This window comes from Phytomonospora endophytica (assembly GCF_014202425.1).
GTDB lineage: Bacteria > Actinomycetota > Actinomycetes > Mycobacteriales > Micromonosporaceae > Phytomonospora > Phytomonospora endophytica.
The window spans coordinates 14307-123771 of record NZ_JACHGT010000004.1 but is presented as its reverse complement, the minus strand read 5'-3'; the positions used below and the strand labels follow the sequence as shown (position 1 = coordinate 123771).

Annotated in this window: 109 protein-coding genes, 2 pseudogenes and 1 riboswitch (1 of these 112 running past the window's edge); of the genes and pseudogenes, 48 read left to right on the top strand and 63 right to left on the bottom strand. The window is 72.3% G+C overall.

Features of this window, described 5'->3' with window-relative positions:
- The 3 genes in view from HNR73_RS09840 to HNR73_RS09830 are tightly spaced (each overlapping or abutting the next) and all read right to left on the bottom strand, a layout consistent with a single transcriptional unit that may run on beyond the window.
- Positions 1-594, bottom strand: the 5' portion of a protein-coding gene (locus tag HNR73_RS09840; RefSeq protein ID WP_184787049.1) for a carbohydrate ABC transporter permease. 279 nt of this gene lie to the left of the window's left edge; 594 of the gene's 873 nt are visible here — the first part of the coding sequence; its start codon is at positions 592-594; its stop codon lies beyond the left edge, outside the window.
- Positions 591-1565: a carbohydrate ABC transporter permease gene (locus HNR73_RS09835; protein ID WP_184787048.1), complete on the bottom strand. Its 975-nt coding sequence runs from the start codon at positions 1563-1565 to the stop codon at positions 591-593. Before HNR73_RS09835 ends, HNR73_RS09840 begins: the two co-directional genes overlap by 4 nt.
- Positions 1565-2893, bottom strand: coding sequence for a sugar ABC transporter substrate-binding protein (locus HNR73_RS09830; protein WP_239122116.1), 1329 nt, complete (start codon positions 2891-2893; stop codon positions 1565-1567). Before HNR73_RS09830 ends, HNR73_RS09835 begins: the two co-directional genes overlap by 1 nt.
- Before the next feature lie 234 nt (positions 2894-3127).
- Between HNR73_RS09830 and HNR73_RS09825 the strand changes: the two genes are divergently transcribed.
- From HNR73_RS09825 to HNR73_RS09815, 3 genes are all read left to right on the top strand, one after another.
- A complete protein-coding gene (locus tag HNR73_RS09825) occupies positions 3128-3925 on the top strand; it encodes an IclR family transcriptional regulator (RefSeq protein ID WP_184787047.1) in 798 nt (265 codons plus the stop codon).
- A gap of 3 nt (positions 3926-3928) precedes the next feature.
- The gene (locus HNR73_RS09820; protein ID WP_184787046.1) at positions 3929-4135 is read left to right on the top strand and encodes a hypothetical protein; all 207 of its coding nucleotides are present in this window, start codon (positions 3929-3931) and stop codon (positions 4133-4135) included.
- Positions 4136-4239: 104 nt separating this feature from the next.
- Positions 4240-4704: a hypothetical protein gene (locus tag HNR73_RS09815; protein WP_184787045.1), complete on the top strand. Its 465-nt coding sequence runs from the start codon at positions 4240-4242 to the stop codon at positions 4702-4704.
- Between the two features lie 52 nt (positions 4705-4756).
- Here HNR73_RS09815 and HNR73_RS09810 read toward each other — a convergent pair whose 3' ends face one another.
- Positions 4757-5575 (bottom strand): NAD-dependent epimerase/dehydratase family protein, encoded by an 819-nt coding sequence (locus HNR73_RS09810; protein ID WP_184787044.1) that lies wholly within the window; start codon positions 5573-5575, stop codon positions 4757-4759.
- A 250-nt stretch (positions 5576-5825) separates the two neighbouring features.
- Between HNR73_RS09810 and HNR73_RS09805 the strand changes: the two genes are divergently transcribed.
- On the top strand, positions 5826-8192 hold the full coding sequence (locus HNR73_RS09805; protein WP_184787043.1) for a cellulose binding domain-containing protein: 2367 nt from the start codon (positions 5826-5828) through the stop codon (positions 8190-8192).
- Between the two features lie 191 nt (positions 8193-8383).
- Here HNR73_RS09805 and HNR73_RS09800 read toward each other — a convergent pair whose 3' ends face one another.
- From HNR73_RS09800 to HNR73_RS09780, 5 genes are all read right to left on the bottom strand, one after another.
- Positions 8384-10012: a M4 family metallopeptidase gene (locus HNR73_RS09800; protein ID WP_184787042.1), complete on the bottom strand. Its 1629-nt coding sequence runs from the start codon at positions 10010-10012 to the stop codon at positions 8384-8386.
- 264 nt (positions 10013-10276) lie between these two features.
- A complete protein-coding gene (locus tag HNR73_RS09795; protein WP_184787041.1) occupies positions 10277-10816 on the bottom strand; it encodes a hypothetical protein in 540 nt (179 codons plus the stop codon).
- Positions 10813-13530, bottom strand: a complete 2718-nt coding sequence (locus tag HNR73_RS09790; RefSeq protein WP_184787040.1) for an AAA family ATPase — start codon at positions 13528-13530, stop codon at positions 10813-10815. Before HNR73_RS09790 ends, HNR73_RS09795 begins: the two co-directional genes overlap by 4 nt.
- A 116-nt stretch (positions 13531-13646) precedes the next feature.
- Positions 13647-14672, bottom strand: a complete 1026-nt coding sequence (locus tag HNR73_RS09785; RefSeq protein WP_184787039.1) for a FecCD family ABC transporter permease — start codon at positions 14670-14672, stop codon at positions 13647-13649.
- The gene (locus HNR73_RS09780) at positions 14669-15703 is read right to left on the bottom strand and encodes a FecCD family ABC transporter permease (RefSeq protein WP_184787038.1); all 1035 of its coding nucleotides are present in this window, start codon (positions 15701-15703) and stop codon (positions 14669-14671) included. The genes HNR73_RS09785 and HNR73_RS09780 overlap by 4 nt, the downstream gene beginning before the upstream one ends.
- Positions 15704-15750: 47 nt before the next feature.
- Between HNR73_RS09780 and HNR73_RS09775 the strand changes: the two genes are divergently transcribed.
- The gene (locus HNR73_RS09775) at positions 15751-16764 is read left to right on the top strand and encodes an ABC transporter substrate-binding protein (RefSeq protein WP_184787037.1); all 1014 of its coding nucleotides are present in this window, start codon (positions 15751-15753) and stop codon (positions 16762-16764) included.
- A 121-nt stretch (positions 16765-16885) separates the two neighbouring features.
- Here the strand turns inward: HNR73_RS09775 and HNR73_RS09770 are convergent, their stop codons facing one another.
- A complete protein-coding gene (locus HNR73_RS09770) occupies positions 16886-17119 on the bottom strand; it encodes a heavy-metal-associated domain-containing protein (RefSeq protein WP_184787036.1) in 234 nt (77 codons plus the stop codon).
- A 174-nt stretch (positions 17120-17293) separates the two neighbouring features.
- On the opposite strand from HNR73_RS09770, the gene HNR73_RS09765 reads away from it, so the two are divergent.
- Entirely contained in the window at positions 17294-18139 is an 846-nt protein-coding gene (locus HNR73_RS09765; protein ID WP_184787035.1) for a helix-turn-helix transcriptional regulator, read from the top strand.
- A gap of 28 nt (positions 18140-18167) precedes the next feature.
- On the opposite strand, the gene HNR73_RS39005 is transcribed toward HNR73_RS09765, so the two are convergent.
- Positions 18168-18464: a hypothetical protein gene (locus HNR73_RS39005; RefSeq protein WP_203686140.1), complete on the bottom strand. Its 297-nt coding sequence runs from the start codon at positions 18462-18464 to the stop codon at positions 18168-18170.
- Positions 18465-18582: 118 nt separating this feature from the next.
- Here HNR73_RS39005 and HNR73_RS09755 point away from each other — a divergent pair, with 118 nt between their 5' ends.
- From HNR73_RS09755 to HNR73_RS09745, 3 genes are read left to right on the top strand one after another with little or no spacing between them, the layout of a single operon-like run.
- Positions 18583-19191, top strand: a complete 609-nt coding sequence (locus HNR73_RS09755; RefSeq protein ID WP_184787034.1) for a TetR/AcrR family transcriptional regulator — start codon at positions 18583-18585, stop codon at positions 19189-19191.
- 2 nt (positions 19192-19193) lie between these two features.
- Positions 19194-19664 carry a DUF6653 family protein gene (locus HNR73_RS09750; protein WP_184787033.1) on the top strand — a complete coding sequence of 157 codons (471 nt, stop codon included), beginning with the start codon at positions 19194-19196 and terminating at the stop codon, positions 19662-19664.
- A 32-nt stretch (positions 19665-19696) separates the two neighbouring features.
- Positions 19697-20347, top strand: a complete 651-nt coding sequence (locus HNR73_RS09745; RefSeq protein ID WP_184787032.1) for a hypothetical protein — start codon at positions 19697-19699, stop codon at positions 20345-20347.
- Here HNR73_RS09745 and HNR73_RS09740 read toward each other — a convergent pair.
- Together HNR73_RS09740 and HNR73_RS09735 are read right to left on the bottom strand one after the other, a co-directional pair.
- Positions 20322-20984: an NAD-dependent epimerase/dehydratase family protein gene (locus HNR73_RS09740; protein WP_184787031.1), complete on the bottom strand. Its 663-nt coding sequence runs from the start codon at positions 20982-20984 to the stop codon at positions 20322-20324. The genes HNR73_RS09745 and HNR73_RS09740 overlap by 26 nt on opposite strands.
- Positions 20981-25459, bottom strand: a complete 4479-nt coding sequence (locus HNR73_RS09735; RefSeq protein ID WP_184787030.1) for a PDDEXK-like endonuclease domain-containing protein — start codon at positions 25457-25459, stop codon at positions 20981-20983. Before HNR73_RS09735 ends, HNR73_RS09740 begins: the two co-directional genes overlap by 4 nt.
- A gap of 145 nt (positions 25460-25604) precedes the next feature.
- Between HNR73_RS09735 and HNR73_RS09730 the strand changes: the two genes are divergently transcribed.
- Entirely contained in the window at positions 25605-26156 is a 552-nt protein-coding gene (locus tag HNR73_RS09730) for a cysteine hydrolase family protein (RefSeq protein ID WP_184787029.1), read from the top strand.
- Here the strand turns inward: HNR73_RS09730 and HNR73_RS09725 are convergent.
- Positions 26143-27075, bottom strand: coding sequence for a threonine ammonia-lyase (locus HNR73_RS09725; protein ID WP_184787028.1), 933 nt, complete (start codon positions 27073-27075; stop codon positions 26143-26145). The two genes, HNR73_RS09730 and HNR73_RS09725, sit on opposite strands and share 14 nt — an antisense overlap.
- A gap of 78 nt (positions 27076-27153) precedes the next feature.
- On the opposite strand from HNR73_RS09725, the gene HNR73_RS09720 reads away from it, so the two are divergent.
- Positions 27154-28197 carry a zinc-dependent alcohol dehydrogenase family protein gene (locus tag HNR73_RS09720; RefSeq protein ID WP_184787027.1) on the top strand — a complete coding sequence of 348 codons (1044 nt, stop codon included), beginning with the start codon at positions 27154-27156 and terminating at the stop codon, positions 28195-28197.
- Here the strand turns inward: HNR73_RS09720 and HNR73_RS09715 are convergent.
- A complete protein-coding gene (locus HNR73_RS09715) occupies positions 28194-28769 on the bottom strand; it encodes a TetR/AcrR family transcriptional regulator (protein WP_184787026.1) in 576 nt (191 codons plus the stop codon). The two genes, HNR73_RS09720 and HNR73_RS09715, sit on opposite strands and share 4 nt — an antisense overlap.
- An 89-nt stretch (positions 28770-28858) precedes the next feature.
- Between HNR73_RS09715 and HNR73_RS09710 the strand changes: the two genes are divergently transcribed.
- Both HNR73_RS09710 and HNR73_RS09705 read left to right on the top strand, forming a co-directional pair.
- The gene (locus HNR73_RS09710) at positions 28859-29281 is read left to right on the top strand and encodes a hypothetical protein (protein WP_184787025.1); all 423 of its coding nucleotides are present in this window, start codon (positions 28859-28861) and stop codon (positions 29279-29281) included.
- 9 nt (positions 29282-29290) lie between these two features.
- Positions 29291-29593 carry a hypothetical protein gene (locus HNR73_RS09705; RefSeq protein ID WP_184787024.1) on the top strand — a complete coding sequence of 101 codons (303 nt, stop codon included), beginning with the start codon at positions 29291-29293 and terminating at the stop codon, positions 29591-29593.
- On the opposite strand, the gene HNR73_RS09700 is transcribed toward HNR73_RS09705, so the two are convergent.
- On the bottom strand, positions 29590-31992 hold the full coding sequence (locus tag HNR73_RS09700) for a helix-turn-helix transcriptional regulator (RefSeq protein ID WP_184787023.1): 2403 nt from the start codon (positions 31990-31992) through the stop codon (positions 29590-29592). The genes HNR73_RS09705 and HNR73_RS09700 overlap by 4 nt on opposite strands.
- A gap of 65 nt (positions 31993-32057) precedes the next feature.
- Here HNR73_RS09700 and HNR73_RS09695 point away from each other — a divergent pair, with 65 nt between their 5' ends.
- A complete protein-coding gene (locus tag HNR73_RS09695) occupies positions 32058-32816 on the top strand; it encodes a PP2C family protein-serine/threonine phosphatase (RefSeq protein ID WP_184787022.1) in 759 nt (252 codons plus the stop codon).
- Between the two features lie 32 nt (positions 32817-32848).
- On the top strand, positions 32849-33688 hold the full coding sequence (locus HNR73_RS09690) for a hypothetical protein (RefSeq protein WP_184787021.1): 840 nt from the start codon (positions 32849-32851) through the stop codon (positions 33686-33688).
- Here HNR73_RS09690 and HNR73_RS09685 read toward each other — a convergent pair.
- Both HNR73_RS09685 and HNR73_RS09680 read right to left on the bottom strand, forming a co-directional pair.
- Positions 33655-34905: a GNAT family N-acetyltransferase gene (locus tag HNR73_RS09685; protein ID WP_184787020.1), complete on the bottom strand. Its 1251-nt coding sequence runs from the start codon at positions 34903-34905 to the stop codon at positions 33655-33657. The genes HNR73_RS09690 and HNR73_RS09685 overlap by 34 nt on opposite strands.
- A 13-nt stretch (positions 34906-34918) precedes the next feature.
- On the bottom strand, positions 34919-35827 hold the full coding sequence (locus tag HNR73_RS09680) for an aminoglycoside phosphotransferase family protein (protein WP_184787019.1): 909 nt from the start codon (positions 35825-35827) through the stop codon (positions 34919-34921).
- Positions 35828-35927: 100 nt separating this feature from the next.
- Here HNR73_RS09680 and HNR73_RS40655 point away from each other — a divergent pair, with 100 nt between their 5' ends.
- Both HNR73_RS40655 and HNR73_RS09670 read left to right on the top strand, forming a co-directional pair.
- The gene (locus tag HNR73_RS40655; RefSeq protein WP_184787018.1) at positions 35928-38543 is read left to right on the top strand and encodes an ATP-binding protein; all 2616 of its coding nucleotides are present in this window, start codon (positions 35928-35930) and stop codon (positions 38541-38543) included.
- A 250-nt stretch (positions 38544-38793) separates the two neighbouring features.
- Positions 38794-38931, top strand: a complete 138-nt coding sequence (locus HNR73_RS09670) for a hypothetical protein (RefSeq protein ID WP_184787017.1) — start codon at positions 38794-38796, stop codon at positions 38929-38931.
- Positions 38932-39000: 69 nt separating this feature from the next.
- Here HNR73_RS09670 and HNR73_RS09665 read toward each other — a convergent pair whose 3' ends face one another.
- The 6 genes from HNR73_RS09665 to HNR73_RS09640 form a co-directional block, all read right to left on the bottom strand.
- Positions 39001-39381 (bottom strand): DUF3037 domain-containing protein, encoded by a 381-nt coding sequence (locus tag HNR73_RS09665; protein WP_184787016.1) that lies wholly within the window; start codon positions 39379-39381, stop codon positions 39001-39003.
- Positions 39378-39698: a hypothetical protein gene (locus HNR73_RS09660; protein ID WP_184787015.1), complete on the bottom strand. Its 321-nt coding sequence runs from the start codon at positions 39696-39698 to the stop codon at positions 39378-39380. The genes HNR73_RS09665 and HNR73_RS09660 overlap by 4 nt, the downstream gene beginning before the upstream one ends.
- A gap of 13 nt (positions 39699-39711) precedes the next feature.
- The gene (locus HNR73_RS09655) at positions 39712-40119 is read right to left on the bottom strand and encodes a type II toxin-antitoxin system VapC family toxin (protein WP_184787014.1); all 408 of its coding nucleotides are present in this window, start codon (positions 40117-40119) and stop codon (positions 39712-39714) included.
- Positions 40119-40436 carry a type II toxin-antitoxin system Phd/YefM family antitoxin gene (locus tag HNR73_RS09650; protein WP_184787013.1) on the bottom strand — a complete coding sequence of 106 codons (318 nt, stop codon included), beginning with the start codon at positions 40434-40436 and terminating at the stop codon, positions 40119-40121. The genes HNR73_RS09655 and HNR73_RS09650 overlap by 1 nt, the downstream gene beginning before the upstream one ends.
- Before the next feature lie 62 nt (positions 40437-40498).
- The gene (locus HNR73_RS09645) at positions 40499-40885 is read right to left on the bottom strand and encodes a DUF3037 domain-containing protein (protein WP_184787012.1); all 387 of its coding nucleotides are present in this window, start codon (positions 40883-40885) and stop codon (positions 40499-40501) included.
- A complete protein-coding gene (locus HNR73_RS09640) occupies positions 40882-41640 on the bottom strand; it encodes a HipA family kinase (RefSeq protein WP_184787011.1) in 759 nt (252 codons plus the stop codon). Before HNR73_RS09640 ends, HNR73_RS09645 begins: the two co-directional genes overlap by 4 nt.
- Positions 41641-41762: 122 nt before the next feature.
- On the opposite strand from HNR73_RS09640, the gene HNR73_RS09635 reads away from it, so the two are divergent.
- Positions 41763-42434, top strand: coding sequence for a DUF5710 domain-containing protein (locus HNR73_RS09635; RefSeq protein ID WP_184787010.1), 672 nt, complete (start codon positions 41763-41765; stop codon positions 42432-42434).
- On the opposite strand, the gene HNR73_RS09630 is transcribed toward HNR73_RS09635, so the two are convergent.
- Entirely contained in the window at positions 42431-45499 is a 3069-nt protein-coding gene (locus tag HNR73_RS09630; protein ID WP_184787009.1) for an AfsR/SARP family transcriptional regulator, read from the bottom strand. The genes HNR73_RS09635 and HNR73_RS09630 overlap by 4 nt on opposite strands.
- Positions 45500-46080: 581 nt before the next feature.
- Between HNR73_RS09630 and HNR73_RS09625 the strand changes: the two genes are divergently transcribed.
- Both HNR73_RS09625 and HNR73_RS09620 read left to right on the top strand, forming a co-directional pair.
- Positions 46081-47316, top strand: coding sequence for an NAD(P)/FAD-dependent oxidoreductase (locus tag HNR73_RS09625; RefSeq protein ID WP_239122113.1), 1236 nt, complete (start codon positions 46081-46083; stop codon positions 47314-47316).
- A gap of 185 nt (positions 47317-47501) precedes the next feature.
- The gene (locus HNR73_RS09620) at positions 47502-47723 is read left to right on the top strand and encodes a hypothetical protein (RefSeq protein WP_184787007.1); all 222 of its coding nucleotides are present in this window, start codon (positions 47502-47504) and stop codon (positions 47721-47723) included.
- 118 nt (positions 47724-47841) lie between these two features.
- On the opposite strand, the gene HNR73_RS09615 is transcribed toward HNR73_RS09620, so the two are convergent.
- Positions 47842-49227, bottom strand: a complete 1386-nt coding sequence (locus tag HNR73_RS09615; protein ID WP_184787006.1) for a glycine--tRNA ligase — start codon at positions 49225-49227, stop codon at positions 47842-47844.
- A 142-nt stretch (positions 49228-49369) separates the two neighbouring features.
- On the bottom strand, positions 49370-50320 hold the full coding sequence (locus tag HNR73_RS09610; protein WP_203686133.1) for a GlxA family transcriptional regulator: 951 nt from the start codon (positions 50318-50320) through the stop codon (positions 49370-49372).
- An 81-nt stretch (positions 50321-50401) separates the two neighbouring features.
- On the opposite strand from HNR73_RS09610, the gene HNR73_RS09605 reads away from it, so the two are divergent.
- Positions 50402-50995: an MBL fold metallo-hydrolase gene (locus HNR73_RS09605; RefSeq protein ID WP_184787005.1), complete on the top strand. Its 594-nt coding sequence runs from the start codon at positions 50402-50404 to the stop codon at positions 50993-50995.
- Between the two features lie 7 nt (positions 50996-51002).
- On the opposite strand, the gene HNR73_RS09600 is transcribed toward HNR73_RS09605, so the two are convergent.
- Positions 51003-51632 carry a hypothetical protein gene (locus HNR73_RS09600; protein WP_184787004.1) on the bottom strand — a complete coding sequence of 210 codons (630 nt, stop codon included), beginning with the start codon at positions 51630-51632 and terminating at the stop codon, positions 51003-51005.
- Between the two features lies 1 nt (position 51633).
- A complete protein-coding gene (locus HNR73_RS09595) occupies positions 51634-51978 on the bottom strand; it encodes an antibiotic biosynthesis monooxygenase family protein (RefSeq protein ID WP_184787003.1) in 345 nt (114 codons plus the stop codon).
- Between the two features lie 67 nt (positions 51979-52045).
- On the opposite strand from HNR73_RS09595, the gene HNR73_RS09590 reads away from it, so the two are divergent.
- Together HNR73_RS09590 and HNR73_RS09585 are read left to right on the top strand one after the other, a co-directional pair.
- Complete coding sequence (locus HNR73_RS09590) at positions 52046-52333, top strand: DUF6703 family protein (protein WP_184787002.1); 288 nt, start codon at positions 52046-52048, stop codon at positions 52331-52333.
- A 69-nt stretch (positions 52334-52402) separates the two neighbouring features.
- Complete coding sequence (locus HNR73_RS09585; RefSeq protein WP_184787001.1) at positions 52403-53131, top strand: class I SAM-dependent DNA methyltransferase; 729 nt, start codon at positions 52403-52405, stop codon at positions 53129-53131.
- Here the strand turns inward: HNR73_RS09585 and HNR73_RS09580 are convergent.
- The gene (locus tag HNR73_RS09580; RefSeq protein ID WP_184787000.1) at positions 53128-53781 is read right to left on the bottom strand and encodes a TetR/AcrR family transcriptional regulator; all 654 of its coding nucleotides are present in this window, start codon (positions 53779-53781) and stop codon (positions 53128-53130) included. The two genes, HNR73_RS09585 and HNR73_RS09580, sit on opposite strands and share 4 nt — an antisense overlap.
- A gap of 94 nt (positions 53782-53875) precedes the next feature.
- On the opposite strand from HNR73_RS09580, the gene HNR73_RS09575 reads away from it, so the two are divergent.
- Positions 53876-54571 (top strand): NAD(P)-dependent oxidoreductase, encoded by a 696-nt coding sequence (locus tag HNR73_RS09575; RefSeq protein WP_184786999.1) that lies wholly within the window; start codon positions 53876-53878, stop codon positions 54569-54571.
- Here HNR73_RS09575 and HNR73_RS09570 read toward each other — a convergent pair.
- A complete protein-coding gene (locus tag HNR73_RS09570) occupies positions 54568-55077 on the bottom strand; it encodes a hypothetical protein (protein WP_184786998.1) in 510 nt (169 codons plus the stop codon). The two genes, HNR73_RS09575 and HNR73_RS09570, sit on opposite strands and share 4 nt — an antisense overlap.
- 17 nt (positions 55078-55094) lie before the next feature.
- Positions 55095-55727, bottom strand: coding sequence for an NAD(P)-dependent oxidoreductase (locus tag HNR73_RS09565; RefSeq protein ID WP_184786997.1), 633 nt, complete (start codon positions 55725-55727; stop codon positions 55095-55097).
- Positions 55728-55809: 82 nt separating this feature from the next.
- Here HNR73_RS09565 and HNR73_RS09560 point away from each other — a divergent pair, with 82 nt between their 5' ends.
- The 6 genes from HNR73_RS09560 to HNR73_RS09535 all read left to right on the top strand — a co-directional run bounded on the left by HNR73_RS09560 (position 55810) and on the right by HNR73_RS09535 (position 59930).
- Complete coding sequence (locus HNR73_RS09560; protein WP_184786996.1) at positions 55810-56412, top strand: TetR/AcrR family transcriptional regulator; 603 nt, start codon at positions 55810-55812, stop codon at positions 56410-56412.
- 143 nt (positions 56413-56555) lie between these two features.
- Positions 56556-57518, top strand: a complete 963-nt coding sequence (locus HNR73_RS09555) for a metal ABC transporter substrate-binding protein (RefSeq protein WP_184786995.1) — start codon at positions 56556-56558, stop codon at positions 57516-57518.
- Complete coding sequence (locus HNR73_RS09550) at positions 57511-58275, top strand: metal ABC transporter ATP-binding protein (protein ID WP_184786994.1); 765 nt, start codon at positions 57511-57513, stop codon at positions 58273-58275. The genes HNR73_RS09555 and HNR73_RS09550 overlap by 8 nt, the downstream gene beginning before the upstream one ends.
- Positions 58272-59165 carry a metal ABC transporter permease gene (locus HNR73_RS09545; protein ID WP_184787414.1) on the top strand — a complete coding sequence of 298 codons (894 nt, stop codon included), beginning with the start codon at positions 58272-58274 and terminating at the stop codon, positions 59163-59165. Before HNR73_RS09550 ends, HNR73_RS09545 begins: the two co-directional genes overlap by 4 nt.
- 58 nt (positions 59166-59223) lie before the next feature.
- Positions 59224-59523 (top strand): ArsR/SmtB family transcription factor, encoded by a 300-nt coding sequence (locus HNR73_RS09540; RefSeq protein ID WP_184786993.1) that lies wholly within the window; start codon positions 59224-59226, stop codon positions 59521-59523.
- Positions 59520-59930, top strand: coding sequence for a Fur family transcriptional regulator (locus tag HNR73_RS09535; RefSeq protein ID WP_184786992.1), 411 nt, complete (start codon positions 59520-59522; stop codon positions 59928-59930). Before HNR73_RS09540 ends, HNR73_RS09535 begins: the two co-directional genes overlap by 4 nt.
- A 141-nt stretch (positions 59931-60071) precedes the next feature.
- Here HNR73_RS09535 and HNR73_RS09530 read toward each other — a convergent pair whose 3' ends face one another.
- From HNR73_RS09530 to HNR73_RS09515, 4 genes are read right to left on the bottom strand one after another with little or no spacing between them, the layout of a single operon-like run.
- Entirely contained in the window at positions 60072-60392 is a 321-nt protein-coding gene (locus HNR73_RS09530; RefSeq protein WP_184786991.1) for a type II toxin-antitoxin system PemK/MazF family toxin, read from the bottom strand.
- Positions 60389-60613: a hypothetical protein gene (locus HNR73_RS09525; RefSeq protein WP_203686129.1), complete on the bottom strand. Its 225-nt coding sequence runs from the start codon at positions 60611-60613 to the stop codon at positions 60389-60391. Before HNR73_RS09525 ends, HNR73_RS09530 begins: the two co-directional genes overlap by 4 nt.
- A 54-nt stretch (positions 60614-60667) precedes the next feature.
- Positions 60668-61372: a TIGR03943 family putative permease subunit gene (locus tag HNR73_RS09520; RefSeq protein ID WP_184786990.1), complete on the bottom strand. Its 705-nt coding sequence runs from the start codon at positions 61370-61372 to the stop codon at positions 60668-60670.
- The gene (locus HNR73_RS09515) at positions 61369-62385 is read right to left on the bottom strand and encodes a permease (protein ID WP_184786989.1); all 1017 of its coding nucleotides are present in this window, start codon (positions 62383-62385) and stop codon (positions 61369-61371) included. The genes HNR73_RS09520 and HNR73_RS09515 overlap by 4 nt, the downstream gene beginning before the upstream one ends.
- Before the next feature lie 61 nt (positions 62386-62446).
- Positions 62447-62549: riboswitch (TPP riboswitch) on the top strand.
- Between the two features lie 28 nt (positions 62550-62577).
- Here HNR73_RS09515 and HNR73_RS09510 point away from each other — a divergent pair.
- Genes HNR73_RS09510 through HNR73_RS09500 form a run of 3 tightly spaced genes read left to right on the top strand, consistent with a single transcriptional unit; the run spans position 62578 to position 65397 of the window.
- Entirely contained in the window at positions 62578-63171 is a 594-nt protein-coding gene (locus HNR73_RS09510; protein WP_184786988.1) for an ECF transporter S component, read from the top strand.
- A gap of 1 nt (position 63172) precedes the next feature.
- Positions 63173-64606, top strand: a complete 1434-nt coding sequence (locus HNR73_RS09505; protein WP_184786987.1) for an ABC transporter ATP-binding protein — start codon at positions 63173-63175, stop codon at positions 64604-64606.
- Positions 64600-65397 (top strand): energy-coupling factor transporter transmembrane component T family protein, encoded by a 798-nt coding sequence (locus HNR73_RS09500; protein WP_184786986.1) that lies wholly within the window; start codon positions 64600-64602, stop codon positions 65395-65397. The genes HNR73_RS09505 and HNR73_RS09500 overlap by 7 nt, the downstream gene beginning before the upstream one ends.
- On the opposite strand, the gene HNR73_RS09495 is transcribed toward HNR73_RS09500, so the two are convergent.
- The 3 genes from HNR73_RS09495 to HNR73_RS09485 all read right to left on the bottom strand — a co-directional run bounded on the left by HNR73_RS09495 (position 65394) and on the right by HNR73_RS09485 (position 69850).
- Complete coding sequence (locus HNR73_RS09495; RefSeq protein ID WP_184786985.1) at positions 65394-67700, bottom strand: Hsp70 family protein; 2307 nt, start codon at positions 67698-67700, stop codon at positions 65394-65396. The two genes, HNR73_RS09500 and HNR73_RS09495, sit on opposite strands and share 4 nt — an antisense overlap.
- Before the next feature lie 432 nt (positions 67701-68132).
- Positions 68133-68525, bottom strand: a complete 393-nt coding sequence (locus tag HNR73_RS09490; RefSeq protein ID WP_184786984.1) for a hypothetical protein — start codon at positions 68523-68525, stop codon at positions 68133-68135.
- Positions 68526-68539: 14 nt separating this feature from the next.
- On the bottom strand, positions 68540-69850 hold the full coding sequence (locus HNR73_RS09485) for an Hsp70 family protein (RefSeq protein WP_184786983.1): 1311 nt from the start codon (positions 69848-69850) through the stop codon (positions 68540-68542).
- A 429-nt stretch (positions 69851-70279) separates the two neighbouring features.
- Here HNR73_RS09485 and HNR73_RS09480 point away from each other — a divergent pair, with 429 nt between their 5' ends.
- Positions 70280-71536, top strand: a complete 1257-nt coding sequence (locus HNR73_RS09480; protein ID WP_184786982.1) for a M48 family metallopeptidase — start codon at positions 70280-70282, stop codon at positions 71534-71536.
- A gap of 6 nt (positions 71537-71542) precedes the next feature.
- Here HNR73_RS09480 and HNR73_RS09475 read toward each other — a convergent pair whose 3' ends face one another.
- From HNR73_RS09475 to HNR73_RS09465, 3 genes are read right to left on the bottom strand one after another with little or no spacing between them, the layout of a single operon-like run.
- Positions 71543-72328 carry an isoprenyl transferase gene (locus tag HNR73_RS09475; protein WP_239122112.1) on the bottom strand — a complete coding sequence of 262 codons (786 nt, stop codon included), beginning with the start codon at positions 72326-72328 and terminating at the stop codon, positions 71543-71545.
- Positions 72325-73071, bottom strand: a complete 747-nt coding sequence (recO, locus tag HNR73_RS09470) for a DNA repair protein RecO (RefSeq protein WP_184786980.1) — start codon at positions 73069-73071, stop codon at positions 72325-72327. The genes HNR73_RS09475 and recO overlap by 4 nt, the downstream gene beginning before the upstream one ends.
- A complete protein-coding gene (locus HNR73_RS09465) occupies positions 73068-74621 on the bottom strand; it encodes a cobyric acid synthase (RefSeq protein WP_184787412.1) in 1554 nt (517 codons plus the stop codon). Before HNR73_RS09465 ends, recO begins: the two co-directional genes overlap by 4 nt.
- Positions 74622-74800: 179 nt before the next feature.
- On the opposite strand from HNR73_RS09465, the gene HNR73_RS39655 reads away from it, so the two are divergent.
- Both HNR73_RS39655 and HNR73_RS09460 read left to right on the top strand, forming a co-directional pair.
- Entirely contained in the window at positions 74801-74929 is a 129-nt protein-coding gene (locus HNR73_RS39655; RefSeq protein ID WP_260337061.1) for a hypothetical protein, read from the top strand.
- Between the two features lie 96 nt (positions 74930-75025).
- Entirely contained in the window at positions 75026-76261 is a 1236-nt protein-coding gene (locus HNR73_RS09460) for an extracellular solute-binding protein (protein ID WP_184786979.1), read from the top strand.
- 4 nt (positions 76262-76265) lie between these two features.
- Here HNR73_RS09460 and HNR73_RS09455 read toward each other — a convergent pair whose 3' ends face one another.
- Both HNR73_RS09455 and HNR73_RS09450 read right to left on the bottom strand, forming a co-directional pair.
- Positions 76266-77492: an RNA polymerase sigma factor gene (locus tag HNR73_RS09455; RefSeq protein WP_184786978.1), complete on the bottom strand. Its 1227-nt coding sequence runs from the start codon at positions 77490-77492 to the stop codon at positions 76266-76268.
- A complete protein-coding gene (locus HNR73_RS09450) occupies positions 77489-77824 on the bottom strand; it encodes a YciI family protein (RefSeq protein WP_373316608.1) in 336 nt (111 codons plus the stop codon). The genes HNR73_RS09455 and HNR73_RS09450 overlap by 4 nt, the downstream gene beginning before the upstream one ends.
- Positions 77825-78028: 204 nt before the next feature.
- Between HNR73_RS09450 and HNR73_RS09445 the strand changes: the two genes are divergently transcribed.
- A complete protein-coding gene (locus tag HNR73_RS09445) occupies positions 78029-79975 on the top strand; it encodes a hypothetical protein (protein ID WP_184786976.1) in 1947 nt (648 codons plus the stop codon).
- Positions 79976-79979: 4 nt separating this feature from the next.
- On the opposite strand, the gene HNR73_RS09440 is transcribed toward HNR73_RS09445, so the two are convergent.
- From HNR73_RS09440 to HNR73_RS09410, 8 genes and pseudogenes are all read right to left on the bottom strand, one after another.
- On the bottom strand, positions 79980-80471 hold the full coding sequence (locus tag HNR73_RS09440) for a GyrI-like domain-containing protein (protein WP_184786975.1): 492 nt from the start codon (positions 80469-80471) through the stop codon (positions 79980-79982).
- 35 nt (positions 80472-80506) lie between these two features.
- Positions 80507-81409 carry a GTPase Era gene (era, locus tag HNR73_RS09435; RefSeq protein ID WP_184786974.1) on the bottom strand — a complete coding sequence of 301 codons (903 nt, stop codon included), beginning with the start codon at positions 81407-81409 and terminating at the stop codon, positions 80507-80509.
- Complete coding sequence (locus tag HNR73_RS09430; protein WP_184786973.1) at positions 81406-81738, bottom strand: cytidine deaminase-like protein; 333 nt, start codon at positions 81736-81738, stop codon at positions 81406-81408. Before HNR73_RS09430 ends, era begins: the two co-directional genes overlap by 4 nt.
- Positions 81731-83026: a hemolysin family protein gene (locus HNR73_RS09425; RefSeq protein ID WP_184786972.1), complete on the bottom strand. Its 1296-nt coding sequence runs from the start codon at positions 83024-83026 to the stop codon at positions 81731-81733. Before HNR73_RS09425 ends, HNR73_RS09430 begins: the two co-directional genes overlap by 8 nt.
- The gene (gene ybeY, locus HNR73_RS09420) at positions 83026-83487 is read right to left on the bottom strand and encodes an rRNA maturation RNase YbeY (protein ID WP_184786971.1); all 462 of its coding nucleotides are present in this window, start codon (positions 83485-83487) and stop codon (positions 83026-83028) included. The genes HNR73_RS09425 and ybeY overlap by 1 nt, the downstream gene beginning before the upstream one ends.
- 15 nt (positions 83488-83502) lie before the next feature.
- Positions 83503-83922 (bottom strand): annotated as a pseudogene (locus HNR73_RS41325) (PhoH family protein); the annotation flags it as partial.
- Between the two features lie 852 nt (positions 83923-84774).
- Positions 84775-85507: pseudogene (locus tag HNR73_RS40650) on the bottom strand (PhoH family protein); the annotation flags it as partial.
- Between the two features lie 99 nt (positions 85508-85606).
- A complete protein-coding gene (locus tag HNR73_RS09410; protein WP_184786969.1) occupies positions 85607-85951 on the bottom strand; it encodes an HIT domain-containing protein in 345 nt (114 codons plus the stop codon).
- Positions 85952-86068: 117 nt separating this feature from the next.
- Between HNR73_RS09410 and HNR73_RS09405 the strand changes: the two genes are divergently transcribed.
- The gene (locus tag HNR73_RS09405) at positions 86069-86752 is read left to right on the top strand and encodes a type 1 glutamine amidotransferase domain-containing protein (RefSeq protein ID WP_184786968.1); all 684 of its coding nucleotides are present in this window, start codon (positions 86069-86071) and stop codon (positions 86750-86752) included.
- Between the two features lie 7 nt (positions 86753-86759).
- Here the strand turns inward: HNR73_RS09405 and HNR73_RS09400 are convergent, their stop codons facing one another.
- The gene (locus HNR73_RS09400) at positions 86760-87488 is read right to left on the bottom strand and encodes a 16S rRNA (uracil(1498)-N(3))-methyltransferase (RefSeq protein ID WP_184786967.1); all 729 of its coding nucleotides are present in this window, start codon (positions 87486-87488) and stop codon (positions 86760-86762) included.
- A 54-nt stretch (positions 87489-87542) separates the two neighbouring features.
- On the opposite strand from HNR73_RS09400, the gene HNR73_RS09395 reads away from it, so the two are divergent.
- Complete coding sequence (locus HNR73_RS09395) at positions 87543-87956, top strand: GNAT family N-acetyltransferase (protein WP_184786966.1); 414 nt, start codon at positions 87543-87545, stop codon at positions 87954-87956.
- 60 nt (positions 87957-88016) lie between these two features.
- On the top strand, positions 88017-88478 hold the full coding sequence (locus HNR73_RS09390) for a group II truncated hemoglobin (RefSeq protein WP_184786965.1): 462 nt from the start codon (positions 88017-88019) through the stop codon (positions 88476-88478).
- Positions 88479-88701: 223 nt separating this feature from the next.
- Here HNR73_RS09390 and dnaJ read toward each other — a convergent pair whose 3' ends face one another.
- The 4 genes from dnaJ to hemW form a co-directional block, all read right to left on the bottom strand.
- Positions 88702-89853, bottom strand: a complete 1152-nt coding sequence (gene dnaJ / locus HNR73_RS09385) for a molecular chaperone DnaJ (protein ID WP_184787411.1) — start codon at positions 89851-89853, stop codon at positions 88702-88704.
- Positions 89854-89908: 55 nt separating this feature from the next.
- A complete protein-coding gene (hrcA, locus tag HNR73_RS09380) occupies positions 89909-90931 on the bottom strand; it encodes a heat-inducible transcriptional repressor HrcA (RefSeq protein ID WP_184786964.1) in 1023 nt (340 codons plus the stop codon).
- Positions 90932-91060: 129 nt separating this feature from the next.
- A complete protein-coding gene (locus HNR73_RS09375; protein ID WP_184786963.1) occupies positions 91061-92224 on the bottom strand; it encodes a CapA family protein in 1164 nt (387 codons plus the stop codon).
- Positions 92225-92258: 34 nt separating this feature from the next.
- Positions 92259-93503, bottom strand: a complete 1245-nt coding sequence (gene hemW / locus HNR73_RS09370; RefSeq protein WP_184786962.1) for a radical SAM family heme chaperone HemW — start codon at positions 93501-93503, stop codon at positions 92259-92261.
- Between hemW and HNR73_RS09365 the strand changes: the two genes are divergently transcribed.
- The 3 genes from HNR73_RS09365 to HNR73_RS09355 all read left to right on the top strand — a co-directional run bounded on the left by HNR73_RS09365 (position 93502) and on the right by HNR73_RS09355 (position 96317).
- A complete protein-coding gene (locus HNR73_RS09365) occupies positions 93502-94302 on the top strand; it encodes an enoyl-CoA hydratase-related protein (protein ID WP_184786961.1) in 801 nt (266 codons plus the stop codon). The genes hemW and HNR73_RS09365 overlap by 2 nt on opposite strands.
- Before the next feature lie 45 nt (positions 94303-94347).
- The gene (locus HNR73_RS09360) at positions 94348-95187 is read left to right on the top strand and encodes a hypothetical protein (protein WP_184786960.1); all 840 of its coding nucleotides are present in this window, start codon (positions 94348-94350) and stop codon (positions 95185-95187) included.
- Between the two features lie 104 nt (positions 95188-95291).
- Positions 95292-96317: a PQQ-dependent sugar dehydrogenase gene (locus HNR73_RS09355; protein ID WP_184786959.1), complete on the top strand. Its 1026-nt coding sequence runs from the start codon at positions 95292-95294 to the stop codon at positions 96315-96317.
- A gap of 46 nt (positions 96318-96363) precedes the next feature.
- On the opposite strand, the gene HNR73_RS09350 is transcribed toward HNR73_RS09355, so the two are convergent.
- Positions 96364-97458, bottom strand: coding sequence for a GH25 family lysozyme (locus tag HNR73_RS09350; RefSeq protein ID WP_203686127.1), 1095 nt, complete (start codon positions 97456-97458; stop codon positions 96364-96366).
- Between the two features lie 124 nt (positions 97459-97582).
- Positions 97583-98785 carry an MFS transporter gene (locus tag HNR73_RS09345; RefSeq protein WP_184786958.1) on the bottom strand — a complete coding sequence of 401 codons (1203 nt, stop codon included), beginning with the start codon at positions 98783-98785 and terminating at the stop codon, positions 97583-97585.
- 64 nt (positions 98786-98849) lie between these two features.
- Here HNR73_RS09345 and HNR73_RS09340 point away from each other — a divergent pair, with 64 nt between their 5' ends.
- Entirely contained in the window at positions 98850-99227 is a 378-nt protein-coding gene (locus HNR73_RS09340) for a MerR family transcriptional regulator (RefSeq protein ID WP_184786957.1), read from the top strand.
- Positions 99228-99727: 500 nt separating this feature from the next.
- Here the strand turns inward: HNR73_RS09340 and HNR73_RS09335 are convergent, their stop codons facing one another.
- Together HNR73_RS09335 and HNR73_RS09330 are read right to left on the bottom strand one after the other, a co-directional pair.
- Positions 99728-102154 (bottom strand): ATP-binding protein, encoded by a 2427-nt coding sequence (locus HNR73_RS09335; RefSeq protein WP_184786956.1) that lies wholly within the window; start codon positions 102152-102154, stop codon positions 99728-99730.
- 52 nt (positions 102155-102206) lie between these two features.
- Complete coding sequence (locus tag HNR73_RS09330; RefSeq protein ID WP_184786955.1) at positions 102207-103367, bottom strand: trans-sulfuration enzyme family protein; 1161 nt, start codon at positions 103365-103367, stop codon at positions 102207-102209.
- Between the two features lie 60 nt (positions 103368-103427).
- Between HNR73_RS09330 and HNR73_RS09325 the strand changes: the two genes are divergently transcribed.
- Entirely contained in the window at positions 103428-103904 is a 477-nt protein-coding gene (locus tag HNR73_RS09325) for an Lrp/AsnC family transcriptional regulator (RefSeq protein WP_184786954.1), read from the top strand.
- A gap of 2 nt (positions 103905-103906) precedes the next feature.
- Here HNR73_RS09325 and HNR73_RS09320 read toward each other — a convergent pair whose 3' ends face one another.
- The gene (locus HNR73_RS09320) at positions 103907-104533 is read right to left on the bottom strand and encodes an MOSC domain-containing protein (protein ID WP_184786953.1); all 627 of its coding nucleotides are present in this window, start codon (positions 104531-104533) and stop codon (positions 103907-103909) included.
- A gap of 71 nt (positions 104534-104604) precedes the next feature.
- On the opposite strand from HNR73_RS09320, the gene HNR73_RS09315 reads away from it, so the two are divergent.
- A complete protein-coding gene (locus HNR73_RS09315; protein ID WP_184786952.1) occupies positions 104605-105420 on the top strand; it encodes an MBL fold metallo-hydrolase in 816 nt (271 codons plus the stop codon).
- Positions 105421-105948: 528 nt separating this feature from the next.
- Here the strand turns inward: HNR73_RS09315 and lepA are convergent.
- Positions 105949-107799, bottom strand: a complete 1851-nt coding sequence (gene lepA / locus HNR73_RS09310) for a translation elongation factor 4 (protein WP_373316606.1) — start codon at positions 107797-107799, stop codon at positions 105949-105951.
- Positions 107800-107917: 118 nt separating this feature from the next.
- On the opposite strand from lepA, the gene HNR73_RS09305 reads away from it, so the two are divergent.
- Both HNR73_RS09305 and rpsT read left to right on the top strand, forming a co-directional pair.
- Positions 107918-108883 carry a phosphotransferase family protein gene (locus tag HNR73_RS09305; RefSeq protein ID WP_184786951.1) on the top strand — a complete coding sequence of 322 codons (966 nt, stop codon included), beginning with the start codon at positions 107918-107920 and terminating at the stop codon, positions 108881-108883.
- 112 nt (positions 108884-108995) lie between these two features.
- Positions 108996-109268: a 30S ribosomal protein S20 gene (rpsT, locus tag HNR73_RS09300; protein ID WP_184786950.1), complete on the top strand. Its 273-nt coding sequence runs from the start codon at positions 108996-108998 to the stop codon at positions 109266-109268.
- Positions 109269-109465 lie beyond the last annotated feature (197 nt).

Here is a 109465-nt window from a genome sequence, read left to right as displayed (position 1 = left end):
GGTGAAGATGCGCAGTTCGCCGGCGCCGTCGATGCGGGCGGACTCCTCCAGTTCGACCGGGATCTCCTTCATGAACTCGGTCATCACCAGGATCGAAAAGCCCCACGCGGCGACGGGCAGGATCATGCCCCACAGCGAGCCGATGAGGTTGACGTGCACGACGGGCACGTCGGCGAGGACGAGCGAGAGCGGGATGGCCAGGATCTCCTCGGGCAGCATCATCGTCGACAGGATCAGCAGGAACACCAGTCGCATGCCCGGGAATCTCTTGCGTGCCAGTGCATATGAGGCCGAGACGGAGACGGCGATCTGGAGCAGGAGGCCGCCGCCGACGACCACGAAGGAGTTGAGCAGGTAGAGCAGGACGTCCCGGTCGATGGCTCGGGTGAAGTTGCCGAGGGTGAATCCCCGGGGGATCAGGGTGAACTCGGTCGGGCTGGTGACCTCGCCGAAGGCGCCGACGAGCAGGGCGAGAAGCGGCCCGGCGAAGATGACGACGACGACGGTGTGGAGCAGGATCCGCAGGACGCGGGTGAGCGGGCCGCGCGGGTAGGAGAGTCCGAGGGCGGTGTCGGTTCGGTTGCCGCGCCTCATGACGCGGCCTTGGAGTCGCGGCCACGCCTGGCGAAGCGGACGGCGAGGGTGAGCACGACGGTGGCCAGGAGCAGCAGGACCGAGCCCGCCGAGGCGACGCCGAGGTCGTGGCGTTCCAGGCCTACCTTGTAGATCAGGGTCATCAGCACCTCGGTGGATCCGTTGGGCCCGCCGTTGGTGAGCAGGAAGATCTCGGTGAAGACGCGCAGGCCGCGGATGGCGGCGAGGGTGAAGAGGATCGCGAAGACCGGGCGCAGCGCGGGAAGCGTGACATGCCAGATCCTGCGCGGGATGCTCGCGCCGTCGACCGAGGAGGCCTCGTAGAGGGTTCTGTCCACTCCGGACAGTCCGGCCAGGAAGATCATCATGTCGTAGGGGGCTCCGCGCCAGACGCCGACCGACATCACCGACCACAGCGAGGTGTCCTCGTCGTTGAGGAACTGCGAGGGTCCGAGACCGACCCAGCCGAGGACGCTGTTGACCGTCCCGTCGGGGCCCGGGTAGTAGAGGATGCGCCAGACCTCGGCGACGACGGCCATCGCGACGATCGTCGGCAGGAACACCGCCGTGCGCACGAACCACAGGTGTTTGGCGGTGCCTTCGAGCAGCAGCGCCAGGCCGAAACCGAGGACGAGCGAGCCACCGGTCTGGCCGACGGCGAGCACGACGGTCCGCACGATCGCCGAGGAGAAGGCCTCGTCGGTCAGGACGCGGGTGTAGTTGTCCATGCCGACCCACAGGTCGCCCAGGTAGGGGCGGACCTCGTGGAAACTCATGTCGAACGCGCGGCCCATGGGGACGAACTTGAACACGGTGAAGATGAGCAGCGCGGGCGCGAGGAAGAGCCACGCGGTTCCGGCGCCGCGCCAGCGGGTCCTTTGTGGACGACGCCGGGGGCGCGGCCGGTCGGCCACCGGTCCGGGCGGCGCCGTCGGCGGCACCGGCTCCGCCCGGGTTCCGGTGGCGCCCATCAGCCGCCCGCTCCCTGGCGGCCGAGCTCTTCGGCGAAGGTCGCGGCGAGCTCGTCGAGCGCGGTTCCGGCGGGGGTGTCGCAGTTGGACACGACGGCGTTGAGGGTCTCCGCCGAGCTCTGCAGGAAGGGGGTCCATTCGGGGACCTGGGGCACGTAGCGGGCCGAGCTCTGGTAGATGTCGTCGAAGGTCTGCCAGCGCGGGTCGGTGCGCACGCTCGCGAGGTCCACTGTGGAGTTGACCGGGAGGCGCACGATGTTGCCGGGCTGGTCGCCGTCCATGGCGAGGGTCTGGCCTTCGACGGAGACGGCGAACTCGGCGAACCGCTCCTGGCCGTCCTGGTTGTCGGAACCGGCCATGAGGTAGACGTTCTCGCCTTCGGCGAGCGCGGCGGGGGCGCCGCCGGGTCCGGCGGGCAGCGGTACGACCTCGTAGAGGTCCTTGCCGGGCTTGGCGTCGAACTTGCCCATCATGTACGGGCCGGTGAGATAGATGCCGCCGACGCCACTTTCGAAGTTGGGGTGCGCCTGGGTGGTCTCCAGGGTCGCCGCGCCGGGCACGACAAGGCCGTCGCAGAAGGACTTCTGGAACCATTCGACGGCGGCGAGCGAGGCGGCGCTGTTGATCGCGGGGGTGTACTTCCCGGGTTCGCCGGTGAAGAAGTCGCCGCCGGCGGCCCAGAGGAAGCTGGAGAAGTACCAGGCGGTGTAGCCGCGCTTGGTGGAGCCGGGGACGACGTAGCCGTAGGTGTCGGCCTCGCCGTTGCCGTCGGGGTCGTCCTTGGTGAACTTCGTCGCCAGCGCGTTGAGTTCGTCCCATGTGGACGGTACGCCGGCGCCGACCTTCTCGCGCCAGTCCTTGCGGATCAGCAGCGCGAAGGTCTGAGCGGAGAAGGGGACGGCGTAGGCCTTGCCGTCGGCGGCGGTGGCGGCGTCCCAGGAGATCGGCGTGAGCTGGTCGTGGCCCTCGACGGAGTCCTTCGCGATCTCGCGCACGAGGCCCTGCTTGACGAGCGTGCCGAGCTGGGCGGTGTCGTTGATGACGATGTCGGGCAGCTGCTTTTGGGCCGCGGCCTGCGAGAGCTTCGTCTCGAAGTCCTCGAAGATGGCGGTGACCTTCGTCGGGACCCCGGTCTTCTCGGTGAACGCTGCGGCGAGGTCCTTGGCGGTCTGCTCGGTCTCGGTCCCGGGCGGCTTGCGCACCCAGATGTCGAGCTGGCCCTTCGAGTCCTGTTCGGCGGCCGAACTTCCGCAACCGGCGACGCTGAGACCGACGACGAGGGCCGCCATCGGCACCACGAGTCGTAGTAATGCTCGACGTTGAGACATGTCACTGCCTCCCTATTCACATATGTGAATCGAGTCTGTGGATGTGATCGCTGTGCAACGACAAATTAACAGTCACTATGATGGCGGTCAAGGCGTCGACAGGACTTCGGATCCACCCCGCCTCGGACCGCCCCGGCCCCGGCCGACCCGCTTCATGTCGGTGCGGCACCGGGCGACGAGGCTCCGGAGACCGAGTCCGTCCACATGGGCGTCATGGGACAGAAGGGTGAACACATGCCACGCGGCCGTAGCGACTCTCCCGCCGAGAACGAGGGCTCGCTGGTCAAGTCCGCCGAGAGAACCGTCCGGATCCTTGAGGTCCTGGCGACCTCGCCGGTACGGCTCACCCTCGCGCAGCTCCAGGAGCGCACCGGCTACCCGCGCTCCAGCCTGCACGCGCTGGTCCGCACGCTGCGGGAACTCAAATGGATCGAGGCCGACGAGAGCGGCTCGGCCCTGGGCGTCGGGCCGCACGCGCTGCTGTCGGGAACGGCCTATCTCGATCGCGACCTCGCGCTACCCCACGCCAACGAGGCGCTCGAAGACCTCCGCGACGAACTCGGCTACACCTTCCACTACGCCCGCCGCGACGACGCGCACGTCCTCTACCTCGCCAGCCGCGAGGCCCGGGACACCGTGCGGACCGTGTCGAGGGTCGGCCGCCGGTTGCCCGCGCACCTCACCGCCCTTGGACAGGCGCTCCTCGCCGAGCTGACGCCCCAGGAGGTGGACGCCGTCCTGCCCGGTGAACTTGAGGTCTACACGAAACACACGATCACCTACCGCCACGCCCTGCACGGGGAGCTGGATCTCGTCCGCTCACGTGGATGGGCGCTCGAACGCGAGCAGGGCACCCTCGGTGTGGCCTGCATCGCCGCGGCCGTCGGCTACCGGATCCCCGCCACCGACGCGATCAGCTGCTCGATGCCGGCGCACCTGCTCAAGGAGGGTGAAGGGGAACGGGTCGCCGAAGCCCTCGTCGCGCGGACACGACAGCTGGCGGCGACGCTGCGAAGAGAAGGGATCCGGTAGGGGGTGCCACGTCGTTCGCCGGGCGCCGAGCGGCAGGCGGGCGGCGGGCGGCGGGCGGGCGACCGTGCTCGCGGCATGAACGCCGACCCCGACCCCGCGTGGACCCGGGATCTGATCGCCGACGACCCCGCGCCGCGCGCGGCGCGCGAACACCACCGCCGTGCGCTCGCCGCGCGAGTCGGGGCACGGCAATGGATCCACCAGATATGAGCGGTGGCGGGCACCCTTCGGCCGTCGGATCCCGCGCGGGCCGCCGAACTCGACCAGGCGTTCGCCGCCCGTCGTGACGCCGACGCCACCGAAGGCCAGATCTCGTGCTTCTGGTCCGCACGCCCCGGGAACGGCGTCTTCGAGAACGCGGCCGCGTACGCCGTCCATCCCTCGAATGGGAGCAGCGCTACCCGCACGAGTTCGACACGGCCGGCTGGAACCACTCCCGCCGGGGACGCGAAGAGGGCCTGCTGAGCCCCTTCGCCGGGAACGGCGTCCCGCTCGCGCCGCATGCCCTCATCGGCCTGGTGGTCGAGGCGGTCGAGGCGGTCGAGGCGGTCGAGGCGGTCGAGGCGGTCGAGGCGGTCGAGGCGGTCGAGGCGGTCGAGCGAACCTACCGCTGCAAGGATGGGATGTACCCGCGCGCCGCCCGCCGGGTCGACGGGCCGAAGCCGCGCGCCCGGCTGTCGGCGCGATACCGGGACGCGGACGCCGTGACCCCCTGCGCATCGGCAATCCGCGCTGGACACTCCGACGAGCCCGGCGCCGCGGTCGGCATCGGAACATGACGCAAGGGGCTCACGACGTCGGCATGGAACCCGGCGGCGGTGACGACCGCTCCTAGTTCGGCTCTCCCAGCGGGATCGAGCACCACCCGCCGCCGACGCGCTTGAGTTCCGGATCGCTCTCGTCGAGCGGCCCGTACTTCGCGAGCAGTTCCCCGGCGTGGGCCTCGGAGTCGTCCCGCGGGTCGTAGCCGATGGCCTCGCCTTCCTTCAGCGAGTACCAGCCGCGCGTGTTGCGACTGACGCCCCACACGATCCGATACCCGGGCTCCGATGTGGACAGACAGGCCTCGATGAGGCGGCCGCCGTCGTCGGGCGACATCCACAGCGACAGTCCGCGCACGTCGGGCGGCTTCGGGAACCACACGCCGATCCGCAGGACGATCACGCTCATGCCGAAGCGGTCGGCGAACAGCCGGCCCGCCGACTCGACCGCGACCTTCGACCACCCGTACAGGGTGTCGGGCCTGGCCGGGGCGTCGGCGGGGAGCCCACCGGGCGGGATGTCGGCACGGTCGTGGAAGCCGACCGCGTGATTGGACGACGCCAGGATCACCCGGCCGACACCGGCGCGGCGGGCCGCCTCCAGCACACGGTAGGTGCCGTGGACGTTGCGGTCGATGACGTCCTCGGCGCTCGCCTCACGACTCTGGCCGCCGAGGTGGACGACGGCGTCGGCGCCGTCGAAGTCCTTGGTGAGACCGTCGAGATCGGTGACCGAACGCCGCAGGAAGACCTCGCCCTCACCGGGCGGCGGGGAGGGTTCGACGAGGTCGAGCAGGCGGATCTCGCGGCCCTCGCGGCCGATCCGCGGGCGAAGCAGCCTGCCCACCTTCCCTGAGGCGCCGGTGATGACAATGCGTCCGTCTGCCATGGATCGACTCCCGGGGTCGGGTTGCGCGCTCATGCGAGCCTGGGTTCAGCGGGACTCAAGGTACCGCAGTCGTGGACTCCTACCTAGCATCCGGATCGCGTTCACATACTCGAACGATGCATCCAGATATGTAGACACGAGCCAAATATGAGATCTATAGTTGACACGCTGGACGACATCTCCTAACGTGACGCTCACGGTCACCGTGGCGTGCCGGCGAGGCCCCCGGGACCACGCTTGGGAGGCAGCCATGCAGCAACAGTTACGTCCACGACTACGGCTCACCGTCGTCTCCGCCGCGGCGGTCACCGCCGCCGTCACGGCCGGAGCGATCGTCATCGCGATCTCGGCCTCGCCCGATCCGGCGGCGTCACCGGGTGCGGCGGCGGGCGGTCTCGACCTGTCGGCGGCCAACCGGCGGGCGCCCGTCGACGGGCTGTACGACTGGTCGAAGGCCGGATACCGGGGCGACGGCGTCCTGCCCGGACCGCAGCAGGTAAACCCCGACCAGGCCTGCCGGATCGACGCGGCCGAACTCGCCGCCGACTACGACGTCCGGCCCGGCGACGGCGCCGACGACACCGCCGGGATCCAGGCCGCGATCGACGCGATCCGCGACACCTGCTCGGCCTCGGCGAGCCACGACCGGCTCAGCCTCATCACGCTTCCGGCGGGGAACCTCGACGTGTCGCGGCAGCTCGGCGTCGACGCCGACTACACGATCATCCGCGGCGCCGGGTCGGCACCCGGATCGGGCACGCTCATCACCTACCGGCCCGACGCGAACACCGTCTACGACGCACTCACCGAGGACGGCTCGGACTGGGACGAGGACGGCATGACCTGGGGCCAGGGCACCGGCGGATGGCTGTGGCCGGGCCGGGGTCTGTTCCGCGTCCAGTCGCGCGCGGTCCACAGCTCGTACGCCTCCGACCACGCCGGCGCACCGGCCAATCGCAAGGATCTGTTCGAGGGCACGGTGAACGTGCACTGGAAGTCGGGGAGCAAGCTCCGCGACAAGCCCGGTGACACCGGGTTCGCCGCCCGCACCGGGGACACCGTCGTGCACCTGGCGTCGAACGCCGACATGGGTGGCTTCCGGCCGGGTGGGCTGGTCAACGTCCGTGGCGCCAACAGCCTTGAGTTCTACGAGCGGATGAAGGCGACGCCCACCGAGCACGCGCTTCAGAACATCCACATGCGACAGCAGATCTTCACGATCGCCGCCGTCGACACGAGTGCCCGCACCATCACCGTCGACAAGCCCCTGGAGTTCGACCTGCCGGTGACGTCCACATCGGATGGTTCGGCGCCGATCGACGGGAAGGTCTACGACTCCAAGGCCGCCCCGCTGGTGGACCCCGTCGTCGGGGTCGGCATCGAGGATCTCGCCTTCACGCAGGCGATCGACGGCCTCGATCCGGCCGGTGCCGCGCACAACTACGGGAACATGGCGCCCGCGCGGGAGATGCACGGGATCGTGTTCAAGTGGGCGGCCGACAGCTGGGTGCGCGGGGTGCGCGCCGAGATGACCGGGTCGCACCCGATCGTGACGGAGGAGGCCTACCGCCTGCAGATCGTCGGGAACACGCTCAACGGCTCGTGGAACAAGGGCAAGGGCGGCAACGGCTACCTGCGCGGATCCCGTGTGTGGGACTCGATCTACGCGGGGAACACCACGCGCGGGCTGCGGCACTTCACGTTCCAGTGGTCGGCCTCGGGCAACGTCGTGATCGGCAACGACTTCGACTCCGACCTGAACCTGCACGGCGGATGGGAACGGCACAACCTGTTCGAACTCAACACCGTGACCGTGCCCTACGACCACCGTTCGGGGAGCTGCACCGTCAACTGCGGCGAGGAAGGCGGTGGCGGGACCGACGACTCGACCTGGTTCCCGATCTGGTGGGGCGCCGGGCGGAAGGCGGTGAAGTGGTCGGGCGCCTCCGGGCCACGCAACGTCTTCCACAACAACGCGATGACGAAGCAGACCGCGCCGAACGGTGCCTGGATCGCCTACTACGACGACGAACAGCGCGTCTACCAGTTCGGCTGGGACGGTTCGGCGTGGCGGCACCTCGACGCCGGCGGGACGCCGATCCCCGACTGGGCCGGCCGCGAGCGAGGTGACTACACCGGCGGGCACGGCGTCCACGCCGAGCTGACCGACGCCGCGCCCTCACTGTTCCTCCGCTCCACCGACACCGGACCGTCACCGACCGGCCCGCCGGGCCCGACGGGGACGACGTCGGCGTCGCCGTCGTCGACTCCCCCGAGCTCAAGTCCGACGCCGACACCGGATCCGTCGGCCTGCCTGACCGCGACCTTCACCCGGACGAAGACCTGGACCGGCGGCTACAGCGGAGACGTGTCGGTGACCAACGGCTGCGCCGCGGTCGTTCCGAAGTGGACGGTCGTCTTCGCGCTCCCGGCCGGCACGACCGTGAGCAAGGCCTGGAACGCGACGCACACGGCGAACGGAACGCTGCAGACCTTCGTGAACGTGGCGAGCAACGGAAACCTCAAACCCGGCGCCACCAAGACCTTCGGCTTCAACGCCAAGGGAACGGGACCGCCGTCGGGATGCACGGTCAACGGGAAGCCCTGCGGGGGTTAGGACGGGCGCGGGGGCGGCACCGAGTCCGGTGCCGCCCCCGCCCTTCCACCCCCGAGCCGCCCACGTGGGACGGACGGGGACCCCGTGGACTCCCTACTCGCCACAGGGTCCCCCTCCTCGGACGGATGTCGCCATCCGTTCCCGCCGGGCCGGTGCCGCGGCCCGGCGGGAACGCCCCGTCCGAGGGGGAATCAGCCGGCCGGCGTCTTGTTCATCTCGGTCGCCTGGACGATCGTGTCCACCTGGGCGCAGTCGGCGGCCGTGATACCGGCGGTGCCCGCCGAGGCGAGCGCGTTGCAGGCCTGCGGCAGCACGGTGTTGAGTTCGCCGTAGGTCGCCGAGGAGGTGAGCGTGTGCTGGACGCGCCACCAGATCTGCTCGGCCTTGTCCAGCCCGAGACCGGTGATGGTCCGTCCGTTGAAGGAACCACCGTCGACCATCAGGAACGCGGCCTTGTTGCCCACGCCGGAGTTGATGTGCACGTAGGCGCTGTTGCTGGTGCCGGTGTACCAGTTGGCGCTGCCGACGCGGTCGGGGTCGCCGAAGCGGCCCGGGTCGGCCATGTCGCGGATCGCACCGATCGAGGCCGGGAGGTCCTCGCCGAGGTCCCAGCGGACGCCCGCGCCGTCGTTGCCGACGCCGTTGACGAGGTCGCTGTACTCGCCGAAGATGTCCGAAAGGGACTCGTTGATGGCGCCGCTCTGGCTGGAGTACTCCAGGCCGGAGGTGAACTCGGTGACGCCGTGGGTGAGCTCGTGGGCGATGACGTCGTCGGCGGAGGCGAAGCCGGTGCCGAAGGTCATGCCCTTGCCGTTCCAGAACGCGTTCTCCATCGGGCATCCGTAGCCCGGGACGCAGGCGCGGACGATGGCGCGCAGGCGCTTGACGTTGTCGCCGGTCGCCTTCGAGCCGATGCCGGCCGTCAGGTCGTAGCCGAACGCGTCGGCGTAGTAGTCGGACGTGGCGCCGAACATGTCGTAGGCGTCGTCGACGTCGGCGTTGCCGGTCGGGGCCTGGCCCTCCTTGCGGGTGGCGTTCTTCGACACGCAGACCTTGCTGGTCGAGACGCTGCCGCTGTTGACGTCGCACACGACGCGGCTGGCCGCCTCGTGCTTGTGCGACATGCGCAGCACCTCGGCGCCGGTCGTGGCGTCGTAGAGGACCTCGCCGCCGAAGCCGATGAGGCCGTGGGGTTCGACCGTAACCGACCAGACCAGCGTCAGGTCCCCTGTGGACGGTGCGCCCGCCCAGATGGCGGGGTCGAACCAGGCCAGGCTCGGCTTGCCGGCGGTCAGGTCCTTGACCGCGACGTCGGCCTCGTCGGCGAACTCCTTGAGGGCCTTGCCGCGCAGCGCGTCCGGCTTCTTCCTGCCGGGGGTGGCGTCGAGGCCGAGGTTGGAGCTGAGGTTGCCGTGGATCGAGGTCAGTGCGCCGGTGTCGTCGAGGACCGTGACGAGCTGGCCGCCGAGGACCGGTACGGCGTCGACGGTCTGGTCGAAACGCACGACCGTGCCGCCCGGGATCGCCGTCGCGGGCCGCGCGACGAGGAGCTTCGGGTCGACGCCGAACCTGCCGGCGAAGGCGGACACGTGGTCGGTCGCCTGCTCGGTGGCATTGCCGGAGCCACCGTCGCGAAGCGTGTGACCGGCCGGCGCCGACAGGCCGGTGAGTTCGCCGGCGGTGTCGACGGCGACCCTGATCCCCTCGCCGGAAACGGGATCGGCCGACGCCTGGGTCGTCGCGAAGACGCCCGCGCTTAAAAGACCGGTGAGCGCGACCGCGATGGCCGTGCGAGTGAGGGGCCGAGAAAGCCCTGCCATGTCGTCTCCCTGCTGTCATGAGTTCGCCTACGGCACATCCGCCGTTCGGCGTACCTTCCGCTGTCCTGTTGTTCCATGCCGACGGCGGAAGGTCACGACCTGGAAGGCCTCGCAAGGGTGGGCGCAAGGGAAAACCTCCACCGAAACCGAAGGCCGGCGGAGGCTTGATCGACAGGCGTGGGGGTGGGCAAGGGGGCGCGGGAGGCGGCGGGTTCGGGTGGGACGCGAGAAGGCGGGCGGCGGTTCCGTTGGGGGCGGCGGGATCTAGGAACCGAGCCGGACCGGGTACCAGCGCAGGACCTTCGGGTCGCCGAGCCCCGACGCCGTCAGCCACGCCGCCGCGCGCCTCGCGTCGGCCTCGTCGGCGATGAGTCCGTGACGGCCCGAGCGCACGCCGGTCGCGTCGTCGACGTCACCGGTGAGCCCGTCGAGGCAGAGCCGGCTGTGCCAGGTGCCGCCGTCGAAGCCGACGAGCTCGAAGCCCAGTGGCGCAAGGGAAGGCGGTCCGGCGTCGCTCAGAAAGGCGGTGGCGCCCGTCCACTCCCCCATCTCACCGCGCAGGTCGGACACGAGGTCGGCGGGGGCGGCGGCCTCGATCAGCTCATGGCCGTCGCGAACCGCCGCACTGGCCGCCACCCCGTCGGCGAACCACGGATCCCGCGCCCAGTGGCCCGGTACGGGCACGGCGTCGGCCAGGCACTCGCTCATCGTCGTGATCTCCGCCGGCAGCAGAGCCGCGTCCATGTGCGCGGCACGCTGGAACCGCCGCACCACAAGGAAGCCCGCCGACACGAAGCCCTTCACTCCGCCAGCTTGTGCAGCAGTTCGGCCCGGTTCCGCACCCCGAACCTCCGGTACAGCCGCGACAGCCGCGCCTCGACCGCCTTCACCGACAGGAACAGCGCGGCCCCGATCTCGCGGTTGGTGGCCCCGGCGCGGACCATCGCCACGAGCCTGCGGTCGGCCTCGGCGAGGCCGTCGCCGCCGTCGGCGCGCTGGTGATCCAGTCTGTCGAGTTCGTCGCGGGCGATGGCGAGGTGGGCGTCGGCTCCGACGGCGGCGAAGGCCGTGACGGCGGTGGCGAAGGCGGCGCGGGCGACGGAGCGGCGGCGGGCGCGGCGGGCGATGCGCCCGAGGGTCAGTTCGGCGCGGGCGGCTTCGAGTGGGTAGGCGCGCGGGCCGTGCGTCTCGATGGCCGCGCGCAGTGTGTTCATGGCCTCGACGCCGTCGCCTCGGGCCGCGGTGAGCAGGGCGCGGACGCGCTCGACCTGGACGGCGATGACGGGTCGCCCGAACAGTTCCACGCGTTCGGCGAGGTCGTCGAGCCGCTCGGCGGCGGCGTCGAGATCCCCGGTGGCGACGAGCGCCTCGATGTGGTCGGCGTGCCAGGGGATGATCGCCGGATCCCTCGCGGCGCCGGCCTCTTCGAGCTCGGCGGCGCGGTCGAAGGCCGCGACGGCGGCGGCCGCGTCGCCGGTCATCAACAGCGCCTGTCCGTGGATCGCCAGCGCCGGTTCGAGCCATTCGTCGTCACCGAGGCGTTCGCAGACGGCGACGGCGTTCGCGGCCCGTTCGACCGCCCGCCGCGGCGTCCCGGCGCACCATTCGGCGCTGGCGCCGACGACGAGGCCGACGCAGGGGGTGGGCGCGGCGTCGAGGAACAGGCGCTCGCATTCGTCTCCGGCTCGGAGAGCGGCGGCGCCGTCGCCGGCGCGCACGTTGACCGAGGTGGTGGAGATGAGGACGCCCATGAGGTCGGCGATGAGGCCGCGCGAGCGGACGTCGTGTTCGAGGCGGGCAATCTCGTCGCGGGCGGTGGCGAGGTCGCCGCGGAACAGCGCGGTCATGGCCCACATCTGGCGGGCGTCGATGGCGGCGGTGGTGACGGGAAGTCCTTGGGCCATGCGGTAAGCGGCCTCGTGGAGCGCGTCGGCGGTCTCGCCGTCGGGAGCGTCGGGCGCGGCGATGGTCGCGCGGACGCCGAGGGCCTCGACGAGCAGGGCCTTCTCCCCGGCCTCGCGGGCGAGTCCTTCGGCGCGGTGGGCGTGGCGGGCGGCGTCGGTGTTGCGGCGTTCGAAGTAGGCGAGCGAAGCCTCGTAGAGGCCGACGCGCGCCTGGAGCGCGGTGTCCGCGCCGGCCTCGGTCGCGGCCCGGGCGAGCTGCCCGGAGGCCTCGCCGAGCTCGTGCCAGGCGAGGTCGACGACGAGCAGCCGCGCCCGCACGCGCGTGACCGGCGCTCCCCCGGCGGCGAGCGCGGCCTCGGCGAGTTCGCGGGCCTCGGGAACGCGGCCGGCGTCCTGGGCGTATCCGGCGGCGGTGAGGAGCCGGGCGGCGATGGCGGCGGTGTTCTCGGGCGGGGTCCGGCGGGCGGAGAGGCGGGCGAGACCGACGGCGGTGCCGGGCGCGCCCCGGCCGGCGGCCTCGGTGGCGGCGGTCTCGGCGAGGGCGGCGATGTCGGCGTCGGCGGCGGGGTTGCCGAGGGCGCGGTGGCGGGCGCGTTCGACGGGGTCGTCGACGACGGCGGCCAGTTCGGCGTGGGCGGCGCGGCGGGAGGCGCAGCCGGCGTCGCTGGTGACGAGTTCGCGCAGCAGCGGGTGGAGGAAGGCGATGTCGCCGTCGTCGGTGGCGGTGATGATGCGGGCGGTCTCGGCGGCGTGGAGGCCGTCGGCGGGCAGGGCTTCGGCGCGGATGAGCAGGCCGAGGGTGGGCCGGGAGACGAGGGCGGCGTAGACGAGGGCGCGGCGGGTGTCGTCGCCGAGGCCGTCGAGGCGCCTGGCGAGGAGGTCGCGGAGGCGGTCGGGGACGGGCAGGGGTTCGTGTTCGGCGGGTGCCGGTCCGCGGCCGAGAGCGCGGGCGAGTTCGATGGCGTACATGGGGTTGCCGCCGCTGGCCGCGTAGACGCGCTGGGCGGTGTGGGCGGCCGTCTCGGCGCTGAGGAGTTCGGTGATGGCGGTCCGGTCGAGTGGTTCGAGGGCGATGGCGAGGGGGTCGTGGCACAGCGCGCGGGCGGTGGGTTCGGCGTCCTCGACGCGTTCGGTGACCAGGATCGACACGGGCAGGCCGCCGATGCGGCGGGCGGCGAAGGCGAGGACGTCGGCGCTGGCGCCGTCGACCCATTGGGCGTCGTCGATGACGAGCAGGACGGGGTTCTCGGCGGCGAGACGGCGGAGGTGTTCGAGGACGGCGATGCGGACGGTCAGTTCGTCGGGTCCGGCGCCGGCCCCGCGGGTGCGCAGGAGCGCGACGTCGAGGGCTTCGCGCAGGTGGGTGGGCAGGGCGCGGGCGGCGGCGACGCTCTCGGCGAAGAGGTCGATGAGGACGAGGTAGGGCAGGTCGCTCTCGACGGCGGCGGGCGCGGCCCGCAGGACGTGGACGCCGTCGGCACGCGCGCGGTCGGCGAGGGCGTCGGCGAGTGTGGACTTGCCGATCCCGGGTGGCCCGTGCAGCAGGACGCTGCGATGGGCCGTCAGCGCGCCCGCCGCCTCCCGCAGCGTCTCCTCGCGCCCCACCATGCGCATCGCGGCACCTCCCCGCCGTCGGCCGGGGCCCAGAATAGTGGCGTTCAGTCACGGATTGGAATACGTCCGCGCTGGTGAACCCAGCCTTATGAGCAACTTTGTTCACCACTGGTGGTTCAGATGCGCCCGGCCTTGCGTTCCATCACCAGCAGCCACACCAGGTATCCGCCGCCGAGCAGGCCGGTGATCACGCCGACGGGCAGCGTGCGCCCGGTGAAGGCGCGCTGGGCGACGAGGTCGGCGACGACGAGCAGGACCGCGCCCATCGTCGCCGAGGCGAGCAGGTTCGGTCCGGGCGCGCGGGTCAGGCGGCGCGCGAGGTGCGGCGCGGTGAGCGCGACGAACGAGACCGGCCCGGCGGCGGCCGCCGCGAAGGACACCAGGAGCACCGAGGTGACGTACAGCAGCAGCCGCAGGCGCCCGACGGGCACGCCGAGCGCGCCCGCGCTCTGGTCGCCCATCTCCAGCATCACCAGCGCGCGGGAGGCGAGCACGAGGAGCGGGAGGGTGAGGGCGAGCAGGATCGCCAGCGGCAGCACGTCGTCCCAGTCGCGGCCGTCGAGGCTGCCGGTGAGCCAGAGGGTCGCCTGGGCGGCGTCGATGATCTGGGCCTTGGTGAGCAGGTAGCCGACGACGCCGGTGAGGATCGCCGACAGGCCGATGCCGACCAGCACGAGCCGGTAGCCGTGGGCGCCCGCGCGTCCGGCGACGATGAGCATGATCGCGCCGGTGACCAGGCCTCCGGCGACGGCGCCGCCGGCGACGGCCAGTCCCGAACCGCCCGCGATGAGCATGACCGTGAGGGCCCCGGCCGAGGCGCCCTGGGTGAAGCCGAGGACGTCGGGGCTGCCGAGGGGGTTGCGGACGAGGGCCTGGAAGACACCGCCGGACAGGCCGAGGGCGACGCCGACGGCGAGGGCGGTCGCCACGCGCGGCAGGCGCAGTTCGTTGACGATGAAGGCGTCCATGCGGCTGCCCTGCCCGAGCAGGGTCGTGACGACTTCGCCGGGGCTCAGCGGGTAGTCGCCGCTGCCGATGGACACGACGGCGACGACGACGGCCACCAGCGCGCAGGCGATCGCGACGAGCAGCGGCCGCAGGTGCAGCCGGACCGAGATGGAGCGGTGCCGCAGGACGCTCACGCGCGGGCTCCCTTCCGCCGCAGGAGGAGGTACAGGAAGACCGGACCGCCGACGACGGCGGTGACGATCCCGACGAGGATCTCACCGGGGCGGGCGACGACGCGGCCGATGACGTCGGCGCCCAGCAGCATGACCGGCGACAGGAGCAGGCAGTACGGGAGCATCCAGCGCAGGTCGGGGCCGGTGAGGGCGCGGACCATGTGCGGGACCATCAGGCCGACGAAGACGATCGGGCCGCACGCGGCGGTCGCGGCTCCGCACAGGAGCGTCACGGCGATCATGGACACGACGCGGGTGACGGCCGGTTTCGCGCCGAGCGAGCGGGCGGAGTCGTCGCCGAGGGCGAGGGCGTTGAGACCGCGCGCGAGGAACAGGGCGAGGACCGTCCCGACCACGATGAACGGCAGGACGCTCCAGACGGTGTTCATCCGGGCGTCGGCGAGCGAGCCGACGGTCCAGAAGCGCATCCGGTTGAGGGAGGCGGCGTCGAGGAGTTCGGTGGCGCTGACGAAGGAGTAGAGGGCGGCGTTGATGGCCGCGCCGGCCAGCGCGAGCCGGACGGGTGTCGCGCCACGACCGCCGCTGACGGCGTAGACCAGGACAGACACGGCCGCCGCGCCCGCGAAGGCGAACCAGATGTAGCCGGTGAAAGAGGTCACGCCGAAGAAGGTGATCGACGACACGACGGCCGCCGAGGCGCCGGCGTTGATGCCGAGCAGGCCGGGGTCGGCGATCGGGTTGCGCGTGAGGCCCTGGGCGACGGCTCCGGCGAGGCCGAGCGCGATGCCCACGATGAGACCGAGGACGGTGCGGGGCAGGCGCATGTCGTGCACGACGGTGTAGGAGTTGGAGGCGGCGTCGAAGAGGCCGGACCAGGCCTCGCCGAGCGTGAGCGGCCGCGACCCGAGGGCGAGGCTGAGCACGACGACGGCGATGAGGACGAGCAGGGCGGCGAGCAGGCCGGCGGCGCGCAGTGCCCGCGGGGCATGTCGTGCCGGAGGGACGGCCGCCTCGACCTGGGGGCGAAGCATTTGGCTAGGCTAACCTAACCATCCTCCTCCCATGCGAAAGGCACCCCATGCGCAGTCCGCTCACCTCGTCACTCTCCCGCCGCGGTCTCCTCACCGCGGGCGGCGCCCTCGGTCTCGGCGCCCTGCTGGCCGCCTGCGGCTCCAAGGACGACGGAGGCTCACCGGCGGGCTCGTGGACCTTCACCGACGACCGCGGTCAGATCGCCACGCTCGACGCCGCGCCGAAGCGGATCGTCGCCTTCATCGGTGTCGCGGCGGCCCTGCACGACCTCGGGCTCGGCGACCGCGTCGTCGGCGTGTTCGGCCCGACGACCGCCGCCGACGGGACGAAGGACGCGCAGGCGGGCGACCTCGACGTCTCCAAGGTGACCGTGCTGGGCAACGCCTGGGGCGAGTTCAACGTCGAGGAGTACGCCAAGCTGAACCCGGACCTGCTGGTCAGCAACATGTTCGACGACACGCTGTGGTTCGTGCCGGCGGAATCCTCGGAGAAGATCCTCGGGCTGGTGCCCAGCGTCGGGATCAAGACCTTCGACATGCCGCTGTCGAAGCCGATCGACCGCTTCGCCGAGCTGGCCGGGGCCATCGGCGCCGACCTCGCCTCGCCCGCCACGGCTGAGGCGAAGACGCGCTTCGAGACCGCCGCCCAGGCCGTCCGGGAGGCCACCGCGGCCAACCCCGGCATCAAGGTCATGGCCTGCGCGGCGTGGACGGACCTGTTCTACGTGTCGACGCCGGCCCGCAACAGCGACCTCATCTTCTTCAAGGAGCTCGGCGTCGACCTCCTCGTGCCCGACAGCGTCAACGCCGACGGGTACTTCGAGGAGCTCAGCTACGAGAACCTCGACAAGTACGACGCCGACCTGCTGCTCCTCGACGAGCGGACGCAGGGCCTCCAGCCCGCGCAGCTCGCCGAGAAGCCCGCGTGGGCGAAGCTCCCGGCGGTCGAGGCCGGGCAGATCACGCCGTGGGCGCCCGAGCCGCGCTTCTCCTACGCCGGGTGCGCGCCGCTGCTGGAGCGGCTCGCCGAGTCGATCGCGTCGGCCCGGAAGGTCGTCTGACTTTCCCTGCGGCCCTTGGGATCTGGGACACTTTCGGGCCGGACGTGAAACCTGCTGCGACGTCCGGCCCGTCTAAGCAGTGGATCGGCCCGTCAGCGGAAACGGGCCGGTCCGTGCTCGTTCAACAGGCCGCGATGTCGCAGCCGGCGGCCTCGATGGCCGCACGGACCGCCGCCTCGTCGACGTCACCGTCGGACAGGACGCTGACCTTGCCGGGCGCGGGATCCAGGTCGACGCCGCCGACGCCGGGCACCCGGATCAGCTCGACGCGGACGCTGTCCACGCGGTGCGCGCAGGTCCCGGCGTCGAGGCCGGTGACGCGGTAGGCGGTGAGACTGAAGTCGACGGTGATCATTTTCGCTCCTCACGGGGTGGTCCGGGGCGTGCATGGAACCGTACGGCGGTTAGGTATGACCGCCGTCGGCTCGCCCCGACACCGAGCATGGCCGTCCGCGGTCGGCCGGCGCCACGACTCGGCGCTTCCGGGGTACGCCATGGCGGGAACCGGACACGGTCGACGGGAGCGCCCATGGTGGACACGGCTCTTGCCGCGCAACAGGTCTACGCGCGCATGCGCGAGGACGGAACGACTTTCGCCGCGTCCACCGTGGACCTGCCACCCGAGCAGGTGCCCGGGGTGCGCGGGCACCTGGCCTCGCTCGGGCTGCTCGACGCGGCGGCCGAGATCTCCGTCGACGCGATGGCCGCCCTCGGAAGGCTCCTGGCCGACAACCGCGAGGATCGGCCGCTCATCGAGCAGATCCTCAACGAACTGGCCGAGCTGGCCCGGGAGAGCATCCTCGAACTGCACCCCGCCTCGGACTGGAACCACCACGAGCGCGAACCGGCCCGGGTCCGCACGCGCGACGACGTCGCACTGGCCAACGGCGTGCGGATCCGGACCCTGCACGCGCAGATCACCCACAACCTCCCGCACATGCGCCGCCACCTCGAAGCGCGCACGGCCACCGGAGTCGAGGTCCGGTACGCGCCGCTGGTGCCGACGCGGATGGTCGTCTACGACCGCGCCACCGCGATCGTCGAAGGCGACCGGAGCGACCCGCGCGCGTGGGCGGTGATCCTGCGCGGGCGCAACCTCGCGCAACCGCTGGCGCACCTGCACGACTACTGCTGGACGACCGCGTCGGAGGCCGCCGACGTGCCCGGATCGGTGCACGACGCGCGGCTCACCGAGCAGCAGCGGACGGTGCTGCGGATGCTGGGGACGGGCGCGAAGGACGACGCGATCGCGCGGGCGCTGGGGGTGTCGACCCGGACGGTGACTCGGATCGTCGGCGAGTTGACGGCGCTGCTCGGGGCGGGGAGCCGGTTCCAGGCGGGGGTGCGGGCGGCGCGGTTGGGGTGGTTGGACTAGGGATGAGGCGTGCGGGAAGCCCTCTCGCCTAACCCCCCGCCCCCAGATCCACGTGCAGGGCGATCATCCAGGCCCCCAGCGCCGCCACCAGCACCGAGAGCACGATCCCGGCCACCGCCACCGGCCTGCCGCGCCGGTTTCCCGTCAGGCCGACGATCGCCGCGGCGAGCCCCGCGAGGCCGAGCGGCAGGGCGATGAACGCGCGCACGCCCGTCAGGTCGATCGGCAGGAAGGGCAGCACGATGCCCAGGAACGCGAGGACCACCGAGGCCACGGCCGGTCCCGCGCTTTTCGGGGCTTCAGGTGTGCTGTGCGGTGGCTGCATTCCATGAGGCTAACGATCGCCGCACGGGAGAGGTCCCCGCGCTCGCCACCACCGGTCTTCGTGACGTAGGCTATGACCGAATATCCAATCCAGTCATAGCTTGAGTCAGGAGCCGCTCGTGCCGCCCGTCCCCTTCACCCCCGACGAACGCGAGCGCATCCACGCCCTCCTCCTCGACGCGGGCGAGGCGCTCTTTCCCGCGCAGGGCCTCAAGAAGACCTCCCTCGACGAGCTCGTCGCCCCCGCCGGGATCGCCAAGGGCAGCTTCTACGCCTTCTTCGATTCCAAGGAGGCGCTCTACACCGCCGTCATGCTCCGGCGGGCGCCGCTGATCGCCGACCGCCTGAAGCCCGCGCTGGCCGAACCGGCCGACGTCGAGGGGGTGACCGCCCTGCTGCACGCGCTCACCGAGGTCTTGACCACCGATCCCTTCTACCGTCGCCTTCTGACACATCCCGAGGAGCTGCGCGCGGTGTCGCGGCGGGTGGCGCCCGAGGACGTGGCGCGGATCGGGCCTCAGCTCATCGCACCGGTCCTCGACTACATCGGGCGGGGCCAGCGCGAGGGGCTGCTCGTCGGCGACGTCGAGCCCGGCACGGTGCTCGGCGTCATGCGCGCGGCCGGCCTGGTCGTCATGAACCGCGAGCTCTTCGGCGCCGACCACGCCGCCGTCCTCGACGCCACGATCGCCACCCTCGCCAGGGGCCTCACCACCGAACGGAGCTGACCATGGGCGCACTGTCCACTGTGGCCTCGACCTTCCGGATGACCGACGAATCCTGGAAGCGGCACGCCAACCCGTGGAGCGTCTGGACCCGCTTCGCCGCGATCCCGCTCATGCTGCTCGCCATCTGGAGCCGCGACTGGATCGGCTGGTGGTCCCTCGCCCCGATCGGCGCCGTCGTCGTGTGGCTGTGGCTGAACCCGCGCGCGTTCGCGCCCGTCGAGCAGCCTCGAAGCTGGGCGGCGAAAGGGATCTACGGCGAGAAGCGGTGGCTCGCCGACCGCTCGCTCGTCGACGCCGAGCACCGCGCGGTCCTGCGCCTCCTCGGCGTTCTCGGCCTCGCGGGCCTGGTCATGATCGTGTGGGGCCTCGTCGTGCTCGCGGTGTGGCCGACCGTCTTCGGGGCGACGCTCCTCATCGTCGGGCAGCTGTGGCGGATCGACCGCCTCGTCCGCCTCTACGACGAGAATCCTTGACGGAAACGCTCCCACGCCCGAGGATCGGAACCATGCCCGGGATCTACGACACGCCTCGGATGAAGGTGTCCCAGCCCGACAACAGCGTCGACTTCAGCTACACCGACGACACCGGCGCGCTCCTGGCCAAGGCCGTCCAGATCATCGGACCCCCACCCCGCAAGGGGATCGCGAAGTTCTTCGAGCCCGGTGACCACGTCGGCGACCGCCCGCACGTCGCCCTGCGCGTCGACGACGCCGCCGGGACGCCGATGTTCTACCTCGACCGCCAGCCGGGCCAGGTCTCCGTCGTCCAGGTGCCGGTGACGGTCCAGGCCGCCAACGGGATGGTCTACGGCCGCGTCGAGCACAACACCGCCAAGTACATCCAGAGCGTCGCGCCGAGCATGATGACCGCGCCCATCACCGGCTGGGTCGCCGGCGCCCAGTCGCACCGGCTCGTCGACGCCCACGGCACCCCGGTGTGCGAGGTCGCGTGGGAGGCCTTCGCGCAGCGCGCCGAAGGCGGCCGCGCGCACGGCGCCTCACAGGTCGCGTTCCTCGACGCCAACGGCGTCATGGTCGCCGAGTACGGCGACGACGGCGTCCTGCGACTCCTCTACCAGCTGCCCGAGCCGCTGCGGACGCTGATCCTGGCCGCGCCGATCGCGCTGGTCCTCATGGCTCTCGGGACAGACGGTTGATGTCGGCCATCTCCAGCACGCGCTGATCCCCGCCGCGTTCGGCGACCGCGAGCATCGCGCGGCCGAGCGCGTCGGTGGTCGTCACCGCGTTCGGCGCGATCGCCCGCAGGCCGCTGAGCACCGGCGTCAGCACGGTGTACAGAGCCCGGTAGAGACGCGTCTTCGACCGGATCCCGTCGCGAGGCTGGATCATCCCCGGGCGGAACATGTACGCATCCAGGGGCGTGGCGAGGAGCGCGTTCTCGGTGGCGCCCTTCACCCGCTGCCACATGCTTCGGCCGCCCGCATTCGTTCCGGCACCGGAGATGTAGAGGAAACGCGTCGACGGCCCGACGCGCACCAGGCGTTCGGCGACCGACATCGTCAGATCGTGGGTGACCCGCCGGTAGTCGGCCTCCCCCATCCCCGCCGAGGACACGCCGAGGCAGAACAGGCAGGCGTCGAACCCGGCGAGCCGGTCCTCCACATCGGACAGTTCGAACAGGTCCGGGCGGACGAGCTCGGTCAGCTTGGCGTGCGAGCGGCCGGTCGCGGCCCGCCCGACCGACAGCACTTCGCGCACGCCCGGATCCCGCAGGCACGCCAGCAGCGCGCCCTGACCGACCATGCCCGTCCCACCGAAAAGCAGCACCCTCATGAGTTCACGGTAGGCGAATCGGCCCCCGCGGGATGGATGTCCAGCTCACGAAGGCGGCCCACGAGCGCGGCCAGGGCCGCCTCGGGGTCGATCGCGAAGGCCGACTCGCGTACGCGGTGGAAGCGCCAGCCGCAGCGTTCGAGGTCACGCTGGCGGGCCAGGTCGTGCTCGTAGGCCTGCGGACCGTGCCAGGTGTCGCCGTCGCACTCGACGGCCAGACGCGCCTTGGCACCGACGACGACCAAGTCGATGCGGTAGCCCTCGACCGGGAAACGCGGGATCACCGTGTACCCCAGCTCGCACAGCCGATTGTGGACGCGCTGCTCGAACAGCGACTCGAAGGGCTCGACGCGGACGGTGTCGCTGACGCGCTCGCCGACGGCGGGGGCGCCCGTGCCGCGAACGGCGTGGTAGCAGTGGTCGAGCAGCTGGAAGCGCATGTCCTCGGGGTTGCCCAGGGCACTCGGCTCGATCGAGTGGAAAAGCCACATCTGGTCACGCGCACGGGAAGCGGCGACGTTGTAGCGCTGCACGTAGACGTCGCTGGTGAGGGCGGAGCGGAGCCCGCCGTCTCCCGCGCGGTCGTCGGGCGCGGCGACCATGGACAGGAACATGACGTCGCGTTCGGCGCCCTGGAAGTCGGCGGAGTCACCGCAGCGCAGGTCGCGGGCGGCCCATTCCTCCGGCGGTATCCGGTCCAGCAGCTCGCGCTCGATCGCCTTGGCCTGAGAGGTTCCGAGCAGGGAGATGACGCCGAAGGTGAGCCCGTCGTAGCGCGGGTCGGCGACGCACTTCTCGATCTGCGCGACGACGGCCTCGGCCTCCACGGGGTTGACCTTCCCGCCGGTCTGGCCGCGCGTGTACCCGTCGGGGCAGTACACCGGGCGGACCGGTTCGAGGCGGTCGACGCCGTACTGCCGCACCGGGAGCAGACGGATCCCGTCGGGTTCGTAGGCGACGCGGTTGGAGAAACCGATGATCTCGGGGACGCAGCGGCGGTGCTCGGTCAGCGTGAGCATCCCCCGGAACCGCATCTTGGCCTCGTCGAAGAGGCTGCGGCGGGGGTCCTGCCAGGAGGCGCGGTAGTGGTCGTCGGCGAGGTACTGGCCGGCGAGGTCGCGCAGGCGCTGCTGGTTGACGCCGACGGCGGAGGGCGAGACCTGCCGGTCGTCGCCGATCACGACGATCTTCGGCGCCAGGTACTGCAGGAAGGTCGCTTCGAGACCGGCCTGGGAGGCCTCGTCGACGATGACCACGTCGAACATGCCCGGCCGGATCCGCAGCTGCTCGGCGATCCGGTAGACCGGCATGATCCACACCGGGACGGCCTCGCGGCAGCGGTCCATGGCCTGGCGGATCTCCGTTCGGCGCTGCACGGCGTACTTGCCCGTGCCCTTGCCGAGGCGCTGCACGAGCTGGGCGTAGTGGGTGAGGTTCGCGCGGGCGGCGCCGGTCAGGCGCGCGGCCGAGACGGCGTGGTTCCAGGCGCGGGTGGCGGCCAGTTCCTCGACCTGGGCGCGGATCCGCTCCTCGACCGCGGTGACCGACGAACGCAGCAGGTTGACGTCCTCGGCGTCACGGCCGGTGATCCACGCGCCCGTCGCGGCCCAGTCCCAGGCCTCCTCGAAAGCGCCGAGCCGGGTGCGCCACACGGGGTCGCCGGGATCGGCGGCGACGGCCTCGCGCAGCCCGTCGGCCACTGTGGACAGACGGCGGGCGAGATCGTCGCGGCGGGCCGCCAGCGCCCGGACCTGATGGAGTCTCGCGAGCCGGGCGTGTGCGGTGGCGTAGGCGTCGGGGTCGCGTCCGGCGACGGCGGCGTCGAGCTCCCGGACGCAGGGCGCGGCGTCCTTCCAGCGCGCCACCTCCCCGACCACTTCGGCGATCCGGGTCAGCGGCACGCCCGCCGAACGAACGGCGTCGGCGGCCGCCGCGGCCTCCACGAGGGCGGCGTACGAGCGCACGGAGGCCAGGTCGGTCCAATCGGGACGCGGCAGGCCCATCCCGGCGAGGGCGCTCTCCTCGCGGTCGAGCGCGCCGCCGAGGGCGAGCACGCGGCCGAGCTGGGCGCGTTCGGTCAGGTGCCACTGGAGACGCTCCGACAGCGACTTCCCCGCCGGGACCGGGGTTCCGTCCGGCCAGGCCCGGTCGAGGGCACCGAGCGCGGCGAGCGCGTCGACATGGGTGGCGAAGGCTTCGAGCCGGTCGCGGGTCGTCGGCGGCAGGCCGTCGACGCGAACGCGCTCGAACAGCGGCTGCGCCTGTTTGACGGCCTTCGCGGTGAGGGCGCCGACCTTGACGGTGCCGTCCGGCCCGGCCTTGATGCGGCCGCCGGTGCCGAGGTGCTCCAGCAGCTGCCGCGCGAGGGCGTTGAGTGCGCCGACCCCGCCACCCTCCACCTCGATGTGGGTGAGCGGCCCGATTCGTTCCACGAGGGGCTTCGCGCGCACCATCAGGTCGCTGATCTGGCGGGCGCGGGCACGCCAGATCTGGGCGCGGCCGGAGCGGACGTCGACGAGCGCCTCGTCCATCCAGCGCTCGCGCCAGCGGGCGAGGTCGCCGGCCTCGTCGGCGAGGCGGTGGAGCCGCTCCCGCAACTCCGCGCGGACACCGGGATCCAGGGCCGTGACCGGCCGGTGCGCGGGGTGGTCCTTGAGGTGCCCGTGGGCCGCTTCGGCCTCGATGGCGGCGCGTTCCGCGGCGACGAGGTCGGCGAAGACGCGCGGCACGGGCGCGGCGGCGACCCGGTCGGCGAGTACGCCCAGACCGGGGACGGTGGCGACGAGATCGGCGTAGATGCCCCGGTCGGGGACGGCGGCCAGTTCGACGAGACGGGCGTCGGCCTCGGGTTCGTCGGCGGCGAGATCGCTGTCCCGCAACAGTTTCAGCCACGCCAGGGCCTCGGTGGAGTCGAGCGGGGCCGGCTCGCCGGCGTCGACCTCGGCGTACTCCGGCAGCCACGCGTGCTTCGCGCTCCGCTCGCGGTGACGGACGGCGAGCTGCGCCAGGGTGCCGCGCTCACCGCGGAACTCGTGCACGCGGACCTCGTCCTCGCGGGCGTCGACGAGGCGGTGGTGGAGCCCGGCGCGTTCGGCGCCGAGCCGGTCGATGGCGGCCAGGCACGCCTCGATGGTCTCGGCGGCGGCGGCCTCGTCGTGTTCGGCGGAGGCGGCGGCGATGCGCTCGACGGCGACCTTGAGGTCGGACATGTCCTCCCGCGAGGTGCCGACGACGGCGACCGACAGCGGTTTGATCGCCGCCGGAAGCTTGTCGCGGACCTCTTTGAGGGCGCGGTCGGTGTGGGCGGTGACCAGGACGCGCTCGCCGCGGGCGAGGAGGTGGGAGATGAGCAGGGCGGCGGTGTGGGTCTTGCCGGTGCCGGGCGGGCCCTGCACGAGGGTCTGGGCCCGGGTGTCTACCTGTTCGAGGATCCGGCGCTGCGTGTCGTTGGCGGGCAGCGGAAGGAAGGGATCACCGTCCACTGTGACCAGTGCGCCGCCGGGCCCGCCGGGTTCGGCGGCGGGCACGTGGTCGGGGTCGACGAGCGGGAGGAGGCCTTCGGGGACGCGACCGGTGTGGATCAGTTCTTCGCCGATGGCCTCGTAGATCTCGACGAGGTCGCGGCGGGAACGGCGGCGCAGGATGAGCGCGGGCGCGAAGGCGGCCTGCGCGCGGGGGCCGTGCGCGGGCGGGAGGTCGGCGTCGCTGTACCCGCCGTCGGCGTCGAGGGTGTGCACGAGACGGCGGACGAGCGGTCCCTGCTCGCCGCGGTGCATGGGGTGCGCGGCGGTGCTCTGCGCGTCGGCGCGAATCCCCTGGAGGTGCGCCGATGCGGCGATGTGGCCGGGGTCGAGCATCTCCAGTTCGACGGCGAGCGCGTCGAGGGCCTTGACGCGCACGACCGACAGGCGGCCGGTGTCGGCGTCGAAGCCGATGGCGACGGGCGCGGTCAGCAGGTGGCGGCGGACCGGGGACTCGCCGGGCGGGACCCAGGAGAGGCAGCCGATGCCGAGGACGAGTTCGAGGTCCTCGGGGTGGCCGGTGGCGGCCACGTGCATCGCGAAGAGGCGGCCGTACAGCGCGCGGACCGGCGCGTCGGCGCGTTCCTTTTCGGCCCAGGGGTTCCAGGCGGTGAGGTAGGCGTCGAGTTCGGGTTCGCTCGCGCCGTCGTCGAGCGCGGGCGGCGTGTCCGGGTCGTCGAGGGGCGTGCTCAGCCGCGCGGCCAGCGCTTCGGGCGGGGTGGGCGGGTCGACGCGCGCGACGCGGTCGACGGTGAGCAGCACGTCGTCGGGGCCGGGTTCGGGACCGATCGGCGCGACGGCGGGATGCGCCGGCACGTCACCGAACCAGAGGACGGCGCCGCCGCCCTGCTGGTAGGCCTCGACGGTGCGCGGCGGGTCGGAGCGCAGTTGCTGGACCCGCGCGAGGAACCGGAACAGCCTGATGGCGCGGTCGACGATGTTCGGGACGGGCATCGGCAGGTCACCTCCCTTAGAGGATGACACGCGCCCGGCGGGGCGGCGAATGTCGTGGCGGGTGGGGACCCTTGTGGATACCCGCTCGGCGCGGAGGCACGCATCCACCCACCTCCCCCACCCCCACCCGCGTATGGTCCCCCTCATGGCCCACCGTCCCGCGCTGCTCATCATCGACATGCAGACCGCGCTACTCACCCGCTCGCGGGCGCACGACCTCGATGCCACCGTCGCGGTCGTCGCCGGGTTGCGGGAGCGGGCGGATGCGGCCGGAGTCCCCGTGATCGCTTTGCAGCAGTGGGGCGAGAAACTGCCGCAAGGCGCGCCGGGGCACGAGTTCGTCGAGGCGCTGACGCCCCGGGTCGAGGACGTCGTGATCGCCAAGCGGAGCGCCGATCCCTTTATCGACACGACGTTGAAGGCGACCTTGGACGCGCTGGGCGTCACCGAGGTGCTGGTCACCGGCTTCGCCACGGAGTTCTGCGTCGAGAGCGCCGCGCGGGCGTCGCTCGGGCACGGCTACGACGTCGTGCTCGTCGCCGACGGGCACACGACGATGGAACGCGAGGACACCGACGAGTACATCTCGGCCGCGCGGTCGATCGCGCACCACAACCAGATCTTCGGCATCATCGAGTACCCGGGCCGCAGCGTCCGGGTACTGCCTTCGTCCGAAGTGGACTTCAGCTCGCCGTGACGAGTTCCGCCAGCAGCTCCGGGTCGAGGTTCCCGCCGCTGACGACGGCGGCGGCGCGGCCCCACTCGGACCCGTAGCGCAGGTACGCGGCGGTGGTGAGCGCGCCGGTCGGTTCGGCGACGAGCTTCGCGCGGCGGGCCAGTTCCCCGGTGGCGGAACGGATCTCGGCCTCGGTGACGGTCACGATGTCGTCGAGCCTGGCCTTGAGGTGCGCGAAGGTGAGCTCCGACAGGCCCGTGCGGACGCCGTCGGCGATGGTGCGGTAGCTCTTCTCCTGCGGCCAGGCGATGAGTTCCCCGGCACGGAGGCTCTCCTCGGCGTCGGCGGCCAGTTCCGGCTCGACCCCGATCACCCGGACCGTGGGCGCGAGCGCCTTGACGGCCGTCGCCACCCCGGAACCGAGCCCGCCGCCGCCGACCGGCACCAGCACGGTGTCCACATCGGATGACTGGTCGAGGATCTCCAGCCCGACCGTGCCCTGCCCGGCGATCACGTCGGGGTGGTCGTAGGGCGGGATGAGCACGAGGCCGCGTTCGGCGGTCAGGCGTTCGGTGGCGCTGAAGCGTTCGGCGGGCGTGACCATGATGATCTCGGCACCGGTGTCGCGGATCCCGGCGACCTTCGCGGCCGGGGCGGTGTCGGGGACGACGACCACGCACGGCACTCCGCGACGCGCGGCGGCGTACCCGAGGGCGCGCCCGTGGTTGCCCGATGAGTGCGTGATGACGCCGGCGCCCTCGGGGAGACGGGCCAGGGCGTTGGCCGCGCCACGGATCTTGAAGGCCCCGACCGGCTGGAGGTTCTCCGCCTTGAGCCACAGGTCACCGGCCCATGCGGCGTGCAGCAGTGGGGTGCGCACGGCGAACCCCTCGATGGCCTTCTCCGCCGCGCGGACGTCGTCGATCGTCACCAGCCTCATGGATCAAGTGTGCCCAGGGCTGGTCGCCGGGGCACGCCGGGTCCTACCATCGGGCATTCGCCGAGTAAGGAGCCGAGCATGCGAGCGGTGCTTTTCGAGGCCCACGGCGGCCCCCTCGCCGTCGCCGACGTCCCCGAGCCCTCCCCCGGTCGGCGTGGCGCGGTCGTCCGCGTTGAGGCGACCGGGCTGTGCCGCAGCGACTGGCACGGCTGGATGGGCCACGACCCCGACATCGCGCTCCCGCACGTACCGGGTCACGAGTTCGCCGGTGTCGTGGAGTCGGTCGGCGAGGAGGTCACCGGCTGGAAACCGGGTGACCGCGTCACCGCGCCTTTCGTGTGCGCCTGCGGGAGCTGCCCGGCGTGCGCGGCGGGTGAGCAGCAGGTCTGCGAGCGCCAGACGCAGCCGGGTTTCACGCACTGGGGCTCTTTCGCCGAATACGTCCGGGTCGACGCCGCCGGCGCCAACCTCATCGCGCTCCCGGCCGGGCTCTCCTTCACCGCGGCGGCCTCGCTGGGCTGCCGTTTCGCGACGGCGTACCGCGCGGTCGCCGCCCGGGGCGCGGCCCGGCCCGGCGAGTGGGTCGCGGTGCACGGGTGCGGCGGGGTCGGACTGTCGGCGGTGATGATCGCCGCGGCGGCGGGCGCGCGGGTCGTCGCGGTCGACGTCTCGCCGGTCGCGCTGGCCCTCGCAGAGCGCTTCGGGGCGGCGGTGTGCGTCTCGGCCGCCGACGGCGCCGACACCGCCGAGGCGGTCCGCGCGGCCACCGGCGGCGGTGCGCACGTCTCCCTCGACGCGCTGGGCAGCCCGGGGACGTGCGCGGCCTCGCTGCTGAGCCTGCGGCGGCGTGGACGGCACGTCCAGGTCGGGCTGCTGCCGGGTGCCGAGGGCGATCCGGCGCTGCCCATGGAGCGCGTCATCGTCTATGAGCTGGACGTCCTGGGCAGCCACGGCATGGCCGCGCACGCCTATCCGGAGATGATGGGGCTGGTCGCCGCCGGGCGCCTGCGCCCGCAGGATCTCGTGACGAGCACGATCGGCCTCGGCGAGGCACCGGCCGCGCTTGCGGCGATGGGCACGCGGCCCGGCGCCGGGGTCACCGTCGTGCTGCCGGGGGCCTAGAAGACCACGACGCCGAGGCGTTCCAGCAGCTTCCGGACGTAGGCGTCGTCGACGGGACCGGCCGAGAAGACGTAGCGGAAGTACATCGGCGCCATCACCACGTCGACGACGTCGCCGACCTCGGGCGTCCGTTCGCCGCGCGCCCGCGCGCGGTCGAGCATCGCCTCGATCTGACCGGTCCGCTGGCTCAGGAAGAGCCTGCGGACCTCCTCGCCGCCTTCGACGTCGAGGAGGGCGATGACCGTCCGCAGCACCGTCAGCGCGTCGGGCCCGTTGACGCCCCTGGCGACGTTGAGCGCGAACTCGCGCAGGTCCCCCGCGAGGCCGCCGGTGTCGGGAACGGGCCAGTCGGTGTTGAGCCGGTCGACGAGGACGTCCATGAGCAGCGCGTCGAGCCGTCCCCACCGGCGGTAGACGCTGGAGTCGGCGACACCGGCGCGTTCGGCGACGTCGCCGACGGCGAAGTTGCCGTAGCCGCGTTCGGTGAGCAGTTCGGTGAAGGCCCGGTGCACCGCCGCGCGGACGCGCGCGCTGCGGCCCCCGGTCCGGCGGGCCGGTGCGGTCGGAGTCACGTGCTTCACATTAACGCAGAAGCTGATTGCGTTAAGGGCGTGGTGGACTTAGGGTCACTAACGCAAGGCCCACTGCGTTAGGGAGCGATATGGACGTCTTCGACAAGATCGCCGGGAAAGCGGCCCTCGCCGCGCCCGACTTCACCAAGCGACTGACCCGGCTCCTCGCCGGCGAGCGCCTGCTCGCGCACTGCCGGGTCGTCCCCGGCGTGCGGCAGGGCGGCGAAGGCTCGATCGCGGCGGCCTTCTCCCGCGACGGCGACCCGCTCGTGCTGTCGGTGTCGGACCTGTACCTGACCTTCTGGGACTTCGGCGCGACGGGCGAGGAGGAGCCGTCGATGACCTCGCAGCTCCCCCGGCGGTACGTGGCCTCCTTCGCCGGCACCGGCGAGCGGGACGGTGACCCGGTCGCGCGGATGGCGTTCACCGACGGGTCCTTCCTCGACTGGCGGCTGATGACCGGCCCGGGGTTCCTCACCGATGCCGGTCTTCCGTCCGGTGACGAGAGCTAGGCGGCCGACGTGTCCGAGAACCTGTTCTTACTGATTCCCGTCGCGGTCCTCGCGATCATCGTCCTCGGCGCGGTCGCCGTCCTCAAGGCGCAGAAGGCCGCGTGGCACCGCTTGGGCACGATGGCGCACGCCGCCCCTCCGGGCGGGTTCCAGCAGTCGCCGCACGAGACCCGGGAGGAGTTCGTCCGGCGGAACTGGCAGCGCTCCGGCGTGGTCGCCAACGGGCCGACCCTCATCGACCTCTACGACCGCGTCCGGGCCCTTGAGCAGCGCCTCGCCGAAGCCGAGCGGCGCCTGGGGCCGCCCGCCTAACGGCCGCCCGCGAGGCCGTGACGCACCGCCCACAGCGCGGCCTCGGTGCGGGAGGCCGAACCGGTCTTGCGCAGCAGGTTCGACACGTGCACGGTCACCGTCCGGATCGAGATGCCGAGGCGGCTGGCGACCTGCTGGTTGGTCATCCCCTCGGCCAGACAGCCCAGGACCTCGCGTTCCCGCGCGGTGAGTTCGGCGCCCGGCGCACCCGCGCCGATGCCCAGCGACGCTCCACCGTCGGGCAGCAGGACCGCGACCCGCGCTTCACCGACCCCGGCCTCCAGTGCGACGCGACCGGCCTCGGTGAGCCCGGCGGCGTGCGCGTCCGGGCTTGCGGCGCCGACGTAGGCGCGCAGCGCCTTCTCGGCGGCCCCGGGCCCTTCGGCGAGCGCGAGGTCGAGTCCGGCCGACGCGCGCAGGACGCGCGGTGCGTCCATCTCGATGGTCTCGGCGGTGAGGCTCCTGCGCAGGCGCTGAGCCCCGTCGCGGTCTCCGGCGGCGGCGTCGAGGCGCGCGGTGAGGGCGATGAGCATCGCGCGTTCGACGCGGTCGGGTTCGATCACGACCCGCTCGGCCGCGAGGGCGCGGGCGTGGACGGTCTCACCGGCCGCGACGGCGGCCTCGGCGGCGGCGACGACGACCGGTCCGGCGCGGCCGCTCAGGTCGTGTCTGGCCAGCGCGGTCAGGTGCTCGTCGAGGACCCGGCGGGCGGCCTCCCCCGACAGACCCGGCAGGCGGACGGCGGCCGAGGCGGCCACGGCCCGGCCGAAGACGACCAGGTCGCGCGCGGCGGCGGCGTAGCGGCGGCCCGCCGCGATCAGGGCGAGCCCGCGTTCGCCGTCGCCGGTCAGCGCGGTGGCGTGGCCCAGGACGGTCAGGGCGGCGGGGTCGGGCTCCGTGGTCAGTTCGAGGGCCTGTTCGGCCCAGCCGACGGCCTCGGCGGGGCGTTCGGCGTACAGCGCGGCCCGGCCGAGGGCGGTGAGGTAGGCGGCCCGGCCGTCGGCCGCCACGCGCGGGGCGATGGACTCCAGCAGGCGGTGCTGTGAGGCTATCGAGCCGCCGTGGCCCCACAGGTCGGCGATCACGCGCTGGGCCTCGACCTTCCCGGCGCCGACGGCCGACGCCGACCACGCCCGCGCGTAGTCGGCGGCCTTGGCGTAGTCACCGACGGAGTGCGCGGCGATGTACGCCTCGCGCGCCAGGCCGGAGTCCCGCACCGGCCCGGCGGCATTGGCGAGCTCCAGGGCCGCGCGGGGACGCCCGGCGGCGAGGTGCGCGGCGACGGCCGGTCGCGGGTCGACCGCACGGCCACAGTGGAGGCCGTGGCGGAACTCGCCGTCGAGGTCGCCGGCGTCGAGTGCTCGCGCGTAGGCGCGGCGGTGGACCTTGGCGCGCAGCGACGGCGGGGCCGTCTGGGCGAGGGCTTCGGCGACCAGCGGTGAGGCGAAACGCGGTTCTCCGGCGCGGTCGCGGACGAAGACGCCCTGCCCGGCCAGGCGCGCGACGGCGTCTTCGGCGTCGCCGCCGCACAGGTCGGTGAGGGCGTCGGTGCGCAGGCTCGCGCCGAGGAGCGCGGCGACCCGGGTGACGCGGCCGTCGGCGCCGTCGAAGCGGGCCGTGGCCAGCGACGCCAGGTAGGGCGGGAGCGGGCTGTCGAGGGGTGTGGCGAGTTCCCGCGCGCGGACGGCGGCGATGATCTCGGTGGTCCAGCGGGCGTTGCCGCCGGTCCGGCGGTGCAGGCCGAGCACCAGGCGCGGGCTCGGTGGCGCGCCGGTGGCGCCGTCGAGGAGTTCGGCGGTCTCGGCGGGGGTCAGCGGCCCGAGGTGGCAGCGGGTCGCGCCGGACAGCTGGGCCAGGACCCGGGCGGCGGTGCCGTCACCCGCGGGACGGCTGGTGACCAGCAGCAGCGCGGGCAGGGCGCGGGCGGCGGCGAGGTCGGCGACGAGGTTGAGGCTCGCCGGGTCGAGGTCGTGCAGGTCCTCGACGAGGAGGACGCCCGGGCCTTCGCCGACGCGGTGGCGCACGACGTCGACGGCCAGGCGCAGCAGCGCGCCCGGCTCGTAGCGGTGGGTGGACGGGCGCTGGGTGAGCCAGGCGAGGGCCTCCGGCGGGGCGGGCAACCCGTCGAGGGACTGACCGTCGAGGGCCGAGGCGAGCCAGTCGTAGGGCGCCGGGCCGACCGCCCGCGCCCGCCCGGCGAGGACCGCCGACGGCTCCATCGCGGCCATGGCCTCGGCGGCCAGGCGGGACTTGCCGACGCCGTCGTCGCCGGTGATGACGACGGTCTCGCCGGTGCCGTCGGCCAGCACGCGGTCCCAGGCCGCGCGCACGGCCGCCAGCTGCACGGCGCGGCCCACGATCGGCCTCGTCCCCATCCGGTTCCCGTCGTCGTCCGTCACGGCCCTGACACCATACGCACAAGTGCGTATGGACAGCCCGGGCGGCGGCGGAGGATGCTGCGTGCATGATCTCGTGGCGTTACGCGGCACTCACCCATCACGGCCTGGTCCGGGCGAACAACGAGGACTCGATGCACGCCGGGCGGCACCTCATCGCCGTCGCCGACGGGGTGGGCGGGGCCGAGGCGGGCGAGGTCGCCAGCGCGCTCACGATCGCGTCGATCTCACCGGTCGACGAGCCGCAGAACGTCGTGGAGATGGCCGACCGGCTGCGCGACGCCGTCGACATCGCCAACGACGCCATCCGGCTGGCGGGCGAGGAGGATCCCGCGATCGTCGGGATGGGGACGACCCTGACGGCGCTGCTGCTGGTCGACGGGAAACTCACGATCGCACACGTCGGCGACTCGCGCGCCTACCGCGTCCGCGAGGGCGAGGTCACCCAGCTCACGCGCGACGACACCTACGTGCAGATGCTGGTCGACAAGGGCAGCATCACCGCCGACGAGGTCTTCACGCACCCGCACAAGTCCTTCGTGACGAAGGTGCTGCAGGGCGAGCCGGTCCAGCCGCATGTCCGGACGATCACGGCCGCCGTCGGCGAGCGGTACATGGTGTGCTCCGACGGGCTGCCCGACGCCGTTCCGGCCGAACTGATCGAGGAGACGCTGCTGGCCGACGGGACGGTGCGGGAGTGCGCCGACCGCCTCGTCGAGCTGGCTCTCGAAGGCGGCGGGCCGGACAACGTGACGGTCATCGTTGGCGAGGTCGAGGAGGCGGCCGAGCCGCGGAAGGGCTTCTTCGCGCGGGTTTTCGGTCGCTAGCACCCTATGTAGATCGGCGATATAGTCGCCGCATGGCGACCGCCCTCCTCGAACTCCCCGTCGACCGCCGACGCGACGCCCGCGCGCTGCGCATGGCCCTCACGGCGGTGGCGTCCCTCGGGCTCGCGCTCATGCTCGGAAGTTTCCTCGGCTGGATGAGCACCGACCTGTCCGCCGAGGACGTCGCCGAACTGGCCGCGCTCGTCGAGACCGAGCGGCCCACCGTCGTCGAGCACGACGTGTTCGACGGCGACCGGCTCGACCCTTCGAAGCTCCCGGCCTGGAAGCTGCTGCTCCTCGGCGACGACAGGTTCGAGGCACCGGTCGACGCCGCCGTCGCGGAGTGGCACTCCTTCGTGCCCGAACCGGATCGGCCGCCATACGCCGCCGCCGCCGAAGAGGGCCTCGCCGCGGCGGGCTGGGAGGTCCTCGCCGATGACGGCGCCCCCGACTTCGTGGAGGCGACCAAGGACGGCGTCACCGTCGACTACTACGTGGGCGCGACCTTCGGGCGCGTGCTGGCCGTACGGGTCGAGCCTCCATCGTGGACGGTCGTGGTCGCGATGGTGGTGCTGCCGATCCTGGTCATGGCCGGCCTGTTCGCCCTGGGCCGCAGGGAGAAGCGGCAGCCGGCAGGGCGACAGCGCCTGTCGCTCGGGCTGAGCATCGCGGGATCGGTGCTCCTGCTGCCCAGCGCGGCCTGCGCGCCGACCTTCTTCGCCGAGGAGGCCTGGACGGCCGGGCGCCTCTACGACCTGCGTCTCGGGCTCCTGCTCAACCTCGGGATCGCGCTGTGGATCGCCGCCGTCGCGCTCGCGGCGATCCCGGCGCGCGCGGATCAGTACAGCGGGAACGCCCAGCCACCCGGATAGAACGGCTCCCGCTCCGACCGGAACGCGAGCGAGGCCGCCGACAGCGCGCCCGGCCGCAACTCGCGGACCCGGCCGGTGGCGGCGAGCGCCGACAGCGTCGTCCCGCCCAGGAACACCGAGCCCAGTTCGGTCGCCGTCAAGGCCAGGCCGGCCTCGGCGGTGGTGCGTTCGCAGGTGACGGTGCCGCCGTCGGCGCGCAACCGGTGGCGGCCGGTGTTCCAGGGGCAGAAGGCGTCGTCGACATCGAGGACCACGTCCAGCGGGGTGGCGTAGCGACGTCCGGCGAGGGCCCTGTCCACGTCGACGAGGCGGACCCACAGGCGGTCGACGACGGTCGAGCGGGCCGCCCGCGGATCGACGAGCAACTCGGGCAGTGCCTCGTCGAGCGCGCCCTCGTACTCGATCCACGGCAGCACGTCGATCCCGGCGAGGAAGCGCCACAGCGCGGCATAGGCCGTCGGCGACTCCGCAGCGAGCTCCTGGACCCGCACGGTCCCGGCGAACTCGCCGAGCGCGTCGACGGCGTTGGCCCGCCGGAACAGGACATAGCCGGTGACCTCGCCGCCGGGTTCGCGGTGGACGGCGAAGCGCAGTGAGGTGGCGCCGTCGCGGGTCCCGGGTTCGTCGAAGAGCCGGCCGTTCCACAGGGTCTCGCTCCGGTCGGCCCAGCCGGCGCGGCCGGGCCACACCCGGTCGTAGACCTTCTCCAGGAGCGGGCGGGCGGCGTCGCGGTCGAGCTGTTCGACGGTGCCGTCGCCGAAGTCGGTGCCGGGCTTGAAGACCATCCCGCGCTTGTCGCAGCGCAACCGGTTGCCGCGTGAGGCGGCGCCGTAGCCGTAGCGGCCGTAGATCGCGGCCTCGGCGGGACGCAGCACCGCGAGGGACTCGGCGCCGCTCTCGTACAGTCCGGTCAGCTGCGCGCGCATCATCGAGGTGAGGATGCCGCGGCGGCGGTGCGTGGGCCCGACGCCGACGGTGGCCACGCCCACGACGGGCATGATCGCGCCGGGCACCGCCAGCAGTCGCGGGTAGATCGAGGCGCCGCCGACGGGCAGGTCGCCGTCGAAGGCGCCGATCGTGCGGGTCAGGTCGGTGGCCGCGCGCTGCTGGGCCAGCTCGGCGTCGGTGCGGTCGACGCTGTAGGTATCGGCGATCATGCGCGCCCAGGGCGTGAACTCGGCGTCGATGACGGGACGCAGGGGGTACGGGTCGGTCATGGGAACGGTCCTCTCAGCGGTGGGCGAGGTGGTCGGCGATGATCTCGTCGAGCCGGCGCAGGGCGCGCTCGACGCGGTCGGGGCGGCCGGCGAAGAAGGGGTCGTCGGGGACCGGCAGCGACGAGGCCAGGCCCCAGCCGCGGGCGCGCGTCCAGGTCGCCTCGTCGACGTCAAGGGCCGCGCGGAAGACCGCGCGGGATGGGCCGTCGAAGAAGGTCCAGGCGGCCAGGACGTCACATGCGGGGTCGGCGACGGCGAGGGTTCCGAAGTCGATGACGGCGCTCAGTTCCCCGTCGGCGGCGAGGATGTTGCCGGTGCCGAGATCGCCGTGCACCCACACCGGCGGCCGGTCCCAGGCGGGCGCGGCCAGCGCCGTCTCCCACACCTCGGTCAGCAGCACGGTGTCGGCCAGGTCGGTCAGCGCGGCGATCTTCGGCCGGACGCGTGCCTCGACGGCGATCGAGTCGGCGGGATCGCCGAGCGGCACGCCCCGGAAGGCGTTGCTCCACTGTGGACCGGGCCCGCCGGTGGCGTCGACGGCCTGGAGCGCGGTGATGAACCCCGCGAGGTCCACCGCGGCCCGCGACGGATCGGCGAGCCCTTCGATGTCGGCGTTCTCACCGTCGAGCCAGCGGTAGATCGACCACCGGTAGGGGTAGCCCTCGCCGGGCGCGCCCATGGCGAGAGGCGTCGAGACGGTCAGGGGCAGGAAGGGCGCGAGCCGGGGCAGCCAGTGTTGTTCGCGCTCGACCTGCCCGGCCCAGCGCTCGTACCGGGGCAGCCGCAGCGACTTGTCGTCGCCGAGCCGGAAGGTCGCGTTGTCCATGCCGGGGGCGGGAACCGGGGTCATGGGCAGCTCGGCCCACTGCGGGAACTGCGACTTCAGCAGCCGCCGGACCAGGGCCTCGTCGATGTCGGTCATGGGTCGAGCCTCGCCGTCTGAACAGGGCGGCCGCATCGGGTGAACACGGTATTTAGACGCCGAACGGCGCCCGCAGGCCTCTGTGGCATGCTTGGCGCCCGTGGTGGCAGGTCGCGTGGTCAGTCCCGAGTTCATCGGCCGTGCCGACGTGCTGTCGGCGCTGCTGGGCGCGTTCCAGGCGGCGGCCGACGGCCCGCGCGTGGCGCTGCTGATCGGCGAGGCGGGGATCGGGAAGTCGCGGATCCTCGCCGAGTTCGCCGCGTCCCTCGGCGCGCGGGTGCGGGTCGTCACCGGCGCCTGCGCCGAGCTGAGCGGGGAAGGACTGCCGTACGCGCCTTTCGTCGCCGTCGCCCGGCGGCTGATCCGCGAACTCGGCGCCGAGACGGTCACCCGGGCGCTGCCGGGGCCCTCAGCGCTGGCCCGGTGGTTTCCCCGGCTCGGGGACCCGGCCGTGGAGGGCGGCAAGCACCGGCTGTATGAGGAGGTGCTGACGCTCGTCGAGCTCGCCGCCGAGGACCGGCCGCTGGTCGTCGCCGTCGAGGACGTGCACTGGGCCGACGCGTCGACGCGCGAGCTGCTGGCCTTCCTGGCGCGCAACCTGTCGGTGCCCGGCGTGCTGCTGGCCGCCACGTCGCGGCCCGGTGTCGGGCCGCTGCTGTCGGAACTGGCCCGCGCGGCGCCGACGACCGAGCTGCGGCTCGACCGGCTGACCCGGCACGAGGTCGGGCGGCAGCTCGCCGCGATCCTCGGCGCCAGACCGGATCCGGCGCTGGTGCGGCGGGTGCACGAGCGCAGCGACGGCAACCCGCTGTTCGTCGAGGCACTGGCGCAGGCCGGTGAACGCACGCCGGAGAGCCTGCGCGAGCTGCTGCTGTACGGGCCGCGCGCGCTGGCCCCGCGCGGCCGCACGGTGCTGCGGGCCGCGGCCGTCGCGGGCGGGCCGGTCGCGCATCCGGTGCTGGAGACCGTTTCCGGCCTCGCCGAGACCGAACTGGACGAGGCGCTGCGGGAACTGATCGACGCGAGTCTGCTGGTGCAGGCCGACGGGGGCTACGACTTCCGGCACGCGCTGATCCGGCAGGCCGTGTACGAGGATCTGCTGGCGGGGGAACGGATCCGGCTGCACACGGCCCACGCCGAGGCGCTGCGGGAGTCCGGAACCCCGGCCGAACTCGCCGCGCACGCCTACGCCGCCGGGGACCGGCCGGGAGCCCTGGAAGCCGCGTGGCGGGCGGCGGTCGCGGCCCACGATTCCTATGCCTACCAACAGGAGGCCCGGCAGCTCGACCGCGTGCTGGAACTGTGGGAGTCGGTGCCGGACGCCGCCGCGCGGATCGGTGCCGACGAGACCGGCGTCCGGATCCGCGCCGCCGAGAGCCGCATGCTCAGCGGCGACTACCCGGGCGGCGTCGCCCACGCCTCGGCCGGGCTCGCCACCGTCGGCGATCCCGAGCGCACCGCGCTGCTGCTGGAACTGCGGGGAAGACTCGGCAACCGGGCCCACGGCGGCGCCATGGACGACTTCGCCCGCGCGCTGGAACTCGTGCCCGGCGCGACGGTGACGCGGGGACGCCTCCTGGGGTTGATGGCGATGGGATCGCTGCACCCCGACACCGCCGGATCCCGGGCGCTGGCGGACGAGGCGCTGCGGATCGGCCGCGAGACCGGCGACGCCGTCGTGCTCGTGCGGGGCCTGCTCGTGACCGGGCTGCTGACCGCCGAACACGCGATGCTCGCCGAGGCCGTCGCGCTGACCGAACGCGAAGGCCTCGACGACCTCCAGGTCACCGCGGCGATGTACGAGGCCATGTACTGGACCGAGGCGGGAGACGGTGCGAGCACCGCGCGGGTGGCGCTGGACGGGTTGCGCCTCGCGCGCCGGCTCGGGATGGGAAGCAGCCGTGGCGCGAGGCTGGCGGGGTACGCCGCCGAGGGCCTGATCGCCGCGGGCCGCTGGGACGAGGCCGGCGCGCTGCTCGACGAGGCACTCGAAGACGAGGCGCCGCAACGGTCCCGGGAGATCCTGCTCGACCTCGCCGGCCACCTCGCGCTGCTGCGCGGGGACGTCGCCGCCGCCCGGGACGCCGCCGACGCCGCCGACGCGATCGCGGCCGTCCTCGACGAGCCGGGCGTGCGACTCTTCCCCCGTTACCGCCTGCGGCTCCTGCTCGCGGGCCCCGCCGACGCCGACCGGATCCTCACCGAAGTACTGGCCGACCCCCTGCTGGACAGGACTTTCAGCAGTGACGCCCGCGCGGTACTCGTCGCCGGCGCACTGACGACGGGCCCCGCCCGACTCGCCGAACTGGCCGAGCGCGCCACGCGGCTGCCACTGTCGGGCCCCCTCGACACCGCCTGGCAGGCCACACTCGACGCACTGACCACAGTGGACGAGCCGGAGCGGTGGACCCGCGCGGCGGAGACCTGGCGGAAGCTCGGACGCCCCTACGAACTGGCCCTGTGCCTGTCGCGGACCGAGGCCGCCCAGATCACCGACCGCCTCCCGCCGAAACCCGACGACTTCGGCCTCACCCCCCGCGAACACGACGTCCTGGCACTCCTCGCGACGGGCCTGAGCAACCGCCAGATCGCCGCCGCGCTCCACATCTCGCCGAGCACGGCCGGCGTCCACGTCTCGAACATCCTGGCGAAACTGGGCGTGCCGACCCGGACGGCGGCAGCCGCGGTGGCCCACGGGCGGGGGCTGGTGGGGTAGGTCAGGGGTGGTGCGCCGCCGGCTGGAGGCGAGTGGTCACGAGGCCGGCCACGCGGGTCAGCCGGTCTGCGGCGGGTGAGGCGGACCCCGACGGCGAAGGCGCCGTGGACGGCTCGGCATGGTCCGGTCGGCGAGCCGGAGGCCGAACGCGAAGACGAGATCGTGCGCCTCCCGCGAACAGGCGGCGCCACGGGCGGTGTCGCCGAGCCGAGCTGTCGGGCGGCCGCGCTCGACGCGGCCGTGCGAGCAGATGAACGTCGCCGATGCGCCGGAGAAGGGGCGCGACACCGGGAGTCCCCACGAGCACGGCATCGAACGGGGGGTGACGGTGGCCATGGAGGAAGGCACGAGTGGGGTCGCGGGCTCGACCATCATGGAGTTCACGTGACCACGCCGCCCCGCACCGGCAACGGCGGAGCGCGGGCGCCGCCTTGAGCCGGAACTCGCGTGCCCGGCCCTAGCGCACCAGCGCCTCCATCAGCCTGTCCAGCTCGCCCGCCGGGTCGGCGGTCATGCCGGTGTGGACCGGGCCGGGCTGGATGATCGTGCTTCTCGGGGCCGTCAGCCAGCGGAAGCGTTCGCCGAGACGCGTCTCGCGGGCGGCGGGACCGCCCGTGGCGTCGCCGCCGCAGACGCGTGTCCAGGCTTCGAGGGCCGTGCGGACGGCGTCGACGTCGACGTCGGGGTGGAGGGCTTGGACGCGGGCCGGGTCGAGGTGTGTGCTCGCGCCGAGGAAGTCGAACATCTGGCAGTAGAGCACGACGCCGACGTTGACGAACTCCTCGCGCTCGACGCGTGGGACGAGCCGGATGGCGGCGTAGGCGAAAGGCTTCTTCACGAGGTCACCACCGTCGGGAGCCACGCCTCGTGGGCGGCGGCACGGGCCAGGAGGTGCGAGCGGTAGGCGCCGCGCACGTCGTCTGAGCCGTCGTGGTCGGGCGAGTCGAGCCAGGCGCCGGGAACCAGGGCCAGCACCTCGTCGAGCAGGGCTGCGGTGATCTTCGGCGCGAGGTCCGCGTCGGCGCCGGGCACGTCGGAGGCGAACGCGGCCAGGACATGGTCGTCGGCCTTGAAAGGGCGCGCGACCACCGCGCTCGCGCGGGCCCAGTTGTGATGGAAGTAGAGGCTCGCGCCGTCAGATATTCGTGATGTCACGAACCTCTGACCGTCATGCGGGCGAGACCACTGTCAGGCCGTGGTCGGCGGCCGCCGCGGCGAGGCGCTTGTCGTAGGTGACGAAGTGTGAGAGGGCGGCACCGAGGCTGAGTGCGGCGGCGACGTGCAAGGCGTCGAGCGAGCGCAACCGTGTCCCCGGCGAGAGTATTCCCGCGCTCTCGCACACCACCGCCGGCAGTGCGATCAATGCGCGGCGCTTGAGCCAGTGGTTCGCTCGGATATGAGTCTCAGGGTCGGCCTCGATGACATGCAGCCCTCGCCGCAACTCCGTGTGAGTGAGGTGGCTCGTGATCGTTTGCGCTGTCGTCTGTTGTCCGAGCCAGCTCTCCAGGGCTTCCGACTCCGCCTCGTCCTTGAACAACTTGATCGCGGCACAGCTGTCGAGATAGATCAAACCCATCAGAAGCGCTCTTCTTCGCGGAGAGCAATGATCGCTTCACTTCCGAGAAGGCTTCCGGGCCGGGACGGCTCACGCGGAATCCCCACATCCTCAGACGCCGACGGCAGCGTCTCCAATGCGACCGGATCGAGGATGCCTTCCGCGATCGCCCGCGCCAGGGCCTCTTTCGCAGGATCCGGAGGCGTGATCCGCCCGACTTCCTCGCCCCGCCGAGTGACGACGAAACTCTCTCCGCGTCGGGCACGGTCGAATACCTCAGCAGCGTTTCGCTGAAGATCGCGGATGGTGATGTGCTCCTCGCGCACGTCGGCACTCATGTCATCCATGTTAACAGCATGACAGGCAGCAATCGATAACGCATGACAACATGGATGCTCGCCTAACCAAGCCGCACCAGCGCCTCCATCAGCCTGTCCAGCTCGCCCGCCGGGTCGGCGGTCATGCCGGTGTGGACCGGGCCGGGCTGGATGATCGTGCTTCTCGGGGCCGTCAGCCAGCGGAAGCGTTCGCCGAGACGCGTCTCGCGGGCGGCGGGACCGCCCGTGGCGTCGCCGCCGCAGACGCGTGTCCAGGCTTCGAGGGCCGTGCGGACGGCGTCGACGTCGACGTCGGGGTGGAGGGCTTGGACGCGGGCCGGGTCGAGGTGTGTGCTCGCGCCGAGGAAGTCGAACATCTGGCAGTAGAGCACGACGCCGACGTTGACGAACTCCTCGCGCTCGACGCGTGGGACGAGCCGGATGGCGGCGTAGGCGAAAGGCTTCTTCACGAGGTCACCACCGTCGGGAGCCACGCCTCGTGGGCGGCGGCACGGGCCAGGAGGTGCGAGCGGTAGGCGCCGCGCACGTCGTCTGAGCCGTCGTGGTCGGGCGAGTCGAGCCAGGCGCCGGGAACCAGGGCCAGCACCTCGTCGAGCAGGGCTGCGGTGATCTTCGGCGCGAGGTCCGCGTCGGCGCCGGGCACGTCGGAGGCGAACGCGGCCAGGACATGGTCGTCGGCCTTGAAAGGGCGCGCGACCACCGCGCTCGCGCGAGCCCAGTTGTGATGGAAGTAGAGGCTCGCGCCGTGGTCGATGAGCCACGGCCTCTGGTGCCACATCAGCATGTTCGGGTTGCGCCAGGAGCGGTCCACGTTCTCGGTGAAGGCGTCGAGCCACAGGATCCGCGACGCGAGTTCCGGCTCGACGGTGTGCACGGCCGGGTCGAAGCCGAGCGAGCCGGGCAGGAAGTCCATGCCCAGGTTGTCGCCGACGCTGGCCAGGAGCAGCTCCTGGACCTCCGGGTCGGGCTCCCCGCGGGCGATCAGCTCGTCGAGGCCTACGACGGCCAGGTCCGGCACGGGCAGGCCGAGGCGGCGGGCGAGTTCCCCGACGATGACCTCGGCGACGAGGGCCTTGGGACCCTGACCGGCGCCGCGCCACTTGACGACATAGGTGCCGAGGTCATCGGCCTCGACGAGACCCGGGAGCGACCCGCCCTCCTTGAGCGGGGTCACGTAGCGGGTGGCGGTCACAGACGGCAACATGACGTCAGCCTACGGAACGTTGATCGCCGGGCCGCCCTCATGCCGGACTTCGCGATCACCCCCGCCGGTGTCGGCGCGCGCCATCGGCACGCGTCGCGCGACCCGCTGTCTACAGTGGATGGATGGCGCGTGAGTGGCTCGACGTCCCCTATGCCGAGAAGGACCAGGCGAAGGCCGTCGGCGCACGGTGGGACCCGCGCGAGAAGCGTTGGTACGCACCCGACGTGGTGACGCCTGAGTTGCGGCGGTGGGCGGCGCTGCCGGATCTGCCCGGGACCTTTCCGGGCGAGGATCGCGGGTTCGGCGCGGGCCTGTTCGTCGATCTGGTGCCGAGCAGCTGCTGGTTCACCAACGTCCGTTCCTGTGTGCCGCAACGGGACTGGGAGCGGATCCGCCGCGTGGTCACCGGCCGGGCGGCACGGCGCTGCGAAGTGTGCGGCGAGGCCGGGCAGCGGCTCGACGTGCACGAGCGCTGGGCCTACGACGACGCTCGGCGCGTGCAGGCGCTGCGCCGGCTGATCTGCCTCTGCGAGCCCTGCCACGAGGTCACGCACATCGGGCTCGCGGGGATCCGGGGTCGCGCCGACGCCGCCGTCGCGCATCTGCGTGCGGTCACGGGGATGTCGGGCGCGGAGGCCGACGCGCACGTCGAGGACGCCTTCGCGGTGTGGCGGCGCCGGTCGGCGCACACCTGGACGCTCGACCTCGGCATGCTCACCGACGTGGGCGTGACCGTGGCACCGCCGCCGAAGCCCGGCGAGCGCGCGACGATCGCCGAGCAGACCTTGTTCTAGCCCGCCGCCCGGGCCAGCACCGACTCCGCCCGGGCCAGGCCGGGGCGGGAGCCCCAGCGTTCGTGCAGGGCGACGGCCTCGGCGGCGGCGGTCGTGGCCGCGGCGGCGTCGCCCGCGGCGAGATGGGCCTCGGCGAGGACGGTGAGGGCGTTGGCTCGCGGGATCCGCAGGCCGCGTTCGGTGGTGAGCGCGACGACCCCGGCGGCGTGGTCGAGAGCGGCGGCGACGTCGCCTTTCCCACGGGCCGCCGCCGACAGCAGGATCCGGGCGTCGGCGGCCACCAGCGGCGACGACATCTCCTCCGCCATGCGCAGCGCCTCCGCGGCGAGCGATTCGGCGCGGGCGGGGTCGGCCATCGCCATCGTGGTGAGCACCCACGCCTCGGTGCGCTTGGCGCCCATGTCGCGCGCCATCGTCAGGGCGCGGGTGGCGGCTTCGACCGCGGCGGCGAACTCACCGGTGGCGACATGGACGCGGGCGAGGTTGTCCAGGTTGGACATCTCGACGGAGGTGAGCCCGTTCTCGGCGCCGGAGGCGGCGCCCTCGGTCGCGGCGTCGCGGGCCTCGTCGAATTCGCCGATGTCGATGAGGATCAGCGACAGGTTCCCCAGGCTCACGCCGATCAGCGTCGCGTCGGTGCGCCGCTTGAAGTCCACGGCCTCCCTGCACACCGACTCGGCCACGCGCAGGTCGCCCGCCTGCCAGTGCATGATCGCGGCGGTGTCGAGGGCGGCCACGAACATGCGCTCGTTGCCGAAGTCGGCGGCGAGGGCCCGGGCCTCGGCGGCCGTGGCCGCCGCGGAGTCGAGCTCGCCGAGGTCGGCGAGGGAGTGCGCGCGGTACAGGAGCGTGTCGATCTCGCGGTGGCGGTCGCCGGTCTCGCGCAGGGAGGGCAGCGCGCGGCCGAGGAAGTCGGCGGCGGCGCCCGAGTCCCCCGCCCTGCGGGCGGCGAGGCCGCGGTTGTGCAGGAGGACGCCTTCGGCGCGCGGTTCGGCGGTCGGCATCAGCTCGTCGAGGATCGCGGCCCAGTCGGCGGGGTTGGAGCGCATGTACAGCTCGCCGCTCAGGGCGTCCATGAGGCGCCAGCCGCGGCCGTCGTCGTCTGGTTCGCGCACGGCGGCGAAGAGATTCGGCAGTTCCGCGGTGATCCACGACTGGGCGGCATCGCTGTCGGCGAAGGGTTCGGCGGCGACGGCGGGATCGAAGTCCACCGGCGGAGGCGGCACCGCCTTGGGCCGCACGAGGCGGTGAGCGTCATAGGCGCCGTGCAGGTAGTGCTCACGCAGCCGGCCGAAGGCCTCCGGTTCGTCGGCCAGTTCACGGGAGTACTGCCGCAGCAGGTCGTGCATCGTGTACCGGTCCTCCCCCACCGGGACCAGCAGGTGCGCCGAGGCGAGCCGGGCCAGGGAACGCGCGGCCGAGCGGCGGTCGGTGCCGGCGAGCGCGGCGGCGGCGCCGAGGGTCAGGTGCGGACCGGGGACCGTCCCCAGTAGACGGAAGAGCCGGCGGACGGGCTCGGCGAGGGCGTCGTAGGAGTGCCCGAAGACCGTGCGGACGGCCGATTCGGGGTCGCCGTCGACGGCGAGGGAGTCGAGGCGGGCCTCGTGGAGGTCGGCGTTGAGTGCCGCGATCGTCCGCCGTGGACGCTCCACAAGGGACGCCGCCGCGATGCGCAGGGCGAGTGGCAGCCCGCCGCAGAGTTCGGTGAGCGTCGCGGCGGCGTCGGGGTCGGCGTCGACGCGGTCGCCGACGACGCGGCGCAGGAGCGCGAGGGACTCGGCGGCGTCGAGGACGTCGAGCGGTACGCCCTGGGCGCCGTCGCGGGCGACGAGGCCGGTGAGGCGGTCGCGGCTCGTCACGATCGTCAGGCACGCCGGGTCGCCGGGCAGCAGCGGCCGGACCTGGGCGGCGGTGCCGGCGTTGTCGAGCACGACGAGCATGCGACGCCCGGCCAGGAGTGAGCGGTAGCGGCCGACCCGGCCGTCGAGTCCGGTGGGGATCTCCACGCCGGGGACGCCGAGCGCCGACAGGAACAGGCCGAGCGCCTCGGCGGGTTCCATGGGGGCGCGGTCGCCGTGGCCGCGCAGGTCGGCGAAGAGCTGACCGTCGGCGAAGCGGCCGGGTTCGGCGCGCATCGTCTCGCGCGCCCAGCGGACGGCCGTGGCGGTCTTCCCGACGCCCGCCATGCCGGTGAGGAGGACGACGCCGTCGGTCTCGGCGTCGAGGGCGGCGAGGGTGTCGGCGCGGCCGGTGAATCCGGGTGGCGCCGAGGGGAGCTGCCGGGCGACCTTGTCGTCCATCGTGGACGGTGCGGTCTCGTCGTCACGGCGCAGGATCCGCTGGTGGAGGGCGCGCAGGGATTCCGGGGGGTCGATGCCGAGTTCGGTGACGAGGCGGTGCCGGGTGTCGCGGTAGACGTCGAGCGCTTCGGCGGTGCGGCCGGTGCGGTGGAGGGCCCGCATGAGTTGTTCGGCGAGGCGGTGGGTCCAGGGGTATTCGATGACGAGTTCGGCGAGTTCGGTGACGAGTTCGGCGTGGCGGCCGAGGGCGAGTCCGGCGTCGGCGCGGGCGACGAGGGCGGAGAGGCGGAGTTCGTCGAGGCGGACGGCGGAGCCGCGGAGGATCTCGGTGTCGGCGAACTCGCCGTAGGCGGGGCCGCGCCAGAGGTGCAGGGCCTCGGTGAGGAGTTCGGCGGCTTTCGCCTGGTCGCCTTCGGCTTGGGCGGCGAGGCCGTCGCGGTGGAGTTGTTCGAAGCGGTCGCGGTCGATTTCGCCGGGGGTGGTGTGGAGGACGTAGCCGGTGGGGCCGGCGAGGAGGCGGTCGGCGTCGCCGAGGACGGCCCTTAAGCGGTGGGCGTGCCAGCGGAGGGTGGTGCGGGCGGCGTCGGGCGAGTCGGGGCCCCAGAGCGCGTCGACGAGTTCGGCGGGGGAAACGGGGCGGCCGGCGCGGCTGAGGAGGACGGCGAGGAGGAGCCGTTGTTTGCGGCCGTTGACCGGGATGATTCCGGCGCCGGTTTCGACGGTGAGGGGCCCGAGCACGCCGAATCGCATAACGAAGACTCGCACGCGCGTGTGCGACTCTCCAAACGCGAACCCAACGCCCTGGTGCGAGGGTGGCTTCGGGAAGGAACGACCGCGCGGTGGGCGGTGCGCGAGGAACCCGCGCCGTCGCCGTGACTGTCCGGTCGTTGTCGGGGCGAGTGTTCTCCGGTATCGGATCCGGTGACGGGATGGATCCGCGCTGTGCGCCCCGGGGCGCGCCGGTGGCCGTGATCGGGGGATCCGGGCCGGTGTTCCCTCCGTCCGAGGTCGCGCCCGTCGTTCGGTCCGTCGTTCGCGCCGGGCAGACGGGGGCGGGCGCGACTCGGCCGGTTCGACGCCCCGTCGGGGATCTGGAGGGGATGCCCGCCGGGGTCCGCGGCCCCGCCCGGCGCCCGGTAGGGCAGGGCGCCGGGCGGGGGTGCGGGTCGATGGCGCACACACCCCGCGCAATCCTGGCTTCGAGCCTCCGTCCGGTCCACCATGGACACATGGTGTTTCCGGGGCGCGAGCATGTCGTGGTCGTTGGTGCGGGGGTTGCCGGGTTGGCGGCGGCCGCCGCGTTGTCGGGCCGGTTCACACGGGTGACGGTCTTGGATCGTGACGCCTTGGGTGATTCACCGGTGCCCCGGCGGGGGGTGCCGCAGAGCGAGCACGGCCACATCCTGCTCTCGGCCGGCGAGCAGGCGCTGGGCGAGCTCTTCGGCGGCCTCAGCGACGACCTCGTCGGGGCGGGGGCGGTGCCCTTCGATCCGGGTTCGCAGATGTCCTTCTTCCGCTGGGGTGGCCGGTGGCCGGACATTCCGACGGGTCTGCGGCTGATGAGTCTCAGTCGTCCGCTGCTGGAGTGGGCGGTGCGGCGGCGGGTCGCGGGGCTGGCGAATGTCGAGATCCGCGACAGGGTGGCGGTCGGTGATCTGACGGGTGCCGAGGGGACCGTCACGGGCGTCGTTCTCGACGACGGGAGCGAACTGGCCTGCGACCTGGTCGTCGACTGCACCGGGCGGGGCAGCCGTTCCGACCGTTGGCTGTCGGCGCTGGGCGTGCCCGCGCCGCGGGTCACGGAGGTGAAGATCAACGTCGGGTACGCGACGCGCCTGTTCGAGCGGCTGCCCGGCGACATCGACGACGTCGTCTGCCACTTCGCGCTTCCCTCGCCGCCCGGCGAGCGCCGGGCTGGTCTCGCCCTGCCGATCGAGGGGGACCGCTGGCTCGTCTCGATGGGCGGCTGGCACGGCGACTTCCCCGACGGCGACGAGGCGACCTTCCGCGACCACGCCGAGAGCCTGCCCCTGCCGGCCTTCGCGCGGCTGATCGGTGAGCGCGAGCCGCTCTCCGACATCGCGGTGTGCGGGCTGCCGTCGAGCCGCCGCCGGCACTTCGAGGAACTGAACCGCCTCCCGGCGGGCTATCTCGCGCTCGGCGACTCGGTGTGCAGCTTCAACCCCATCTACGGCCAGGGCATGACCTGCGCGAGCCTGGAGGCCCTCGCGCTGGGCGGCCTGCTCGACCGTCACGAGCGCGTCGACGCCGACGTCGCCGCCGAGTTCTACCGCGAGGCCGCGCGCATCATCGCCACCCCGTGGCAGTTCGCGGTCGGCGGGGACTTCGCCTACCCGCAGACGCGCGGGGAGCGGCCGCGCGCCATCGGACTGCTCAACTGGTTCTCCCGGCAGATCCAGCTGGCCGCGATGGTCGACCCGCCGACGCGCCGCCTCTACGTGGAGGTGCAGCAGCTCCTGACGCCCCCGACTGCCCTGCGCAAGCCAGGCAGGGCGGCCCGGATCCTACGCCAGGCGGGCCGCGCGCGACGCGAGATCGCGGCAGGCCGCCACAAGCCGTGAAATCCGGCGTGAACCCGCCTGTCGGCAACCCGACGGGCACGCTCCACTGTGCACTTCTGCCGGTCGGGAGGCACTGATTCGGGAGTCGAAAAGGTGCCCGGCGTCATACCGTCGAATGAGATTTCCGAAGTCGACCGCAACTCTTGGGGGCGGTTGCGCGTTTGTCTACACGGAAGGAGCAGTCAATGTCTGATTCAACGGGCGGCCCGCGGGCCACCGCACTCCTGGAACGCACCACGGGGATCGAGATGAACGAATCCACCACGGTGTCCGTTCCCGACTCCCCCGCCGAGCTGTGGGTCTCCACCAGCCGGCCGGTAAGCGCGACGTGCGCGTCCACCTGGGATCACGTGTCGGCCGACACCGCGTCCTGGGTCGCACCACCGGTCACGTTCTGCTCCGCATGACACCGGCACGCCCCATTCACGGTGTGTGAGGAATGCGGGCGGACAGCGGAAAGCAACGCACGCAAGGCGACGGCCCCGACCATTCCCGGTCGGGGCCGCCTTCATGCCTTCAGATTCTTCAGCAACCCGGCAGACGCTCGATGAGGTAGGTCTCGACATTGTCGAGCGAGACCCGCTCCTGCTTCATCGTGTCGCGGTCGCGGACCGTCACCGCGTTGTCCTCAAGCGTGTCGAAGTCGACCGTCACGCACAGCGGCGTGCCGATCTCGTCCTGACGGCGGTAGCGGCGGCCGATGGCGCCGGCGTCGTCGAAGTCGACGATCCACCGCTTGCGCAGGTCGGCGGCCAGGCCCTTCGCCTTCGGCGAGAGCTCGGGGTTGCGCGACAGCGGCAGCACCGCCGCCTTGACCGGCGCCAGGCGCGGGTCGAAGCGCATGACGGTCCGCTTGTCCATGCCGCCCTTGGCGTTCGGGGCCTCGTCGACGTCGTAGGCCTCCAGCAGGAACGCCAGCACCGAACGGGTCAGGCCGGCCGCGGGCTCGATGACGTACGGCGTCCAGCGCTCGCCCTTCGCCTGGTCGAAGTAGGTGAGGTCGGCGCCGGAGTGCTTGGAGTGCGTGGACAGGTCGAAGTCGGTGCGGTTGGCGATGCCCTCCAGTTCACCGAACTCCGAGCCGCCGAACTGGAAGCGGTACTCGATGTCGATGGTGCGCTTGGAGTAGTGGGACAGCTTGTCCTTGGCGTGCTCGTAGCGGCGGAGGTTCGCCTCCGACAGGCCGAGGTCGATGTACCAGTTCCAGCGCTCGTTGATCCAGTAGTCGAACCACTCCTCGTCGGTGCCCGGCTCGACGAAGAACTCCATCTCCATCTGCTCGAACTCACGCGTGCGGAAGATGAAGTTCCCGGGCGTGATCTCGTTGCGGAAGCTCTTGCCGATCTGGGCGATGCCGAAGGGCGGCTTCTTGCGCGCGGCGGTCTCGACGTTCTTGTAGTTGATGAAGATGCCCTGCGCGGTCTCGGGCCGCAGGTAGTGCATGCCCTCCTCGCTCTCGACGGGGCCGAGGAAGGTCTTCATCATGCCGTTGAACATCTTCGGCTCGGTGAAGGCGCCGCGGGTACCGCAGTTCGGGCAGGCGAGGGAGGTCAGGCCGCCCTCGGGGAGCTTGCCGTCGTGCTTCTCGGCGTAGGCCTCTTCGAGGTGGTCGGCGCGGAAGCGCTTGTGGCAGGACTGGCACTCGGTCAGCGGGTCGGTGAACTCCTTGAGGTGACCGGAGGCCTCCCACACCTGGCGGGCGAGAACGACGGCGGAGTCGAGGCCGACGACGTCGTCGCGCTGCTGGACCATCGCCTTCCACCACTGGCGGCGGACGTTCTCCTTGAGCTCGACCCCGAGCGGACCGTAGTCCCACGCCGATCGTGTACCGCCGTAGATCTCGCTCGACGGGAAGACGAAACCGCGGCGTTTGGCGAGACTGACGAGAGCGTCGATACGGTCTTGGGACATGGGGATTAACTCCATCCGGCTGGGGGTCGGCGGGTCGCCACCGGGGATAACGTCCCTGGCGGCCGGTAGGTTACGTCGCTCAGCGTACTTCCGCGCCTGAACGCCCTGCGAGGGGATATCAACGGGTGCCGGGTCGCGTACGTCACGGTCGCCCGCCGCTCCCGAAGGCCCGGCGGTACTCACTGGGCGGTACACCCCGCCGCCGGACGAACCGTTCGCGCAGCACGGCGGCGCTGGCGTAGCCGACCCTGCGCGCGACCTCTTCGAGGGGCAGCGCGGTCGTCTCCAGCAGGCGTTCGGCCTCGTTGAGGCGTTGCGCGAGCAGCCAGGCGTGCGGGCTCGTACCGGCCGTGGCGGTGAACCAGCGGTTGAAGGAGCGTTTGCTCATCAGGACCCGGCGGGCGAGGGTGTCGACGGTCAGCGGGCGCTCCAGGTTGGCCAGCATCCAGTCGCGCAGGCCGGACAGGCGCGGGTCGCCGCTCTCGGCGGGGACGGGCGCGGCGAGGTACTGCGCCTGACCGCCTTCGCGGTGGGCGGGCAGGACGAGGTCGCGCGCGACCGCGGCGGCCGTGGCGGCGCCGTATTCACGGCGGAGCAGGTGAAGGCACAGGTCGAAACCGGCGGCGGCGCCCGCGCCGGTGACGACGGCGCCCTCGTCGACGTAGAGCGCGGTCGCGTCGACGCTGACCCGCGGGTGCCGTTCGGCGAGCAGGCCGGCGAAGCGCCAGTGGGTGGTGGCGCGGCGGCCGTCGAGGAGCCCGGCGGCGGCCAGGGCGAAGGCGCCGACACAGTGGGCGGCGACGACGGCGCCTCGGTCGGCGGCGGCCCGCAGCGCGTCGAGGGCGCCCGCGTCCGGCTGCTCGCGGAAGGCGGCCCAGGGCAGGGCGAGGACGAGGTCGGCGGTGGCGAGACGGTCGAGGCCGTGTTCGACGGCGAGGGGCACACCGAGGTCGGTGCGGACGGGGCCGGGATCGTCGGCGCACAAGGCGAAGTCGAAGCCGGGCCGGCCGGAGAAGACCTCGGTGACGACGCCGACGGCGAGCATGCCGACGCCCTGTGGGGCGTAGGCGGCGACGCGGGGGAAGGCGGGCATGGAGCAATCATGGCACGAAAACTGCGATCGTCGGCATATGTGCCACTGGCCGGGCCTCCGCCGGGCGGGCAGGCTCTTGGCATGAGCGACGCACCGGCCGGACGCACGGCCTCCTACACGATCCTGACCACCGGTTACACCACCTCGACGGGTCCCGGCGTGGCCGCCACCGTCTCCCTGGTCGTCGACGGCGACCTGCGCATCATCGTCGACCCCGGCATGGTCGCCTCTCCCTCGCGGATCCTCGACCCGCTGGCCGTGCTGGGCCTGTCCGCCGGCGACATCACCGACGTCGTGCTGAGCCACCACCACCCCGACAACACCATCAACGTGGCCCTGTTCCCCAACGCCCGCGTCCACGACCACAAGGCGATCTACCGCGCCGACCAGTGGACCGACCGCACCGCCGAGGGCTACGCGTTCACGCCCTCGCTGCGGCTGATCGAGACGCCCGGGCACAGCCCCGAGGACATCACCCTGCTCGCCGGGACGCCCGAGGGGGTCGTCGCCTTCGCCGGTGACCTGTGGTGGCGCCCGAACGGCCCGGCCGACGACCCCGTCGCGCCCGACCGCGCGCTCCTGCGCGCCAACCGCGAGCGCGTGCTGGCCGCCGCCGACGTCATCGTCCCAGGGCACGGCGCGGCGTTCCCCGCCGACGCCGACGCGCCGCGCTGACCGGGAGTCAGTGCGTGAGCCACCCGCAGACCGACATGCCGGCCTGTTCGTCCTTCGACTGGGCGGGTTCGCTGACGACGTACACGTCGACCGACCATCTCCCGCCCGAGCTCTTGGTGATCGCGACAGGCACGTAGGTCAGGCCGTCGGCGTCGTAGGCCGTGCGCTGGAGCCCGTAGCGGCCGTCCGAGGGCAGCAGCAGCTCCCACTCCGCCTGGAACTGCGGCCGCGTGATCTCTTGCTGGGCCTCGACGCACATCTGCTGGTAGGCACTGTCGAAGTCGCCGGCGGAGACGTCGTCGAGGAAGGCGGTCACCGCGGCCTGGGCCTTCTCGTTCATGTCGCGCTCGAACCAGGAGAACAGCCCGGTCAGCCCGAGGAGCGTGCCGGCGCCGCAGACGGCGAGCGCCAGGACGCCGACGACGATCGTGATGGCGAGGCGGGTGTTGTTGCGGTCCTTGGGGGGTGCGAGGAAAGGCGCGCGCACGCCCGGGCCGCGCGGTGGGGGCGGGGCGGGGGGTGCGGGCAGCGGGATCCCGCCGGTGATCGGGCCCAGCGAGGATCCGACCGGCGGGAAGGGCTGCTGGCCGCCCGAGGAGCCCGGGTAGGGCGGGGGCGGCGAACCCATCGAGGCCATGTCAGCCGCCCCGGGGACCGTCGGGCGCGAGGTCGCCACCGTGCTCGGCGACCTCACCGGGCGAGGCGTCGAGCAGCACCTCGAAGGCCGAGGCCTCGGGGAGGGCGGCCGCGAGCAGGGGCGTGCCGTACATCTTCACGTCGAAGTTGGACAGTGCGCGCCGGTAGGTGCCGACGGACTCCCACTCGGTGGTCAGGACCCAGCGCTCGCGTTCGTCGAGGGCGCGGCCGAGCCGCCCGCGCACGAAACCCGGGCAGGCGCCCAGTGCCGCGAGCGCGGCCTTGCCCCGGTCGACGAAACCCTGTTCGTCTTCCTCCGGTACTTCGAACCGGTTCACCACGAGCACGCCGCTGCCTCCTGGGGTCTGACTTGCCGCTTGCTAGTCTGACGCTACCGGTAGAGGAGGACGAACCGTGGTCGACCACAACGCAACTCCGGAGGCCGATGAGGCCCCGGTCCGCTGGCTGCTGTGGCTTGAGCGGTTGCCGAAGGTCGCGGTCTTCCTCGCGGTCCTGGTCGTGACGCTCGGGATGCTGTTCACGCCGGGGATTCCCGGGGCGGTCCTGGTGCTGTTGCTGGCGGCGGCGACGGGCTACCTGATCTATTCGACGTGGTCGAAGTTCGGCACGCGGATGCGGGTGGCGCGGGTGCTGGTCGTGGTGATGCTGGCGGCGATGGGTGTGGCGAAGCTCTTCATGTGAGGTCGCGGAACACGCCGCGCCTCCCCGCAAATGTCCCCCTTGGGCCCTTCACCGGGCCACCATGAACCCATGAGCAGGTACGACGAGTACGCCGAGTCCTATGACAGCTACAAGGAGTCGGCGACGCTGGTGATCCCGGAGAGAGCCCTGTTCGAGCGGCTCACCGGGGACGTCGAGGGGCTCTCGGCGGTCGACCTCGCCTGCGGGACGGGCTACTACACGCGCGACCTGCGGCGCAGGGGCGCCGTCGACGTCGTGGGCGTCGACCTGTCGCGGCGGATGATCGAGATCGCGCGGGCGCGGGAGGACGCCGAGGAACTCGGCATCGAGTACCTGGTCGGCGACGGTACGGCGCTGCCGCACACGCGTGCCGCCGACCTCGTCACGGCCGTCTACCTGTTCCCCTACGCGACGAACGCCGCCGACCTGGCGGGGATGTTCGTCTCGGCGCGGGCGTGCCTGCACCCGGGCGGGCGGCTGGTGGCGCTGACCGTCGACAGCGAGTTCAAGCCCTCACCGGACCTGGCCGAGTACGGCTGGACCGACGCGCGTTTCGCCGACGACGGCGGCCACTCGCGCATCACCATCCGTTTCCTCGGCGATCCGCCCGCCGACCTCGTCAACCACCAGTGGCCGCGCACGGCCTACCAGCGCGCGGCCCGCGAGGCCGGTTTCGCGCGACTGGCGTGGCATCCGCTGGAGATCCCGCCGGGCGCGATCGCCGGTTACGGCGAGGCCTACTGGCGCACCCTGCTGGACAACCCGTTCATCACCGGCCTGACCGCGGTGGCCGTCTAGGCCTCGTCGGGCCCGAGGGCGCCGAGGATCAGCGTCAGCCCGAAGTCGAACTCCTCGCCGTAGTCGTAGCCCTCGGCGAGGACGTGCCGCACGGCCATCTCGGCGAGATGCGGGTAGACGCCCTCGGGCATCTGCCGCACGAGGTCGCCGGCGGCCTCGTCGAGGTCGCCCGGGCCGCTGAACGGCAGGCTCAGCTCCTGGAGCACGTAGCCGTAGAGGTAGCTGTCGATCAGGGAGAAGGCGTGCGCGGCCATCGCGACGGAGAAGCCGCCGGCGCGCAGGACGCCCAGGACGGTGTCGTGGTGGCGCAGGGTCGCCCAGCCGGGCCGCCGCCGGGAGTCCATCAGGCCGACGGCCCACGGGTGGCGTTTGAGGGCCGCGCGGGCGGAGGCGGTGCGGTCGCGGATCGCCTCGCGCCAGTCCGCGCCCGCTTCGGGAAGTTCGATCTCGGCGAACACCGTGTCGACCATCCCGTCGAGGATGTCGTCGCGTCCGGCCACGTGGTTGTACAGCGACATGGCCTCGACGCCGAGCCGGCCCGCGAGCGCGCGCATCGTCACGCCGGGCTCACCCTTCTCGTCGGCGAGGGCGACCGCGGCGGTCACGACGCGCTCCCGGTTCAGGGGTGTGCGTCTCGTCCGTTCGGCCATGCGTGATTCTCCCTCTTCCGCCCATCGCACTTACGTTGTAAGCTTAACGCAGGCTTACAGTGTAAGTAAGATCGGGATGCGAAAGGCCGGGGACATGGGCACAGGGATACGCAAGGTCTGCATCGTCGGCGCCTCGGGGAAACTCGGGCGCTACATGGTCGGGCAGGCGCTGGAGCGGGGCTACGAGGTGGTGGGCGTCTGCCGTGAGCGCAGCGTGCCGAAGCTGGCGGAGTTCGCCGACCGGATCACCATCGTGCCGGGGCAGACCGACGACCGGGCGGTGATCGCCGAAGCCGTCGCCGGATGCGACGGGGTGCTGACCGTGCTCGTCCCGTGGGGCGTGCGGCAGTACTCCTCGGGGACGGCCCAGGCGGTCCTCGACCACGCCGAGCCGGAGGCGCGGCTGATCTTCTCCTGCGGCTGGCACATCACCCGCGACGGGAAGGACGCCTACTCCTGGGCGTTCCGCACGACGCTGAAGGTCGCGTCATGGCTCGGCAAGGCCCTGCGGGCGGTCGAGATCGACGACCAGGTCGAGGCCTGCCGCCGGATCTTCGCCAGCGACAAGCGGTGGACGGTCGTGCGCGGCAGCAGCCTCGAAGAGGGCGAGAGCCAGGGCCTGCCGGTGTGGAGCCGCCACGTCGGCGACCCGGTCCTGGCCAGCGACAAGACCCGGCGCGTCGACTTCGCGCTGTTCATGGTCGAGGCCCTGACCGACGACACGCTCGTCCAGGAGGCCCCGGCCATCGTCGGGCGCCTGTCCGCGAGCGCCCTGGCCCACGCGGCCTAGCGGCGGTCGAGGTAGGCGCGCATCTCCGCGCGCTTCTCACGGACCGACGGGTTCGGGTGCTCCTCGGCCGCCCGCAGGTAGGGAGCGGCCTCGCCGACGGTGACGAGGTCGCCGAACAGCAGCTGGTCGAGGACGCCGACGCCCCAGGTCTGGATCGCCGGGTCGTCGTCGGCGAGGAACTCACCGACCAGCGGCAGGTCTTCTCCCGTGGCGACCACGCGCAGCAGCTCCACGGCGAGGTGCCTGCGCGCGGGATCGGCGTCGGTGCGGTAGATCTCGGCGCAACGGGCCCGCGCGGGCGCGGGCCGCAGCAGCCACAGGACCGAGCGGGCGTGCTCGGCGGCCGGGCGGCCGTCGATGTACCAGTCGACCGCCCGGCGGAGCGCCTCGTCGCCGAGCAGGTGGGCGAGGGCCCGCCGGGCGACACCGTCGCCGCCGGAGTTCGGGTCGACGCCGATGGCCGTGGCGAGCTCGCCCCAGTCGATCGTTTCCTCGTGGCTCGTCATGGGTCCATGGTGGCCGGTCACCGCGCGATGACGATGGCCCGCCGGTAGGTGGAGCGGTCCTCGATGGAGCGCAGCAGGAAGTCGGCGACGTCGGCGCGGGAGATGTTGAGGGCGCCTTTGAGCCCGCGCTCGCCGCCGACGCGGTAGCGGCCGGTGCGGGGCTTGTCGAGCAGGCGCGGCGGGCGGGCGATGGTCCAGTCCACGGTGGACGCGCGGATGATCGTCTCGGCGTCGCGGGTGTCGTCGAAGCTGTGGCGCAGGAAGCGGTTCAGGAGGGGTTTGACGGCGTACCTGGTCAGCGGGCCGTCGACGGGCTCAGGGAAGGCTCCGGCCGCCGAGACCATGAGGTAACGGCGTACACCGACGGCCTCCATGGCCTTCAGGGCGCTGGTGGCGCCGCTGGACAGCAGCGAGACCGGTCCCTTGACCGGCGGGCGGACGCCGAGGGCGCTGACGACGGCGCCGGCCCCGGCGACGATGGGCGTGAGCTCGGCCGGGTCGAGCGCGTCGGCCCGCCGCACGTCGGCTCCGGGCACGTCGAGCGCCGAGGGGTCGCGGACGACGGCGGTGACCTCGTGCCCGGCCTTGACGGCCTGCTGGACGACGATGCGGCCGATGCCGCCGGTGGCGCCGAGAATGACGAGTCGCATGATCAGGCTCCCGGTATTGTGGTGAGTGTTCACTAACCAAGGTAAGTGAGTACTCACCCACCTAGCAACAGCGGAGCGTCAGATGGATCTCACACCCCGGCAGACGGAGGCGCGCGACCGCATCCTCGACGCGGGCCTGGCCGTGCTCTCCGAGAAGGGGCTGATCCGCGCCACCACCAAGGAGATCGCCCGGGCCGCCGGCTACTCCGAGGCGAACCTGTACAAGCACTTCGCCAGCAAGGACGACCTGATGGTCGCCGTCTTCATGGAGCGCCTCCCGGCCCTCGGCGCCCTGCTGGAAGCGCTGATAAAGACACCGGGCACCGGCGAGCTGCGCGCCAACATGGAGCACGTCGCGGCCACCGCGCTGGCCTTCTTCCGCGGCTCCGTGCCGATAGCGGGGGCGGTCCTCGCCGACCCCCAGCTCCTGCGCAAGCAGCGCGCGACCGACGTCCACGCCACCCGGGGGCCATGGGTGCCGATGCAGCGCCTGACCGCCTACCTCGACGCGGAGAAGGAGGCCGGGCAGCTGGGGCCGGACGACGACCCGGAGGCGATGGCCAAGCTTCTCATGGGCGCCTGCCTGCAGGAGAGCTTCATCCACACCCTTCGCGGGACCGGGACGCCGACGCCCGCCGAGGACGCTGCCCTGGCCGCACGACTGGTCGGCGCGCTCCTGCGATGAGGCCCACCGGAGATCCGGATCACTCCCTGGGCGACCCTTTCGCGCCTTTTGAGTAGGTAAAGGGCTGTTTGCTCACCGCCCATATGCCTGAATCAGCGTATGCGTTGTTGACAATGATTGTCGATAGCGCGCAGGCTTGTCACATGCGACAGTCACCCCTCAAGGTCGCCGGTGTCGCCCTCCTGGCCACCGGCGCCCTCGCCCTCGCCGCGTGCGGCGCCAAGGGCGGCGGCGGCGCCACCGCTCCCGACCCCGACGCCAACCCGAACGCCAGCGTCGAGGCCGTCGCGGCCTTCTACCCGCTGCAGTTCGTGACCAAGAAGGTCGGCGGCGAGCACGTCAACGTCGCCAACCTCACCGCCCCCGGCGTCGAACCCCACGATCTCGAACTGTCGCCGCAGCAGGTCGCCGACCTCACCGAGTCCGACCTGGTGGTCTACCTGCACGGCTTCCAGCCGGCCGTCGACGAGGCCGTCGACCAGCAGGCCGCCGACAAGGCCCTCGACGCTGCCACCGCGACCACCCTCGAAGACCACGGTGCCCACGAGCACGAGGAGGGCGAGGGCGACCACGCCCACGAGGACACCGGACTCGACCCGCACATCTGGCTCGACCCGACCCGCCTCGCCGCCGTCGCCGACCAGGTCGCCGCGAAGCTCTCGGCGATCGACCCCGACCACGCGCAGGCCTACGCCGACAACGCCGCCGCCCTGCACGGCGACCTGGCCTCCCTCGACGGCGAGTACACCGGTGCGCTGTCGACCTGCCAGCGCAAGGAGGTCGTGACGAGCCACGCGGCCTTCGGCTACCTCACCGAGCGCTACGGCCTCGAACAGGTCGCCATCTCGGGCCTGTCCCCGGAGGGCGAGCCCTCGCCGGGAAGGATCTCCGAGGTCGCCGCGTTCGCCAAGGAGCACGGTGTGACCACGATCTTCTTCGAGACCCTCGTCAGTCCCGACGTGGCCCAGACCCTGGCCACCGAGGTCGGCGCGCAGGCGAAGGTCCTCGACCCGATCGAGGGACTCGCCGCCGACTACGACGGTGACTACTTCACCGTGATGCGGACCAACCTCACCGCCCTACAGGAGGCGCTCGGCTGTGGCTGAGAACGACGTACCACCGGTCGCCGTGACGCACGGCGTGGTCCACTACGGTGACCGCGCCGTGCTGCACGGCGTCGACCTGCGGGTCGAGACCGGCCAGGCCGTGGCGCTGCTGGGCGCCAACGGCTCGGGCAAGTCGACCCTGATCAAGTCCTCGCTCGGCCTCGTGCGCCTCACCGGCGGCGAGGCCGCGCTGTTCGGGACGCCCGTGCCGAGGTTCCGCGCGTGGCATCGCGTCGGCTACGTCCCGCAGCGCCTCGGCGCCGGCTCGGGCGTGCCGGCGACCGTCCGCGAGGTCGTGTCCGCCGGGCGGCTGTCCCGCCGCGTGCTCGGGCTGCCCGCCCGCAAACGCGACCGGCTGATCGTCGAGCGGGCCCTGGAGGCCGTCGGACTCGCCGACCGCGCCAAGGACCCCGTCACCTCGCTGTCGGGCGGGCAGCAGCAGCGCACGCTCATCGCCCGCGCGCTGGCCGCCGAACCCGAACTGCTCGTCCTCGACGAACCCACCGCGGGCGTCGACGCCGCCAGCCAGGAGGCCCTCGCGGCCGTGCTGTCCGACCGCGTCGCCGACGGCGCCACCGTCCTGCTCGTCGCGCACGAACTCGGCCCGCTGGAGCCGCTTATCGACCGGGCCGTCGTGCTGTCGCACGGCCGGATCGTCCACGACGGACCGGTTCCCGAGCCCGCCGGCGTGCACGCCGAACCCGGGCACGTCCACGTGCACCCGCACGCCAAGGAGGAGGAGCGGCTGTGGACCTGAGCATCTTCGGTTACGACTTCATGATGCGGGCGCTGATCGGCGCGCTCATCATCGGCGTGGCCGCGCCCTCGGTCGGGGTGTTCCTGGTCCAGAAGCGCATGGCCCTCATCGGCGACGGGATCGGGCACGTGGCCCTCACCGGTGTCGCCGTCGGGTTCCTCATGGGCACCTCGCCGGTGTGGACCGCGGTCGTCGTGACGATCGTCGGCGCCGTCGCCATCGAACTGATCCGTGAACGCGGCAAGGCCAGCGGCGACGTCGCCCTCGCCCTGCTGTTCTACGGCGGCATCGCCGGCGGTGTCGTGCTGATCGGGATGAGCGCGGGGAAGTCGAACGCGACCCTGATGTCCTACCTGTTCGGTTCCCTCGTGACGACCTCGGCGGAGGACCTGCGCACGATCGCGATCCTCGGCGCGCTCGTGACGGTCCTGATGGTCGTGCTGCGGCCGTGGCTGTTCGCGGTGAGCCAGGACGAGGAGTACGCGAAGGTGTCCGGCGTCCCGGTGCGCTTCCTGAACATGCTGCTCGCGGTGACGACGGCGGTGACCGTGACCGTCGCGATGCGCGCGGTCGGGCTGCTGCTGATCAGCGCGCTGCTGGTGGTGCCGGTGGCGACGATGCAGCAGTTCGCGCGCGGATTCACCGTCACCATGTTCGGGGCGATGGGCCTCGGCGTGGTCGCGGCCGGGTCCGGGGTCGTCGTCGCGGGAGTCGGCGACCTGCCACCCGGCGCGATGATCGTGCTGATGGCGCTCGGACTGTTCGTCCTGGTGGCCGTGGTCACCGCCGTGGTGAAGCTGGCACGCCGCACCCTGCTGCCGACCCGACCGGCGACCGTCGCGGCGACGGCGCCAGAACCACTGGACTGCCACCTTGACAAGGCCGCCTGAACAGATATCACGCCGGTCACAGACGACTTCGGTTATCGGTGCACGCTACGGTTGCTCCATGCTCGCCGAGAACCGCACCGAGGCGTACCGGGCCGCCGGAGAGCTGCTGCGCGCGCTCGCCGCCCCACTCAGGGTGGCGATCGTGACCGAGCTCGCGGCCGGGGAACGCTGCGTGCACGAGATCGTGGACTCCCTGGGGGCACCGCAGCCGCTGATCTCACAGCACCTGCGGATCCTGCGGGGCGCCGGGGTCGTGCGCGGGCAGCGGCGCGGCCGGGAGATCGCGTACTCGCTCATCGACGATCACATCGCGCACATCGTCGCCGACGCGGTACACCACGTTCAGGAGTCGTCTTGACCGAAGAAGCAAGCACGCAGACCCTCACCCGCTCGACCCGCCAGCGCACGGCGGTCCTCGACCTCCTCGGCGAGGTCGACGAGTTCCGCAGCGCGCAGGACCTGCACGCGCTGCTGCGCGACCGCGGCGCCAAGGTCGGGCTCACCACCGTCTACCGCACGCTCCAGGCCCTCGCCGACGCCGAACGCATCGACGTGATGCGGCTGCCGGGCGGCGAGCACCTGTACCGGCGGTGTTCGCAGGGACACCACCACCACCTCGTGTGCCGGACGTGCGGGCGGACCGTCGAGGTCGCCGGGCCCGCGGTGGAGCGGTGGGCGGACAAGGTCGCGGCGGAGCACGGGTTCACGGACGTGGCGCACACGCTGGAGATTTTCGGGACTTGCGGGGAGTGCGCGGGGAAGTGACACCGGACGAGACGGTCCTGAGGACGCGGGAGGACGTCATGCGACTCCTCGACGCGGACGAGGAGGGCATGCGGCTCGCCAAGCGGGAGCGCGAGGAGTACGTCCTCGCGTGGCATCGTGCGGAGGCCAGCCGAAACCGGGTCAGAACAGACCGAGCTTGAGCAGCAACGCCCGATCGAGTTCCTGCACTTCCCCGGCATCTAGGGCACCCTTGAATTCACCGAGCCTCTCGGGCGCGACCGAGTAGATCTGATCAGTCAGGATCCGCGACGTGGTGCCATCGATCTCGATTTCCGGGCGGTAGACGGCGGCGCCCGCGCTCGCCGAGGTGAGCGCGATGGTGATCGTGCTGGTGGCGAACTGATCGGACTGAATGATCACGGCGTACCGGCGGCCCTGCTGCTCGCTCCCCCGCGCCCCCGGCATCGCCTTGATCTCGTAAACGGCCCCCCGGAAGATCACTCGGCGACGCCCATGAACCGCTGGATCGCCAGCATCTCGGCTTGATCGTCCGGGTTCTCCGCGAGTCGATCGGCGTCGGCCTTCGCCTGCGCGATCATCTGCTCGCGATAGGTGTGCAGCAGCGCGTACCGAACCGCTTCCGAGCGGCTGCGGCCGCCCGAGGTAAGGGCTTGCAACGCAGTTTCCATGGCTTCATCCGTGCGCACGTTGAGAGTTCCCATGCGAGAACTGTAACGCAATTTGTATCACACGGCCAGAAGTTCACCGCCGCCTCCTCACTCATACTCCTTCACCGGCGCCCCCACCGGTTCCAGCGTCTCCGCGGCGATGAACGGGATCCGCTCGTTGTTGATCGGGTCGCGCACCATCGTCGGCGAGTAGGTCCCCACCACCGCGACCCACGTGTCGTCGGCGTACCCGTCGGTCCCCGCGCCTTCGATGCCGACCTTGATCGGGCGGGCGTCGGCGGCGCAGCAGCTCAAGATCATCCGCGTCAGGAACACGGTGCCGTCGTCGGCGCGGGAGATGAACCCGGTCAACCGCACGCGGCGGCCCTCGATGGACCTGCCCTCGTCGAAGATGGCCCTGGAGGCGTAATCGAGGACGGGGATCTCGGCGGGGTCGCCGTCGGGCAGGGGCGGGTAGTCCGACTCCTCCTCCCACGCTCCCAGCGCGGTCCCGGTCGAGTCGGCGGCATACGCGCCGAGGGCCCCAGGCGCGACCAGCAGCAACCCGACGACCGGCGCCAGCAACAGCCACGACACCTTCGGCTCCGGGTGCTCGTGGGCGTGGGCCGCGCGGCGCTCCCGCAGCTCGTAGTACAGCGTCGCCACGGCGATCGCGACGAGCGCGACCCCGGCGGCGATCAGGAACGGCCGCAGCCCCTCCTTGACGTAGCGCAGGTACGCGTCGGTCAGGCTCGTGCGCAGCACGGCCCCGCCGAGCAGCATCAGCACGACGGCCTGCGCCTGCCGCTTCACAGGACCACCGTCCCCACGATCGCCGCCGAGGCCACCGCGACGACGAAGGTCGCCGGCGCGAACCTCGCCGCGAAGGACTTCCCGAACACACCGGTCTGCATCGCCACCAGTTTGATGTCCACCATCGGCCCGACCACCAGGAACGCCAGCCGCGCCGTCAGCGAGAACTGCGTCAGCGAGGCCGCGACGAAGGCGTCGGCCTCCGAGCAGATCGACAGCACGACGGCGAGCAGCGCCAGCACGACCACCGACAGCACCGGCCGGTCGGCGACGGCGGTGATCCAGCGTTCGGGGACGACCGCGTTGAGGGTGGCCGCGGCGGCTCCGCCGACGACCAGGAACCCGCCCGCGTGCATGATGTCGTGCCTGCACGAGGCCCAGAACGCCGCCGCCTTCGAGTCGCCCTCGGTGTGCGGGCGGGCCGGGGGCTTGAGCCAGTCGGCACGGCCGAGGCGCAGCCACAGCCAGCCCATGACGACGGCCGCGAGCAGCGAGGCCCCGAAGCGCGCGGCGACGAAGTCCGGCCGCCCCGGGAAGGCCACGGCCGTGGAGATCAGCACGATCGGGTTGATCGCGGGCGCCGACAGCAGGAAGGCCAGGGCCGCCGCGGGCGTCACCCCGCGCCGGATGAAGGCCCCGGCGACCGGCACCGACGCGCACTCACAGCCCGGCAGGACGGCCCCGGCGGCGCCCGCGACGGGCACGGCGAGCGCGTCGTTGCGCGGCAGGACGCGTGCGAAGAACGACGGCGGCACGAACACCGCGATCACGGCCGAGAGGACCACACCGAACACCAGGAACGGCAGTGCCTGGACGATCACCGACACGAACACGACCGTCCATCGCTGGAGCCAGGGCGCGGCGAGCGCGTCGGTGAGCCAGGGACGGGCGACGAGGATCACGATCAGCCCGGCGGCGAGGACTTCGAGCCCGCCGAAAGGGAGGCGATCGCGCCTGCGGTGAACGGTTTCGGGGGCGCCCGGACCGGTCTCGGTTTCGGCGTCGACGAGCATCACCCCAGCCTGCCGGGCCGGGGCGCCGATGGCAAACCACCACGCTGCGGTGCTACGGTCGCATCGACGACAGGGGAGCCCCCTCGGCTGAGAGTGCGCATCAGCGCAGACCCTACGAACCTGATCCGGTTAGCACCGGCGAAGGGAGTCGTATCTCTCGTGTTCCCCCTGCGTGCGATCAGGGAGGTACAAGTGTCCAATGTAGGTGGTTCGCCGGCCCGCTGGCGAACGGTGGACATCGTGGTGGCCGCTGTTCTCGCGGTGGCGTTCGGTGTGGTGTTCCAGGTCGCCAACGGCCTGTGGGAGGTGACGTCCGGTGCCTTCACGTTCTTCCCGCCCGCACAGGCGGTCCTGTACGGCCTGTGGATCCTGCCCGCGGTCCTGGCGCCGCTGATCCTGCGCCGGGTCGGCGCGGCCCTGTTCACCGAGACGCTCGCCGCGGCGGTCTCGCTCATGCTCGGTTCGCCCTACGGCGCGATCGTCGTCGTCCAGGGCGCGGTCGAGGGTCTGGGCGCCGAGATCGGTTTCGCGCTCGGGCGCTACCGGCGCTTCAACGCCGCCTTCGCGATGCTGTCCGGCGCGCTCGGCGGGGCGGCGGCCACGACCTGGGACGTCTTCTACTCCTACGCGACGTGGTCGGCCTCGTGGAAGCTCGGCTACATCGCCTGCGCGGCGGTGGCCTGCGCGATCGTGGCGGGCCTCGGCGGGCTCGCCTTGACCAGGGCCCTGGCGCAGACGGGCGCGCTCGACCGCTTCCCGTCCGGCCGGGAGCGCGCGTCGGTCTGACATGGCCTCGGTCGAACTGCGCGGTTACGGCTGGCGGCACGCCGGGCGCAAGGCACGGGCGGTCACCGGCGTCGATCTGCGGATCGGCTCCGGTGAGCGCGTGCTCCTGCTCGGCCCTTCCGGCTCGGGCAAGTCGACGCTGCTCAGCGCGCTCGCCGGTCTGCTCCCGGAGGATTCCGGCGAGCAGACCGGCGAGCTGCTGATCGACGGCGTGGAAGCCGTCAAGGCGCGCGAGCGCACGGGCATCGTGTTCCAGGACCCGCAGGCGCAGCTGGTGATGGCCCGCAGCGGCGACGATGTCGCCTTCGGGCTGGAGAACCGGGGCGTCGACGCCGCCGAGCTGTGGCCGCGCGTCGACGCGGCGATGGCCGCCGTCGGCTTCCCCTACGGCCGTGAGCGCGAGACGAACGCCCTCAGCGGCGGTGAGCAGCAGCGGCTCGCCCTGGCCGGCGTGCTGGCGTCGCGGCCGTCGCTGCTCCTGCTCGACGAGCCGACCGCGAACCTCGATCCGGAGGGCGCCGGGCAGGTCCGCGAGGCGCTGCGCTCGGTGCTGGCGGCGAGCGAGGCGACGATGGTGCTGGTCGAGCACCGGGTGGCCGAGGTCGTCGACCTGGTCGACCGGGTGGTCGTGCTCGGGGAGGGTGGCGGTCTGCTCGCCGACGGGCCTCCCGGCCGGGTCTTCGCCGAACACGGCGACGCCCTCACCCGGCAGGGCGTGTGGGTGCCCGGTGCCCCACCGGTGCCCGAGCGCAAGGCGGCCGGGAGTCCCGGGGAGACGCTCGTGCGGGCCGACGGCGTGGGCCGGCTGCATCCCGGCGCGGCGGCCCCCTCGCTGTCCGATGTGGACATGGCGGTGGCGGCCGGTGAGCTGGTGGCCGTCCTGGGAGCCAACGGTTCCGGCAAGTCGACACTGGCGCTGATGCTCGGCGGCCTGCTGCGGCCGACGAGCGGCCGGGTGCTGCTGACCGGCGCCACCGCTCCCCCGCACAAATGGCGGGCACCGGCGCTTGCCCGGGCGGTCGGCTCGGTGTTCCAGAACCCCGAGCAGCAGTTCGTGACCTCGCGTGTCTACGACGAGCTCGCGCTCGGCCCGCGCCGGGTCGGGTACGACGAGGCCGAGGTCGCGCGGACGGTCGGGGAGCTGCTGGAGCGGCTGCGGCTGTCGCCCCTCGCCGAGGCGAACCCGTTCACGCTGTCCGGCGGGCAGGCGCGGCGGCTGTCGGTGGCCACGGCGCTGGCGACCGCGCCGGGTCTCCTCGTCTTCGACGAGCCGACCTTTGGTCAGGACCGCCGGACCTGGACGGAACTGGTCGAGCTGATCGCCGGCCTGCGCGACGAGGGCCGGGGCGTCCTCGCCGTCACCCACGACCGGGACTTCACCGCCGCGCTCGCCGACCGGACCGTCACCATCCACGAGGGACGTGTCGCGTGCTGACGCTCGAACCCATGACCGCCCCGGCCGGGCGCATCGCCCGGCGCAACCCGGCGGCGAAGCTCGGCGTCGTCGCGGTCATCTCGATCGCGGCGGTGACCACGACCGACCCGCTGACGCCGTCGATCCTGCTGGCCGCCGAACTCCTCGCGCTGCCGTTCTGCGGCATCCGTCTCGGGGTCTTCTTCAGACGGTGCCGCCTCCTGCTGTTCGGCGCGGTGAGCGTGACCCTGGTCAACGCGCTCTTCGCCGCCGAGCAGGGACCGGAGCTGATCCACCTCGGGCCGTTGCGGATCGGTGAGACCGCGCTGTTCACCGGCGCCGCCCTGGGTCTGCGCATGCTCGCCGTCGCCGTGCCCGGCGTCGTCGTGTTCGCCACGACCGACCCCACCGACCTCGCCGACTCGCTCGTCCAGCAGCTCAGGGCGCCCGCCCGCTTCGCGATCGGGGCGCTCGCCGCCTTCCGGATGCTGCCCCTGCTGGCCGCCGAGTGGGAGCTGATCACCATGGCCCGCCGCGCGCGGGGAGTCGACGCGGGCGCCGACCCCGTGGCGCGCGGGCGGCTGTTCGCCTCGACGATGTTCGCGCTGCTCGTCGGCGCCATCCGGCGCGGCACCCGCCTGGCCACGGCGATGGACGCGCGCGGCTTCGACGCCGGCACACCGCGCACGATCGCGCGCCCGCAGCGGATGCGGACGGCCGACTGGGCACTGCTCGGCGCGGCGACGGTGGTCGCGGCGGGAGCGGTCGCGGTGAGCGTGGCGGCGGGGACCTTCCAGGCGCTGTTCGCCTAGCGGACCTCCCGCATCTTCTTCACGTCCCAGATCCGCACCGTCCGGTCACCGCCGCCGCTGACCAGGTACTTCGAGTCGGCCGTCCAGCACACCGCGGCGATGTCGCCGGCGTGACCGGTCAGCTCGCCGATCGGGTCGCTGCTCTCGGCGTTCCACAGGCGGATGACGCGGTCGACGCCGCCGCTGGCGATGCGTTTACCGTCGGGCGACCAGGACACCGTCTCGACGGCCGCGCTGTGTCCATTGGGGAGGGTCACCGCCTTCGTGCCGCCGATCGTCCACATGCGAACGTCGCCGCCGGCGTCGCCGAAGACCAGGCGGCGGCCGTCGGGCGACCAGGCGAGCTGGCGGATCGTCAGCGGGTCGGTGCGCAGGACCATCGTCGGATCCTCGCCGACGACCTGCCAGATCTTCACCAGGCCCTGGCATCCGGCCGCCGCGAGGAGCTGCCCGTCGGGCGACCACGCCACGCAGCGCACGCCCTTCGGGACGACGGTGCTGTTCGGGTCGGCGAAGGTCAGCTCGCGCTTGAGCTTCCCGTCATAGCTGCGCCACACCCGGATCGAGTTGATGTTGGCCCCTGCGATGCTGCCGGTGGCCCACGACAGCGAACGCACCTGGTCGGAGTGCGAACCGAGCCGCCGCTGGAGGACGTTGGGGCGCCACATCTCCTGCGACACCTTCCATCCCCAGCTCGCCTGCGCCCACAGCTGCACGGCGTCGCCGTCGGCGCTGGAGGCCAGGACCGTCCCGTCCTCCGACCAGGCGAGGGCACGCGGGGTCGAGGAGTGCCCGTCGAGGACGGTGACGCGGCGGCCGGTGCTGGCCTCGGCGATGACGATGCCCTGGGTCGTGGCCACGGCGAGGTAGCGGTCGTCGCGCAGGGCCAGCGCGGTGACCGCGCCGAGCTCGCCTTCCGGTGCGCGGACGGGGATCGCGCCGTCGGCGGGCCGCGGCGGCAGTGGAACGGGCGGCCCGTCCGGCTCGTCGTGGACGACGTCCGGCATGAACTCCGGGTCGGTCTCGATCCGGGTCGGCGTGTACGGGAGCGGCTCGTGCTTAACGCCCTCCTTCGCCGGAACCTGCGCGAGGCGCTCGTGCACGACGTGCTCCGGCGGCGGCTGCGTGCGCACCGGCACCTTCGCCACACCGCGGATCACCTGGCGCGGCGGGGGCGGCATGGTCGGCACGAAGGACGTCGGGTCCTGGGGCGCGGGCGCCGGGGCGGGCGGGGCCGCGGTCGGCGCGTCGACGGCACCGCTGGCCACGACCAGTTCGGGCTGCTCCAGAACCGTCGCCGCCACACCGATCCGGCGCAGCAGCAGGGTCGACACCAGCGGCATCCGGCTGGCCCCGCCGACCAGGAAGAGCCCGGCGACGCTCTTGGCGTCGACGTTGGCGCGGTCGATGACGTTGGCGGTCAAGGCGACCGTGCGGTTGAGCAGGGGCGCGGCGAGGCTCTGCAGCTCGTCGCGGGTGAGGTGGACGTCCTTGTCGAGCAGGGGAATGAACAGCGCGGCGGTGCTCTCGCGGCTGAGCAGTTCCTTGGCGTCCTTGACATCGCGCCACAGGCCGCGGCGGTGACGGCGGTCGCCGGGGGTCTCCGGCCGCCGCAGCTTGGTCCACGCCTCGTCGGGGTAGACGCGCTGGAGGTGGTCGACGATGGCCTCGTCGATGTCCACACCGCCCACATCGGACAGTCCGCCGGAGGCCACGACCTGCATGCGGCCGCCCTCGTTGCGCACGACCGTCACGTCGCAGGTCCCGCCGCCGAGGTCGTAGACGACGGTGTTGGTGCCCTCGGGGAAGGTGTGGCCGAGATGGGCGGTGAAGTGCGTGGCCGCCGCGACCGGTTCGGGCGTGAAGCGGGGAGCGCCGAGCCCGGCCAGTTTCGCGGCCAGGCGCAGCACGCCGAGGCGTTCGGCGCGCCAGTCGGCCGGGTGCGTCAGCACGGTCGTCTCGGGCAGCGCCCCGGCGACCCGCACGGCCTCGTCGACGACCCGGCGCAGCACCGAGGCGATCACCTCGGTGACCGGGAACTCCTTGTCGCCCAGCAAGACCAGGCCGTCGCCGACACAGCGTTTCGGGTTCGGTTCGAAGCGCGCGGGGTCGGCGGCGGCGGAGCGTTCGGCGTCGCGCCCGATCAGCAGCTTCCCCTCGCCGGCGAAGACCGAGGAGGGCAGCACGGGAGACCCGTCGAACAGCAGGGTCTCGATCGGCCGGCCTTCACGGGCCAGGACGGCGACCGTGCTGGACGTGCCGAAATCGATGCCCAACCGCACGCCACTCGCCGACTCCGCCATGACGGGAAGGATAGGCCACTCTCGCCCGTGTCGAACGGCTCACCGGGTGTGCCCGAACGGGCGGGTTCTCAGGTCCGCGCGTGCGCCTCGGCACCGGTTGCGGCGTTCCAGATCCGGACCGGCCCGCCGTCGGCGAGGACGAGGTGCGACCCGTCGCCGCGTCACGGGTCGAGTGGGGGTGTAAACTTACACCAGGGTGATGCCTGGGGAGGCGTACGCAGAGGGGTGGGGATGGTCAGTGCCGGAAGGCACCCCAAAAAGAAGTCGCTGAAGCGCTCAACCGGGCGAAGACCATCGGACTGGAGGTGACCGAGGTGCACAGAGGTCATCGTTGGGGCGCGGTGACCTGCGCGCTCTGCTCGATGTCGTTCGCTATAGCGTGCACGCCACGTAGCCCGAGTGCCCATGCGAAGCAGATCGACCGGTTTACGCTCAAGCACACACACGAAGGTCACGCCCATGGATGAGGAAGGTTGCCGGTACATGCCTGTCTTCACGTTCGCGGTGGTCCTCGATCACGTCCCGTCCGACGAAGAGTACGACACCCTGCACGAGATCGCCGCCGATGATGTCGGTGTCGAAACCCGGCCCGGCTACGCCGTCGCGCAGTTCGACCGTGAGGCTGCGACCTGCGCCGACGCCATCGCCTCCGCGGTCGCCGATCTCGATCGCGTCGGCCTCCGCCCACTCCGCTTCATCGACGAGGATCTCCTCACGCTCGCCGAGATCGCCGACCGGATCGGCCGCAGCAGGGAGAGCGTCCGCCGGTACTCGATCGGTGAACGTGGTGGCGGCGATTTTCCCCCGCCGGTGAATCCCGGCCACGGCGGCACCGTCTTCTACCGGTGGAGCGAGGTCGCACCGTGGTTGCGTTCGCGAGTCGACGTCGACGCCCCCGACGTCGAACCCGCTCTGGTGGTGGCGAACCATCTGCTCCAGACGCTCGTGCAGTCGCCCCGTGTCCCTAACGTCGGGGTCCTCCACCGCCTGTTCGCGGCCTTACCCCCACCCGACACCATGGCCACGTGATCGAGCGAACGGCGTCCTCCTCCTCGTCGTCGTCGGAGGGCGGCGAGGGCAGTGGCGGCATCGACGGTCGCCCGCAGCGCTCCCCCGGCGACCACGAGTTCCGGCTGCTCGACGACGACCGGCGCGATGCCCGTCGCCCGCAGCAGCTCGGTGGCGACGAGGGGCATCCGGCTGGCGCCGCCGACCAGGAACACCGCGGCGACCTTCCCGTGCGCGGTCGCGAGCTTCGCGGCGAGCACGGCGGTGGCGCGGATCTGGTCGCGGGCCAGGGCATCGAGCTCGTCGCGGGTGAGGTGCACGTCGCGGTCGAGGAGCGGGAGGTACAGCTCGGCGGTCGTGGTCGAGCTGAGGTTCTCCTTGGCCTCGCGGACGTCGTCGGCGAGCATGCGCCGCTGCCGGCGCTCATGCTTGTCGCGCGGGGAGCGAAGCCGCTCCCACTCGTCGCCGGTGGCGGGGTGGACGCGTTCGAGGTGGACGAGGATCGCCGCGTCGATGTAGGCGCCGCCGACGTCGCCGCGTCCCTCGACGGCGACGACGACGATCTGGTCGCCTTCGCGGCGGACGAGAGTGAGGTCGCAGGTACCGCCGCCCAGGTCGTGGATGAGGGCGCTGGCGCCGTCGGGGAGGCGGGCGGCGTGGTGGTCGAGGAAGTAGGCGGCGCCCGCGACGGGTTCGGGGACGAAGTCGGGCGTTGGCAGGTCGGCCGACTCGGCGGCCAGGCGCAGGGCCCGCAGCCGCCGTGCGCCCCACCCGGCCGGGTGGGTCAGCGCGACGTGTTCGGGAGTCCCGCCGAGGACCCGGCGCGCCTCCTCGGCCACCCGGCCGAGGACCGCGCCGAACAGCTCGGCGACGGTGAACTCGCGCTCGCCGAGCAGGACGGTCCCGTCGTCGACGCAGCGTTTGGGATGCGGTTCGCAGCGCGCGGGATCGATCGCGGCCGAACGCAGCGCGACCCGCCCGGCGAGCAGCCGGTCGTCGGCGGCGTAGACGGCACTGGGCAGGAGCGGCGAGCCGTCGAAGAGCAGGGGCGCGGGCGGGCGACCCGGCCTGGCGATGACGGCGACGGTGTTGGAGGTCCCGAAGTCGACGCCGAGCGCCGGACCGCCGTCCACTGTGGGCATGTGGGTGAGGATAGGGGCGGAACGCTTGTGCGGGAACGGGTGTGGGGGGCGCGGTTCGAACCCGGCTCCCGGGCCTGATCGTCTCCCGGCTCGCCGTGGGCGGCGTCGGGGCTGTTCACCGTGCCGCGGGGGGCTCACGGGAGGCATCGCGGGAAGCGGAGTCCGAAGCCCGATCGGCACCGGGTGGGAACGCGAGGTTCGGCGTCCCACCCGGTGCCGCCTCATCCGCCGCTCGGGCGGCGCGGAGTCATCGGCGAACGACCAGGGCTGAATGATGACCCAGCAGCACTTGCCGGTCAGGGTGGTGTGAACACCCGCCGGCCGGCCACCGCGATGCTTCGTCCACTGTGTCCGTCACTACCGGTCAGCGGGCCCACCGTCCGCGAACCTACACTCAAGTCCACGCCCGATCGCCCCTCGGAGCCCACGATGCCCAACGCCCAGATCACCGCCTCCAGCTGCCCCCGGTGCCAGGCCCGCCTGGTCACCGACATCTCGCGCGAACCGTGGTGCCCCGGCTGCCGCTGGAACCTCGCGGCGGTCGAGCCGGACGCGCCGATTCGGCTCGGGCCGCTGCGGCGCCTCGGCCGCCGGGTCGCGCTGCGGTCGACCCTGCGCACCTTCGACCGCCTGCGCGCGAGCGGGAAACTGCCCCCGCGGAGCGGTACCCGCCACCTGCTGACGGCGATCTCGGCCCTGCTCCTGCTGACCACCCTCGCGCTCGGCGCGGCGGGCGTGTGGCTGGTCGTGTACGACTTCCCCAGCCCGCGGATCATCCCCGGCGTGGTCTGCCTGGCGGTCGCGGCCATGCTGATGCCGCGCGGCGGGCGCCTCGACCCGAGCTGGACCCACATCGACGCCGCCACCGCGCCGACCCTGCACGCGCTGGTGCGGCGCGTCGGCGACGCGTCCGGGGTCCCCATGCCGCACCTGACCGTCCTGTCCTCCGACTTCAACGCCGCGGCCGGCGTGTTCGGGCTGCTGCGCCCGCGCCGGGTCCTCGTGATCGGCGTGCCGCTGTGGATGTCGCTCACCGCGCAGGAACGGGTCGCGCTGCTCGGGCACGAACTCGGGCACTTCCGCAACGGCGACGTCAGCCACACCCTGGCCGCCCAGCCCGCGCTGACCACCTTCGCGCGGCTGGCCGACGCGACCACGCCGTCATGGCGCCCGGGAATCCGGCCCTCCCTGCTCGACCGGCTCGTCTACCTCATGATGATCCCGATCCACGTGTCCATGCTCCTCATGCAGACGGCGATCCTCGCCCTCGCCAGCCGGGAGCAGCAGAACGCCGAGTACCGCGCCGACGCCGAGGCCGCGCGCCTCGCCGGGAAGCCCGCGATGGCCGGGCTGGCGACGAAACTGGTCCTCGGCGAAGGCATCATCACCATCACCGGGGCGAAGGCCCGCGCCCACGAGTTCAGCCCCGAGCACGTCCTCCCGGCCGTGACGGAGGCGCTTACCCGCCGCGCGCCTCGCGCCGCCGACCACCGGCTGCGCACGGTCCGGACCGAATCCGACATCTTCGCCTCGCACCCGCCGAGCGGGCTGCGCGCCGAACTCGCCGAGGCGCTACCGCTCTCGGCGGCGGCGATCAGCTGCTCCACGGCCGAGTCGGACCGGATCGACGCCGAACTGGCGGGAACCTACGAGCGAATGCGCAAGGCGGTGGCCAACGGCTGGTAGGCCCGGCTAGACCTCGACCACCGGGTTCGGCACGGCCCCGCCGTACCGCCGGTCCCTGCTGGCGAAGATCTCGCAGGCCCTCCACAGGTGCCGGCGGTCGAAGTCGGGCCAGAGCACGTCCATGTACACGTACTCGGCGTAGGCGCTCTGCCAGAGCAGGAAGTTCGAGCTGCGCTGCTCCCCCGAGGGGCGCAGGAACAGGTCCACGTCGCCGATGTCGGGGTTGTACAGGTACTTCCCGATCGTCTTCTCGGTGATCCGGCTCGGCTTCAGCCGGCCGGCGGCGACGTCCTCGCCCATGCGGGCCATGGCGTCGGCGATCTCGGCGCGGCCGCCGTAGTTGACGCAGAACTGCAGGGTCAGCTTGTCGTTGTCCTTCGACATCTCCTGCGCGACTTCGAGTTCCTTGATGACGCTGCGCCACAGCTTGGGCCGCCGGCCGGCCCAGCGGACCTGCACGCCCATGGCATTGAGCTCGTCGCGGCGGCGGTGGATGACGTCGCGGTTGAAGCCCATGAGCCAGCGCACCTCCTCGGGCGAGCGGCGCCAGTTCTCGGTGGAGAACGCGTAGGCCGACAGGGTCTTGATCCCCATCTCGATGGCGCCCTCGATCACGTCGAAGAGGACCGCCTCGCCACGCTTGTGCCCCTCGGTGCGCGCCAGGCCGCGCTCCTTGGCCCAGCGGCCGTTCCCGTCCATGACGATGGCGACGTGCTCGGGCACCAGCTCGGGCTGGACGTACGGCGGTCGCGCGCCGGAGGGGTGCTGGTTCGGGGGACGGTAGCGGGTCAACTTCTCTCCACATAAGACAGTGAGCGCAGGTCGCGCTCCAGGTGCCATTGCAGGTGCGCGGCGATCAGGCCGCTGGCCTCCTTGCGGACGCCGACGACGCTGTCCTTCGCGCGTTTCCAGTCGCCCACGGCCAGCGCGCGCATGAGTTCCAGTGCCGAAGGCGACGGGTGCGCCGACCCGGCGGGACGGCAGTCGCGGCACACGCAGCCGCCGGCGGGGATCGAGAAGGCGCGGTGGTCGCCTTTGAGGCCGCAGATGGCGCAGGCGACCAGGATCGGCGCCCAGCCGGCGTCGTGCATGCCGCGCAGCATGTAGGAGTCGAGGATCAGCGCGGGCGGGTGCTCGCGGTCGGCGAGGACGCGCAGGGCGCCGAGGGTCAGCTGGAACAGCCGCAGCGAGGGCTCGCCCTCGATCGGGGTGAGGCGTTCGGCGGTCTCGGAGATCGCCGAGGCGGCGGTGTAGGCGGCGTAGTCCTCGGCGATGCGGCGGCCGTAGAGGTCGATGCCCTCGACCTGGCTGACGATGTGCAGGTTGCGGCCTTCGACGAGCTGGAGGTCGATGTGCCCGAAAGGTTCGAGGCGGGCGCCGAACTTCGAGGTCGTCTTGCGTACGCCTTTGGCGACCGCGCGCATGCGCCCGTGGCGGCGCCCGATCATCGAGACGATGTGATCGGCCTCGCCGAGCTTCTGGACGCGCAGGACCACCGCGTCGTCGCGGAAGAGCCGCCTGCGCATACCGGTCACCGGCCCATTGTGCCTTGCGCCTGTGACGGTGCTCCGGGAGCGCCGGGCGGCAGGAAGGGGAGCCCCGCCGGGGCGCCGTCGGCGATGACGCGCAGCAGGGCCGCGGTGTCGAGGTGTTCCTCGACGAGGTCGCCGAGCAGGTCGAGCATGCCTTCGCGGACGGCCGCGAAGGAGGTGCCGGGCGCGACGGTGAAATCGGCGCCCGCGCGGGTGGCGGCCTCGGTGAGGTAGGCGCGGCGGAAGTCGTCGTGTTCGAAGGCGCCGTGCCAGTGGGTGCCCGACACCGCGCCCAGCCGGGCGCCTTCGCCGGTGCCGTCGGGGAGGGTGAACATGGCGGGCGTGCCGTCGGCGACGTGGTCCACGCCGTGGTGGATCTCATAACCGCCGACGGGCACCCCGTCGTAGGTGCCGGTGGGGCGCCGCAGGGTCTTCTCGGCGGCGAAGTCGACCTCGACGGGCAGGAGTCCCAGGCCGGGGACCTCGCTGCGGCGGCTCTCGACGTCGTCGCGGATGACACGGCCGAGCATCTGGTAGCCGCCGCACAGGCCGAGCAGGGGCTTCCCGGCTTGGGCGTGTTCCTCGATCACCGCGTCGAGGCCGCGCGACCGCAGCCACGCCAGGTCGTCGACGGTGGATTTGCTGCCCGGCAGCACGATCAGGTCGGCCGCCGACAGTTCGCTCGGCTCGATCGTCATCCGCACCCGCACGCCCGGCTCGCACGCGAGGGCCTCGGCGTCGGTGGCGTTCGACATGCGCGGCAGCCGCACGACGGCCACATCGAGCCACTCGCGCCCGCGCGGCGGCGCGGGGCGGCCGAGGACGCGGCCGTAGGCGACGTCGTCCTCGGCGTCGAGCCACAGGTCGAGGTGCCAGGGGACGACGCCGAAGGTCGGGCGGCCGGTGAGGCCTTCGAGCTGGTCGAGGCCGGGGCGGAGGAGGCCGACGTCGCCGCGGAACTTGTTGATCACGAATCCGGCGACCAGGGCCTGGTCCTCGCGGGACATCAGCGCGACCGTTCCGAAGAGGTGCGCGAAGACGCCGCCCTTGTCGATGTCGCCGACGATGACGACGGGCATGTCCGCCTCGCGCGCGAGCCCCATGTTGACGATGTCGTGGTGACGCAGGTTGATCTCGGTCGGGGAGCCGGCGCCCTCGCAGATGACGGCGTCGAAGTCCCGCCGCAGCCCGGCCAGGGACTCGGCGACGGTGTCGGCGACCATCGGGCCGAGCCGCGCGAAGTCGGCGGCGTCGAGGAAACCGTGGGGTTTCCCGCGCAGGACGATCTGGCTGGAGCGCTCGCTGCCCGGTTTGAGCAGGACCGGGTTGAAGCGCGTGTCGGGGACGAGGCCGCAGGCGGCGGCCTGGAGGGCCTGGGCGCGGCCGATCTCGCCGCCGTCGGGGGTGACGGCGGAGTTGTTGGACATGTTCTGGGCCTTGAACGGCGCCACCCGCACCCCGCGCCGCCGCAGCCACCGGCAGATCCCGGCGGTGAGGACGGACTTGCCCGCGTCGGAGGTCGTGCCCGCGACGAGGAGGGCGCCGTTGCTCATGATCACCGGGTCATTGTGGTGGGCGGCGGGAACCGCCCGCCTCGCGCCCACCCCTCTACGGTGACGGGGTTCCCGCCTGCCCGAGGGGACACCGTGACCGGCCGGCGCATCGCCACGGCCCGCGCCACCTGGACCGACGTCCTGCGGCACCTTCGGTCGTCGGCGCCGTCGGCGCCGATGTGCCGCTGCTCGCGCTGAAGATCCTCACCGACGTCGAGGGCACCCTCCCCGAACGCCTCACCGTCGCGCGCGCCGCCGTCGCACCTCGGCCCGCCCTCACCTCCGCGCCCCGACCCGGATCCTCCTGAATCCCCCCTTGACGCCCCATTCACCAGGCCCTACTTTTAGGGAAATTTCCTTTTGGGTACCGGCCTCCCCGGCATCCGTTGCGAGAGGTGCCCGCCATGGGACGACTCCTCACCGCGAGCGCCTGCGCCGCCGCGGTCTTACTCCTCGCCACCGCCTGTCAGGGCGACGACGCCGACGGCGGGGGTGACGCGAGCACGCTCACCTTCCTCGTCGCCGAGACCGCGGAGCGGCCCGCCGCGTACTGGCAGACCGCGGCCGACCGGGTCGGCGCGGCCGCCGACGTCAAGGTCGAACTGACCGTGATCCCCCTCGGCGCCGACCCGACCGGGCACGTCCGCGACCTGATCGCCGCGGGCACGCCGTTGCCCGACGTGATGGCCGGGGTCTCCCCCAACGGGCTCGGCACGCCGGAGCTGCTCTACGCCTGGCAGGACGCCGAGCTGACGCGCTTCCGGCTGCCCTACTCGGGCTCGGTCGCCGGGAAGGTCTACCGGCTCCCCGCCACCGGCGAGGCCGTCCCGCTCGTCTACTACAACAAGAAGCTGCTCCCGGAGCCTCCCGGTACCTACGCGGAGCTGCTGAAGACGGCCGGCGACCTGCGAGACGACGGGGTCCGCCCATTCGCCGTCGGCGGCGTCGACGCCGCGACCCTGTTGTGGAGCGCGACGGTCACCACCGACGTCTACCGTGAGGCGCCGACCTGGATGCAGCACCGCCGCCTCGGCCACGTCCACTTCTGCGACGAGAACTTCCAGGCCTCGGCGGAGAAGCTCGCGGGGCTAGGCGACTACATCTCGCTCACCGACGGCGGGGGCGACGCCGCCTTCCTCGCCGGTGAGGCCGCGATGTACCCGGCGGGCAGCCGCTTCGCCGTCGCGGCCACCGCGACTCCCCCGGACTTCGAGATCGGCGTGTTCGCCTGGCCCGCCGACGACGGCGGCGCGGTCGTGCCCGCCTATCACGGCGGCGGTCTGTCGGTCAGCGCCGCCGCGAAGGACCTGGAGGCCGCCCGCCGCTTCGCGCTCGCGTTCTCCGTCGACCAGGGCAACCTGGACCACGCCGTGACCGCCGAAGGGCTCTACCCGGCCGTGACCGACTACGTCCCCCCGCAGAGCGTCAGTCCCGCCTTCCAGCTCGGCTACGACCTCTACATCGCCGCGGCGACGACGGGCGGCCTCCTGCCGGCCGTGGGCAGCGAGGACGGCGACGACGGCGTGCCGTCGGCGGCCCGGGAGGAATGGCAGACCTCGGCGGCACGCCTGCTGGGTGGCCTGACGACGCCGAAGGACGCCTGTAAGGCGCTCGACGAGGTGTACGCGCCGACGGGCTAGCCGCTCACCCGAGTCCGTCGATCCGGCGGCGCAGGAACCGGCGCTCCGCCTCGGTCGGCGCCAGTTCCAGCGCCGCCGCGTACGCCTCCCGCGCCTCGCCGTCGCGCCCCGCCCTGCGCAGCATCTCCGCGCGGGTCGCGGGCAGCAGGTGGTACCCGTCGAGCCTGCCGTCCGCGGCCAGTTCGCCGAGGATCGGCAGCGCCGCCTCCGGCCCGTCGGCCATGCCGATCGCGACGGCCCGGTTCAGTGCGACCACCGGCGTCGGGACGAGCCGCAGCAACTCGGTGTACAGCCCGGCGATCTGCGGCCAGTCGGTCCCGGCCGCCGTCGTCGCGGTCGCGTGGCAGGCCGCGATCGCCGCCTGAAGCTGGAAGGGCCCGGCGCGGCGGCGGCGCAGGGCGCGCTCCAGCTCGGCCTCGCCCTCGGCGATCCGCGCGCCGTCCCACAGTGAACGGTCCTGCTCGTCGAGGGCCACGAGCTCGCCGTCGGTGTCGGCCCGGGCGGCGTGGCGGGCGTCGTGCAGGAGCACCAGCGCGAGCAGGCCACGCGCCTCGGGTTCGTCGGGCATCAGCGCGACGAGGAGGCGGGCCAGCCGGATCGCCTCGGCCGTGACGCGCTCGCGGGAAGGGTCGCCGTACCCGGCGTTGAACAGCAGATACAGGACGTGCAGCACCGTCGGGAGCCGCTCGGGGAGCAAGTGCGCCGGGGGCACCCGGAAGGGGATGCCCGCGTTCTTGATCTTCTGCTTGGCGCGGAACAGACGCTGCCCCATCGTCTTCTCCGAGACCAGGAACGCGGCGGCGATCTCGGCCGTCGACATCCCGGCCAGGCTCCGCAGGGTCAGCACGACCTGCGCCTCGACGCTCAAGGCCGGGTGGCAGCAGGTGAAGATCAGTTCGAGGCGCTCGTCGGGGATCTCGGCGTCGTAGGCGGGCGCCGGTACCGGTTCCATCGACGGCTCCACCATTCCCGCTTCCCGCAGCTTCCCGGCCTCCACCGAGGCCCGCCGGATCACGTCGATCGCGCGGTTGCGGGCCGTCGTCGTCAGCCACGCGAGCGGCCGTTCGGGCACGCCCGACACCGGCCACCGGCGCAGCGCCCGCGCGAAGGCGTCCTGCGCGCACTCCTCGGCGAGGTCCCAGTCACCGCCGGTGAGCCGGATCAGTGTCGCCACGATCCGGCTCCAACCGTCGGCGTAGACCGCCGCGACGACGTCGCCGACGTCCGTCACGCGTCGTCGCCCTCCCAGAACGGGCGCAGTTCGATCAGCCCGCCCCAGGCCATGGGGTGCTTCGAGGCGACGTCGATGGCCTCGTCGAGGTCGGCGCAGTCGAGGACGTCGAAGCCGACCATCTGCTCCTTCGTCTCGGCGAAGGGGCCGTCGGTGAGCAGGACCTCGCCGCCCCGGACGCGCACGGTCGTCGCGTCGGACGCCGGGCGCGTGCGCTCGCCGATGAGGCGGATGCCGCGCCCGTCCATCTCCTTGACCCACTCATTGACGTCGGGAGCGTCGTCGACTTCGTTCGGGCCGGGCGTGAAGCTCGGGTCGAGGCAGACCAGCATCAGGTACTTCATGGTTCTTCTCCGATCACGTTGGCGTCATTCAACCGAATGACGAACGGGGACCGCGCTCCACTACCGGTCCCGCGAAAAAACTTCCGTCGCCACCGACCCCTACAGTGACCGCCGTGGACGCCCGCCGGGCACCGATCGCCGGAGTGCTCGCGGCCACGACGCACGACGCCCCTCCGCCACCCGGGAGAAGCCGTGAACGAGCGCACCCTGCCGGCCGCCGCGGCGGCCCTGCTGCGCGGTGTCGCCGAACCCGACTGGGCCCGCCTGCTCACCGGCGCGCGGCTCGGCGCGGGGATCCTCCGCCACGACCCGCCCGACTCGCTGATCGACCACGTCCTCGCCACCGGTGACCCGGCCCAGCTCGCGATCCTCGCGGAGAGCAACGTCGCCCTGCACGGGCGTCCCGGCCTGACCGACCGCCTCGTCGCCGACGTCGAACCCGCCGTCCTGTGGAAACCTCTCCTGACCACGCGGCAGTGGCAGTACCGGCACCTGGAGGCCGTGCTGCGCCGGATCGACCCCGCCGACCCCGGGTGGGAGAGCGCCGACACCGCCGGCGACTCCCACCGGCTGTCCGACGACATGGTCTCCGTCCTCGCGCACTCGCCCCTGCCCGGCCACTACCTCGACCCGCGCGTGGACTCACGCCGCAGGCGCCTCACCGAACGCGAGCAGATCACCGCCCTCGCCCGACTCCACGCCGACGGCGGCGAGGACGACGGCCGCTACGAACCCGAGGTCACCGCCCGCTTCACGGCGGCGGCCGAGGCGGGCGAGGTCCGGGCTCTGCTAGCCGAGCTGGACGGCACCGACGCGGCGATCACCGCCTTCCGCACCGACACCGGCGTCCTCCGCGTCCGGACGCACGCCCGCGAACGCGCCGAGCTCGACTGGGACCGCGTCGCCGCCGCCCACGCGGAGGACCCCTTCTCCGCGACGACCTCGGCGGTCCTCGCCTCCCGGGGAGACTGCCCCGAAGCCGTCCGTGCCGCCCTCTACGCGAGCCATCCGGCCGAGGTCGCCGAGCGGGCCGCCACATCCTTCCCGGCCCTGTTCGCCGTCCCGGGCAGCGGACCCGAGCACGCGAGGGGCGCGCGCAGGCTCATCACCCGGATGCGCGACCGGGGCCTGATCGAAGAGCTGGTCGCCCACGGCCGCCCCGCCACCGCGGTCCTCGACATCGCCCGTCACTCCAGCGAGTGCCTCGACGCCGCCACCTGGCTGCTCACGCCCGTCCACACGCTCGTCGCCCGCATCCTCGCCGAGACCGTCGGCGCCGACCCGGCCGCCTGGCGCGGCCTCCGCCGGCTCCTCAAAGGCCACCGGGGAACCATCGCCGAACTCTGCGCCGCCGCCACAGCCGCGCCCGAACCCGACGGACCATGGCCCGACGCCGCGCCCCTGCCCGGCCGCGACGCCGCCCCGATCGGCGCGCGCAAGGCCTTCCTCGCCCTCCTCGACGCCGCAGGCCCGGCCACGCAGGCCGCGCTGATCCCGCACCTCGACCCGCGCACCCTCGTCGACCTCTTCGCCCACGGCGTGTGGCGCAGCGAATGGTTCGGTCTCGTCACCGACCACGGCACGCCTGTGCGCCGTGCGGCCTTCGCGCGCACCCGCGGACCGCTCACCACCGCGCAGATCCAGCGGCTCCTCGACTTCGGCGAACCCGGGCTCGGACGCGCGCTGCTCGCCCGCCACGATCTCACCGCGGCCCAGACCGCGCAGGCCCTCACCGGCCTCGACGCGCCTCCCCGGCGGCTGCCCGCCGTGGTCGCCCGGCCCGAACTCGCCGCTCTCGACGCCGGTACCGCCTTCACCGAGGTCTTCGCGGGTCACCGGCCCGACGGCCACGACAACGCCGACTGGACCCACGCCGGACTTTCCTGGGTCCGGTCGGCCGTGGCCACCGGCCGCGTCACCTGGACCGAGATCCTGAACGACGCGGCACCCGCCGGGATCGTGTTGAGCCTGGTGCGACAGGCCCACCCGGTCGACGCGCTGCCCGCCCTGCGGGAGGTCGTGGGTTCGGCGAAACCGACCACGGAGGCCCTGTTCCTCGCCCTCGGGATGCTCGCCGACTTCACCGGGACCGTGCCCGAGCTGCTCGCCATCGCAAGCGCGGCCGCCGACCCGGGGTGAGCCCTCAGTCCGCGAGCCGGAACTCCAGCACCGTCTCCCACTTGTGCATGTCCGGCTCCTCGCGCGGGTCGGTCTGGTACCACTCCAGCCGCGAGCCCCAGCGCTCGTTCTCCGCGCCCGGTTCGATGTCGAAGACCAGGCCCTGGTCCTTCGCCCAGTTCAGCAGCGAGCTCGTCACGTCGACCAGGCCGTCGGGGTGCCCGAGGTGCGTCACCGTCACGTAGCGCCCACCGGGCAGGACACCGGCGAAGATCTCGCCGTCGCCGCCCCCGGGTTCGGCGACCGGCACACCGGCCTCCATGTCGAGCGGACCGGGCATGGCGATGCCCGTGTAGCGCAGGAAGGGCGCGCCGATCGGCGCGACGCCCCGGGCGCCGAGAAAACCGAAGATCTCCCCGAGGCGGTCGGCGATGTGCGGAATGGTGGTCATCGTGACCCGGCCGGCGACGCCCACGTAGTGGCGGTCCGGGCGGGTCACGATCTCGGGATCGCTCATCGGCCCATTGTGCCGCCGGAGTGTGACAGGAGTCGCTAGAAACCGAGACGCTGGAGCAGCTTCGGGTTGCGCTGCCAGTCCTTGGCGACCCGGACGTGCAGGTCGAGGTAGATGCGCGAGTCGAGGAGCTTGCCGATCTCCCGCCGCGCCTGGGTGCCGACCTGCTTCATCCGCGCGCCGCCCTTGCCGATGACGATCGCCTTCTGGCTGGGCCGCTCCACGTAGATGTCGGCGTAGATGTGCTGCCGGGTGGCGCCTTCGCTCTCCTCTTCGAGGATCTCCTCGATGACCACCGCGATCGAGTGGGGCAGTTCGTCGCGCACGCCCTCCAGGGCGGCCTCGCGGATGAGCTCGGCGATCATCACCCGCTCGGGCTCGTCGGTGATCATGTGGTCGGGGTAGAGCTGCGGCGACTCGGGCAGCAGGTCGCTCACCACGCCGACGAGGGTGTCGACGTTCTCGCCGGTCATCGCGCTGCACGGGACGACGTCGGCGAACGGCGCCATCTCCGACACGGCCATCAGCTGCTTGGCCAGGTCGCCCTTCGACACCAGGTCGATCTTGGTGACGACGGCGACGACCTTGCCCTTGAGCTCGCTGATCTCCTTGGAGATCATCCGGTCGCCGGGCCCGACCTTCTCGTCGGCGGGGATGCACAGCCCGACGACGTCGGTCTCGCTCCAGGTTGCGCGGACCAGGTCGTTGAGGCGCTGCCCGAGGAGGGTGCGCGGCTTGTGCAGGCCGGGCGTGTCGACCAGGATCAGCTGCGAGTCCGGGCGGTGCAGGATCCCGCGCACGACGTGCCGGGTGGTCTGCGGCCGGTTGCTGGTGATCGCGATCTTCGAGCCGATGATGGCGTTGGTCAGCGTGGACTTGCCGGCGTTGGGTCGGCCCACGAAGCAGGCGAACCCGGCGCGGTACGGCACGTGATCGGTCATTCTCGTATTGTGCCGTCCGGGTCGGCGACGTACACCGGCGCGGCCGAGGACAAGTGACGTACGGCCGAAAGTCCGCCCTCGTCGACCTCCCCCGCGGTGACCACGACGGCGGCCTCCAGCTCCTCGGCTCCGGCGGCGACGGCGTTGGCGACGGCCAGTTGCAGGCCGGACAGTTCGAGCCCCGGCAGTGTCACCGACGCGGCCGCGTAGGTGCGCCCGTCCCCGTCGCGCACGGCCGCGCCCGTCTCGGCGCCGATGCGCCCGCGGGCGCCGCGCGCCAGGATCAGCAGCTTGTTGTCCTCGGCGGTGAATTCAGGGAGTTCAGGCATCCGCGCCCATCCTCTTCTCGGCCTTGTCGTCGGCGTCCTCGGCGGGCTCGCGCCGCACCAGGACCGTGTCGATGCGGTTGCGTCGCCCGGTGGTGCCCTCCGCGGTCAGGCGCAAGCCCTCCACGACGGCCTCGGCACCGGGGATCGGCACCTTCCCCAGTGCCTGCGCGAGCAGGCCGGAGACGGTCTCGACGTTCTCCTCGGGCAGGGTGAGGCCGAACAGTTCGCCCAGGTCCTCCACCGACAGGCGCGCGGTGACTCGCACCGACCCGTCGGCGAGCCGCTGCACGGGGGCGCGCTCCACGTCGTACTCGTCGGTGATCTCGCCGACGATCTCTTCGAGGATGTCCTCGATGGTGACCAGCCCGGCCGTGCCGCCGTACTCGTCGACGACGACGGCGATGTGCACACGCGCCGACTGCATCTCGCGGAGCAGGTCGTCGACGGGTTTCGACTCCGGCACGAAGGTCGCCTCGCGCATGATGTCGCCGACCTTGGCGTCGTCACCGCCGACGGGCAGCCGGATCAGGTCCTTGAGGTAGACCACGCCGCGGATGTCGTCGATGTCCTCGCCGACGACGGGGATCCGCGAGAAACCCGAGCGCAGCGCGAGCGCGCGGGCCTGCGCGGCGGTCTTGTCGGCCTCGATCCACACCATCTCGGTGCGCGGGACCATGACCTCGCGGACGATCGTGTCGCCGAGCTGGAAGACCGAGTGGATCATCTGCCGTTCGCCGTGCTCGACCTCACCGCGCTGTTCGGCGATGTCGACGAGTTCGCGCAGTTCGGTCTCGGTCGCGAACGGTCCCTCACGGAAGCCCTTGCCGGGTGTGACGGCGTTGCCGACGAGGATCAGCAGCCGCGTCAGCGGCCCGAAGGCACGGCCGAGGAAGCGCACGATCGCCGAGGAGGCCAGCGCGACCGGGTAGGCGTGCTGGACGCCGATGGTGCGCGGCCCGACGCCGATGACGACGTAGGACACCACGAGCATCGACCCGGCGGTGGTGAGCGTCGCCGCCCAGCCGATGCCCCAGGCGTCGAAGGTGGTCAGCGCGACCAGGGTCGTCGCGGTCAGTTCGCAGGCCAGCCGCAGCAGGAGAAGCAGGTTGATGTAGCGGGGGCGGTCCTCGGCGATGGCCTGCAGGCCGGTCGCGCCCCGGACGCCGTCCCGGGCCAGCTCGGCCGCGCGGGCCGGGGAGATCCGGGACAGTGCCGCGTCGGTCATCGCCGACAGTCCGGCCAGGACGACCAGGGCGACGGCGACGCCGAGCAGCGTGGGGGTCGACATCAGCGCGTTCGTCGCCAATCCTCTAGCAGCTTGCCCTGGAGACCGAACATGCGCTTGGCCTCCTCGGGCTCGGCATGGTCGTAACCGAGGATGTGCAGGACGCCGTGCACGGTCAGCATGTGCATCTCGTCGGCGGCGGTGTGCCCCGCCGCGACGGCCTGCTTCGCGGCCACCTCCGGGCAGAGCACGACGTCGCCGAGCAGCGCCGGGGAGGCCGGTTCGTCGGAGTTCGGGCCCCGGTCGACGGGCATCTCGTCCATCGGGAAGGCGAGCACGTCGGTCGGGCCCGTGCCGCCCATCCAGCGGTGGTTGAGCTCGGTCATGTAGTCGACGTCGACGAGCAGGACGGACAGTTCGGCGAGCGGGTTGACGCCCATCTCGGAGAGCGCGAAACGCGCCACTTCGAGGATGGTGTCGCCGTCGACCTCGTGCCCGGACTCGTTGGCGATCTCAATGGACATGGCGTTCCCCCCGCGTCACTGCCGTCCGGACCGGCGGTCGGTCCGTCGCGGCCTCTGCTGCCCGTGCCCGGGCCGTTGGTCCTCGTCCTGCTCGCGCTCGGCGTCCCACTTCTCGTAGGCGTCGACGATGTCGCCGACGAGGCGGTGCCGCACGACGTCGGCGCTGCCCAGCGTGGAGAAGTGCACGTCCTCGACGTTGTGGAGGATGTCACGGACGATGCGCAGCCCGCTGACGGACGCGCCCGGCAGGTCGATCTGGGTGATGTCGCCGGTGACGACCACCTTGGATCCGAAACCGAGGCGGGTGAGGAACATCTTCATCTGCTCGGGCGTGGTGTTCTGCGCCTCGTCGAGAATGATGAACGCGTCGTTGAGGGTGTTGTGGGTGAGGATGAAGTCCTCGGTCACGTACAGGGAGTCGGCGGCCGCGACCTGGATGCACACCGCCTCGGCCCGGCCCTCGGGCTCGATGCCGACGATGTGCCGTTCCGGGCAGGCCTGCCCGGCCGCGCGGTACTTGTCGGCGTTGCGGGCGCGGCGGAAGGGCTCGACGCCGGCGGGGAGCCGGATGTCGAGGGTGTGCGCGTTGTTGCGGACGCGCGTGTCGACCACGCCGCCCAGCGAGCGCACGAGGTAGCGCAGGTCGTCGCGCAGCTGCGTCGACGGCGTGATGTAGCGGACGCTGACGCGCCCTTCACCGACGGAGGAGCCGGGCAGGGTCGCTACCCGGCCGTCGGCGTCGAGGAGGCCCTGGAGGACCGCGAGACGCACGTCGTGGGTGTTGTGCAGGTAGTCGGCCGGGACGAAGGCGGTGTCGGGGCACACGCCGGTCAGGCCGAGGCCGCCGGGGATCTCGGTGCGGGCCCGGACGATCCGGCCCAGCCCGACCGCCTCGTTCTCACGCTGACCGGCGGCGACGGTGTCGAGACACCCGTCCCACAGGCGCAGCCCGAGCTCGTAGGGGTCGACGCTGGTCTCGCGTGCCGGGAGGTAGGCCGGGCCGCTGAGCAGCGGCAGCCGGTAGGCGCCGGCCTCGGGGAGGCCCTCGATGAGCTCGGCGGTCGTCTTGACCTCGCCGTCGTCGACGGTCCACAGGTGATCGCCGGTGGCGACCGTGGACGCGGCGTCGCGGGTGCGGATCCGGAAGACGTCCTTCTCGCCCTGCGGGTAGACGCCGAGGACCGGCGTCGGTTCGCCGTTCGAGCCGACGACGAGGTCGCCGACCTGGAGCTCACCGATCGGGCGCCAGCCCTCGGGCGTGAGGACGGGCGTCGACACCGGCTGCGCGCGGCCGCGCATGTAGGCCAGTGGCGCGACCTCGATGGTGCCGTTGGTGATCAGGCGCGGGATCGAGTCGGGGTCGACCATGTCGTGCAGCGCGTCGTACAGCGGCCGCAGGTAGGGGTCGATCTTCTCGAAGAGCGTGCCGGGCAGGTAGCCGAGGCGCTCGCCGGCCTCGACGGCCGGGCGGGTCAGGATGATGCGGGTGACCTGCTTGGCCTGGAGGGCCTGGACGGCCTTGGCCATCGCGAGGTAGGTCTTGCCCGTACCGGCCGGGCCGATGCCGAACACGATGGTGTGCTCGTCGATGGCGTCGACGTACTTCTTCTGGCCCATCGTCTTCGGCCGGATCGTGCGGCCGCGGCGGGACAGGATGTTGAGGGTGAGGACCTCGGCGGGGCTCTCGTCGCCCTCGCCGGACTTCTCCAGCATGCCGAGCGTGCGGCGGGCCACGTCGATGGTGACGGGTTCGCCCTTGCCGACCACGGCGATGAGCTCGTTGAAGAGCCGCTCGGTGTCGGCGACGTCCTTGGGCGTGCCCGAGAGGGTGATCTCGTTGCCGCGGACGTGCACGTCGCTGCGAACGCTGCGTTCGAGGTAGCGCAGGATCTCGTCGTTCGATCCGAGCAGGCTGACCATCGTCTGCGGGTCCGCGACAGTGATCTTCAGTTGCGATTGGGGAGGCGTCGCGGAGGACGAATGCTCGGACATAGGCACGGCCCGGCGGGCCTTGAGCCACCTGCTCTCACTACCGGGGACCACGACGCGTGGCCCTAGTTGATCGGGAGTACATCTTATCGCTGCGGGGGCGGGCGGCGTCGACCGAGATTGGCGCGCTTCACCGCGCCAGGAGCGGACCGAGTGGTTCGCCGCCGAGAACGTGGACGTGCACGTGCCGGACTTCCCAGCCGCTGTCGTCGCCGGTGTTGGCGATGAGGCGGTAGCCGCCGTCGAGCCCTTCGGCCTCGGCGGCCCGCCCGGCCGCCGCCAGGAGTTCACCGGCGAGGGCCGGGTCGGCCCCGGCGAGTTCGGCGATGGTGACGTGGTGGTCCTTGGGGATGGCGAGGAGATGCGTGGGCGCCTTGGGCGAGATGTCGCGGAAGACGAGGACGCGCGGGGTTTCGAGGACGGTCGCCGAGGGGATCTCACCCGCGACGATCCGGCAAAACAGACAGTCCGCCATGCCGGGGATGTTATCCGGGCGGGTGGGCGGGCGCTGCGGCGGTGGCGGCCGTTTCGCGGTTCGGCCACCGGCGGCGTGCCGCGTGTCGTCCACTGGAGGCCCAGGAAGGGAGACCTCATGTCCAAGCACGTCCTCCTCGCCCTCACGAGCCACGGCGAGCTCGGCGACACCGGCGAACCGACGGGTTACTACGTCTCGGAGGCGGCCCATCCGGCGGCGGCCTTCGCGAAGTTCGGCTACGAGCTCGACTTCGTGTCCCCGAAAGGCGGGCGGCCGCCCGCCGACGGCGTCGACGAGGCCGCGAAGGATCCGGTGGCGCGGGCCTTCCTCGACGATCCGGTGCTGTCGGAGAAGGTCGCCGACACCTTCACGCCCGACCGGCTCAAGGCGGGCGACTTCGACGCGATCCTGTTCGTCGGCGGGCACGGCGCGATGTGGGACTTCCCCGGCGATGAGGCGCTGCTGTCGCTGGCGGCGGGGATCTACGAGCGCGGCGGCGTGGTCGGCGCGGTGTGCCACGGCCCGGCGGCGCTGGTGAACCTGCGGCTGAGCGACGGCTCGTTCCTGGTGAAGGGGAGGCGGGCGACGGGGTTCACCAACGAGGAGGAAGAGGCCGTCGGGCTCACCGCGACCGTGCCGTTCCTGCTGGAGTCGAGGCTGCGCGAGCGCGGCGCCGACTATGTCGCGGCGGAGAAGTGGGCCCCGCACGCGATCGCCGACGGGCGCCTCGTCACGGGGCAGAACCCGGCGTCGGCGACGCGGGTCGGGGAGCTGATGGTGACGGCGCTGGGCGGGCACTGAGGGCCCGTCACCACCGCCCGAGCCGCACCGACAGGGCCGCCAGCGCGGCCACCCCCGCCGTCGAGGTCCGCAGGACCTCGCGGCCGAGCCGCACCGGGACGGCACCGGCGGCCTCGAAGACCGCGAGTTCGTCGCCCGACACGCCGCCCTCCGGTCCGACGACGAGCACGTACTCGCCGTCGGCGGGCAGTTCGGCCGTCGACAGGGCGGCCGTGGCCTCCTCGTGCAGGACGAACGCGGCGGCGGCGGAGGCGATGCGCGCGGCGACCGCCTTCGTCGACGCTGTCGCGGCGAGCTTCGGGACGCGCGCGCGGCGGGCCTGTTTGGCGGCCTCGCGCGCGGTCGCCGCCCATTTGGCGTGGGCCTTGTCGCCGCGGTCGCCGCGCCACTGCACCACCGAACGCGACGCCGACCACGGCACGATCACGTCGACGCCGACCTCGGTCATGGCCTGCACGGCGCGTTCGCCGCGGTCGCCTTTCGCCAGGCCCTGCACGACCGTCAGGCTCGGCGACGGCTCGGGTTCACGGCCGGCCGCGCCGACGTCGAGGATCAGGGCGCCCTTCTCGGCGGCGGTGACCGTCGCGGGGCAGACGCCGCCGTCGCCGTCGGCGAGGAGGAGACGCTCGCCTTCGCGGAGGCGCTGGACGTCGGCGGCGTGGCGGCCCTCGGGACCGTCGAGGCGGTAGACGCCGGGCGCGGGCAGGGCGTCGACCAGGAACAGCGGTGCGCTCATGCCGCGACGTTAGCCCACGGCCCCGGGATGGCCGGGCGTCCATAGGCTGGCGGCATGGATCTTGACTATGCGGTGCGCGAGGGCGTTCCCTCCGTCGACGAGTACCGGCATCTGCGCGGCGCGACCGGTCTGGGCGCGAAGTCGGTGGAGGCGTCGGCGCTCGGGTTGCCGAACACGTGGTTCGGAGTGGTCGTCGAGCACGGCGGTGAAACGGTCGGAATGGGCCGGATCATCGGCGACGGCGGGTGCTTCTTCCAGGTCGTCGACATCTGCGTGCTGCCCGAACACCAGGGGCGCGGGCTCGGGAAGCGGATCATGGCGGCGCTGACCGCCGCGATGGAGACGCGCATGCCCGAGGGCGCCTACGTCTCCTTGATCGCCGACGGCGAGGCGCGGCGGCTGTACGCGCGGTACGGCTTCGCCGAGGTCATGCCCGCGTCGGTCGGGATGGCGCGGTTGTTCACGTGAGACGGGGAACAGGGCGGCGGGTGCTGTCGCTGTAGAGGCGACTGTGGACGAGAGGGAGACATGAGCGATCCGACGATCTATGAGTTCATCGGCGGCGGCGACACACTGCGCGGACTCGCCGAGGCCCACTACCGGCGCTGCACGACCGACCCGGTCCTGCGGCAGGTGTTCGGCACGGAGCCGCGTCCGGAACACGCGGTTCACCTGGCCGACTGGCTGGGCGAGGTCTTCGGCGGCCCGGCGACGTACACCGAGAAGCACGGGGGCCACGAGGCGCTGCTGCTCCACCACGCGGGCAAACACATCACCGAGGACCAGCGTGCGGCCTTCGTCCGGGCGTTCGCCGAAGCCGCCGACGAGGTCGGCGTGCCCGGGGACGAGCACCTGCGCGCGCGGCTGACGTCGTACCTGGAGTGGGGGACGGCGATCGCGAAGGACGTCTCCCAGGCCACCCCGGCCGACATCTCCAGCACGGACCCGGTCCCGAAATGGGGCTGGGACGAGAAGGACTCACCGGCTTGAGGCCAAGGAAAGGCGCCCCGAAGGGGCGCCTTTTCCGTGGGTGAGGGGGCACGGCGTGGCTCGTGGGCCAGGGGTGCCGACGCGGGCGCCGGGTGGGCCGCACCCGCGCGGAACTTCAGTCACGCGAGCCCACACGCCGAACCGCCACCGCGGCCTTCACCCCGCGGGGTGAACTCTGCCGCCCAGCGGGCGAGCCGCATCGCGAGCGCAGCGAGCCGATAGATCAAGCGTGCCCGTTGAACGCGTCCCGCATCCGTGAGAAGAACCCGCCGCCGCCTTTGACCTCGACGATCTCCTCGTCGCGTAGCTGTGCGAGCTTCTGCAGCAGCTCCCCTTGCTCGGCGTCGAGTTTCGTCGGGGTCCGCACGTCGAGGTGCACGAACAGGTCCCCCCGTGCCCCTCCCCCGCGCAACCGGGGCACGCCCTTCCCGCGCACCCGCAGGGTGCTGCCGGGCTGTGTCCCCGGGTTGACGTCGACGCTCTCCTCGCCGTCGAGCGTCTTCAGCGTCAGGTTCGTACCCAGCGCCGCCGCGGTCATGGGGACCTTGATCTTGCAGTGGAGGTCGTCGCCCTTGCGGGTGAAGACGTCGTGGGGCCGTTCGTGGATCTCGACGTAGAGGTCGCCGGCGGGGCCGCCGCCGGGGCCGACCTCGCCCTGTCCCGCGAGACGGATGCGCATGCCGTCTTCGACGCCCGCCGGGATCTTCACGGTGAGGGTGCGGCGGCTGCGGACGCGGCCGTCGCCGGCGCATTTCGGGCAGGGGTTGGGGATGACGGTCCCGAAGCCGGAGCAGGTGGCGCAGGGCCGGGAGGTCACCATCTGGCCGAGGATGGTGCGCTGCACGGACTGGACCTCACCGGACCCTTCGCAGGTGTCGCAGGTGACGGGCGCCGAACCGGCCGCCGCTCCGGAGCCTTCGCAGGTGCCGCAGACGGTGGCGGTGTCGACGGTGATCGGCGACTCCAGGCCGAAGGCGGCCTCTTCGAGGTCCAGGTCGAGGCGGAGGATCGCGTCGGAACCGGGCCGCACACGGGAGCGCGGTCCGCGGCGGGGACCGGCGCCCATCGGACCGGACGCCCCGAAGAAGGCGTCCATGATGTCCTGGAAGTCCATGAAGGGACCGGCGCCACCGGCTCCGGCGCCTCCGCCGCCGCCGGGGGCGAGGGGGTCGCCGCCGAGGTCGACGATCTGCCGTTTCTGCGGGTCGGAGAGGACCTCGAACGCGGCGTTGATCTCCTTGAATTTCTCCTGCGCCTCGGGGCTGGGGTTCACATCGGGGTGGAACTCCCGCGCGAGCTTGCGGTACGCCTTCTTCAGGTCGTCCGGGGTCGCGTCCTTCGCCACACCGAGGATTCCGTAGTAGTCCTTGGCCACGTGTGCTCTCATCGCCTCAACAGCTCAATATCGAATCAAGGAATGTAGGTGGTGATCAGTTCTGGGCGAGGACCTCGCCGACGTACCTCGCGACCGCGCGGACGGCCGCGATGGTCCCGGGGTAGTCCATCCGGGTCGGGCCGAGCACGCCCAGTCCGCCGACGACGTCCCCCGAGGGTCCGTAGCCGGCGCTGACCACCGAGGTGGCCCGGAGACCGACGATCTCGTTCTCGTCGCCGATCCGGATGTGCAGGGCGGCCGAGGTGTCGACCTCGCCGAGCAGCTTGAGCAGGATGACCTCTTCCTCCAGGGCTTCGAGGATAGGCCTCAGGGATCCGGCGAAGTCGAGGGCGTGCCGGGTGAGGTTGGCCGTCCCGGCGAGCGCGAGGCGCTCCTCTCGTCGTTCGACGAGGGTTTCCAGCAGGACGGTGGACAGGTTGGTCATGGCGGGCCGCAGTTCGGCGGCGGCCTCTTCGACGAGCGACTGGATGAGTCGCGGGGTCTCGGTGAGGCGCGCGCCGGCGAGTTTCTCGTTGACGGTGCGGCGGATGGTGAGGACGTCGGCCTCGGCGACGGGGCCGGGGAGTTCGACGAGACGCTGTTCGACGCGGCCGGTGTCGGTGATCATCACGAGCATGAGGCGGCTGTCGGTGAGGTGCACGAGTTCGAGGTGCCGGACACGGCTGCGCGACAGGCTCGGGTACTGCACGACGGCGACCTGGCGGGTGAGTTGCGCGAGGAGCCGGACGGTGCGGTGGACGACGTCGTCGAGGTCGAGGGCGCCGTCGAGGAAGCGGTGCAGGGCGCGGCGTTCGGCGGCCGTCAGTGGTTTGACCTGGCTGAGGCGGTCGACGAAGAGGCGGTAACCCTTGTCGGTGGGGACGCGGCCGGCGCTGGTGTGGGGCTGATGGATGTAGCCCTCGTCTTCGAGGACGGCCATGTCGTTGCGGACCGTCGCGGAGGACACGCGGAGGTTGTGCCGCTCCACGAGGGACTTGCTGCCGACCGGTTCCTGGGTGGCGACATAGTCCTGGACGATCGCGCGCAGCACGTCGAGCTTGCGCTCATCCATCGGCATCCGGGCGTCCTCCTCGCGCTCTCGTCGATGCGGTTTCCAGCAGGGCTCGAGAGCGTTGCGGCACAGGCCTGGCACTCGGGCAGACTGAGTGCCAGTCTACTGGCGCCGGACCCGGTATTGCCTCCTCGTTCAGGGCGGAGTGATACGGCCACCTTCGGTGACGAGGGCCGCGGTCGCCCCGAAATCGGCGCGGGAGAGTTCGTTGCACGTGTCATGTGCCGTGTTGTCCGGATCCGGGGCGGGATATCCGCCGTCGACCATGCGTGTGGCGCGCAGTTCGCCGCCGGCCCAGTCCCCGTCAATGGTCAAAGTCACCGAGAGGACGCCGCCGACGCCGCGGTTGCCCTCGGTCGATAGGACCCGGTATCCGGCGAAATTTCCGAGACTGTAGGCGATGAGGCGGCCCCGGTAGAACTCCATGCCGCGCATCACGTGGGGGCCGTGACCGATGACGAGGTCGGCTCCGGCGTCGATGACGGCGCGGGTGAAGGCCATCACGTCGCCGCGCTTCTCGCCGAGGAAGATCTCCTCGCCGGGGGCGACGTGGTCCTTGTCGGCGCCTTCGCCGCCGGCCTGCATGCTCATGATCACCAGGTCGTTGCGCTCGCCGGCGGCTTCGACGAGGGCGATGGTCCCGTCGAGGTCGTGCATGTCCTGCGACCAGGAGTAGGGCGACACGCCGACCACGGCGACGTCGACGCCGTCGACGGTGAACTCGGCGTACTCCCCGCGCGTGCCGGTGTGCTCGATCCCGGCGTCGTCGAGGGCGGCGACGGTGTCGGCGAGGCCGCCGGGGCCGTAGTCGAGGGCGTGGTTGTTGGCGAGGTTGAGCACGTCGAAGCCGGCGTCGGCGATGACCTTCGCGTAGGCGGGCGGCATGCGGAAGGCCGCGCAGTTCTCGGCCTTGGGCTTGCACTTGGCGGACTTCTCGCGCTCGGTGAGGGCGCCTTCGAAGTTCCCGATGAGCAGGTCGCCGTCCATGACGCCCTCGGCGCGCCCGAAGAAGCCCTCGGCGCCGTCGGGCGGGAGGTCACCGGGGGCGGACCCGAGGATGATGTCACCGGTCCCGGTGATGGTCACGGTCTTCTCGGGCGGCGGCGCCGAGGTCGATTCGGCGGACGGCGGCGCCCCGAGCGGCGCGTTGAGCGCCGCCTGGGGCATGGGCAGCGCGACGGCGGTCGTGGTGCCCGCGACGGCGAGGACCGCGGCGACGACCGTCAGCCGGGTCAGGCGCGGATCGACCCGGGGCGGCGCGGCGTGGCGTGGGACGTGGCGGGGTCTTCGAGTCGGCATGTGACGTCTTCTCGTCGCGAGCGCCGGGACACTCTCAGTCGGGCAACAGGTCGCGCACGACAGCGTCGGCGAGGAGCCTCCCGCGGAGGGTCAGCCGGGCGATCCCCTCGGCGAAGGCCTCCTCGTCGAGGAGTCCGTCGGCGACGGCGCGAGCCGCCTTCTCGGGCCCAGGCGGCGCCAATGAGGTTACCCGGATACCGTCGACGATCCGTAGTCTTAGCAATACATCTTCGAGGTATCTGTCCTCGTCGGCCAGCAGTTCGCGCCCTTCGCCCGGGGAGACGCCCTCGGCGAGGCGGGCGGCGTAGGCGCTGGGGTGCCGCACGTTCCACCAGCGGACGCCGCCGACGTGGCTGTGCGCGCCGGGCCCGAAGCCCCACCAGTCGCCGCCCTGCCAGTAGAGAAGGTTGTGGCGGCAGCGCGCGGCCTCGTCGCGGGCCCAGTTGGAGACCTCGTACCAGTCGAGGCCCGCCGCCGACAGGGTCGCGTCGGCGGCGAGGTAGCGGTCGGCGGCGACGTCGTCGTCGGGCATCGCGAGCTCGCCGCGGCGGATGCGCGCGGCGAGGCGGGTGCCGTCCTCGACGATGAGGGAGTAGGCCGAGACGTGGTCGACGCCCGCGGCGACGGCCGCGTCGAGGCTGGCGGCCCAGTCCTCGTCGCGTTCACCGGGCGTGCCGTAGATGAGGTCGAGGTTGACGTGACCGAAGCCCGTCTCGCGGGCCTCGACGGCGGCCTGCGCGGCACGGCCGGGCGAGTGCTTGCGGTCGAGGACGGCCAGAACGTGCCGGGCGGCGGACTGCATGCCCAGCGACACGCGGGTGAACCCGGCATCGAGGAGGCGCGCGAGGTAGGCGGGGTCGACCGACTCGGGGTTGGCCTCGGTGCTGATCTCGGCGTCTTCGGCGAGGCCGAAGGTCGCGTCGACGCCGTCGAGGATGCGCGCGAGGTCGTCGGCGGGCAGGAGCGTGGGCGTGCCGCCGCCGAAGAAGACCGTTCGCGCCTTCGGCGCGGTGCCGTCGAGGACGCGCGCGGCCAGGCGCAGCTCGTCGAGGACGAGGTCGGCGTAGGACTCGCGGGTCACGCCCCCGGCCAGCTCGGCGGCGGTGTAGGTGTTGAAGTCGCAGTACCCGCAGCGCGAGGCGCAGAAGGGCACGTGGACGTACACGCCGAAGCCGCGCTCGCCGACGCTCGCGAGGGCGGCGGCGGGCAGCGACCCGTCGCGCGGAACAGGTTCACCGTCGGGTGGGAGTCCAGGCACGGGCGCTAGCGTACGGGACATGACGAGCCACGAGCCCGCCCGATTGGTCCGCTATGCCGTCGATGACGGCGTCGCGACCTTGACACTTGACAGTGATCACAACCGCAACGCGCTGTCGACGCCCCTGATGACCCGGTTCCTCGCGCACCTCGCCGAGGCGATCGCCGACGAGACCGTCCGCGTCATCGTCCTCGATCACAGCGGGAAGGTCTTCTGCTCCGGCGCCGACCTGAAGGAGACCGCCGCGGCCCGCGAGGCCGGGCAGGTGCCCGCCGCGATGCTCACCGACGTCCTCGCCGCACTGTGGGAGTCGCCGAAGCCGGTCGTCGCGCGCGTCGGCGGACCGGCCCGCGCCGGCGGTCTCGGCCTCATCGCCGCCGCCGACATCGCCGTGTGCCGCACCGACAGCACCTTCGCGTTCAGCGAGGTCCGTCTCGGCGTGATCCCGGCGGTCATCTCCGCGACCGTCCTGCGCCGCCTCTCCCCCCGGGCCGCCGCCGAGCTCTACCTGACCGGCGAGGTCTTCGACGGGCACCGGGCCGCCGAGGCCGGACTCGTGACACGCGCGGTCGCCGCCGACGATCTCGACGCGACCGTCGCGGCCTTCACCGCCGCGCTCGTCAAAGGCGCGCCCGGCGCGCTCGCCGGGGCCAAGTCACTGCTCCGTCGACGCCTGGGCGACGACATCCGCACCGAGCTCGCCGAGCTCGCCGGGGAGTCGGCCGGGTACTTCCTGTCGGACGAAGGCCGTGAGGGCGTGGCCGCTTTTCGTGACAGACGCGACCCCTGGTGGGTACCCACTGTGGATGAAGCCACGTAATCTCGAAAGGCCCACGGTGCCCATCGGTCCGACAAGGAGGTGTGGATGCGCGCGCGAAACGTCGTCACGGGAGTCGTGGCGGTCGCGGTGCTCGCCGGAGCCGGGTTCGTCATCGCCGGGCTGCTCGACGCCGAACTGCCGAACCCGTTCGCCAAGCCCATGTGCACGGTGACCGGTACGGACGGATCGGCCATCAAGGTGGACCCGACGCAGGCCTCGAACGCCGCGACGATCGCCGCGGTCGGCGCGAAGATGGACATCTCCGAGCGCGGCGTGGTCGTCGCGCTGGCCACGGCCTACCAGGAGTCGAGGCTGGAGAACATCGAGCACGGCGACCGCGACTCGCTGGGCCTGTTCCAGCAGCGCCCCAGCCAGGGCTGGGGCACCGAGGAGCAGATCCAGGACCCGCGCTACTCGTCCAAGCGCTTCTTCAAGGCCTTGAAGAAGATCGAGGGCTGGGAGGACATGCGTGTCACCGAGGCCGCCCAGGCCGTCCAGCGCAGTGCCTACCCGGAGGCCTACGAGCAGTGGGCCGACGAGTCGCAGGTGCTGGCCGAGGCGATGCTCGGCTCGGTCAACGCGGCCGTGGCCTGCAAGATCGACGACAAGGGCAAGACCGGCGACGACGCGATCCACGCCGTGAAGTCGGAGTTGAGCCTCGACTGGGACGGCGTGAAGCCGGAGTCCGACGGCACCACGATCAAGATGTCCGACGTCGGCAACGGCTGGCAGTTCGCGCACTGGATGGTCGCCTACTCCGAGGACCTCGGCGTGTCGAGCGTGGTCTACGACGGTCACGAGTGGTCGGCCAAGAGCGGCGAGTGGGAGGAGTCCGACAACGCCGCCGGGAAGTCGGTCACCGTCAAGGTGCGCGCGAAGGCGTGAGCTTGACCGGACCGGGTCGATCCCCTAGATTCGGCTCCACATAGGACAAAAGCGGACGCGTCACGCCGAACCGGCGGGCGCGTCCTCTTTCAAGGAGCCGCTTCATGCGCCTGTCGAGAGCCATCGCCGTCACCGCCGCCTTAGCGGCCACGACCTTCACGGGCGTCTGCGGCGCCCAGGCGAGCAACGCCGCCGACGCGAACTTCGACTTCGACTCCCCCGAACAGGTCGCCTCGGGACTCGCGTTCCCCTGGGGCCTGGACTTCCTGCCCGACGGGACGGCGATCTTCGCCGAGCGCGACTCCGCGCTGATCAAGACGGTGACACCCGGTACGTCGCCGCGGACCGTCGGCCAGGTCCCCACCGTCGTCCCCGGCGGGGAGGGCGGGCTGCTCGGGCTGGCCGTCTCCCCCGGCTACGCCACCGACGGCGCCGTCTACGTCTACTTCACCGCCGCCGGCGACAACCGCGTCGCCCGCCTCACCCTCGACGACCTGACCCCGCAGCCGATCGTCACCGGCATCCCGAAGGCCTCCATCCACAACGGCGGACGGCTCGCCTTCGGGCCCGACGGGAAGCTGTACATCACCACCGGCGACGCCGCCGTGCGCGACAACGCCCAGAACCCGGCCAGTCTCGGCGGGAAGATCCTCCGCGTCGAACCCGACGGTTCCGTACCCGCCGACAACCCCTTCCCCGGTTCGCGGGTCTACACCCTCGGGCACCGCAACGTGCAGGGACTCGACTGGACGGCCGCGGGCGAGCTCTACGCCAGCGAGCTCGGCCAGAACACCTGGGACGAGGTCAACCGCATCGTCGCCGGGTCGAACTACGGCTGGCCGATCGTGGAGGGCGAGGGCGGTGATCCCGGCTACGTCGACCCGATCGTCACGTGGACGACCGCGGAGGCCTCGCCGAGCGGTGCGGCGGTCGTCGGTTCGACGATGTACGTGGCGGCACTGCGCGGTCAGCGGCTGTGGACGGTGCCGCTCGGCGGCGGTGCGCCGGTCGACGTGCTGAACGGGACGTACGGGCGTGTCCGCAGCGTCGCGCACGGCCCGGACGGGTGGCTGTGGATCTGCACGAGCAACGGGTCGGGGGACGTGCTGGTGCGTTTCCCGCCGGTCTGAGCGTGTTCCCTCCGCGTGAGCCGCCGGCTCACGCGGAGGGCGGTTCCTAGTCGTAGACGTCCTGGTTGAGGAAGCGCGCGAAGGCGCGCCAGGAGTTCGGGCCCATCTCGCCGTCGACGGGGCCGGTGTAGCCCCATTGCCCGCCGAGCCGCTGGACGGCCGCCCAGGTGTTCGGGCCGGGGACGCCGTCGACGGGACCGGTGTAGCCGTACCCCTTCATGGCGCGCTGGAGGGCGGCGTAGGTGTTGACGCCCGGGTCACCGTCGACGGGGCCGGTGTAGCCCCACTCCATCGACAGCCAGTTCTGCCCGCGCTGCCAGAAGACCGGCCCGGGTACGCCGTCCCGCTCGGTCGCGGTCTTCGGCAGGCCGCCGGGATCGCCCGGGTCTCCCGGATCACCGGGGGTGACGACGTCGAACGCGCCCGCCACGGCGGCGTTGAGGTCGACGCGGTAGCCGCCGACGGAGCCGTTGGACGTGTACTGGTGCGCGCTCCACGCCGGGTACGCCCCGCCGAGGTCGGGGGCGCCGGGGTAGGTGCCGTCGTTGGCGCCCCAGGACGCGATCCACAGTTTCACGCCGAACGCGCCCGTGCGGTTCCACGTGCCCGACCGCAGGTCGGAGGCGTTCATGTAGACCCACGGGACGTGGTCGCCGACGCGTTCGTGGACGCGGGTGAAGAAGGCGGTCACATCGTCGTCGCGCCACAGGCGGGTCGAGTCGTCGAGGACCTCGTCGTCGAGCGCGAGGACGTCGCCGGGGCGGTAGTCGTGGAGGTGGTCGGCGAAGTAGTCGGCGGCCCGCGCGGGCGTCGAGTAGTCGCCGGAGAGCCAGTAGTGCCCGACGCGGAGTCCGGCGGCGCGCGCGCCGCCGACCTGCCGCGCGTAGTACGGGCTGGTGTAGTTCCCTTCGGTGAGCTGTGATCCGCCGGCCTTGACGACGGCGAAGCCGTGGCCCTGACCGCGCACCTGGGCGAAGTCGATCCCGGCCTGTGGGGTGGCCACGTCGACGCCGGTGACCGCGCCGGGCGGGAGGGGCGCCGCCTGGGCGGACGCCCCGGGGATCATGGCCGCTGCCGCGGCGGTGCCGGCCGCCGCCGTGCCGTACAGGAACGCGCGTCTGCTGATCTTCTTGCCTGCCATGCCGACTCCAACGTGGAATGGGGTGCCGCCCGTCGGTGCGAGACTTCGCCGAACACTAGGTGAGGCGCGGCACGGCCGCATCGATCGTTCGACCGATGGGCGGCCGTCGCCGCAGGTCAGGCCGCTACCGCAGCGCCCGCGCACGCGGGAAACCATGCGCACCGGCCGCGAGGACGACCACCGCGACGGGCACCAGCAGCGCCAGGACGCTCCACGGGAAAGACGTCGCGCCAAGCCCGCTCAGCAACACTCCGCCGACGACGCCGCCCGCCGCCATCGCCGCGTTCCACAAGGTGACGAGCATGGCCTGAGCGGCGTCGGCGTGTTCCCCGCCGGCGTCGCCGACGGCGGTCTGGAGCAGCGTCGGCGCGCCTCCCCAGCCCAGTCCCCACAGGGCCACCGCGACGTAGACGAGCGCGGGACTGCCGGCGAGCACGGCCATGATCGCCGCGGCGGCGCCGACGAGGGCGACGCTGGCGATCGTCAGCGCCCGCAGGCGCCGGTTGATGAGCGCGCCGACGGCCCAGATGCTCAGCAGGGAGGCGGCGCCGAAGACGAGGAGGACGAGGCCGGTGGAGCGGCCCATGCCCAGACGGTCGAGGAAGGGCGCGATGTAGGTGTAGAGGACGGTGTGGGCGAGGACGAACACCAGCGTCACGAACAGGACGGGCGCCACGCCCGGGACGCGCAGGGCCCGCAGCATCGGGGTCCGGGCCCCGGCCGCGCGGCCGGGGTGGTCGGGAACGGTCGCGGTGATCCAGGCGAGGAGCACAAGGGTCAGTCCGGTCATCGTCGCGAAGGCCGCCTGCCAGCCCAGGGCCTTGCCGAGGAAGGTTCCGGCGGGCACACCCAGGGACAGCGCGACGGGGATCCCGGCCATGGCCACGGCGATGGCCTTGCCCTGGAGGTGCGCCGGGGCCATGCGGCGGGCGTATCCGGCCAGCAGTGCCCAGGCGAGCCCGGCGGCGACCCCGGCGAGGAAACGCGCGGCCATGGTCAGGGGGTAGTTCGTCGAGATCGCGGTGACGGTGTTGGCGAGCGCGAAGCCCGCCATGGCCGTCAGCAGGAGGCGCTTGCGCCGCCAGCCCGCGGTCGCCGCCGACAGGGGGATCGCGGTCAGCGCGGTGCCGACGGCGTAGACGGTCACCGACTGGCCCATCGCCGGTTCGCCGACGCCGAGGTCGCCGCTCATCGCGGGCAGGACCCCGGCGGGGAGGGTCTCGGTGAGGCTGGTGATGAACACGGCGGTGGACAGGGCGAGCAGGGCGCCCATGGGGAGTTTCGCGCCCGGAGCGCGGGCCGGTGCGGGAACGGTCTCGGTTCGCATGCGACCATGCTCAAACCTTCACATCAATGTGAAGGTCAAGCCGAGGGTCTGTGAGGTCGGGCACGTGCGCATCGGAGAACTGTCGGAACGCACCGGCACACCCCGCCGTCTGCTGCGCTACTACGAGGAGCAGGGACTCATCCTGCCCGAACGCGCGGCCAACGGCTACCGCGACTACGCCGGGTACAACGTCGACCGGGTCGTGCAGATCCGCGGCCTGCTCGACGCGGGCCTGCCCACCAGGATCATCAAGCAGATCCTGCCCTGTCTCGACAAGCCGCGCGCGATCTACTTCCCCGACGCGACGCCGGAGATGATCGCCACGCTCCGGGGCGAGCGGGAGCGGATGGACGACCGGATCCGCTGCCTGACGCGCAACCGGGACGCCATCGGCGACTACCTCGACGCGGTTCTCGCCTACGACCACGCCGAGGCCACCTAGGCCCGCCGACCCCGCACCCACGGCGTGACGACACGTGGCGCCGTGTCGTCACGGTGCCCATGTCCCGCCGGTCGCGTGCCTCGAACTGCGGTTTCGCCGCCGGCCGCACCCGCCGCTCCGGCTTCGGCCGCCGTGACCCTGTGCGACGTCGAGCTGGTGTACGGCGAGTCCGGCAGCCGCGTCGAGGCCTGCAGAAGCGGTTCAACGAGCTCGGGCTCAACCGCGGCGACGAACTCGCCACCCGCGCCCGCGTCATCGCCTTCCAGGGACGCGACAGGCTGGCACTGAACGGGCCACATGTTCAACTGGACCCGCATGGCCGACAAGGGGGCGTGGTCGCGGATCGGCGCGAACGAAAGTGCGGGTCCACACCATGGGCCCGTACTACACGGAGACGACCTGGGTCGCGGCCTACCGCGTCCTCGGTTACCAGACGGTCTGATCCCCGCGCCCTTGGTCAGACCCGTCCCGGCGCCCGTCCGTGCCGGGGCGTCCCGCCGTCACAGCGCGGCGAGGCGTTCGGCGACGGTCTCCGCCTCGGGCACCCCGCAGGTGGTGTACCCGGCGGCGGCGCGAAGCAGGTGGACGCGTCCCGTCGCGACGTCGCCGAGCAGGCAGTGGGCCTCGCCGAGGCCGTGCTCGGCCCGCGCGAGCTCATAGGCGTCCTCCTGCGACTCGGCCAGCGCGGCGGCCCGCTCGTGGTGCCCGACCGCCTCACCGGGGCGGCCGGCGGCGGTGAGGGCGGTGCCGAGGCTGTTGCGGGCGGCGCGCTCCATCGACGGGTCGCCGGTCTCCAGCACGCACGCGACGGCCATGGTGAGGCCGTCGACGGCCTCGGTGTCGCGGCCGAGGCGGCGCAGATCCTCGGCGAGTTCGATGAGCGTCATGATCACTCCGGCGTCGATGCGTTCGCGGCGGCAGTCGTCCAGGCAGGCGGTGTGCAGGGCCAGGGCGGTCGCCGGGTCGCCGAGTTCGCGGGCCAGGTTGCCGCGGAAGCCCTCGATGCGGGTGCGGGTGTGCTCGTCGTCGGCTTCGAGGCGCCGTTCGGCTTCGGCGAGGCGGTGGCCGGCGTCGGCGAAGCGCCCAAGGCGGAGCAGGGGGACGACCATGTTGACGCTGATGAGCACCACGACGGCGTCGGGGGCGTCGGCGGCCAGCGCGAGGGCGGCCGCGTAGGTCTCGACGGCGTCGGCGAAGCGCCCGGAACGCCGGTGCAGGACGGCGACGTTGGTCAAGGTCAGTGCCGCGGCTCCCGTCTCGCCGTGCTCGCGTTTGAGCGCGACGGACCGCTGGAGCTGGACGATCGCCTCCCGGTGCCTGCCCTCGGCGCCGAGTTGCCGGCCCGCGTCGCCGAGTGCGTAGGCCTCTTTCAGGCCGTCGCCGATGCGGCGGGCACTGTCGAGGGCGACATCGTTGAGGGCGGCGTGGGCGGCCCGGTCACGGTCGTAGATGAAGAAGCCGTTGAAGGCCGTGGCCAGGTGCCAGGCCCGGTCGAAGTGCCCGGCGCGGAAGGCCGCGGCCACCGCGCCCTGGAGGTTGCGGCGTTCGGTGTGGAACCACGACACCGCGTCGTCCTGCTCGGTGAAGCCGGGCAGTCCGGCGTCGAAGGCGGCGGCGCCGTCGGCGAACAGCGCCGAACTCGGGGTAACCCGGGCGACGGCCCGGTAGGCGAAGTGCAGGTACACGTCGAGGAGCCGCAGGAGGGCCCCGTCACCGCCGGTCTCTTCGAGCGCCATGAGCCGGGTCGCGAACAGCCGGACGAGGTCGTGCATCCGGTACCGGCCGGGCGCGCGGGTCTCGGCCAGATGGGCGTCGACGAGGGACTCCATCATCGCCGTCGCGCGTTCGGGTCCCTCCTCGCACAGCGCCCCGGCGGCGTGGGCGTCCAGGTCGTCGCCGGGGACGAGCCCGAGCCTGCGGAACAGGCGCCGGTGGGCGGTGTCGAGTTCGAGGTAGGAGGCGCGCAGCCCGGCGGTGACGCCACGGTGTCCCATGTCGAGTTCGTCGAGGAGGCGGCCCTGGTCGGCGAAGCGGGCGAGCAGGTCCTCGACGCGCCAGCCGGGACGGCTGCGCAGGCGGGCCGCGGCCAGTCCCATCGCCAGCGGGAGCCGCCCGCAGCGCTCGGCGAGCAGCGCCGCCTCGGCGTCGCCGATCCGCCCGGGGACGGCGGCGGTCAGCATCGCGGCCGCCGAGGCCTCGTCGGGCGGTTCGAGGTTCACCGAGTACGCCCCGGTGAGCAGGGACATGTCGCGGCGGCTCGTGGCGAGCACGAGGCTGTCGGGCGTCCCGGGCAGCAGGGCCTCGACCTGTTCGGCGCCCAGGGCGTTGTCGAAGACGAGCAGGACCCGGCGTTCGGCGATGACGCTGCGGTAGCGGGCGGTGAGTTCGTCGAGGTCGGCGGGGATGTCGCCGTCGGGCACGCCGAGGGCGCGCAGGACCCGGGTCAGGACGGTCCGCGCGCCCGGGCGGGGCGCGAGGGAGTTGGTGAAGCCGTGCAGGTCGACGAAGAGCTGCCCGTCGGGATAACGCCCGGCCAGGGCGTGGGCGGTCCACACCGCCAGGGAGGTCTTCCCGACACCTGCCATGCCGTGCACCGCGACGGCGGTGGCGCCGTCGTCGACCGCGTCGAGTAAGGCCGCGACGTCGGCTTCGCGGCCCGCGAAGGCGCCGAGCGCGCGCGGCAGTTCTCTGGGCACGACGGCCACCCGTTCCGGCGTGCCGAGCAGCGGGCCGTCGGTCTCGCCGAGGCCGAGGGCCGCGGCGAGCAGCCGGACGGTCCGGGGCTGCGGCCGCACCTTCCCCGACTCGACGTCGCGGACGGTGCGGGTTCCGATGCCGGCCTTGGCGGCGAGTTCCTCCTGGGTCATCGCCGCCCGCAGCCGCAGGCGGCGGAGTCCGCCGGTGGTGTCGAACGCTCCCTCGGGCACGCGCACATGATAGTGCGATCCGGTGCGCGTGCCCGCGTTCGTGAAAGGCGCCCTACGCGGTGTCGAGCGCGCGGGACAGGTCGGCCCACAGGTCGTCGACGTCTTCGAGCCCGACCGACACCCGCAGCAGGTTCTCGCCGATGCCGCCGGCCTCCCGGTCGGACGCCTGGACGACCCGGTGGGTCAGGGACGCCGGGTGCTGGATGAGCGTGTCGACGCTGCCGAGGCTCACCGCGGGTGTGATCAGCTCGACGGCGGCCACGACCTTGTGCGCGTCCCCGTCGACCTCGAAGGCGACGAGCGCGCCACCGCCGTCCATCTGGCCGGGCCGGTCGACGGCCAGGCCCGGGTAGTGCACGGCGGCGACCTTCGGGTGGGCGCTGAGCCGCAGAGCCAGCTCGTGCGCGCTCGCCTGGGCGGCACGGACACGGACGGGCAGCGTCGCCAGCCCGCGCAGGAGCAGGTAGCCGGCGAGGGGGTGGAGGACGCCGCCGGTGGCGACGCGGACCTGGCGCAGGCCGCGCGCGAAGTCCTCGCCGCACGCGACGACGCCGCCGAGCACGTCGCCGTGCCCGCCGAGGAACTTCGTCGCGCTGTGCAGGACCACCGAGGCGCCCCGTTCGAGGGGCCGTTGCAGGACCGGCGTGGCGAAGGTGTTGTCGACCAGCAGCGGCACCTCGCCGCAGTCGGCGGCCAGCGCGGCCAGGTCGAGTTCGGTGAGCGTCGGGTTGGCCGGGGACTCGACGACGACGAGGCCGGTGTCAGGCCGGATCTCGGCGGCGACGCCCTTCGGTTCGGCCCAGGTGACCTCCGTGCCGAGCAGGCCGGAACCGAGCAGGTGGTCGCTGCCACCGTAGAGCGGGCGGACCGCGACGACGTGCCGTTTGCCGGCGGCGGCGGTCGCCAGCAGGCACGCGCTCATCGCGGCCATGCCCGACGCGAACGCCACGGCCGCCTCGGCGCCCTCCAGCTCGGCGAGGGCCGACTCGAAACGCGCGACGGTCGGGTTGTGCAGGCGCGCGTAGATCGGCGACCCGGAGGGCTGCGCACCCGAGGCGAACTCCTCGATGCGCGCGGCCTCGCCGGCGCAGTCGACGGCGGGGTAGGTCGTGGACAGGTCGATGGGGACGGCGTGCACGCCGAGGTCGCCGAGATCGTCGCGGCCGGCGTGCACGGCACGCGTGGCGAAGGAGTGTGCCGGGGTGAGGTTCATGGGCGACAGTGTCGGGCGGTGTACGCCCCACCGGGGCGCGCGCCGGATATCGTTCGGCGCATGCCCGAAACGGTGAGTCTTGACACGGTGGATCTGCGCATTCTCCGTCACCTGCAGAACAACGCGCGGATCACCAACCGCGAACTCGCCGCCGCCGTGCACATCGCGCCCTCGACCTGCCTGGACCGGATCCGCCGGCTGCGCGACGCCGGCGTCATCACCGGCTACGGCGTCCGGCTCGACCCGGGCTCGCTCGGCCGTCCGCTGCAGGCGTTCCTGGCGGTGCGCGTCACGCCGCACCGGCGTCCGCTCGTCGCGGAGTTCGTCGCCCACGCCCGCGCGCTGCCGGAGGTGCGGACCCTGTTCCACCTCGCCGGTCCCGACGACTTCCTCGTGCACGTCGCCGTGCCCGGCGTCGCCGACCTCCAGCGGCTCGTGCTCGACGAGTTCACCTCGCGGCCCGAGGTGTCGCTGGTGCACACCAACCTGATCTTCGAGCAGTGGGAGGGGCCACCGCTCCTGCCGCCCGGGGCCTGAACTCAGCCGACCCGGCGGCCGACCTTCTCCCGCGTCGACTCGGGGATCGCCGGGGCCGTGAGCACCTTCGGGAGCAGCTCCGGCTCGGTGGTCAGCGCGCGGAACATCTCACCGACGGTCAGGTCGTGCTCCTCCGGCCGCGACACGACGGTGATCGCATCGCCCGCGCCGACCTCGCCCTCCTCGACGACGCGCAGGTAGGCGCCTGGCACGGCCCGCTCGGTGAAGCGCTTGATGAGGTCGGGCACGTCCCAGAAACCCGAGAAGGTCCGGCACGGGATCCGCACCGAACTGACCTCGACGACCGCGTCGCCGATCGCCCAGCGCTCCCCGATGAGCGCGCCGGTCACGTCGAGGCCGGTGGTGGTGAGGTTCTCCCCGAAGGCGCCGGGACCGACCGGGCGGTCGAGCTCGGCGCTCCACCACGCCGCGTCCTCGGCGGCGTAGGCGTAGACGGCCTGGTCGAGGCCGCCGTGGTTCTTCAGGTCGACGATGACGTCGCCTTCGACGCCGAGCCGCCCGATGCGCACACGGCCCTCGGCGGGACGCTTGTCGATGCCGGTCCGGCCGAGGCTTCCCGCCCAGCCGCCGCTGCGGAGGACACCGAGATTCACCGTTGCGAGCTTCATACCGACACGCTACGAGACGCCCGCCGCGGCGGCCACGGAGATATCCGGCCCCGGCTGCGACAATCGTCGCCATGCCAGTGATCAAGCGCGTCGGAGCCACCGAGATCATCGCCCTCGAAGACGGCGCCGGGCCCTTCTTCGAACCCCGGGGCAACGCCTTCCCCGACGCGACCGAGGCGCAGTGGGCCGCCGCCGACGCCTTCGACCCGGCCTCCCGCACCGCCGAAGGCGGCTGGTGGCTGAAGTTCCGCTGCTTCGCGCTGCGCCTCGAAGACGGGCGCGTGATCCTCATCGACGCCGGGATCGGGCCCGCCGACTCCCCGGCGGCGTCCTGGGCGCCGGTGCCCGGCGCGCTGCCCGCCGAACTCGCCGCGGCCGGCATCGACCCGTCCGACGTGGACACCGTCGTGATCACACACCTGCACACCGACCACGTCGGCTGGGCCGTGGTCGACCAGAAGCCCTACTTCCCCGAGGCGAGGTACGTGCTCCAGCGCGCCGAGATCAGCGCCGTCGACGACCTCAACCCGGGACTCGCCGACAGTCTCCTCACGCCGCTGCGCGAGCGTGGCCAGCTCGCCCCCGTCGACGGCGAGAAGCGCCTCGCCGGTGCCGTGCGCGTCCTGGCGACACCCGGACACACACCCGGGCACCAGTCGGTGCTGGTCCGCGACGGCGACGACCTCGTCGCCGTCACCGGCGACCTGCTCGTGCACCCGGTCCAGCTGCTGTACCCCGAACTCGCCTACGCCCACGAGGCCGACACCGCGATCGCCCGCGACTCGCGGACGCGACTGCTGCGCGAACTCGGCGAGCGCGGCGGGATCGTCGCGACGCCGCACCTGGGCGAGCCGTTCGTGAACGCGGGGAGCGCGGGGGCGCGGTGAGCGGGAGGTGCGACGGCGCGTCCGACGGGCGGTTGCCGGCAAGCGGTTCCGGTCCTGATCTCGCGGCGAGCACCGCACGGCCTGGCGCCCGGGCCCTCGTGCGGCGCCTCGGCGGCGAGCCGCCGGGGATCACGATGAGCCTCGTTCCCGGGCCACCGCCGACGGCCGTGGCGGTGCGGCCGAGTTCGACGCCCGGGAGGACGCACTGTGCCGGCCGGGACTCCGCGAACGCCCGCCGACCGCCTGCCGCGCTTCGGCTGTGTCGCCGCCTCGGCGTTCTTCGACGGCCCGCTGATCGCCGCCCGGTGGGCACCGGCGGACCGGCCCCGGGCACACGGCCCGAACTGACGCGGACCGCCTCCGGGACGGCCGGCGTGTCCGGAACACCGCCTTCGGGGACTCCGGCCGCGGCGACCGCGAGCCGGAGCTCGCGATCCTCGTCGAGCACCCCGGTGTGGGTGGCGTCGGCGGGCGCTGCCCGGAGCGCCTTCGGCCGGACCGGCGGGCCGCGGCCCGCCGGCGCGTTCCCTACTTCTTCTTCGACTCGGCCGAGTCGTCGGTCGACAGCGCCGCCACGAACGCCTCCTGCGGCACCTCGACGCGGCCGACCATCTTCATGCGCTTCTTGCCTTCCTTCTGCTTTTCGAGGAGCTTGCGCTTACGCGTGATGTCGCCGCCGTAGCACTTGGCGAGAACGTCCTTGCGGATCGCGCGGATCGTCTCGCGGGCGATGACGCGCGAGCCGATCGCGGCCTGGATCGGCACCTCGAACTGCTGCCGGGGGATGAGCTTGCGCAGCTTCTCGGCCAGGCGCACGCCGTAGGCGTAGGCGCTGTCCTTGTGCACGATCGCCGAGAAGGCGTCGACGGGCTCGCCGTGCAGCAGGATGTCGACCTTGACGAGGTCGGCGACCTGCGAGCCGGTGGCCTCGTAGTCCAGGGACGCGTAACCGCGTGTCTTGGACTTCAGCTGGTCGAAGAAGTCGTAGATGATCTCGGCGAGCGGCAGCGTGTAACGCAGCTCGACGCGCTCCTGCGAGAGGTACTCCATGCCCATGAGCGATCCCCGCCGCGACTGGCACAGCTCCATCACGGCACCGACGAACTCGTTGGGCGTGAGGACCGTGGCGCGCACGACCGGCTCGTGGACGGCGGCGCTCTTCCCCTCGGGGAACTCGCTGGGGTTGGTCACCTCGACCTCGGTACCGTCCTCCATGTCGACGGTGTAGACGACGTTGGGTGCCGTCGAGATCAGGTCGAGCCCGAACTCGCGCTCCAGCCGCTCGCGGATGATCTCCAGGTGCAGCAGGCCGAGGAAGCCGCAGCGGAACCCGAAACCGAGGGCCGCGGAGGTCTCCGGTTCGTAGACGAGGGCGGCGTCGTTGAGCTTGAGCTTGTCGAGCGCCTCGCGCAGGTCGGGGTAGTCGGAGCCGTCGATCGGGTAGAGGCCCGAGTAGACCATCGGCTTGGGGTCGGCGTAGCCGCCGAGCGCCTCCCGCGCGGGCCGGTTGTTCAGCGTGACGGTGTCGCCGACCTTCGACTGGCGCACGTCCTTCACACCGGTGATGAGGTAGCCGACCTCGCCGACGCCGAGGGCCTTCGACTTGATGGGCTCGGGCGAGATGACGCCGATCTCCAGAAGCTCGTGGACGGCGCCGGTCGACATCATCTTGATGCGGTCGCGCGCTTCGAGCAGCCCGTCGATGACGCGGACGTAGGTGACGACGCCCCGGTAGGTGTCGTAGACCGAGTCGAAGATCATGGCCCGGGCGGGCGCCTCGGGCTCGCCGACGGGCGGCGGGAACTGGTGCACGATCTGGTCGAGCAGCTCGGCGACGCCCGCGCCGGTCTTGCCCGACACGCGCAGGCAGTCCTCCGGCTCGCAGCCGATGAGGTGCGCGAGCTCCTCGGCGTACTTCTCCGGTTGCGCGGCCGGGAGGTCGATCTTGTTGAGCACCGGGATGATCGTGAGGTCGTTCTCCAGCGCCAGGTACAGGTTCGCGAGGGTCTGGGCCTCGATGCCCTGGGCGGCGTCGACGAGCAGCACGGCGCCCTCGCAGGCGGCCAGCGAACGTGAGACCTCGTAGGTGAAGTCGACGTGGCCGGGCGTGTCGATCATGTTGAGCACGAACTCGTCGCCGTCGCGCTCACCGGAGCGGGCCGTCCACGGCATGCGCACGGCCTGGCTCTTGATGGTGATGCCGCGCTCACGCTCGATGTCCATGCGGTCGAGGTACTGGGCGCGCATCTGGCGCTGGTCGACGACCTCGGTGATCTGGAGCATGCGGTCGGCGAGGGTGGACTTGCCGTGGTCGATGTGCGCGATGATGCAGAAGTTCCGGATCCGCTGCGGATCGGTGCCGCCGGGCGCGTACGTCACTTCCATCATCCATTCGCGTGGTGTTAGGTGGGGGCTGCTGCGGTGTCAATGATCCCATGGGCTTGATCACCGCTTATGCGGTGGCATCGAGTGGCGACGGGTGACACGATCGGTCGCCATGAGCAGTGACATCGCCGTCCCCTACGACCGCACCGCCGAACGCCCCGAGGCTGAAAGCCTACCTTCGGAGGTGCGCGCCCTCATCGAGCGTGAGCTGGCGGGCCCGATCGTCTCGGCGCCGCCGGCCGGCGGCGGGTTCACCGGGGGTTTCGCGGCGGTCGTCACCGCCGCGGAGGGCCGGTCGCTGTTCGTGAAGGCCGCGGGGCCCGACAAGCCGCACGTGCTGAGCTCGTACCGTCGCGAGGCCGAGATCAACCGGGCGCTGCCCGCGGATCTGCCCGCGCCGACGATGCTGTTCGCCGAGGAGACCGCCGGCTGGGCGGTGCTCGGCTTCGAGGCGGTCGAGGCCCGTCCCACGACGCTGCCGATGGCGCCGGCGGATCTGGATGTGATGCTCGACGCGTGGGCGCGCGCCGCCGAGGTCCTCACGCCGGTCCCCGACGCGCTGCGCGCCGCCGGTATCCGCACCCTCGCCGAGGACGCCGGGGATCAGTTCCACAACTTCACCCGCGCCGCCTCCGGCCAGGCGCCGATCCACCGGGCGGTTCCCGTGGACCGTCTCGACGAGCTGGCGACGCTGGAGCAGGGGATCTTCCCGGCGGTGGCCGCCGACGCCGTCACGCACGGGGATCTGCGTCCCGACAACATGATCCTGGGCCCGTCGGGCGTGCTGATCTGCGACTGGAACTGGCCGGCGATCGCCGCGCCCTGGTTCGACACGGTGTTCCTGCTGATCACCGCGCACGGTGACGGTCACGACGCCGAGAGCCTGTTCTTCGCCCACCCGACCGCGGTGGGCGTCACGGGTGAGCAACTCGACGCGGTACTGGCCGCGGCGGCGGGCTATTATCTGGACCGGGCGCAGCAAAACCCCATCCCCGGAGTGTCGTCCTATCTCCGCCGCCACCAGAGCTGGTGCGGAGAGGCGGCCCTGGCCTGGCTGGCCACTAGACGCGGCTGGTAAGCTTGCCCCTTGTGTGTTGGGCTCCCATGCCCTGCGCGCAGCAGTGTCGACGGAAAGCTCCGCAGGCACTTACCTCCATGCATGCGGACGAATCGAGACCGAGGCTTCAAACGTGGCGAACATCAAGTCCCAGATCAAGCGCAACCGGCAGAACGAGAAGGCTCGGCTGCGTAACAAGGCCGTGAAGTCGTCGCTGAAGACCGCCGTCCGGAAGTTCCGCGAGGCCGTCGACGCGGGCGACGCCGCCACCGCGGGCACCCAGGCCCAGTTCGCCACGCGCGCTCTGGACAAGGCCGCCAGCAAGGGCGTCATTCACAAGAACCAGGCCGCCAACCGCAAGTCTTCGATCACGAAGGCCTACAACGAGCTGGCCGCCGCCAAGTAGCCCGCGAGGGCTGTAGCCCGCGAGGGCTCACACGCTTCAACGGCTCCCACCTTCGGGTGGGGGCCGTTTTGCGTGGGTGGGTGTCGGGCTCGGTGGGTGCGTGTCGGGCTCGGTGGGTGCGTGTCGGGCTCGGTGGGTGCGTGTCGGGCTCGGTGGGTGCGTGTCGGGCTCGGTGGGTGCGTGTCGGGCTCGGTGGG

Excerpts from the sequence above, each read along its gene's own strand:
- HNR73_RS09835 (WP_184787048.1), bottom strand. The coding sequence starts at position 1,565 with ATGGGCGCCACCGGAACCCGGGCGGAGCCGGTGCCGCCGACGGCGCCG.
- HNR73_RS09830 (WP_239122116.1), bottom strand. The coding sequence starts at position 2,893 with ATGTCTCAACGTCGAGCATTACTACGACTCGTGGTGCCGATGGCGGCC.
- HNR73_RS09825 (WP_184787047.1), top strand. The coding sequence starts at position 3,128 with ATGCCACGCGGCCGTAGCGACTCTCCCGCCGAGAACGAGGGCTCGCTG.
- HNR73_RS09810 (WP_184787044.1), bottom strand. The coding sequence starts at position 5,575 with ATGGCAGACGGACGCATTGTCATCACCGGCGCCTCAGGGAAGGTGGGC.
- HNR73_RS09805 (WP_184787043.1), top strand. The coding sequence starts at position 5,826 with ATGCAGCAACAGTTACGTCCACGACTACGGCTCACCGTCGTCTCCGCC.
- HNR73_RS09800 (WP_184787042.1), bottom strand. The coding sequence starts at position 10,012 with ATGGCAGGGCTTTCTCGGCCCCTCACTCGCACGGCCATCGCGGTCGCG.
- HNR73_RS09790 (WP_184787040.1), bottom strand. The coding sequence starts at position 13,530 with ATGCGCATGGTGGGGCGCGAGGAGACGCTGCGGGAGGCGGCGGGCGCG.
- HNR73_RS09780 (WP_184787038.1), bottom strand. The coding sequence starts at position 15,703 with ATGCTTCGCCCCCAGGTCGAGGCGGCCGTCCCTCCGGCACGACATGCC.
- HNR73_RS09775 (WP_184787037.1), top strand. The coding sequence starts at position 15,751 with ATGCGCAGTCCGCTCACCTCGTCACTCTCCCGCCGCGGTCTCCTCACC.
- HNR73_RS09770 (WP_184787036.1), bottom strand. The coding sequence starts at position 17,119 with ATGATCACCGTCGACTTCAGTCTCACCGCCTACCGCGTCACCGGCCTC.
- HNR73_RS09765 (WP_184787035.1), top strand. The coding sequence starts at position 17,294 with ATGGTGGACACGGCTCTTGCCGCGCAACAGGTCTACGCGCGCATGCGC.
- HNR73_RS39005 (WP_203686140.1), bottom strand. The coding sequence starts at position 18,464 with ATGCAGCCACCGCACAGCACACCTGAAGCCCCGAAAAGCGCGGGACCG.
- HNR73_RS09750 (WP_184787033.1), top strand. The coding sequence starts at position 19,194 with ATGGGCGCACTGTCCACTGTGGCCTCGACCTTCCGGATGACCGACGAA.
- HNR73_RS09745 (WP_184787032.1), top strand. The coding sequence starts at position 19,697 with ATGCCCGGGATCTACGACACGCCTCGGATGAAGGTGTCCCAGCCCGAC.
- HNR73_RS09740 (WP_184787031.1), bottom strand. The coding sequence starts at position 20,984 with ATGAGGGTGCTGCTTTTCGGTGGGACGGGCATGGTCGGTCAGGGCGCG.
- HNR73_RS09735 (WP_184787030.1), bottom strand. The coding sequence starts at position 25,459 with ATGCCCGTCCCGAACATCGTCGACCGCGCCATCAGGCTGTTCCGGTTC.
- HNR73_RS09730 (WP_184787029.1), top strand. The coding sequence starts at position 25,605 with ATGGCCCACCGTCCCGCGCTGCTCATCATCGACATGCAGACCGCGCTA.
- HNR73_RS09725 (WP_184787028.1), bottom strand. The coding sequence starts at position 27,075 with ATGAGGCTGGTGACGATCGACGACGTCCGCGCGGCGGAGAAGGCCATC.
- HNR73_RS09720 (WP_184787027.1), top strand. The coding sequence starts at position 27,154 with ATGCGAGCGGTGCTTTTCGAGGCCCACGGCGGCCCCCTCGCCGTCGCC.
- HNR73_RS09710 (WP_184787025.1), top strand. The coding sequence starts at position 28,859 with ATGGACGTCTTCGACAAGATCGCCGGGAAAGCGGCCCTCGCCGCGCCC.
- HNR73_RS09695 (WP_184787022.1), top strand. The coding sequence starts at position 32,058 with ATGATCTCGTGGCGTTACGCGGCACTCACCCATCACGGCCTGGTCCGG.
- HNR73_RS09690 (WP_184787021.1), top strand. The coding sequence starts at position 32,849 with ATGGCGACCGCCCTCCTCGAACTCCCCGTCGACCGCCGACGCGACGCC.
- HNR73_RS09685 (WP_184787020.1), bottom strand. The coding sequence starts at position 34,905 with ATGACCGACCCGTACCCCCTGCGTCCCGTCATCGACGCCGAGTTCACG.
- HNR73_RS09680 (WP_184787019.1), bottom strand. The coding sequence starts at position 35,827 with ATGACCGACATCGACGAGGCCCTGGTCCGGCGGCTGCTGAAGTCGCAG.
- HNR73_RS09670 (WP_184787017.1), top strand. The coding sequence starts at position 38,794 with ATGAACGTCGCCGATGCGCCGGAGAAGGGGCGCGACACCGGGAGTCCC.
- HNR73_RS09655 (WP_184787014.1), bottom strand. The coding sequence starts at position 40,119 with ATGGGTTTGATCTATCTCGACAGCTGTGCCGCGATCAAGTTGTTCAAG.
- HNR73_RS09650 (WP_184787013.1), bottom strand. The coding sequence starts at position 40,436 with ATGAGTGCCGACGTGCGCGAGGAGCACATCACCATCCGCGATCTTCAG.
- HNR73_RS09640 (WP_184787011.1), bottom strand. The coding sequence starts at position 41,640 with ATGTTGCCGTCTGTGACCGCCACCCGCTACGTGACCCCGCTCAAGGAG.
- HNR73_RS09635 (WP_184787010.1), top strand. The coding sequence starts at position 41,763 with ATGGCGCGTGAGTGGCTCGACGTCCCCTATGCCGAGAAGGACCAGGCG.
- HNR73_RS09620 (WP_184787007.1), top strand. The coding sequence starts at position 47,502 with ATGTCTGATTCAACGGGCGGCCCGCGGGCCACCGCACTCCTGGAACGC.
- HNR73_RS09615 (WP_184787006.1), bottom strand. The coding sequence starts at position 49,227 with ATGTCCCAAGACCGTATCGACGCTCTCGTCAGTCTCGCCAAACGCCGC.
- HNR73_RS09610 (WP_203686133.1), bottom strand. The coding sequence starts at position 50,320 with ATGCCCGCCTTCCCCCGCGTCGCCGCCTACGCCCCACAGGGCGTCGGC.
- HNR73_RS09605 (WP_184787005.1), top strand. The coding sequence starts at position 50,402 with ATGAGCGACGCACCGGCCGGACGCACGGCCTCCTACACGATCCTGACC.
- HNR73_RS09600 (WP_184787004.1), bottom strand. The coding sequence starts at position 51,632 with ATGGCCTCGATGGGTTCGCCGCCCCCGCCCTACCCGGGCTCCTCGGGC.
- HNR73_RS09585 (WP_184787001.1), top strand. The coding sequence starts at position 52,403 with ATGAGCAGGTACGACGAGTACGCCGAGTCCTATGACAGCTACAAGGAG.
- HNR73_RS09580 (WP_184787000.1), bottom strand. The coding sequence starts at position 53,781 with ATGGCCGAACGGACGAGACGCACACCCCTGAACCGGGAGCGCGTCGTG.
- HNR73_RS09575 (WP_184786999.1), top strand. The coding sequence starts at position 53,876 with ATGGGCACAGGGATACGCAAGGTCTGCATCGTCGGCGCCTCGGGGAAA.
- HNR73_RS09570 (WP_184786998.1), bottom strand. The coding sequence starts at position 55,077 with ATGACGAGCCACGAGGAAACGATCGACTGGGGCGAGCTCGCCACGGCC.
- HNR73_RS09565 (WP_184786997.1), bottom strand. The coding sequence starts at position 55,727 with ATGCGACTCGTCATTCTCGGCGCCACCGGCGGCATCGGCCGCATCGTC.
- HNR73_RS09560 (WP_184786996.1), top strand. The coding sequence starts at position 55,810 with ATGGATCTCACACCCCGGCAGACGGAGGCGCGCGACCGCATCCTCGAC.
- HNR73_RS09555 (WP_184786995.1), top strand. The coding sequence starts at position 56,556 with ATGCGACAGTCACCCCTCAAGGTCGCCGGTGTCGCCCTCCTGGCCACC.
- HNR73_RS09540 (WP_184786993.1), top strand. The coding sequence starts at position 59,224 with ATGCTCGCCGAGAACCGCACCGAGGCGTACCGGGCCGCCGGAGAGCTG.
- HNR73_RS09525 (WP_203686129.1), bottom strand. The coding sequence starts at position 60,613 with ATGGGAACTCTCAACGTGCGCACGGATGAAGCCATGGAAACTGCGTTG.
- HNR73_RS09515 (WP_184786989.1), bottom strand. The coding sequence starts at position 62,385 with ATGCTCGTCGACGCCGAAACCGAGACCGGTCCGGGCGCCCCCGAAACC.
- HNR73_RS09505 (WP_184786987.1), top strand. The coding sequence starts at position 63,173 with ATGGCCTCGGTCGAACTGCGCGGTTACGGCTGGCGGCACGCCGGGCGC.
- HNR73_RS09495 (WP_184786985.1), bottom strand. The coding sequence starts at position 67,700 with ATGGCGGAGTCGGCGAGTGGCGTGCGGTTGGGCATCGATTTCGGCACG.
- HNR73_RS09485 (WP_184786983.1), bottom strand. The coding sequence starts at position 69,850 with ATGCCCACAGTGGACGGCGGTCCGGCGCTCGGCGTCGACTTCGGGACC.
- HNR73_RS09480 (WP_184786982.1), top strand. The coding sequence starts at position 70,280 with ATGCCCAACGCCCAGATCACCGCCTCCAGCTGCCCCCGGTGCCAGGCC.
- HNR73_RS09465 (WP_184787412.1), bottom strand. The coding sequence starts at position 74,621 with ATGAGCAACGGCGCCCTCCTCGTCGCGGGCACGACCTCCGACGCGGGC.
- HNR73_RS09460 (WP_184786979.1), top strand. The coding sequence starts at position 75,026 with ATGGGACGACTCCTCACCGCGAGCGCCTGCGCCGCCGCGGTCTTACTC.
- HNR73_RS09450 (WP_373316608.1), bottom strand. The coding sequence starts at position 77,824 with ATGCTGGTCTGCCTCGACCCGAGCTTCACGCCCGGCCCGAACGAAGTC.
- HNR73_RS09440 (WP_184786975.1), bottom strand. The coding sequence starts at position 80,471 with ATGAGCGATCCCGAGATCGTGACCCGCCCGGACCGCCACTACGTGGGC.
- era (WP_184786974.1), bottom strand. The coding sequence starts at position 81,409 with ATGACCGATCACGTGCCGTACCGCGCCGGGTTCGCCTGCTTCGTGGGC.
- HNR73_RS09430 (WP_184786973.1), bottom strand. The coding sequence starts at position 81,738 with ATGCCTGAACTCCCTGAATTCACCGCCGAGGACAACAAGCTGCTGATC.
- HNR73_RS09425 (WP_184786972.1), bottom strand. The coding sequence starts at position 83,026 with ATGTCGACCCCCACGCTGCTCGGCGTCGCCGTCGCCCTGGTCGTCCTG.
- ybeY (WP_184786971.1), bottom strand. The coding sequence starts at position 83,487 with ATGTCCATTGAGATCGCCAACGAGTCCGGGCACGAGGTCGACGGCGAC.
- HNR73_RS09410 (WP_184786969.1), bottom strand. The coding sequence starts at position 85,951 with ATGGCGGACTGTCTGTTTTGCCGGATCGTCGCGGGTGAGATCCCCTCG.
- HNR73_RS09405 (WP_184786968.1), top strand. The coding sequence starts at position 86,069 with ATGTCCAAGCACGTCCTCCTCGCCCTCACGAGCCACGGCGAGCTCGGC.
- HNR73_RS09400 (WP_184786967.1), bottom strand. The coding sequence starts at position 87,488 with ATGAGCGCACCGCTGTTCCTGGTCGACGCCCTGCCCGCGCCCGGCGTC.
- HNR73_RS09395 (WP_184786966.1), top strand. The coding sequence starts at position 87,543 with ATGGATCTTGACTATGCGGTGCGCGAGGGCGTTCCCTCCGTCGACGAG.
- HNR73_RS09390 (WP_184786965.1), top strand. The coding sequence starts at position 88,017 with ATGAGCGATCCGACGATCTATGAGTTCATCGGCGGCGGCGACACACTG.
- hrcA (WP_184786964.1), bottom strand. The coding sequence starts at position 90,931 with ATGCCGATGGATGAGCGCAAGCTCGACGTGCTGCGCGCGATCGTCCAG.
- HNR73_RS09375 (WP_184786963.1), bottom strand. The coding sequence starts at position 92,224 with ATGCCGACTCGAAGACCCCGCCACGTCCCACGCCACGCCGCGCCGCCC.
- HNR73_RS09365 (WP_184786961.1), top strand. The coding sequence starts at position 93,502 with ATGACGAGCCACGAGCCCGCCCGATTGGTCCGCTATGCCGTCGATGAC.
- hemW (WP_184786962.1), bottom strand. The coding sequence starts at position 93,503 with ATGTCCCGTACGCTAGCGCCCGTGCCTGGACTCCCACCCGACGGTGAA.
- HNR73_RS09360 (WP_184786960.1), top strand. The coding sequence starts at position 94,348 with ATGCGCGCGCGAAACGTCGTCACGGGAGTCGTGGCGGTCGCGGTGCTC.
- HNR73_RS09355 (WP_184786959.1), top strand. The coding sequence starts at position 95,292 with ATGCGCCTGTCGAGAGCCATCGCCGTCACCGCCGCCTTAGCGGCCACG.
- HNR73_RS09350 (WP_203686127.1), bottom strand. The coding sequence starts at position 97,458 with ATGGCAGGCAAGAAGATCAGCAGACGCGCGTTCCTGTACGGCACGGCG.
- HNR73_RS09345 (WP_184786958.1), bottom strand. The coding sequence starts at position 98,785 with ATGCGAACCGAGACCGTTCCCGCACCGGCCCGCGCTCCGGGCGCGAAA.
- HNR73_RS09330 (WP_184786955.1), bottom strand. The coding sequence starts at position 103,367 with ATGAACCTCACCCCGGCACACTCCTTCGCCACGCGTGCCGTGCACGCC.
- HNR73_RS09325 (WP_184786954.1), top strand. The coding sequence starts at position 103,428 with ATGCCCGAAACGGTGAGTCTTGACACGGTGGATCTGCGCATTCTCCGT.
- HNR73_RS09320 (WP_184786953.1), bottom strand. The coding sequence starts at position 104,533 with ATGAAGCTCGCAACGGTGAATCTCGGTGTCCTCCGCAGCGGCGGCTGG.
- HNR73_RS09315 (WP_184786952.1), top strand. The coding sequence starts at position 104,605 with ATGCCAGTGATCAAGCGCGTCGGAGCCACCGAGATCATCGCCCTCGAA.
- HNR73_RS09305 (WP_184786951.1), top strand. The coding sequence starts at position 107,918 with ATGAGCAGTGACATCGCCGTCCCCTACGACCGCACCGCCGAACGCCCC.